We start from the raw sequence: 109,124 nt of genomic DNA on the forward strand, positions 1-109,124 counted from the left end.
CCGCCGGGTTTTTTTTAAACTTTCAACCTCCCCCCGGGGAGCCGCGGAGGGGCGGTGTTTCACGTGAAACACCGCCCCTCCGCGTCTCAGTCGAGTCCCTACTTGGCGGAGTACTCCGACAGGCAGAGGGTGAAGTCGCTGCTACCCGTCTGCGTGTACTCGGCGTACTTGGTGCGGTCGCAGCCAGACTTGTCGCTCTTCTTCTGAGCAACCTTGAACTTTGCCTTGGAGCTGCCGCAGTCCACGACCTTCAGGTCCGGGTTCGTGGCGCTGTCCGGGTTGCCGATGCTCATGCAGTCGCCGACCTTGGCGGAGGCCGGGTCGTGTCGGCTCGCAAGGTAGCCCACGCCGGCGGCTATGACGGCACAGACCACGATGCCGATGCGCAGGTACTGCTTGATGCCGCGCTTCGGGCGCTGCGGCGGGACCGGGGCGTACCCGGCGGTCGGCTGCTGCGGGAACCCGGGCTGACCCGGCTGCTGCGGGTATCCCTGGGGAGGCTGCTGGCCGTACGGGGCCTGGCCCTGGGGCGGCTGGCCGTAGGGCTGGTGGCCCTGAGCGAACGGGTTCTGGCCCTGGGGCGGCGGAGTTGTCACTGAGGTCCCCCTGGAACGTAAGCGCGTGACGTGAAATAAGACGCACGTAAGCTATCGGGCCCTATGACAACGAAGTGGCCAGAAGTGGCTCTGTGGCACTGATGTGACACTTACTGAAGTTCAAAGCGGGTCATAGCGACCGCAATGGATGCGTAGACCGCGGCCACGGTCACGACGAGGGAAACCGATCGTCCGTCAGGAGGCAGCATGAGAGCGGCCATTGCTGCCGCTCCGACGAAGGCGACGTTGAACAGGACGTCGTAGAGGGAGAAGATCCGGCCGCGGAAGCCGTCGTCGACCGAGGACTGCACGACCGTGTCCGTGGCGATCTTCGCGCCCTGCGTGGTCACGCCCAGCATGAACGCGGCGACCAGCGTGGGTGCGGGGGTGAACGGGAGACAGAGGGCGGGTACCAGGACCGCGGCGGCGCCGGCACAGACGGCGATCCAACGGCCCGGGCCCAGTTGTCCGGCCGCCCAGGGTGTCACCACGGCCGCGACGAAGAAGCCGGCCCCTGAGACACCCACGGCCAGTCCCAGGAGCGCGAGCCCGTCCTCCGAGCCGGACGACCACGCATAGCGGCAGAGCATCAGCACCATGACTGTCAGGGCGCCGTAGCAGAAGCGCATCAGCGTCATCGTCAGCAGAGCCCAGGCCGCCTCCCGCCGCGGGCGCTCCGCAAGGTGCCGTACACCCGCGGCAAGGCCTCGTGCGGTGCCGGCGAGGACCGTGGCCAAGCTGGGGTGGCCCAGTTCCTGGTCGGGTCCGAGGAGCTCCGGGGCGATGCGCAGCGAGGCGAGGGCCGCGCACAGATACAGCGCCGCTCCTACGAGGACCACCGCCGTGTCGGAGTCCGCGAAGACCAGCCGTACGGCGAACGCGAGAGCTCCGCCCATGGTCGCCGCGAGCGTTCCGGCGGTCGGTGAAAGCGAGTTGGCCAGCACCAGACGGTCCGGGTCGACGACACGGGGCAGCGCGGCCGACAGCCCGGCCAGGACGAAGCGGTTGACCGCGGTGACAGAGAGGGCGGAGGCGTAGAAGAGCCAGTCGGGTACCTGGCTCAGCATCAGGACGGCCGTCACGCACGCCAGCGCCGTGCGCAGCAGGTTGCCGTACAGAAAAACCTGCCGACGCCGCCAGCGGTCCAGCAGGACCCCCGCGAAAGGACCGATGAGGGAGTACGGGAGGAGCAGCACCGCCATCGCGGAGGCGATCGAGGCCGCCGAGGTCTGTTTCTCCGGTGAGAAGACCACGTAGGTGGCCAGCGCGACCTGATAGACGCCGTCGGCGCCCTGGGACAGCAGCCGTACACCGAGCAGGCGTCTGAATCCCTGGAAGCGCAGGAGAACGCGCAGGTCACGTGCGACGGCCATGGGGCACAGCCTCACATACGAGGAGGGTCCCCGGGCAGTAAGCCCGGGGACCCTCAACAGCAAGCACGAAACTGTGCTTTAGCGCTCGACCTCGCCCTTGATGAACTTCTCGACGTTGGCGAAGGCCTCGTCGTCGAAGTACTGGACCGGCGGGGACTTCATGAAGTAGCTCGACGCGGAGAGGATCGGGCCGCCGATACCGCGGTCCTTGGCGATCTTCGCGGCGCGCAGGGCGTCGATGATGACACCGGCCGAGTTCGGGGAGTCCCAGACCTCGAGCTTGTACTCCAGGTTCAGCGGGACGTCGCCGAAGGCGCGGCCCTCGAGGCGGACGTACGCCCACTTGCGGTCGTCGAGCCAGGCCACGTAGTCCGAAGGACCGATGTGGACGTTCTTCTCGCCCATGTCGCGGTCGGGGATCTGCGAGGTGACGGCCTGCGTCTTCGAGATCTTCTTGGACTCGAGGCGGTCGCGCTCCAGCATGTTCTTGAAGTCCATGTTGCCGCCGACGTTGAGCTGCATGGTGCGCTCAAGACGGACACCGCGGTCCTCGAACAGCTTCGCCATCACGCGGTGCGTGATGGTCGCGCCGACCTGCGACTTGATGTCGTCGCCGACGATCGGGACGCCGGCCTCGGTGAACTTGTCCGCCCACTCCTTGGTGCCGGCGATGAAGACCGGGAGGGCGTTGACGAAGGCGACCTTGGCGTCGATGGCGCACTGGGCGTAGAACTTCGCCGCGGCCTCGGAACCGACGGGCAGGTAGCAGATGAGGACGTCGACCTGCTTGTCCTTCAGAACCTGGACCACGTCGACCGGGGTCTCGGCGGACTCCTCGATGGTCATGCGGTAGTACTTACCGAGACCGTCCAGGGTGTGACCGCGCTGGACCGTGACGCCCTTGCTCGGGACGTCGCAGATCTTGATGGTGTTGTTCTCGCTGGCACCGATGGCGTCGGAGAGGTCGAGGCCGACCTTCTTCGCGTCGACGTCGAACGCGGCGACGAACTCGATGTCACGGACGTGGTAGTCGCCGAACTGGACGTGCATCAGGCCGGGTACCTTGGCCGCCGGGTCGGCGTCCTTGTAGTACTCGACGCCCTGAACCAGCGAGGCGGCGCAGTTGCCTACGCCGACGATGGCTACGCGAACCGAACCCATTCCGGTTGCTCCCTGTGTATATCGGTGAAACCCCGAATGGGCCTCACGTGGCGGTGTCGTCGGACGGATCCGGCCGGGTGCTGTCCCGGTGCCGGGGCAGGCCGCCCGTCTCTCCAGATGTGTTGTCCTGTTGAGCGGAGCCGTCGGTGGCGAGACGCTTGACGTCCCGTCCGGCCCGCTCGCTCTCGATGAGCTCGTTCAGCCAGCGCACTTCGCGCTCCACGGACTCCATTCCGTGGCGCTGGAGCTCAAGCGTGTAGTCGTCGAGGCGCTCCCGGGTGCGCACCAGCGAGGCGCGCATCTTCTCGAGGCGCTCCTCCAGACGGCTGCGACGGCCCTCCAGTACGCGCATGCGTACGTCGCGTGACGTCTGCCCGAAGAAGGCGAAGCGAGCGGCGAAGTGCTCGTCCTCGTACGCGTCGGGCCCCGTCTGCGCGAGAAGTTCCTCGAAGTGATCCTTACCTTCCGCCGTCAATCGGTAGACGATCTTGGCGCGACGTCCTGCGAGTGTTGCCGTCAGGGCGTCTTCGGGCGTGGATCCTGATTCCTCGATCAACCAGCCGTTGGCGACCAGCGCCTTGAGGCAGGGGTAGAGCGTTCCGTAGCTGAAGGCACGGAACACACCCAGTGACGTATTGAGTCGTTTGCGCAGCTCATAGCCGTGCATCGGGGACTCGCGGAGCAGGCCGAGTACGGCGAACTCGAGGATCCCGGAACGCCGGCTCATCGTCGCCTCCTCCCTGTCGCTGCCTCGTCGGCACGGTCTTTATGCCGTGCTGATGTATCGAGTCGATACATCAGCACGATAGAACGCCCCTGAGGATGCGACAAGAGGGAGCGGAGTGAACGGCGTCACATTACTGATTCATACGAAGCAAGTTGCCTGATTTGGGGTGAACTTCGGCGCTAGGTGGGTTTTGACGGTGCGTAGTCTGTGCGGCATGGACACCACCGGGAACCGAGTGACGTCTGAGAACGTCAACGTCTTTGGTGCAGTACGGGTGAATGCACGATCGACCGCATCCGTACTTCGGGGGGACCGGAAACCAGCCGCCGTTTCCAGGCGCGCAAAGGTGCGCCTGCCCGAGGAGTAATCGTTCGATGAGCGAGCACCGTCGCAAACCGACGCAGCCGCAGGGCGGCGGACGTGCCGCGGCCCGGCGCGGCCAGCCACAGACCGGCCCGTCCGCAGGCCGCCGCGAGGCACCGCGAGACGCCACCGGCTCTCCTTCCGATTCCTATGACTCGGGGGGTGAAGAGAGCCCGTTCGGCAGCCGTGCCGAGGCGCGCCGGGCCACACAGCGAGGAAGCGGCGGAGGCCGGCGCAGAGCCGCCGACGGCGCGGGTCACGGCGGCCCCGGAGGAGGGGGCGGCCGACGAGGTGGTCCCCCGGGCCCGGGTGGCCCGGGCCGCGGCCGAGGCCGCGCTCCCGAGCCTGCCAGAAAACGAATCATCGACTACCCGCGCGCCGGTAAGTACGGCGCCGCGCGTTGGGTGCCGTCCTGGAAGCTCGTGACGGGCCTGTCCATCGGCTTCTGCGGCAGCATGGTCGCGGCCGCGGGCGTCGCATATGCCCTGGTGGGTATCCCGGACATCGGCAAGACCGCCAAGGCGCAGAACAACGTCTACTTCTGGGCCGACGGCAGCGAGATGGTCGCCACGGGTGGGGAGGCCAACCGCCAGATCATCGGCTACGCGCAGATCCCCAAGGAGATGCGGTGGGCGGTCATGTCGGCCGAGAACAAGACGTTCGAGACCGACAGCGGCGTCGACCCGATGGGTATCGCCCGCGCCTTCGTGAACATGGCCAAGGGCGGCCAGACGCAGGGTGGCTCCACCATCACCCAGCAGTACGTGAAGAACGCGATGCTTCAGGACCAGTCGCAGACGGTCTCCCGAAAGCTCAGGGAGCTGTTCGTCTCCATCAAGGTCGGGGCGAAACTGCCCAAGGACCAGATCATGGCCGGCTACCTGAACTCCGCGTACTACGGGCGCAACGCCTACGGCATCCAGGCCGCGGCACATGCCTACTTCAACAAGGACGCCACGAAGCTGGACCCGAGCCAGTGCGCCTTCCTGGCGGCGGTGCTCAAGGGCGCCACGTACTACGACCCCGCGGGCTCCCAGTCGATCGACCCGGTAAACGCCACGCCTGAGCTCAACCGCAAGCGCGCCGTGGCCCGCTGGGGGTGGATTCTCGACCAAGAGGTCAAGGACGGCCGTCTGAGCGAGGCGCGACGGGGCGAGTTCAAGACGTTCCCCAAGATCCAGTCCCCGCGGTCCAACGCCGCGCTGAGTGGGCAGGTCGGCTATCTGGTCGACCTGGCCAACACGTACCTCATCAAGAACAGCGACAAGACCAAGATCACCGAGACCAAGCTTCGGCAGGGTGGGTATCAGATCCACACGACCTTCGACAGGACGAAGGTCAACGCGCTCGAGGCCGCGGTGAAGAAGGTGCAGAAGGCCAACATCAAGCCCAAGCTGCGTCCGAAGAATGACAAGTACGTCCAGTTCGGCGGGGCGTCCGTCAACCCGAACAGCGGTGCGATCGAGGCCATCTACGGCGGTGTGGACGCGACCAAGCACTTCACCGACAACGCCGACCAGACCGGTGCCCAGGTGGGTTCGACGTTCAAGCCCTTCGTGCTGGCGGCCGCCATGTCCTGGGGTGCCAGGGATCCCAAGGGTGGCCCGTCCCAGGCGCAGGACGAACGCACCATCGTCTCGCCGAAGAGCCTGTACAGCGGCAAGAACGGGCTCAAGATCAAGGACTACAACGGAACCGACTGGACGGACGACAAGGGCAAGGAGTGGCTGCAGCAGAACGACGGCCATCAGTCCCTCAACCCGCCCTCCTACAAGATCGACCTGCGTGAGGCTATGCGCGAGTCCGTCAACTCCGCTTATGTCCAGCTGGGCATGGACGTCGGCCTGGACAAGGTGAAGGACGCCGTCCTGAGCGCGGGCATCAAGGAGTCGAGCCTCGCCAGTGCCAGGTTCCCGTCGTTCTCTCTCGGTACCTCCTCCCCGAGTGCGATCCGTATGGCCGGGGCGTATGCCACCTTCGCGGCCAGCGGCAAGCAGCGGGATCCGTACTCGGTCGATCGGGTGACCAACGCGGAGGGCAACGTCTTCCAGCACGACCGTGTCGCCAAGACCGTGGAGGCCTTCACCCCGGCGGTGGCCGACAACGTCACCGACGTCCTGAAGACCGTGGTCGAGAAGGGCACCGGTACCAACGCTCAGCTGAAGGGCCGTGAGGTGGCCGGCAAGACCGGTACCACCGACGGCAACAAGTCCGCTTGGTTCGTCGGGTACACCCCGCAGCTGTCCACGGCGATCGGTATGTACCGCCTGGACGATGACGAGACCAAGAAGAATCGCGAGTTCCTGCAGATGTACGGCACGGGCGGCGAGAAGACCATCCACGGTGCATCGTTCCCGTCCCAGATCTGGCGGGACTACATGGAGGTCGCGCTCAAGGGGGAGAAGGCGGAGTCCTTCCCGGTGCCCGAGGACATCGGCGTGGTCCTCAACGACACTCCGAGCCCGTCGCCGAGCCCGTCGGCCACGGTGAGCGAGTCGCCGAGCCCGTCGCCGACTCCGACCCCCAGTGAGACCCTGACGTCTCCCTCGCCCTCGGCGAGCGAGACCTGCAAGAAGTTCGACTGGACCTGCAACAACACCGGTGGGACCGCTACGGGCGGTACCAGTACAGGTGGCACCGACGGCGGGGTGAGCGCCTCACCGTCGGAATCCACCAGCAGCTCGACCAGTAGAGGCAACAGCAGCGGAGGCCTCTTCGGAGGGTCGAACGGATAGCTGTCTCCGTGTGTGTTTCACGTGAAACACACCGTTTCACGTGAAACGAGGGCCGCCGCACCGACAAGGTGGGGCGGCCCTCGGCCTATTCCTAGACACGTACGGCAGGATGTGCGGCATGCCCAGTGCAGAGACGACGCGAGCGAGCGTGCACGAGCCGGAGCTGGTGCGGCCGACCAAGGATGACGAGGTCGCCGCCGGCGGCAGTGAGCTGATCGGCGGCCCTATCGGGCGGCGGGCCCTGCTCGGGACGTCCTGGTGGACGCCCGTGCGGGTCGTCGCGCTGGTGGCCATCGGAATGTTCGTCCTCGGTATGGTCCAGAAGCTGCCTTGCTACGACGGCGGCTGGTTCTTCGGAGCCAGCTCGCAGTACACGCACGCGTGCTACTCGGACATCCCGCACCTCTACCAGGGGCGGGGCTTCGCCGACGGCCTTGTGCCGTACTTCGACAAGATCCCCGGCGACATGGACTACCTCGAATACCCGGTGCTGACCGGTGTGTTCATGGAGGTCGCGGCCTGGCTCACTCCGGGCAGCGGGAGCATCCAGCACCAGGAGCAGGTCTACTGGATGGTCAATGCGGGGATGCTGATGGTGTGCGCGGCGATCATCGCCGTATGCACCGCACGCACCCACCGTCGTCGCCCCTGGGACGGTCTCCTGGTCGCCCTGGCGCCCGCCTTCGCGCTCACCGCCACGATCAACTGGGATCTCCTTGCCGTGGCCCTGCTGGCCGCCGCGATGCTCATGTGGTCGCGAGGCCGCGTCCTGGCCTTCGGTGTCCTGATCGGGCTCGCCACGGCCGCCAAGTTCTACCCGTTCCTGGTACTCGGGCCGCTCTTCCTGCTGTGCTGGCGGGCCGGCAAGTGGCGCGAGTTCGGCACGGCGCTGCTCGGCGCCGTCGGTGCCTGGCTGGCCGTGAACCTTCCGGTCATGTACCTCGCACCCGAGGGCTGGGCGAAGTTCTACAGCTTCAGCCATGACCGCGGCGTCGACTTCGGTTCGGTCTTCCTGTTCATCTCGCAGTGGCTGAACATCGCGATCACGCCCGACACGGCCAACGCCTGGGCGCTGATCATGATGCTGATCATCTGTGCGGGCCTGAGCGCCGTCACGCTCACCGCCCCCCGTCGCCCCCGCTTCGCTCAGCTCGCCTTCCTGATCGTCGCGGCCTTCATCCTCACGAACAAGGTCTACTCGCCGCAGTACGTGCTGTGGCTCGTCCCGCTCGCGGTGCTGGCCCGGCCGCGCTGGCGGGACTTCCTGATCTGGCAGGCGTGCGAGGTCACGTACTTCCTGGGTATCTGGATGTACCTCGCGTACACGACCAGCGGGGCCGCTCACAAGGGCCTGCCGACCGACGGGTATCAAGTCGCCATCGCCGTCCACTTGTTGGGGACGCTGTACCTGTGCGCGGTGGTCGTGCGGGACATCTTCATGCCGGATCGCGACGTGGTGCGCCGAGCCGGGGACGACGACCCGTCGGGCGGGCTGCTGGACGGCGCCGAGGACGTCTTCGTTCTCGGCGCGGCCGCGCATCCGGCGCGGCACGCCGCGCACTTCGACGGGCTGCCCCAGGTCGAGTGGGGCGGGGACACGGCACCCGAAGACCGTTCGCTCTGAGCGAACAGGGCTCGAAGAAGGCACGCAAAAGGCCGTACACGGACACCGTGTACGGCCTTTCTGCTGGACCGGAGTGCGTCGGACCCGGGGGTCAGCGTTCGACGACGCGGTCGTACTGCGTGGTGGTGTGCCGCAGATGGGCCACCAGTTCGTCGCCGACCTTCGGCTCCGAGGCGTCGGAGGGCACGAAGAGGATCGAGACCTGCATGTGCGGGGGCTCGGCGAACCAGCGCTGCTTGCCCGCCCAGACGAACGGAGAAAGGTTCCGGTTGACCGTCGCGAGGCCGGCGCGTGCGACGCCCTTGGCGCGCGGCATGACGCCGTGCAGCGCCTTGGGGGCCTCCAGGCCCACCCCGTGCGACGTACCGCCCGCCACGACGACGAGCCAGCCGTCCGAGGCCGCCTTCTGCTGCCGGTAGCCGAAGCGGTCGCCCTTGTAGACGCGGGTGACGTCCAGGACGGCCCCGCGGTACTCGGTGGCCTCGTGGTCCCCCAGCCACAGCCGCGTGCCGATACGGGCGCGGAAGTGGGTCTGCGGGAACTGCTGCTGAAGTCGCGCGAGTTCCTCGGCCTTGAGGTGGCTGACGAACATCGTGTGCAGGGGCAGGCGGGCCGCACGGAGGCGGTCCATCCAGCCGATGACCTCCTCGACGGCGTCCGAGCCGTCGGTGCGGTCCAGCGGCAGGTGGATCGCGAAGCCCTCGAGCCGGACGTTCTCGATGGCGGAGTGCAGATGCGGCAGGTCCTGCTCGCTCACGCCGTGCCGCTTCATCGAGGACATCACCTCGATGACGACACGGGCGCCCACAAGGCCGTACACGCCGTCGATGGACGACACGGAGCGGATGACGCGGTCGGGCAGCGGTACGGGCTCCTCGCCGCGCCTGAACGGCGTCAGGACCAGCAGATCGCCGCCGAACCAATCCTTGATCCGGGCGGCCTCGTACGTGGTGCCGACGGCGAGGATGTCCGAGCCCAGGCGAGTGGCCTCGTCCGCGAGCCGTTCGTGGCCGAAGCCGTAGCCGTTGCCCTTGCAGACGGGGACGAGCCCCGGAAACTGCTCGGACACCTGCTTGTGGTGTGCCCGCCAGCGCGCGGTGTCGACGTAGAGCGTGAGCGCCATGGCCGGTCCCGGAACCTTTCTCGTGGCTGCGGTGTATCAGAGGTATGAAAAGGAATTGTCGCTGATTCGCGGGACCGATGGGGCGATGCCGGGCTGGTTCAGCGGCCCGCCATGCGATTCGGGGCGGCTCAGCGGCGGGACATGTAGATGTCGAGCGCCTTGTGGAGCAGCTTGTTGAGCGGGAAGTCCCACTCGCCGAGGTACTCGGCGGCCTCTCCGCCCGTGCCCACCTTGAACTGGATCAGGCCGAAGAGGTGATCGGTCTCGTCCAGCGAGTCGGAGATGCCGCGCAGGTCGTAGACCGTGGCTCCCAGGGCGTACGAGTCGCGCAGCATGCGCCACTGCATCGCGTTCGAGGGCCGGACCTCGCGTCCGATGTTGTCCGAGGCGCCGTAGGAGTACCAGACGTGCCCGCCGACGACGAGCATGGTCGCGGCCGACAGGTTCACGCCGTCGTGACGCGCGAAGTAGAGCCGCATGCGGTTGGGGTCCTCGGTGTTGAGGGCCGTCCACATGCGCTGGAAGTACGACAGCGGGCGGGGCCGGAAGTGGTCGCGCACAGCCGTGATCTCGTACAGCCGCTGCCACTCCTCCAAGTCCTGGTAGCCGCCCTGGACGACCTCGACGCCCGCCTTCTCGGCCTTCTTGATGTTGCGGCGCCACAGCTGGTTGAAATTCCTGTGGACTTCTTCGAGGGAACGATTGGCCAGCGGCACCTGGAAGACGTAGCGGGGCTGGACGTCGCCGAAGCCGGCACCGCCGTCCTCGCCCTGTTGCCAGCCCATGCGGCGCAGCTTGTCGGCGACCTCGAAGGCGCGCGGTTCGATGAAGTCGGCCTCGATGTCGCGCAGGCGCTTCACGTCCGGGTTCTGGATGCCGCCCTTGATGGACGTGGCTTCCCAGCGCCGGATGATCACCGGCGGACCCATCTTCACCGAGAAAGCGCCCTGGTGCTTGAGGTGCGCGAGCATCGGCTGCAGCCAGTCGTCGAGGTTCGGCGCGAACCAGTTGATGACCGGACCCTCGGGCAGATAGGCGAGGTAGCGCTTGATCTTGGGCAACTGGCGGTACAGCACCAGGCCCGCGCCGACCATCTGGCCGGTCTTGTCGTCGAACCATCCAAGGTTCTCGGAGCGCCACTCGGCCTTTACGTCTGCCCAGGCGGGGACCTGCATGTGACTAGCCGCGGGCAGGCTCTGGATGTATGCCAGATGCTGCTCTCGGCTGATGGTCCTCAGGGTCAGGCTCATTCGGGGCGCTCCTCGGGCTGGTGTGTCCCCATGGGTACAGGGGCTCCGGCTCTCGCGCCGAAGCCTACTGCGCCCTGCGAGCGCCCCGACTGGCCGTATGGAACCTGGACCCCGGCGACGCGGCGTGAAGCGTCCCGAGGTCAGGGGAAAACGGACGTTCGACTCAGATCACACCACCGAAGAGGCCGCCGTGGGCCAGCCCGAGGTAGAAGCCGACGCCCGAGAGACCGAGTCCCACGATCAGTCCGAAGCGCTCTCGGGTCGTCTCGGAGATGAACTGGCCATAGGCACCGGCGATGATCCCGACGAGGCCGGCCCAGGAGCTGAGCAGATGCAGGCTGTGGAACATCGCCGTGACGAAGGCCAGGATTCCGCACACCAGAGTCACCACGAGCAAGGTGTCCTGGAGCGGATGAGGCTTGCCGTCCGTGGCGAAGAGTGAGCCGGTGGTGCTGGGTCGCAATACCTGTGCCATAAGGCACCTCCTGCGGAAGGCGGCGCATCGTAGCGCCATACACACCCGATGTGTACAGATTGACGGCCAACCCGGTCGGATTTCAACCGGAAGCCGGTGTGCAGGTAGTCTGTACCCTCTGCACCGGTGTCTGCCCAGGCTCATGGCCAGGTCACGACAGGGATTGCCGCTCGGTTCACCGATCGGCGGCCCGATTGTCAGTGGCGGCCGATACCGTTGCGTACGCATCACAACCCTCCTGCCACGGAACGACCGTGGCCGTTGAGTCCAAAGGAGGTGGGTTCCACATGCGTCACTACGAAGTGATGGTCATCCTCGACCCCGATCTGGAAGAGCGCGCTGTCGCCCCCCTGATCGAGAACTTCCTCTCCGTCGTCCGTGAGGGCAGCGGAAAGGTCGAGAAGGTCGACACCTGGGGCCGTCGTCGTCTCTCGTACGAGATCAAGAAGAAGCCCGAGGGCATCTACTCGGTCATCGACCTGCAGGCCGAGCCTGCGGTCGTCAAGGAGCTCGACCGCCAGATGAACCTGAACGAGTCGGTCCTCCGGACCAAGGTCCTCCGTCCCGAGACCCACTGAGCTCTCCAGCTCAGCTGATCTCGGGCATCGAGTAGCAGCACCAGCAGCCAGCAGCAAACCCGCCGAGAGGTTCCCCCATGGCAGGCGAGACCGTCATCACGGTCGTCGGCAATCTTGTCGACGACCCCGAGCTGCGCTTCACCCCTTCCGGTGCGGCGGTCGCGAAGTTCCGTGTCGCGTCCACTCCCCGCACCTTCGACCGGCAGACCAATGAGTGGAAGGACGGCGAAAGCCTGTTCCTGACCTGCTCGGTCTGGCGTCAGGCGGCGGAGAACGTCGCCGAGTCGCTCCAGCGCGGCATGCGCGTCATCGTGCAGGGCCGCCTGAAGCAGCGGTCCTACGAGGACAACCAGGGCGTCAAGCGCACGGTCTACGAACTGGACGTAGAGGAAGTCGGCGCCAGCCTGAAGAACGCCACGGCCAAGGTCACCAAGACCACGGGCCGAGGCGGCCAGGGCGGCCAGGGCGGTTACGGCGGCGGTGGCGGCCAGCAGGGCGGCAGCTGGGGCGGAAGCTCCGGCGGCGCTCCGCAGGGCGGCGCCGCTCCTGGCGACGACCCCTGGGCCACCAGCGCTCCCGCCGGTGGCAACCAGGGCGGCGGCGGCGGTGGCGGTGGCGGCTGGGGCGGAAGCTCCGGCGGTTCCGGCGGTTCCGGCGGTTCCGGCGGCGGCTACTCGGACGAGCCCCCCTTCTAGGCCTCAGGGCCGAGGGTGGGCCGTACTCCCACTTCTTGATCACACAGGAGATACACCATGGCGAAGCCGCCTGTGCGCAAGCCGAAGAAGAAGGTCTGCGCGTTCTGCAAGGACAAGGTCACGTACGTGGACTACAAGGACACGAACATGCTGCGGAAGTTCATTTCCGACCGCGGCAAGATCCGTGCCCGCCGCGTGACCGGCAACTGCACGCAGCACCAGCGTGACGTCGCCACGGCTGTGAAGAACAGCCGTGAGATGGCGCTGCTGCCCTACACGTCCACCGCGCGATAAAGGAAGGGTGACCGACACATGAAGATCATCCTTACCCACGAGGTCTCTGGCCTCGGTGCCGCGGGCGACGTCGTTGACGTCAAGGACGGTTACGCTCGCAACTACCTGATCCCGCGGAACTTTGCGATCCGCTGGACCAAGGGTGGCGAGAAGGACGTCGAGCAGATTCGTCGTGCTCGCAAGATCCACGAGATCGCGACCATCGAGCAGGCCAACGAGATCAAGGCCCGCCTCGAAGGCGTCAAGGTCCGTCTGGCCGTTCGCTCCGGCGACGCCGGTCGTCTCTTCGGTTCCGTCACCCAGGCCGACGTCGCTTCGGCGATCAAGGCTTCCGGTGGCCCCGACGTCGACAAGCGCCGCATCGAGCTGGGCTCGCCCATCAAGACCCTGGGCGCCCACGAGACGTCCGTGCGTCTGCACCCCGAGGTTGCCGCCAAGGTCAACATCGAGGTTGTCGCTGCCTGAATGCAGCGCTCGGCATAGCTGAGAGAAGGGCCGTACCCCTCGGGGTGCGGCCCTTCCGCTTCTCCTGAGCCTGCTTCTTCCGAGCGTGTTCGCGCCGGTTCACCTTGAAAGCCGGGGATCGTCGCTTCGTTGTTTCACGTGAAACCCTCGTTTCCCATGAAACGGCCGGTCCATGTCAGCGCGTCGCCCCCGTGACGACCCAGCGGCCCGAGCGAGAGCGCAGCCACAGGGTCAGCATCCGCGTCGTCATCATCAGCGTCATCGCTCCCCAGAGCGCCGTCAGCCCGCCACCGAGAAGGGGAACGAGCAGGGCGACAGGGGTGAAGACCGCCAGCGTGAGCAGCATGGCCCAGGCCAGGTACGGCCCGTCCCCCGCGCCCATCAGTACGCCGTCCAGGACGAAGACGATCCCGCAGACCGGCTGGGAGACAGCAACCATCACCAGAGCGGGCAGCGCCGCGTCCTGCACACCCGAGTCGCCGCTGAACAGCGGAAGGAACAGGGGGCGAGCCACGATGACCAGCAGACCGAGTACGGCTCCGGTGACGAGACCCCACTGCACCATGCGGTGGCATGCCTCACGGGCACCCTGGGCATCGTCCGCACCGAGGTAGCGGCCGATGATGGCCTGTCCCGCGATGGCGATGGCGTCGAGCGCGAAGGCGAGCAGGCTCCACAGCGACAGGATGATCTGGTGCGCCGCCATGTCGGTGTCCCCGAGCCGGGCGGCGACAGCCGTGGCGATCAGAAGGATCGCGCGGAGCGACAACGTACGGACGAGCAGGGGGGTGCCGGCCTGGGCGCAGGCCCGTATGCCGGTGGCGTCCGGTCGCAGGGAAGCGCCGTGTTGCCGGGCGCCGCGGATGACTACGTACATATAGACGGCGGCCATGCCGCACTGGGCGATGACCGTGCCCCAGGCGGAGCCGGCGATGCCGAGGCCGGCGCCGTAGACAAGGGCGACGTTGAGGACCGCGTTGGTGACGAAGCCTCCGACGGCGACGTACAGCGGGGTCTTCGTGTCCTGGAGTCCGCGCAGTATTCCGGTGGCGGCCAGCACGACGAGCATGGCGGGGATACCGAACACCGAGATCCGCAGGTAGGTCGTCGCGTACGGGGCGGCGGTGTCGGAGGCACCGAACAACTCCATGAGGGAGGGTGCGGTGGGGAGGGCGACGGCGATCACGGCCGCACCGATGAGCAGGGCGAGCCAGATGCCGTCCATGCCCTGGCGGATCGCGGCTCGCAGATCGCCGGCGCCGACTCGGCGGGCGACTGCGGCCGTAGTGGCGTAGGCGAGGAAGACGAAGACGCCGACGGCTGTCATGAGAAGAGCCGAGGCGACGCCGAGTCCGGCCAGTTGCGCGGTACCGAGATGGCCGACGATGGCGCTGTCGGCCAGCACGAAGAGAGGCTCGGCGACGAGTGCGCCGAACGCCGGAACGGCCAGTGCGACGATCTCTCGGTCGTGCCGGCGTCGGGTGTCCCTGGGCGCCGCTGGAGCCTGTGTCATGAGCATCAATCTAATCTTCCACAGGTAAGAGATGCAAAGTACGAAGGACCCTTACTCTCTGTCGTCTGGGGTGTGTCGTGGCGCACTGTTTGCAGCGATCTTGATCCGACTGGGAAAGTTTTTCTTCTGCACAGCCGGTGGATGGGAAAATGCCAGGTCAGGGCATATTTTCCAGAAGGGCTGAGGGCTTGTTCACAGGGCTGTCCACCGGGTCGTGCACAGGTTTCGTGGAGTTCTCCACAGCATCGGGGCCGTCGTCCACATGGCCTGTGGATAACCAGATTGGCTGACGGTGCCCGCGGGCCTACGGTGGTGCGGCGCCCGTTCTCTCCTCCGTCCTCGGAAAGCATGCAAAACCGACGCGTGAGAACCGGAGTTGGGCAGCTCACTTGTCAGTGCCGTGCCGTAGAAATTGAAGGCACTGCTAGGTCCGCTCTGCGGACGGGAGGAGGTGGCTCGGTGACTATTTCCGAGCCCTTGGACGACCCCTGGGCGGACAGTGGTCCCAGTGATCGTCTGCCCTCGTCCCGTCGGCGTGGGAACGGTGGCCGAGGCCGCGACGAGCAGCACGACCGGGACAACGGGTCATGGGAAAGCAGCGGTTCATCCTTCGAACGGGTACCGCCGCAGGACCTCGACGCCGAGCAGTCCGTCCTCGGTGGCATGCTCCTGTCGAAGGACGCCATCGCCGACGTTGTCGAGGTGCTCAAGGGCCACGACTTCTACCGGCCTGCGCACGAGACCATCTACGGCGCGATCCTCGACCTGTACGCGAAGGGCGAGCCGGCCGACCCCATCACGGTCGCGGCCGAGCTCACCAAGCGCGGCGAGATCACCAAGGTCGGCGGCCCGCCGTATCTGCACACGCTGGTCCAGACGGTCCCGACCGCTGCGAACGCCGAGTACTACGCGGAGATCGTGCACGAGCGCGCGGTCCTGCGCCGCCTGGTCGAGGCGGGCACGCGCATCACGCAGATGGGGTACGCGGCCGACGGTGACGTCGATGAGATCGTCAACAGCGCCCAGGCAGAGATCTACGCGGTAACCGAGCAGCGGACCACCGAGGACTATCTGCCGCTCGGCGACATCATGGAGGGTGCGCTCGACGAGATCGAGGCGATCGGATCGCGCTCGGGGGAGATGACCGGCGTACCGACCGGCTTCACCGACCTCGACTCGCTGACCAACGGCCTGCATCCCGGCCAGATGATCATCATCGCGGCTCGTCCCGCCATGGGTAAGTCGACGCTGGCCCTGGACTTCGCCCGGGCCTGCTCGATCAAGCACAACATGCCCAGCGTGATCTTCTCGCTCGAAATGGGCCGCAACGAGATCGCGATGCGCCTGCTGTCCGCCGAGGCGCGCGTGGCCCTGCACCACATGCGGTCCGGCACCATGACCGACGAGGACTGGACGCGGCTCGCCCGCCGTATGCCGGACGTCTCGGCCGCCCCGCTCTACATCGACGACTCCCCGAACCTGTCGATGATGGAGATCCGTGCCAAGTGCCGTCGCCTCAAGCAGCGCGCCGATCTGAAGCTCGTCGTCATCGACTATCTGCAGCTGATGCAGTCCGGCGGCAAGCGCTCCGAGAGCCGCCAGCAGGAGGTATCCGACATGTCGCGAAACCTGAAGCTGCTTGCCAAGGAGCTGGAACTGCCGGTGATCGCGCTGTCGCAGCTCAACCGTGGCCCCGAGCAGCGCACGGACAAGAAGCCCATGGTCTCCGACCTGCGTGAGTCCGGATCGATCGAGCAGGACGCGGACATGGTCATCCTGCTCCACCGCGAGGACGCGTACGAGAAGGAGTCTCCCCGCGCCGGCGAGGCCGACATCATCGTCGGCAAGCACCGTAATGGCCCGACGGCCACGATCACGGTGGCCTTCCAGGGCCACTACTCGCGCTTCGTGGACATGGCACAGACCTGATCCGGCGCCGTTGCAGGGTCTCGCGGCTGATGTCGTAATCTCACGGGCCGTGTCGTACCGATGTCGTATACGGCATCACCGTGAGACCAGCGCGTGGGTGCTGCTGCTCAGCGCCTCGTCTCGTACCTGGTCAGGACCACGCCGCCGGGAAGCGTCCGCGTCTCCACCAGGTTCAGGTTCACCCAGTTGTCCAGCGCGGTGAAGAACGGCGTGCCGCTGCCCACCAGGACCGGATGGGCGGCGATCGCGTACTCGTCGATCAGCCCGGCGCGCATGGCCGCCCCGGCGAGGGTTGCGCCGCCGATGTTCATCGGGCCGCCGTCCTCGGCCTTGAGCCGGGTGATCTCGGCGATCGCGTCGCCGGTGACCAGGCGGGTGTTCCAGTCGACCTTGTCGATCGTCGAGGAGAACACCACCTTCGGCGTGTCCCGCCAGTTCCGGGCAAATTCGATCTCCGCCGGGGTGGCGTCGGGCTGCTGGTCGCCGGTCGGCCAGTAGGAGCTCATCGCCTCCCACAGCTTGCGCCCATACAGCGACAGGCCACTCGCCTGTTCGTGGTGGAGCCACCACTGGAACAGCTCGTCGCTCGGCGGTCCGCTCCAGCCGATGTCGTCGCCGGCCGTGGCGATGTAGCCGTCCAGGGTCAGGTTCATGCCGTAGATCAGTTTCCGCATGGCTCAGCCTTCCGTTCGCGGGTGTCCGGCTATAGACCAGCGCGACGCGGGAAACTCATCGGTGCGCGATCTGGGCTCGCCGGTAGTCCTCGTGCTCGGGGCTCAGCGTGGTGTACTCGGCCGACTCGGACAAGCCGCCTGATCTCGACCTCGCCCTCGCGAGGAAATGCCACGGATTTGAGACTGATCATGGGTGACAAGGCCGTGAGACAGCCAAGAACGCCCAGGTCACGCAAGGTCGACATATCACGAGCGGCGAGACCCTACAGGCGCCCTGCGGGGCTGCTTCGGATCAATCCGCTCGACGTTCGGCGTCCGGGCGGGTGGACTGGTGCCATGACGACACCCCACGATGATCTGCTTCCCGGCACCTGCCGGGCCCTGCTGCACCGCATTGCCGTCGCGCAGAGCGAGGGGCGGGCACCGTCGCTCGTCGCGACGGTGGTCCGGGGCGGAAAAGCGGTATGGAACGGGGCGCGGACCTCGGTGGACGGTCACGGACCGGACGAGAACGTCCAGTACCGGATCGGCTCCATCACCAAGACCTTCACCGCCGTTCTCGTGCTACGGCTGCGCGACGAGGGCGTCCTGGATCTCGGAGACCCGCTGGAGAAGCATGTGCCCGGCACCGGCGCGGGGGAGGTCACCATCTCTCAACTGCTCGCCCACACCGGAGGGTTGGCCGCCGAGTCACCCGCGCCGTGGTGGGAGCGCACACCCGGCTCGCTGCGTCCCGAACTGGCCGACGTGCTGGGCGAGCAGCCCTTTCGTCATCCGGTCGGTCGCCGGCACCACTACTCGAACCCCGGCTACACGTTGCTCGGAGCGCTCGTCGAGGAATTGCGCGGCGCACCCTGGGAGGAAGTGCTGCGCCGCGAGGTTCTCGAACCGCTCGGCCTGTCCCGTACGAGCGGTCGCCCGCAGGCGCCGCACGCGGGGGGATGGGCGGTCCACCCCTGGGCGGACGCGATGATGCCCGAGCCCGCGGAGGACCTGGGCCGGATGGCTCCGGCCGGGCAGTTGTGGTCCACCACGGCGGACTTGGCTCGTTTCGCCGTCTTTCTCGCCCACGGTGACGATCGGGTGCTGAGCGCGGAGTCCGTCAGGGAGATGCACGCGCCTGCCGCGCCGCCCGAGACCGCGGAGCTGGCTTCGGGGTCCTCCTACGGGCTCGCCCTGCAGATCGTGCACCGTGACGGTCGAACCCTGGTCGGGCACTCCGGTTCCCTGCCGGGATTCCTCGCCGGATTGGTGATCAGCGTGGAGGACGACGTGGCGGCGGTGGTGTTGTCCAACTGCACCTCGGGGCCGCCCGTGTTCAGCGTGGCCGCCGATCTGGTGCGGATCGTCGCGGAGGCGGAACCGCGGATTCCCGAACCCTGGCGCCCGATGACCGAAGTCGACCAGGGCGTCCTGGAGTTGGCGGGTCAGTGGTACTGGGGGACTCAGGCCTTCGGGCTGCGGTTGCCGGCCGGAGGTGGGCTGGTGCTGGGTCCGCTCTCGGGTGTCGGCCGGGGTGCCCGCTTCCGGGCGAACGGTGACGGGACGTGGACGGGGCTCGACGGCTACTACGCGGGCGAGCTTCTGCGGCCCGTACGGCGGCCCGACGGCGCTGTGAGCCATCTGGACCTCGGCTCGTTCGTGTTCACACGGCAGCCGTACGACGAGCAGGCTCCTGTGCCCGGTGGGGTGGATGCCGAAGGGTGGCGAGGAGTTCAGTAGGAGGCACCGGACCGGGAGGCGGCCTGTTTCACGTGAAACAGGCCGCCTCCCGCCGCGCGGAGCGAACGCGGTCCGCGTCAGAGCGGGAGCTTGAAACCGACGTGTGAGGCCTCGAAGCCGAGCCGCTCGTAGAAGCGATGGGCGTCGGTGCGGGAGGCGTCGGAGGTCAGCTGGACCAATTGGCATTCCTGGCGGCGGGATTCCGCGACCGCCCACTCGATGAGCTCCGTACCGAGACCACTGCCGCGCTCGTCGGCGTGGATGCGTACGGCCTCGATGACGGAGCGCGTCGCCCCTTTGCGGGACAGTCCGGGAATCACGGTGAGCTGCAGGGTGCCGACAACGCGGCCCTCGCGTGCGGCGACGACCAGGTGCTGGTTCGGGTCACGGCTCAGACGCTCCAGCGCGCCCAGGTACGGGGTCAGATCGTCGGGTGATTCCCGTTGGGCACCCAGCGGGTCGTCGGCCAGCATCGCGACAATGGCGGGCACGTCGTCGGCGACCGCGGCTCGTATCTCAAGATCTGCCATGACCACACCCTACGAGGGCACGCCCTACGAGGGCACGGGGAGCACGGGCACGCTCGCCGACTCCACGACCCGGACCAGCGGTGCCAGCTCAGGGTTCTCGGCCGCATCGTCGAGCGCCTCGCGCAGGGCGGCGTCATTGGTGGGCCGCGCCTCGGCGAGGAGATTCAGCCCTGCCTCGCTGACATTCGTGTAGATGCCGCGCCGGTCGGTCGGGCAGAGATAACGGGCGAGTAGGCCTCGGTCCTCGAGACGGGTGACCAGCCGCGTGGTGGCGCTCTGGCTGAGGACGACCGCGTCCGCGACCTGCTTCATCTGGAGATGACCGCCGTCGTCGTCGTGCTGTCGGCTGAGTACGTCGAGCAGGGAGTACTCACGCACGCTGAGCCCGTGCTTGGCCTGCAGCGCCCGCTCGATATGGGCCTCGATCCTCCCGTGCAGCAAGGAGAGGGCGCACCATCCCTGAGCGAGGGCGGTGAGCGCGGGGTCCGTGGCTGTCATGGCTTCTTCCTCCGTCCCGGAGTGGCTGAGAACCAGGATAGAGCACAGGCGCAATAGCCCGCTGTTGCATGTAGCCCGCGTCTGCAACTATTGTGAACGCAGGCAAAGCGCCCATGCAATCTTCTGGAAGGTGTATCCCACCATGCCTCTCGCGCTTCTGGCCCTCGCGATCGGGGCCTTCGGAATCGGGACGACCGAATTCGTGATCATGGGCGTCCTGCCCGAGGTCGCCGGGGACTTCAGGGTCTCCATCCCCACGGCCGGACTGCTGGTGACCGGCTACGCCCTCGGTGTGGTGATCGGGGCGCCGATCATGACCGCGCTGGGCACGAAGGTGTCCCGCAAGCGGATGCTCATGGTGCTGATGGGTCTGTTCGTCCTCGGCAATCTGATCTCCGCCGTCGCTCCGGTCTTCTGGCTGATGTTCGCGGGCCGGGTGGTCGCCTCCCTCGCGCACGGCGCCTTCTTCGGCATCGGGTCGGTGGCCGCCGCCGAGCTGGTCGCACCGGAGAAGAAGGCCGGCGCCATCGCGATGATGTTCAGCGGGCTCACGATCGCCAATGTCATCGGTGTTCCGCTGGGCACGCTGATCGGACAGTCCGCCGGCTGGCGAGTCACGTTCGCGGGAGTCGCCGCGCTCGGCGTCATCGGACTGCTGGGCATCGCCAAGCTGGTCCCGGAGATGCCGAAGCCCGAGGGTGTGCATCTGCGCCACGAGCTGGCCGCCTTCAAGAACGTCCAGGTCCTGCTCGCGATGGCGATGACCGTGCTCGGTTTCGGCGGTGTCTTCGCGGCCGTCACGTACATCGCGCCGATGATGACGCACGTCGCCGGGTTCGCCGACGGATCCGTGACCTGGTTGCTGGTCCTCTTCGGCCTTGGAATGGTCGGCGGGAACCTGATCGGCGGCAAGTTCGCCGACCGCGCGCTGATGCCGATGCTGTACGTGTCTCTGGGCGGCCTCGCCGTCGTGCTCGCCCTCTTCACCGTCACCGCCCACAACAAGATCCTGGCGGCCGTCACGATCGCCCTGATCGGAGGTCTGGGCTTCGCGACCGTGCCTCCTCTGCAGAAGCGCGTTCTCGACCAGGCGCACGGTGCCCCCACTCTGGCCTCGGCCGTGAACATCGGCGCCTTCAACCTCGGCAATGCCCTCTCGGCCTGGCTCGGCGGCGTCGTCATCGCGGCCGGTCTCGGCTACACCGCTCCCAACTGGGTCGGTGCGGCTCTCGCCGCGTGTGCGCTCGTCCTGGCCTTCCTGTCGGCCGCTCTGGAGCGCCGCACGGCTCTGCCCAGCGCCGTGGTCGCCGGGGGTGTCCCCGCCGAACAGCGGACCGCCGTCCACCACTGACCGGGATCGGGCCCGTCGCGGGACCAGGGCCGGTTCCCGCAGCGTCTCGATCCAGCACGTCCCCCGATCGACACAGCACGCCCCCACAAGGAGAGAACCCTGATGAGCACCACCACCGCCGTTACCCCCCTGACCATCGAGGACGCCGAGGTTCTCGTCACCGCGGCCCGACGGGCCGCCGAAGCAGCCAGCGTCCGGATCAGCGCCACCGTCCTCGACGCGGGCGGCCACCTGCTCGCCTTCCGGCGCGACGACCAGGCCGTGCTGATCTCGGGAGAGACCAGCACGCGCAAGGCCTACACAGCACTCCAGCTGAACTCGGCCACCGCTGATCTCGTCGACGCGGTGCAGCCCGGCGGCCTCTTCCACACCCTGCCCACCGCGCTCGACCGCCCGCTGCTGTTCATCGCGGGCGGCGTTCCGGTCCACCGCGACGGCCGTCTGATCGGCGCGATCGGAGTCGGTGGCGGTATGCCCGACCAGGACCACGGCTTCGCCGTCGCCGCCGTCGAATCGCTCGTCTGACGCCCGGCAGCCGCGGCGCCCGTCAGGCGAAGGACAGTCCAGAAGTGCCGGTCCCCCTCCCACGTTTCTTGGGTGCCGGCACTTCTTCTGTGGAGCCGGCGGAGCCCTAGCCTGCGGCCACGGTCAGCGGCGCGAAGCGGCGGGTCCAGTCACCGGGCAGTTCCGGGATCCCGTACGTCATGACCGCGTTGAAGCCGACGGGGGCCAGCCCGCGTTCCTTCAGCCAGGTCAGCAGCTCTTCGTGGCGCACGTCGACGTCGGTGCGCAGTGGACGGTCGGTGTGGGCGGCGAGCGAGGAGACCAGAGCTTTCGCCGTCTCTGTGTCCCGGGCGATCAGGGGGCCCACGACCTGGTTGGTCATATTGGGCCAGGCGGCCGCGTAGCCGATGATCCGGCCGTTCTCCTCGGCCACGCGCATCTGGTCCGCGAAGGCGGGCAGTCGCGTGATCATGTGGGTGCGGTCCGTGCCGAAGATCTCTTCGTCCAGCCGGAGGATGGGAGCGAGGTCCTCCGCCGTCGCCGGCCGGGTGGAGACCTCGGGCTCGGTGCCGCCGGGAGCGAACGACCCACGGACCATCTCGGCCCTGCCGGTGACCTTGAATCCCAGCTCTTCGTAGAGCGGCCGCCCGTACACGGTCGCGTGCAGGGTCAGCGGGGTGGTGCCCATCTCCTCGACGATGTGCCGCATCAGACGGCGACCGACACCTTGGCGGGCGTGCCGCTCGGCGACGAGGACCATGCCGATCGCACCCAGTTCGGGACGCTCGCGCGGTCCGTATTCGGTCACCACACACGCGGCGACGAGACCGCCGACGGGGTCATCGATCCCGTATCCGGTCCCCGCGGTGAGCAGTAGACCCCACTTGTGCTCCTCGCGGGGCCAGCCCCGGTCCTGGGACAAGTCGGCGCAGGCGGTGAGGTCGCGAGGCGTCAGACGACGAACGGGCAGAGCGGTGAGGGAAGGTGTCGACACGCAGGTCAGGCTGTCCGACACGAGCCCCTGCCGTCCAACGCTTTCCCGGCAGTCCCGCCAACTTTTGGCCATGTTCGGCAGCAGTGGGCGGACGGCTGTTTCACGTGAAACCTCGGCCCACTGAGCGTCGGCTGCCGCAGTAGCCTCGATGGACATGGCAAGACTTCATCTCTTCGATCTCGACGGGACGTTGCTCCATGGCAGTACCGCGCCGTTGGAGATTTCCCGGCAGCTTGGGCCGGAAGCCGAGACCGTGGCGCTCGGAAAGGCCATCTCCGCAGGGTGCATAGGCCCACCGGAGTATGCGAGGCAGGTGCATGATCTCTGGACGGAACTCACCGAGGCGCATGCGACGGCGGCTTTCGACGGTGCGCCATGGATGTCAGGGATCGAAGACGTCTGGAGGGAGATCCGACGAAACGGCGACTACTGCGCCGTCGTCTCACTGCCGCCCTCGTTGTGCTCGAAGCGACTGTGTCGCCTATGGCGACTCCCTCTCGGACAAGGATCTTTTCCGCGCTGTACCGGTGCCCGTCGCGGTCAATGCGGACCGGCATCTGCGCAGCCTCGCCACTCGGGCCTACCTGGGACGGGATCTGCGTCCTGCCTATCAATTGGCATGTCGCACCCGGTAATTGAGGCATTCGCTGAGCCGGTCCCCGGCTCTCGCCCTGGACGTCCTGCGTGGTACGGGCGAATGGCAACGCAGGCCAAATAAGCGTAACGGGAGGGGAAGATCGAAAACCCGCATTTTCCGTTATGCGGCCGGGCGTTGATCCGGAGTGCGATGCTCGATGAGGGCGTTGCGGCCAATACGCACTCTCGCCTCACGCGCCCGTACGAGGTGGGTATCCGGCTGCAATCTGGCCGCATTGGGCCGACGAGGACTGAACCGGGAAGGGGAGCGACCGGCTGCGGGGGAAAGTAGGCATCTTCCGACCGAGGAGGTGCGCAGACCGACCGAAAGATGTTCGAGGCGAGGCAGACCATGGACGCTCCGACCACCACGTCGGCCGACAACGGCACTTCAGGCGGCAACGACGGGGGCGGCTGGTTCACGTCCCGCAATGAGCCGTCGGCTCCCAGCGGTGACCAGGGGGCATCGGACGGCCGCCGACTGGCCGCGCTGCGCCCCGTGGGCCGGTCGGCCGCGGCGCAGGGGCAATCTGGCCAAGCCGTCCCTGAGCAAGCGGCCTCCGGACAGGGAACCCTTGAGCAGGCCGGACAACAGACACCCGAGCAGGAACGAATATCCTCGGTCGCCGAAGCGCCGATGACTCCTGGTGAGGCAGCACCGGTGCCCCATGGGACAGCCCCCACCGAGACGGGGACTCGCGGGACAACACCCCGGGACATGCCCCCGCGCAAGGCCGCACCCCCTGGAATACGGCCTCCCGAACCCCTGCCGGCCGGGCCGGTACCGCCCGAGTGGCGCTTTCTTCCGCCGGCACCGTCCGAGACGCGGTATTTCGAGCCGGAGCCCGCCCACGAAGCCGTACAACCTCGATCGGTCTCCGGGCAGCCGGAGTTCGGCTCCCTGCGGCCCTCACAGGCCTCCGTGCCTGAGCACGGGTCCCCGCAGCCCCACCATGGTTCTCCTCCGCCTGACGCCCGCTCCGAGCCGCTGGTGACGCGCCGACAGCCCGCTCCCGCCCCCAAGGCGTCACCCGACGCCGTGCTGATCCGCCGGACCATGGCCGAGGTCGGTCACATCGCCGACAAGGTCACCTCCTACTTCTACGCGCTGCTCTTCGTGCGCCACCCGGAACTGCGCCCTCTTTTCCCCGCCGCGATGGACACCCAGCGGGACCGGCTGCTCAAGGCACTGCTGACCGCGGCCGAGCACATCGACAACACCGAGGTCCTCGTCGCGTATCTGCAGAACCTCGGCCGGGGACACCGCAAGTACGGCACCCGGCCCGAGCACTATCCGGCCGTCGGTGAGTGCCTCATCGGCTCGCTCGGCCGGTACGCCTCGGCGATCTGGGACGCCGAGACGGAAGCGGCCTGGGTGCGCACGTACACGACGATCTCCCAGGTCATGATCGACGCGGCTGCCGCCGACGAGTTGCGCGCCCCGGCCTGGTGGTTCGCCGAGGTGGTCTCCCACGACCTGAGGACGCCGGACGTCGCGGTCATCACCGTCCGGCCCGACCAGCCGTACCCGTTTCTCGCCGGGCAGTACACAAGCCTGGAGACACCATGGTGGCCACGCATCTGGCGGCACTACTCCTTCGCCTCGGCGCCCCGCTCGGACGGGCTGCTGACGCTCCATGTGAAGGCGGTTCCGGCGGGCTGGGTCTCCAACGCGCTGGTGCACCGGGCCCGGCCCGGCGATGTCATCCGGCTCGGGCCGCCGTCCGGATCGATGACCGTCGACCACACCACCGAAAGCGGCCTGCTCTGTCTGGGCGGCGGCACCGGCATCGCACCCATCAAGGCCCTGGTCGAGGACGTCGCCGAACACGGGGAGCGCCGACCCGTCGAGGTCTTCTACGGAGCCCGCACCGATCACGACCTCTACGACATCGACACCATGCTGCGGCTCCAGCGGAGCCACCCCTGGCTCTCGGTGCGCCCTGTCGTCGACCGGCGGGCCCATCTCCAGTTGCCGGACGTCGTACGCGAGTACGGGCCCTGGAACGAGTACGACGCGTATCTCTCGGGGCCGCCCGGCATGATCCGCAGCGGCGTCGACGCACTCAGGGACATAGGCATCCCGGCGGACCGCATCCGTCATGACTCGGTGGAAGAACTCGTCGTGACAGGCGACTGACCTACGGGGGCTTCGCTCCGCGTCAGCCCAGGTCGGGTGCGTGCATGGCCCGTACGCCCTCGATGTTCCCGTCGAGATAGTGCCTCAGCGAAAGCGGTACGAGGTGCACGGAGGCGATCCCGACCCGGGTGAACGGGACGCGGACGATCTCATACTCACCGCACGGCTCGTCCACCTCGGGACCGTGCCGCAGGGCAGGGTCCATGGACTCCAGCCGGCAGACGAAGAAATGCTGGACCTTCACACCGGTCGCGCCGCCGTCGTCGCCGATGTGCTCGACCGTGTCGACGAAGCAGGGCACCACATCGACGATCTTGGCGCCGAGTTCCTCGTGCACCTCACGATGGAGTGCTTCGACGACAGTCGTGTCCTCCGGTTCGACCCCGCCACCCGGTGTGAGCCAGTAGGGATCGACGCCGGGCTTGGTTCGCTTGATCAAGATCAGGTCGTCACCATCGAGCAGAACGGCGCGGGCGGTGCGCTTGACCACGGGTCGGACGGTCATGGGAGAAATGTGGCCCGGCTGGTTCCACGTGAAACATCGTTCGGCCGCGATTCCGTGTGAAACGTCCTGAAGCCCTTCCTGGCCCCGAAAAACTGGGGACGGTCTTCGCCCGAACCGCCGCCGTTCGGGCCTCGGCAGCGGGCGTTTCTGCCCGGTGTATCCGTTCCCGGTCCGCGCCGGTCTCAGCTCCAGTCGGCGGCCGCCCGCAGCAGCCATTCGTACGCTCGGGCGATGTGCGGCATCGCCAGCGTTCCGGTCCGGACGACAAGGAAGTACGTACGCAACGGGGGCACCGCTGGGTCGAGGAGTGCCACGACGTCTCCGCGTTCGATGGCGTCGGAGCAGAGATATCTGGGCAGGACGGCGAGGCCGGCGCCCGCGGTGGCGCAGGCGAGGACCGCTCGCAGATCGGGGACGACAACCGTGCCGGAGGCGGCTGGGCGGCAGTCGAAGACCGAGGCCCAGTAGCGGGCGACGAGCGGCAGTGACTCGTGGACCTCGACGATGGGGAAGTCCTCGAGTGCGTGGGCGCCCTTGCGGCGGAGTTTGCCCGGACCGATTTCCGCGGCCCAGCGCGGAGCGGCGACCAGGACATGCTCCTCGTCGCAGAGCGGAGTCGCGGTGAGAAGCGCACCGCGTGGTTGGGCCGTCGTCATGGCCAGATCATGGTGTCCGGCGGCGAGCCCCTCCATGGTCTCCTCCGCGTTGCCGAAGGAGGCACGCAGCGCGAAGCCCTGGCCGTCGTCGCCGGTCAGCTCGGTGAGAGCCGGCAACGCGCGTTCCGCGGTGAACTCCGGTGGCCCCGCGAGATGCAGTGTGCGAAGGGACGAGTCCTCGTCGAGGCCGGTCTCGGCTATCTCCACGAGGGCATCGAGATGCGGCGCCGCCTTGTGGGCGAGTTCGTCGCCGATGGTCGTGGGGGTCACCCCGCGCGCCTGGCGCAGAAAGAGGGGCCGCCCCAACTGGCGCTCCAGCGTGCGGATCTGTGAGGTGACGGCCGGCTGGGACAGACCGAGCAGCGCGGCGGCACGAGTGAAGGAACCGGCCCGGTGCACAGTCACAAACGTGCGCAGCAAGGCCAAGTCCATGGTGCCCTCCCCTTTCAGCACCCCCGCGCGAGCCCTAACTATAAATAAGTCGATAGGTCTCTGTCGCTACTGTGATTGGACACTGACACAGAGTCAACTAGCCTTGTTCGCGCGGTTCTTCGCGCGCGGAACCGGGACGGTCCGAGCCACGAGGGGGGAGGCTCGGACCGTCCGTAATACGTAGCGGGGGTACTGATCCCGCCGCCATGGCCGGTTCTACTCCGCGGATGCGTCGAGGGCCCGCAGCACGTCCGCCACCAGGTCCTCGGGGTCCTCGGCGCCGGCGGAGAAGCGGATGAAGCCCTCCGGGACCGAGTCCCCGCCCCACCGGCCGCGCCGCTCGGCGGTGGACCGCACCCCGCCGAAGCTGGTGGCGTCGTCCACCAGGCGCAGTGCGTCGAGGAAACGCTCGGCACGCTCGCGGGAGGGCAGCGTGAAGGAGACCACGCATCCGAAGCGACGCATCTGCTGCGACGCGATCTTGTACGAGGGGTCGTCGGGCAGCCCCGGGTAGCGCAGCCCCGTCACCTCGGGCCGGTCCCGGAGGACCTCGGCGATCGTCCTCGCGGTGGCCGTCTGCCGGTCGGCCCTCAGGAGGAGCGTGGCGAGCGAGCGGTGGGCGAGCCAGGCCTCCATCGGGCCGGGGATGGCGCCGACGACCTTGCGCCAACGTCGTACGGGAGCCATCAGAGTGGCGTCCCGCCCGGTGACGTACCCCAGGAGGATGTCGCCGTGTCCGGTGAGCATCTTGGTGCCGCTGGCCACGGAGAAGTCGGCGCCCAGCTCGAGCGGGCGCTGGCCGAGCGGGGTGGCCAGGGTGTTGTCCACGGCGACGAGCGTGCCCTGCTTGTGCGCGGCGGCGACGAGGCGTCGCAGGTCGCAGACGTCGAGACCCGGGTTGGACGGAGTCTCGATCCACAGCAGCTTCGCGCCGTCGAGAACCTCCAGCTGGGCATCGCCGGCGGTGGGAGCGGTGCGCACTTCGATGCCGTACGCGGTCAGTTGCTCGCGCACCAGCGGCAGCACCTGATAGCCGTCGTCGGGCAGGACGACGATGTCGCCGGCCCGCAGCTGGGAGAAGAGCACCGCGGAGATGGCGGCCATGCCGGAGGGGAAGGAGAGCGTTTCGACGGAGTCCTGCCCGGGTGCCTCCAACTCGCCGATGGCGCGCTCCAGGAGCGTCCAGGTCGGGTTCTCGTCGCGGCCGTAGGTGTACGGGCCGGTGGGCTCACCGGGCAGATGGAAGTGCGCTGCGAAGACCGGGCCGGGAAGAGTCGGCTCGTACTTGACGGGCTCGGGCAGCCCCGCACGCACCGCCCGTGTGCCGTCGCCCGGCACCGTCGCCCGCGTGCCCTCGCTCTCTCCCGCCGGGCCCGTGCCCGCACCGTTCGCCGTGACGAAATCCCCTGACGTCATGCCGCTCGTCCTCCCACTTGCTCTCGTACCGCGGCGAGCAGACCGGGGCTCGCCGCCTCCACCATCTCAAGACATTCCTCGAAGCCATCCATATGTCCGTAATACGGATCGGGGACGTCCAGGTCGTCACCCGCGGCCGGGTCGTACGAGCGCAACAGCCGGACCTTCCCGGCGTCCTCGGCACTGGCCGCGAGGCGGCGCAGCGCCCTGAGATGGCCGGTGTCGAGGGCGATGACGAGATCGAGCCGGGAGAACCACGCGGCCTGGAACTGCCGGGCAGCGTGGTGGGTCTCGTAGCCGCCCGCTTCCAGCACGGCGACGGTGCGCTCGTCGGCGCCGTCGCCCTCGTGCCAGCCGTCCGTGCCCGCGCTGTCGACCTCGACCAGCTCGCCGAGTCCGGCTTCCGCCACCTGGGCGCGGAACACGGACTCGGCCATCGGCGAGCGGCAGATGTTGCCGGTGCAGACGAAGCAGACGCGGTAGGTCATGGGACTCTCTCAGTCGTTGTCGGGCAGGACGACATTGAGCGCCCAGGAGACGACGGAGATGATCAGGCCGCCCAGGACGGCGGTCCAGAAGCCCTCCACGTGGAAGCTCAGGTCGAGTTTGTCGGCGACCCACGAGGTGAGCAGCAGCATCAAGGCGTTCACCAAAAGCGTGATCAGGCCGAGCGTGAGGATGAAGAGCGGGAAGGTCAGTACCTTCACGACCGGCTTGACCAGGACGTTCACCAGTCCGAAGACCAGTGCGACGAGGAGGAGCGTGCCTATCTTCTTGCCCGTGCTGTCGCCCGTCAGGGTGATCTTGTCGAGCAGCCAGACGGCGACGGCGAGGGCCCCCGCGTTGGCGAGTGTCTTGACTACGAAATTCTTCATGTGTCTGATCGTGGCAGAGAGATCGACTGGCAAGAAGGGGCTGTGGACACAGCCTGCGGTGCACAAGAGCGGACGAGGGCGATGAAGGCATTCCGGCTGGACGAACTGGAGGCGGAACGCGCCGCCAACGACGGTGCCTACCTGCAGTTTCTGCGTGAGCGGAACATGTCGGTCGGGCTGTACGCGCTCGACGCGGGCGGCCTCGACCCGCAGAAGCCGCACGCTCAGGACGAGGTGTACTTCGTGGTGAGCGGGCGTGCGTCGATCACGGTCGGCCTGGAGACCACTCAGGTGGCACGGGGCAGCGTCGTCTACGTTCCCGCGGGGGTCGCCCACAAGTTCCACCACATCACGGAGGATCTGCGGGTCCTGGTGGTGTTCTCTCCGCCCGAGAGCTGACCCGCGTCTCAGGGTTCCCTAGGGGGACGGTCAGGGGAGGACAAGGGATGCGAGGCCACCGCACGGCCCCCTCTCCGGCCTAGCATCGGATGCAAGACATCAGAGAACCCGGAATCAGTGCCCCGGCGTCGGGGCCACGGGCGAGGAGAGGTAAGGACAGGGCGATGCGAGAGATCTTCAACGGTATGCCGTGGTGGGTGAAGTGGGTCGCGGTGCCGGTCATCGCCCTGGTGGTGTTCGGCAGTCTGATAGCGAGCATCGTCGGCTTCGTCATCGGCCTGCTCTTCAAGCTGCTCGTCTTCGTCGCGCTGGTCGGCGGGCTGATCTACGTCGTGCGGAAGTTCATGTCGAGTTCCTCCTCGCACAGCGACTGGTGAGGCGCGAGAGGGTGAGCGACAGGTAACGGCGAAGGGGGAAAGGGAACCCAAGGTTCCCTCGGCCGGGGGAAGTTTTCCCGCGAGGCCGTATGCGAGCGGTGACTGGCGGTTAGAGTCCGGAACTCGACGCGGGGTCGACCCCCGCGGGCAGCGCACAGCCCCCTCCCGTGTTTCCCCGCACGGGCGGTCCTCCTCGCGCTTCGGAGTGCCCCTTGGCCACGGTTGACACCGCACCCGCACCATCAGTCGCTCCACCCTTCCGGCGATCGGGCACGCCCGCGCCGGCACGAGTTCCACCGGTCCAGCCGCGCACTTCACCGGGGGAGCCGCCCCTTTCACGCACCTCGCCGGCTCCGCCCAGGGAGCCGGCGCCGCCGCGACCTCCGCCGACGGAGGCGCCCACTCGGCGCACCTCGGCGGCGGACGGGCTCACCGGGCACACCAGGCCGTCGGTGACCCGTGGTTCGCCCTCCCCGGCCGCGGGGACGGCACGGCTCGCCCGTACCCCTCCCGCGGAGCCCGAGGCCGCCCCTCTGGACTCTCACCCCACCACCCTGATCAGTTCGGTCCAGCGGGCGATGCGTCTGCTGGAGGCCGTCGCCTCGCGTGAGCAAGGTGCCCCCGCCAAGCAGCTCGCCCGGGAGGCGGGACTCGCGCTGCCGACCGCCTACCACCTGCTGCGCACCCTGGTTCACGAGGGCTACCTGCGCCGCGACAGAGGGCTTTTCTTCCTCGGTGAGGCCGCCGAGCGGCTGAGCAGCAGCGGAGCCCAGCAGAAACGTCGCAGCACGGTGCGGGACACGCTCGCGCACTGGCGCGATGCGCTCGGCGTACCCGTGTATTACGCGGTCTACCGCGACGGCGAGATCGAGGTCATGTGCGTCGCCGACACCCCGGCTAACCCCGCGGTCGAGGAGTGGGCCGACTTCCGTGAGACCGGGCACGCCCACGCGATCGGCCAGTGTCTGCTGGCCCAGCTGGACGACCAGGCCCGGCGTGACCACCTCGATCGCTACCCGGTGAAGCCGATCACTCCGTACACGGTGCGTGACAAGGACAGTCTGCTGCGACGCCTGGAACGGACGGGGCGGATGGAACCGGTGACCGAGCGGCAGGAGTACGCGCTGGGCACGGTCTGTGCCGCGATCCCGATCACCGCGGGCAGTTCGGCCGCGGCCGTGGCCCTTTCCCTCCCTTCCCACCAGGTCGACCGACTGCTGCCCGCGGCAAGGAAGTTGCAGAGTGAAGTCGGCAGGCTGCTAGGAACACTCGCCATCTCTATCAGTATCTGAAAACTCACTCCTTGTAATGTGGCATGCACGTTGAGCAAGATTTCAAGCAGTGTCAGGGGGACGATTCCTGGCCAGTCGATGGCAAACGACGGGGTAGGCGATGCGCGAGTCGGTGCAGGCAGAGGTCATGATGAGTTTCCTCGTGTCCGAGGAGCTGTCCTTCCGCATTCCGGTCGAGCTGCGGTACGAGACCGGTGATCCGTACGCCGTGCGGCTGACCTTCCACTTGCCCGGCGACGCGCCTGTGACCTGGGCGTTCGGGCGGGAGCTGCTGATCGACGGAGTCGGCAGGCCGTGCGGTGACGGTGATGTGCACATCGCTCCGGCCGACCCGGAGGAATTCGGCGAGGTGCTGATCCGGCTTCAGGTGGGTGGCGATCACGCACTGTTCCGGTCCGGGGCCGCGCCGCTCGTCGCGTTTCTCGACCGGACGGACAAGCTGGTACCGCTCGGGCAGGAGCGCTCCCTCGCGGGTTTCGACACATCCCTCGACGAAGCGCTCGACCGCATCCTCGCGGAGGAGCAGAGCGCGGGCTGAAGTCCCGGCAGCCCGGAGCGGAGTAACGCTTCCTCACAAGGGGCGTCCGTGCAGGATGGTTTCAGCGCTTCCGGCGGACGGCTCAGTGCTTGCGGCGGCGTCCCTTCCCGCTCCGTGCCGGAGTCCTGGCGGCCGCGGGCTCCACGGGGACGGCCGTGGTCCCCTCACGGTCCGCGGCGACCACCAGGGCGGCCAGCGCGGTCGTCACCGGCACAGCGGCGACCAGACCGATCGATCCGACCAGGGTGCGCACGATCTCCTCGGCGACCAGTTCGCTGTTGGCGACGGTGCCCACGCTGCTCTGCGCGATCGAGAAGAGCAGCAACAGCGGCAGCGCGGCGCCCGCGTAGGCCAGGACGAGCGTGTTGACGACCGACGCGATGTGGTCGCGGCCGATACGGATGCCCGCGCGGTACAGGCCACGCCAGCCCATCGTGGGGTTCGCCTCGTGCAGTTCCCAGACCGCGGAAGTCTGCGTCACCGTCACGTCGTCGAGGACACCGAGCGAGCCGATGATGACTCCGGCCAGCAGCAGACCGCTCATGTCGATGGACGGGTACAGACCGTGGATCAGACCGGTGCTGTCGTCGGTGTTGCCGGTCAGTACGGCCCAGTCGATGAACACCGAGCCGAGGAGGCCGATCAGCACCAGTGAGAGCAGGGTGCCCACCACCGCCACGGATGTCCGGGCCGACAGGCCGTGGCACATGTAGAGCGCGATCAACATGATCGCGCTGGAACCGACAACGGCCACGAGCAGTGGGTTCGAGCCCTGGAGGATCGCGGGCAGGATGAAGAAGTTCAGGATCATGAAGCTGATGGCCAGGGCGACCAGCGCCATGACGCCGCGCATCCGGCCGATCACCACGACGACCACGGCGAAGATCCCGGCGAGCAGCGTCAGAGGCAGCTTCCGGTTCGCGTCCGTGACCGAGTACTGGAGGTCCTTGGGTGCGGAGGGCTCGTACGCGACGACGACCTTCTCGCTCTGACGCAACTGCCGTGACTGATCCGGCTGAACGATTTCGATGAACGTACGGCCCTTGTCCTTGCCGGTGTCGATCCGGACCGTCGCCTTCTTGCATTCACCCGCCGCCCGCTTCTGAGCGGAGGATCCCTCGGCGGTGGAGGTGTCGCCCGCCGGGGTCTCCGCGGAGGCGTTCACGGACTTGCAGTCCACCTGGTCGATCCTGGTGACCGTCGCCTGCTGAGTCTGGCGGTCGAAGCCGACACCGGTGCGCTGGTGGGAAGCGGCCCCGCCGGGCCACAGCACCACGAGACCCACCGCGACCGCGGCCGCGAAGGGGATCAGCACCGCGGCGATGACCTTGCGCAGGTGCTTGGAGACCGGCGCGGCGGGACCGTGGCTGTGCGAGTGCCCGTGCCCGGCGCTCGAATCCCCGCCGTGCTCACCGGCGGGACCGGGCCCGTGCCCGCCGCCGGGACCGTGATGCTCACTGCCCGGTCCGGGACCAGAACCACCCGGCCCATGGCCGTGTCCGTTGCCGGAGCCATGCCCATGGCCGTCGTCGGAGCCCGGACGCCGCGGCGGCTCGGACGGCGGGAACGGGTGCTGCTGGGTCGTTGTCACCGCCCGATCATCGCAAGAACGGCAAGGGCCCTCTGTTCACCATGCCAAATATGACGCTAGCGTGGAGGCACCTTTGCACACGCGGGAGCTCGGAGCACCGGGCTGAGAGGGCGCTGACCTCCGTTTCGCGATGTTTCACATGAAACATCGACGAACGGAAGCTGCTGCGTCGACCGCTGAACCTGTTACCGGGTAATGCCGGCGTAGGGAGTAGGTCTCATGACCAACAAGGACGTACGCACGCCTGCCTCCAGCCAGACGGACGGGGCTTCGTCGCCGTCCACGAACGGCGAGGCCGGGAAGTCCATCGGCTGGCACAAGGCATACGTCGGGGGTACGCGTCCCGATCTGCGGGTGCCGGTTCGCCAGGTGCACCTCACCAACGGTCAGTCCGTGACGCTGTACGACACCTCCGGCCCGTACACCGATCCGACCGTCGACACCGATGTGCGCAGGGGGCTGGCGCCGCTGCGCGAGAGCTGGATCATTGCCCGCGGAGACACCGAGGAGTACGCGGGCCGTCCCGTCCGCCTCGAGGACGACGGGATCAAGCACACATCCCCGCGCGGGGGACTGCGCAACCTCGACGCTGTCTTTCCCGGGCGACCGCGCCAGCCGCGCCGGGGGCGCGCCGGGCAGGCGGTCACCCAGCTCGCGTACGCCCGACGCGGCGAGATCACACCCGAGATGGAGTTCGTGGCGGTCCGCGAGAACGTCGACCCCGAGGTCGTACGGGAGGAGATCGCCGCCGGTCGGGCGGTGCTGCCCGTGAACGTCAACCACCCGGAGATCGAGCCGATGATCATCGGCAAGCGGTTCCTGGTGAAGGTCAACGCCAACATCGGCAATTCCGCGGTCACTTCCTCCATCGAGGAGGAGGTCGAGAAGATGACCTGGGCGACCCGCTGGGGCGCCGACACGGTCATGGACCTGTCGACCGGACGCAACATCCACACCACGCGCGAATGGGTGCTGCGCAACTCCCCCGTTCCCATCGGCACGGTGCCGCTCTACCAGGCGCTGGAGAAGGTCGACGGCCGCGCCGAGGAGCTGACCTGGGAGATCTACAAGGACACAGTCATCGAACAGGCCGAACAGGGCGTGGACTACATGACGGTCCACGCGGGCGTCCGCCTGGCGTATGTGCCGCTCACCGCGAACCGCAAGACCGGCATCGTCTCGCGCGGTGGCTCGATCATGGCTGCCTGGTGCCTCGCGCACCACAAGGAGTCGTTCCTGTACGAGCACTTCGAGGATCTCTGCGAGATCCTCGCCGCGTACGACGTCACCTACTCGCTCGGCGACGGTCTGCGGCCCGGCTCCATCGCGGACGCCAACGACGCAGCACAATTCGCCGAGTTGAGGACGCTCGGGGAACTCAACACGATCGCGAAGCGTTTTCAAGTACAGACGATGATCGAAGGCCCGGGACATGTCCCGATGCACAAGATCAAGGAGAACATCGACCTTCAGCAGGAGATCTGTGATGAAGCTCCGTTCTATACGCTCGGTCCGCTGACGACGGACGTCGCGCCGGCGTACGACCACATCACTTCCGGCATCGGTGCCGCGATGATCGCCTGGTGGGGCACGGCCATGCTCTGCTATGTCACGCCCAAGGAGCACTTGGGCCTGCCCGATCGTGACGACGTCAAGACCGGCGTCATCACCTACAAGATCGCCGCCCACGCAGCCGACCTCGCCAAGGGGCACCCAGGTGCACAGGATTGGGATGACGCGCTCTCCGACGCCCGCTTCGAGTTCCGGTGGGAGGACCAGTTCAACCTGGCTCTCGACCCGGACACGGCACGGGAGTTCCACGACCAGACGCTGCCGGCCGAACCCGCCAAGACGGCCCACTTCTGCTCCATGTGCGGGCCGAAGTTCTGCTCGATGAAGATCAGCCAGAGCATCAACGAGCGGTTCGGCGGTGACGCGCCCGACGGCGCCTCCGCGGCGGAGATCTCCGAGGGCATGCTTCAGAAGTCCCGGGAGTTCGCGGAGGCGGGCAACCGCGTGTACCTGCCGCTGGCCGACTGAGTCACTCCACAGGGACGCGGTCCGGGGCCGACACCCGGACCGTCGTCCTCGGCCCGGTCATGCCGCGACGTCCTGCGGGTACCAGCGCAGTTCCACCGTGTTGCCGTCCGGATCCTGGACGTAGACCGAGGTGGCGGTGCCCCGCGCGCCGAAGCGTTCCACGGGACCCTGAAGCACGGTGAAGGATTCCGACGCGATGACCTCGTCCCAGTCCAGCGGTTCCACGGTGAGACAGATGTGGTCGACGTTGGACTCCCCGCGGGCATGGGCGACCAGATCGATGATGGTTTCCTCGGTGACCCTCACCGACGGGAACGGGACCTGGCCGCCCCGCCACTCGGCGACGCGTACGGGTGCCAGGCCGAGCAGTCCGGTGTAGAAGTCCAGGGACCGTTCGACGTCCTCGACGTTGAGGACCAGATGGTCGAGGGCCTTCACGCGCACGGGGGTCACTTCGCCTCCAGGGCGGCGGCGAGGCGGAGCCACTCGCTGAACAGGGCGGGGTCGACGTCGTCGGCACGGCTGAGCTTCACGGATGCCATCCGGCGGGCTCCGGAGACCAGTCGGCCCGATGGATCGGCCACTTCCTGGCCGCGCTAGAGGCCGAAGGTGACGTAGGACTTGTAGGCCTTGAGAAGGCAGACCGGGGTCTGACCCGGCTTGTCTCCGAGGCTCCAGGTGGGATGACCGTGCCACAGCGCGCCGGAGTCGTCGGGGAGGGCCGAGTCGATGACAGGCCTGATCCTCTCGCCGATGTCGCGCAGTGGGTCTTCGAGTTCGTTCAAGTAGGCGGTGATGCCTGAGGAGTTCATGCGGGTCCCGTTTCAGAAGGGGTGTGGTGGGTGGTGCCGAGCACGGACGCGCTGTGCGCTCGGGTGTCCGGGGGACTCGTCGGGTTGTCTCCGACGGCCGGGTGGACGCCTTCTACGATCCGCCGCGGGACAGCTCTCCATCAAGGCATGATCGACGTACGACCGTTGAGCCAGATTTAACGCCGGGGGTTGCATGTTGGAGCGACTGGAGATGGAGACCTTCCTGACGCTGGCCGAGGAACTGCACTTCGGCCGGACCGCCGAGCGGTTGCTGATCACGACCGGGCGGGTCAGCCAGGTGATCAAGAAGTTGGAACGCAGAGTCGGCGGCTCGCTGTTCGAACGTAACAGCCGGTCCGTCGCGCTCACCCCGATCGGCCGACAGCTGGCGGACGATCTGATGCCGTTGGTCGCCGGGATGGAGGCGGCGCTGCGAAGGGCCGCCGACGCCAGTCGTGGGGTCACCGGGGAACTGCGGGTCGCCTTCCTCGGCGAGTGGACGGCACCCGCACTGCTCAGAGCGGTCGGCCTGTTCGGTGAGCGGCACCCTGACTGCCGGGTCGACGTGCGGGAGGTTCAGCTGTCCAACTCCCGGGCGAGTCTGCTGGACGGTTCGATCGACGTCCTGCTCGCCTCGTTCCCCTTCGACGGAATGGCCTGCGGGCCCGCGCTGCTGCGGGAGAGACGGGTACTGGCCGTGGCGGCGGGGCATCCGCTGGCCGGCGAGGTCCAGGTGTCCGTGGAGGTGCTCGCGGAACACCCCGTGGTGCAGTACCCACAGGTGACCTCAGCGGGCTTCAAGCGGGACCGCACCCCTTCGGGCCGACCCGTTCCGAAGGGCCCGGTCGGCGGGTCGTTCTCCGAAATGCTGACTCTGGTCGCGATGGGCAGAGGCGTCCTCCCGGTCGGAGAGCACTCCCGCCAGTACTACCCGCGGCCCGATGTGGCCTACGTGCCCCTTCACGACGCGCGCCCGATCGAAAGGGGACTGGTGTGGATGGAGGGCAACACCACCGAGCGGCTTCGCGAGTTCGTACGGGCCGCGACGGACTCGACCGACTCCCCCTGAGCCGGTGCCTGATGCCCGGCGCCTGATGCCCGGTGCCCGGTGCCCTGTGTCCGGTGCTCTGCGCTCGGAGCCGTTTGCCGGGTGTGCCGGCTTCGGGGCGGGCGGCGTGGGCGGTGGGCTCGGGGCCGTCCGGTGTGTGCGCAGGTGTTCGGTCGGTTCCGGTGCCGGGTTCTCTAGGCAGACTGGGCTCATGACACCGACATCGATGAGCAAGGGCGCCAACCTTCCCGTTGCCGCTCAGGAGGTGCAGGTCGTGCTCGGCTGGTCCGGGGGCCCCGGTGCGCCGGACGCGGATGCCTCGGCCCTGCTGCTCCGTGCGGACGGACGGGTGCGGGACGACGGCGACTTTGTCTTCTACAACCAGCCGAGGCATGCCTCCGGTGCCGTGCGGCACCTGGGGAAGCGGAGGGAGGGCGACGGGACTACGGACACCGTCGCGGTGGACCTGAGGGCTCTGGAGCCGGAGATCCAGCGGGTCGTCCTGGGCGCCTCCGCAGACGGGGGCACCTTCGGACAGTTGTCGGGTCTGCGGCTGAGGCTGCTCGACGCCGCGACCGGGCAGGAGCTGGCGCTTTTCGAGATGGAGGCGACGACGGAGACGGCGTTCATCGGGGGTGAGCTGTATCTGCGGGGCGGCCAGTGGAAGTTCCGCGCGGTGGGCCAGGGGTACGCCTCCGGGCTCGCCGGCCTGGCCACCGACTTCGGGATCGGTGTGGACGAGGAGCCGGGCGCTTCCGGGAGCACGGGCTCCAAGGGCGCGGCCTCCGGAGTCATGGGCTCCGGTGGAACCTCGTCCGGGGCGGCGGCACCTTCCGCAGCCCCGCCCGCCGTTCCGCCCCGGCCCGCGGTGACGCCCCCTTCCGCACCGATGTCCTCTTCCCCGTCGATGCCCCCATCCCGACCGACGCCCCCGACCGTACCGACGCCCCCATCAGCCCCCGCTCCTCCGACCGCGCCCGTCCCCACGGCTCCCTCGGCCCCGGTCGCCGGCTCGGCTCCTCGTCTCGTCAAGGGCGAGGAGCGGTTGCCCGTGGACATGCGCAAGCGGCTCTCCCTGCGCAAGGAGCAGGTGGCGGTCAGTCTGCGCAAGCACGGGGCCGTGGGTGTCATGGCCCGCGTCATCCTGGTCCTGGACGCCTCCGGGTCGATGGCGTTCCTGTATTCGAAGGGTGTCGTGGCCGATGTGGTGGAGCGCATGGCCGCGGTGGCCGCGCAGTTGGACGACGACGGAGAGATGCAGGCGTGGACCTTCGCCTCGAACCCGGCCCGGTTGCCCGACCTTGCCGTCGGGGACCTGCCGGAGTGGCTGGAGCACCATGTCCGGGTCGGTGAACTGACCTTGTTCCGGCGGAGCAAGAAGCCGCGCAAAGGGATGCTGCCGGGCCAGGTGGACATGCGGGCGGTCGGGATCCAGAACGAGGAACAGAAGGTGATCGCCGAGGTCCGGACCTATGTCCGCGAGCACCCGGCCACCGATCCCACGCTGGTGATCTTCTTCTCCGATGGCGGCGTCCACCGCAACAAGGAGATCGAGAAGGAGCTGCGGGAGGCGGTGGACGAGCCGATCTTCTGGCAGTTCGTCGGACTGGGGCGCTCCAACTACGGCGTTCTGGAGCGGTTCGACACACTGCCGGGCCGTCGCGTCGACAACGTGGGCTTCTTCGCGGTCGACGACATCAGCGACGTACCGGATCCGGAGCTCTACGACCGGTTGCTGTCCGAGTTCCCGTCGTGGATGAGGGAGGCACGACGGCTGGGCATCATCTGAGACGGCGCGAAGGCAGCGGACGACCCCCGCGGGACCGCACCCCACCACGGCTGTGCAGGCCCGCACTCGCGGCGGCCGTACAAGCCAGCACCGGTGGCGGCCGTACAAGGACCGCACCCGTGACGGCCGTACGGGCCCGCGCGCCCGCGCGGGCCCCTTTGCTCCCTTGAACCCGGCCGTCGGCCGACCGGGTCACTCGGGCTGGTGTTCCGGTCCCCCGAAGTCCGGGCTGGAGAAGTCCGGGCTGGAGAAGCTCGGGCGAGGGCCGGCCGCGGGTCCGCCGTCGGGGCTGCTGAACCCCGGCCGGTCGTAGCCGAGGTGGGGGATACGGCTGGGAGCCGGTGCGGGGCGGCCCAGCGCCGCCGAGCCCGGGTCCGCGAGAGCTTCCCGGAGGAACGGCAGGATGCCGCGCTCCAGCAGGGCATCGCGCCAGGCTTCCTTGGCCCGGATGACCTGTTCGGTCAGTTCGCCGCCCGCTCCGGCCTGGAGCGAGGACGAGCTGTTGCGCAGTGCGGTCAGCAGCAGTCCGGCCGCGGCGACCAGAATCGCGGCCGCCGTGACCGCGCCGAAGACCCATCCAGTGGTCAGGAGAGTCCTGGCGATGGTCGGCTCGGGGTCGAGCATCTTCAGGACGTAACCCACGAGCAGGAAGATCGCCGCGGCCGTTCCGGCGAGGACGGGGGCGAGCACCGCGACGACGGCGACCGCGCCGGCACCGGCGGTCTCGGTGACCTCCCCCACGGTGGCGGCGAGCCCCATCGCGGTCGTGCCAGGCTCCATGGAGCCGGCTTCCTCGTTCATGGCCGGGGTGGACCGCGCCGGGCGGCGCAGTTCCTCGCGGACCTTCACGTAGTGCGCGTACTCGTCCGACGCGGCCGTCGTGATGAGGGCTGTGGCGTTGAGCGCCATCGTGCGCAGTTGTTCGAGGTTGAGCCGCTGGCCGACAGCGGCGAGTTCCGGGCGGTGTGGTGCGGAGCGCAGCGCCTCATCGAGGATCCGCTCGTATTCCTGGCGGTCCTCGCTCAGCAGGTGCTGCGGAACGCTGTTCATCTGCATCCCCCGATGCTCCGTAGGGCTGGTGGCTCGCACGCTGACGAGCCGTTGGGCAGAAACGGAGGGGAGCCTGCTACGGATAAGCCGATGGTAGAGCGGTGACGGCACGCCGTGACAGGGGGTTTCCAGAAATTGGCCCCCGGTTGGAGTGGTCCGCCCGGGAGACGCCTGCCCGGTGAACGCTCAGATATCCAGCGGAAGTTGTTGGACCAGCAGCTTTCCGGCCATGGTCACTCCGCCGTCCATCGCGATGGCCAGCCCGTCGGCGTAGAGGTGCGGTCCTTCGACCACAGGGCCCGCGCCGGCGTCGCCGTCCTCCGGGCCGACCTCGCCCAGCAGGTACGGAATGGGGCTGTGACCGTGGACGATGCGCGCGCCGCCGTATGCGTCGAGCAGTTCGTGGACGGCCTCGGCGCCGTCGTCGCGGAAGGCGAAGCGCCGGGTGAACTTGCGGAAGAGGTCCCAGCACTCGTCCGCGTCGTTGCGGGTGAGGGTTTCGCGGACGGTGTCGTTGACCGCTTCGATGGAGTCGCCGTAGTCGAGGTAGGCGGTGGTGTCGGAGTGCACCAGGAGGTGTCCGTCGACCTGTTCCATGGCGTCGAGGCGGGCCATCCACTGCAGGTGGTGGTCCTGGAGGCGGTCCATGTCTGTCTTCTGGCCGCCGTTGAGCAGCCAGGCGGCCTGGAAGGTGGCGGTACCCGCGCCGGAGCTGACGGGAGTGTCGCCGAATCGCCTGGCGCCGAGCAGCAGCAGCTCGTGGTTGCCCATGAGCGCCTTGCAGTAGCCGCCGGCCGCGGCCGCCTCGGCGGACAGCCGCATCACGAGGTCGATCACGCCGATGCCGTCCGGGCCGCGGTCGGTGAAGTCCCCGAGGAACCACAGGCGCGAGGTCCCGGCCGACCAGTTGCCCGCGGCGTCGACGAGGCCCTTCTCCTGGAGCGCGGCGACGAGCTGGTCGAGGTAGCCGTGCACATCCCCGACGACGTACAGCGGGCCGGGGCCCGTGCCGGGTGCCGGGGCGGGTGTGCCGGCGGGGTCGACGGCGACCTGGAGGGTGTCACCCCGATTGATGACTGGCAGATCGCGCTGTGTGGGTGTGTACCCCTCGGAGAACTCTCCCGGAAACTCCGCGGGAGACTCCACGGACGCGTACGGCGAGGATTCTCCCGACGCGTACCGCGCAGTCTCCCCGACGGGTCCTGCGCCCTCGCCCTGAGGCGTGTCCTGCGCATACGGACCGGTCTCGTGGACGTACCCGGGTACCCGGAAGTCGCGCAACGTCGCCGTCCGCACCACCTCGGGTCCCTGACCGGCCCCCTGAGTCATCGACCCCTCCACCACCATCGCGCCGCATCTGCACCGGTTCGGACTGCCTGGTCGCAGCGGCCCGCGGTGTCGTCCGCCCATCATAGGAATGCGGATCGCGCCATGTGATGACCCAGGGGTGGTGAATCGGAACAGGAGCCCAGTTCACCGCGGTTTTCGCCCGAATTGGGCGGGGCTCGCCCCGCCCTTGTCGCATCGGGAGTCAACCCTGCTCGGGTGATCGGGGCGGACTGACGGTCGTACGGGGCTCACGGCGCTGCGACGAGGTCCGCACGATCAGCTCCGTCGGTATCACCTGCTCGACCGGTTGGTCCGATTCGACCCCCTCGATGGCGTCGATCAGCAGCTGGACGACGGCTGTGCCGATTCTGCGCGGTTTGAGGGAGAGGGTCGTGACGGGCGGCTCGGTGCTGGCGTAGACCGTCGACTCGCTGCAGCAGACCAATAGCAGGTCGTCGGGTACGCGCAGACCGTAGCGGCGGGCCGCCGCCAGCAGGTCGGTGCCGTTCGGGTCGAAGAGGCCGTAGACGGCGTCCGGGCGGTCGGGCCGGGCGAGGAGGCGGTCGGCGGCGACGGCTCCGGCGCACGGATCGTGCGCCGGATAAGCCTCGTACACCGGATCCTGGCCCACGCGCTCGCACCAGCGCAGGTAAGCGGTGGTGGAGAGGTGGGTGTACGTGTCCGTGGTGGTGCCGGTGAGGAGGCCGATGCGGCGGGCGCCGGCGGCGGCCAGGTGGTCGAGGATGCCGAGGACGGCGGCCTCGTGGTCGTTGTCCACCCAGGCGGTGACCGGGAGCGATCCCGCGGGGCGGCCGTCGGAGACGACCGGCAGCCCCTGGCGGACCAGCTCGCTGACGACCGGATCATGGTCGGACGGGTCGATGACCACGGTTCCGTCCAGAGCGACGTTCGACCACACGTCGTGGCGGGAGGTCGCGGGCAGGATGACCAGGGCGTATCCCCGGGCGAGTGCGGCCGAGGTGGCGGCTCTGGCCATCTCGGCGAAGTAGGCGAACTCGGTGAAGGTGAAAGGTTCATCCCCGTACGTGGTGACGGTCAGGCCGATCAGGCCCGACTTGCCGGTACGGAGGGTTCGGGCCGCGGCCGACGGGCGATAGCCCAGCCGGTCGGCGACTTCGCGGACATGGCGTCGGGTGGCGTCCGGGAGCCGACCCTTGCCGTTGAGGGCATCGGACACAGTTGTGATGGAGACCCCTGCTGCCGCGGCCACGTCTCTGATGCCCGCCCGGCCCGGCCGACCGCCTCGGCGGGAGGTCTCCGCCCGGCTCACCTGGTGCTTCCCTGCTGCTGTCATGGCGAGCCGATAGTAGGGCTCATGCGGTGGGGTAGTGCGGACGCATATGCACGCGTTGACAGGCACGTTTCTGCATGATCCAAAGTAACTAACTTCCTTTGAAATAAAGGTAGTTGAACGATCCCATGCCAGTACGTGACTCGTCGGCGCGCATGGGCCTGCCAAGTGGGCCATGTTTCGAAGAGGTCTCAACTCACCTGTACGAGCGATGCGCGCCACGGCGTGAGCCACCGGCGCATGCGGCGGCTGTCGGCGCGCCCCCTTTTCGTACGACTTCGTACGAGGAGGGCCGCCGGGTCGTGCGACGCCGATGGCCGAGCCCGGGGTACCGGGATGATCACCCGGCGGGACACAACGTGGTGTCCGGTTGTCCACAGGCCATTCGCAGCGGCGCCGAATCCTCATAAGGTGAGAAGCATTGGTAGCCAGTGGTGGTCATGAGCCGCTGGTGGTCGCGAGGAGGACTGCGGTGAGCGAGACGAACCCCAAGCTGCGTGCGGAGCTGGCGGGGATCCCCACCTACAAGCCCGGCAAGGCCGCCGCGGCCGGTGCCGTGGCGTACAAGCTGTCCTCCAACGAGAACCCGTATCCGCCGCTGCCCGGTGTGGTCGAGAGCCTGACCGCGGCGACCGGGTCGTTCAACCGCTACCCGGACATGGCGTGCACCGGGCTGATGAACGAGCTGGCGGACCGGTTCGGCGTCCCGGTCTCCCACCTGGCGACCGGCACCGGCTCTGTCGGCGTCGCGCAGCAGCTGCTGCAGGCCACGAGCGGTCCCGGCGACGAGGTCATCTACGCCTGGCGGTCCTTCGAGGCGTACCCGATCATCACGCAGATCAGCGGGGCCACCTCGGTGCAGGTGCCGCTGACTCCGGGCGAGGTGCACGACCTGGACGCGATGGCCGACGCCATCACCGACCGGACCCGGCTGATTTTCCTCTGCAACCCGAACAACCCGACCGGCACCGTGGTGCGACGGGCCGAGCTGGAGCGGTTCCTGGACCGGGTGCCGAGCGATGTGCTGGTCGTCCTGGACGAGGCGTACCGCGAGTTCATCCGTGACGTCGAGGTGCCGGACGGTGTGGCCATCTACCGTGACCGGCCCAACGTCTGTGTGCTGCGCACCTTCTCCAAGGCGTACGGGCTGGCCGGTCTCCGGGTCGGCTTCGCGATCGCTCACGAGCCGGTGGCGGCGGCACTGCGCAAGACGGCGGTCCCGTTCGGGGTGAGCCAGCTGGCCCAGGACGCCGCCGTGGCGAGCCTGCGTGCCGAGGACGAACTGCTCGGCCGGGTGGGCTCCCTGGTTTCCGAGCGCACCCGGGTGGTCGACGCCCTGCGCGGTCAGGGCTGGACGGTTCCCGAGACGCAGGCCAACTTCGTGTGGCTGCGCCTGGGGGAGCGCACCCTCGACTTCGCTGCCCACTGCGAGCAGGCCGGTGTCGTCGTGCGTCCGTTCGCCGGCGAGGGCGTCCGCGTCACCATCGGTGAGACCGAGGCGAACGACATCTTCCTGAAGGCGACCGAGGGTTTCCACCAGGAGCTGTAACCGCCCGGCGGAACACCTGCCACCGGGCGCACCTGCCCATCGGGCTGGCCCGTCCAGCGGGCGCATCTGCCCAGCGGGCTAGGCCTGTTCACCGGGCTGGCCTGTTCACCGGGCTGGCCTGTCCGCCGGGCTACGCCTGGCCATCGAGCACCGCCTGGCCGTCGGTCCGGGGGCATCCGTCGGCGAGCCGTGGGAGGGCCCCGTACGCGTTCACCGCGTACGGGGCCCTCGGCATGTGCGGTGCCATCAGGGCGGAGGCGGGGTGGGGCGGGGTGCGGCGACGGGGACGGACCCGGGAACCGCTCGCGCGCCATGGGCCACCTGGTCCCTCCCGGTCGGGACCTGTCGGGTCCCGCATGGGGACCCCCCACCCCTCATCCCTCGAACGGGCATGCGTCATAATTGCTTGTGAATGTGAACGCGTTCACAAGCGTGTCCTGTTGCTCCCGTGATGTCTGCGATAAAGCGGGCAAACTGCCGCTGTGACCAAGGCGACGTAAGGAGACTGACGACGTGGAATTGGCTTTGGCGCCGGAGACTCTGGCGCGATGGCAGTTCGGCATTATCACCGTCTACCACTTCTTCTTCGTCCCCCTGACGATCTCGCTCGCCGCGCTCGTCGCCGGCCTGCAGACGGCCTGGGTGCGTACGGAGAACCAGAAGTACCTCAGGGCCACCAAGTTCTGGGGCAAACTCTTCCTGATCAACATCGCGATGGGCGTCGTCACCGGCATCGTCCAGGAGTTCCAGTTCGGCATGAACTGGTCCGCCTACTCACGCTTCGTCGGCGACATCTTCGGTGCGCCGCTCGCCTTCGAAGCCCTGATCGCCTTCTTCTTCGAGTCCACCTTCATCGGGCTGTGGATCTTCGGCTGGGACAGGCTCCCCAAGAAGCTCCACCTCGCCTGCATCTGGATGGTCTCCATCGGCACCGTCCTGTCGGCGTACTTCATCCTCGCGGCCAACTCGTGGATGCAGCACCCCGTCGGCTACCGGATCAACAAGGCGAAGGGGCGCGCGGAACTCACCGACTTCTGGCATGTGCTGACGCAGAACACCGCGCTCGCCCAGGCGTTCCACACCCTCACGGCGGCCTTCCTGACCGGTGGCGCCTTCATGGTGGGCATCGCCGGCATTCACCTGGCCCGCAAGAGGCACGTCGCCGTCATGAAGACCTCGCTGCGGCTCGGCCTCGTCACCGTCGTCATCGCCGGTCTGCTCACGGCGATCAGCGGCGACACCCTCGGCAAGGTCATGTTCAAGCAGCAGCCGATGAAGATGGCCGCCGCCGAGGCGCTGTGGGACGGCCAGGAGTCCGCACCCTTCTCGATCTTCGCGTACGGAGACGTGAGCAAGGGCCACAACACCGTCGAGCTGTCCATCCCAGGGATACTGTCGTTCCTCGCCAACGACGACTTCAACTCGTATGTCCCCGGCATCAACGACACGAACAAGGCCGAGCAGGCGAAGTACGGCCCGGGCGACTACCGCCCCATCATCCCGGTCACCTTCTGGGCGTTCCGCTGGATGATCGGCTTCGGCATGGCGTCCTTCGTGATCGGCGTCATCGGACTCTGGCTGACCCGCAAGAAGTTCCTGCTGCCGCAGCATCTGAGGGTCGGCGAGGACGAGGCGCCACATCTGGTCCTGTTCAAGAACAAGGCACTCGGCCCGACGCTCACCAAGTGGGGCTGGCGCATCGCCATCTGGACCCTGGCCTTCCCGCTGATCGCCAACTCCTGGGGCTGGATCTTCACCGAGATGGGCCGTCAGCCGTGGGTCGTCTACGGGGTCCTGCAGACCCGGTTCGGGGTCTCCCCCACTGTCTCGCAGGGTGAGGTCATCACATCGATGACCGTCTACACGGCGATCTACGCGATCCTCGCCGTCATCGAGGTCAAGCTGCTCGCGAAGTACGTCAAGGCAGGGCCTCCCGAGCTCACCGAGTCCGACCTCAACCCGCCCACCAGGATCGGCGGCGACTCCAGTGACGCCGACAAGCCGATGGCCTTCTCCTACTAGGCTCAGGGAGCTGCTGAGTCATGGAACTTCACGACGTCTGGTTCGTCCTCATCGCGGTCCTCTGGATCGGTTATTTCTTCCTGGAGGGCTTTGATTTCGGAGTCGGCATCCTCACCAAGCTGCTGGCCCGCGACCGCGCCGAGAAGCGGGTGCTGATCAACACGATCGGTCCCGTGTGGGACGGCAACGAGGTGTGGCTGCTCACGGCGGGCGGTGCGACCTTCGCGGCCTTCCCCGAGTGGTACGCCACGCTCTTCTCGGGCTTCTATCTGCCCCTGCTGATCATCCTGGTCAGTCTGATCGTCCGCGGTGTCGCCTTCGAGTACCGGGCGAAGCGGCCCGAGGAGCACTGGCAGCGCAACTGGGAGACGGCGATCTTCTGGACCTCGCTGATCCCGGCGTTCCTGTGGGGTGTGGCCTTCGGCAACATCGTGCGCGGAGTGAAGATCGACCGGAACTTCGAGTACGTGGGCAACTTCTGGGACCTGCTCAACCCGTACGCAATCCTCGGTGGTCTGGTCACACTGACCCTGTTCACCTTCCACGGGACGGTGTTCGTCGGGCTCAAGACGGTCGGAGACATCCGGGAGCGGTCACGGAAGCTGGCGCTGCAACTCGGCCTGGCGACAGCCGTTTTGGCGCTGGTCTTCCTGATCTGGACCCAGATCGACAACGGTGACGGCGCGTCGCTGGTCGCGCTGATCGTGGCCGTGGTCGCCCTCGTCGCGGCGCTGGTGGCGGTCAACGGGGGGCGTGAGGGATGGGCCTTCATGCTCTCGGGGCTCACCATCGTGGCGGCCGTCGCGATGCTCTTCCTGTCGCTCTTCCCGGACGTCATGCCGTCCTCGCTCAACGCGGACTGGAGCCTCACGGTCACCAATGCCTCGTCGAGCCACTACACCCTGAAGATCATGACCTGGTGCGCCGCGATCGCCACGCCGATCGTCCTGCTCTACCAGAGCTGGACCTACTGGGTGTTCCGCAAGCGCATCGGCACCCAGCACATCGCCGTGGATGTGTCGCACTGAATCCGACGTAGTGGCATGTTTCACGTGAAACATGTCTGATGAGCCAGGGGTGTTTCACGTGAAACCAATCGATCCGCGTCTGCTTCGGTACGCCCGAGCCACCCGCCTCTTCCTTGTGGCGGTCGTGGGGCTGGGCGTCGCCGGAGCGGCGCTGGTCATCGCCCAGGCGATGCTCATCGCCGAAGTGGTGGTCGGCGCCTTCCAGCACGGTTCCTCCCTCGCTGAACTCCGTACCCCCCTGCTGCTGTTGGCGGCCGTCGCGGTCGGGCGCGGTGTCGTGGCCTGGCTCACCGAGCTCGCCGCGCACCGGGCCAGTGCCGCAGTCAAGTCGGAGTTGAGGGGGCGGCTGCTGGAGCGGGCCGCATCGCTCGGGCCCGGTTGGCTCAGCGGTCAGCGGACGGGCTCACTGGTTGCCCTCGCGACGCGGGGGGTTGACGCGCTCGACGACTACTTCTCGCGCTGTCTGCCGCAACTGGGGCTCGCGGTGGTGGTACCGGTGGCCGTACTGGCCCGGATCGTCACCGAGGACTGGGTGTCCGCGGCGATCATCGTCGGCACTCTGCCGCTGATCCCCTTGTTCATGGTGCTGATCGGCTGGGCCACGCGCAGTCAGATGGACCGCCAATGGCGGATGCTGTCCCGGCTGTCCGGACACTTCCTGGACGTCGTCGCGGGACTGCCCACGCTCAAGGTGTTCGGCCGGGCCAAGGCGCAGGCCGAGTCGATCCGGAAGATCACCGGCGAGTACCGGCAGGCGACCATGCGGACGCTTCGGATCGCCTTTCTGTCGTCCTTCGCCCTGGAACTGCTCGCCACCATCTCGGTCGCGTTGGTCGCGGTGACCATCGGAATGCGGCTCGTCCGCGGCGAGATGGACCTGTACGTGGGGCTCGTCATCCTCGTGCTGGCACCCGAGGCCTATCTGCCGCTGCGGCAGGTGGGAGCCCAGTACCACGCCGCCGCCGAGGGACTGGCGGCCGCCGAGGAGATCTTCGCGGTGCTGGAGACCCCGGCGCCGAGGTCCGGATCGCTGCGCGTGCCCGCGGGGGAGATCACCTTCGAGGGTGTCACCGTTCGGTACCCGGGGCGCTCGGTGGACGCGGTCTCGGACGTCTCCTTCACGGTCGAACCCGGTGAGACGGTGGCCCTCGTCGGGCCCAGCGGGGTGGGCAAGTCGACGCTGCTGAACGTCCTGCTCGGGTTCGTCGAGCCCACCGCCGGACGGGTCCGGGCAGGGGGAGCCGATCTCGCCGAGGCCGACCTCACGGAGTGGCGCTCCCGGATCGCCTGGGTGCCGCAACGGCCGCACCTGTACGCCGGATCCATCGCGGACAACGTACGGCTGGCGCGACCCGACGCGGACGACGTGACGCTCCGCAGGGCTCTCGTCGACGCCGGCGCGGCCGGATTCGTCGACGCGCTGCCCGCCGGGGCCGACACGGTCCTCGGTGAGGACGGCGCCGGGCTGTCGGCCGGTCAGCGTCAACGCCTCGCGCTTGCCCGGGCGTTCCTCGCGGACCGGCCCGTGCTGCTTCTCGACGAGCCGACGGCCTCGCTCGACGGGGCGACCGAGGCAGAGGTCGTCGCGGCGGTACGGCGGCTCGCCGTGGGACGGACCGTACTGCTGGTCGTGCACCGACCGGCCTTGCTGGAAGTTGCGGACCGGGTGGTACGCCTGGAAGCCACTGCGGTCGGCGAGCCGCGGCCGGTGCTCGTGGCCCCCGTCGAGGTTCCCGGTTCCGCGGAGCCGGGCCGAACGCAGCCGCCTCGGGGAGTCGAGCCGGAAGGCGCGCCCTCGACGCACGGCGAAGGGCCCGCCCCGACGCCCCTGAACCGGGGCGGCGTGCTCGCCCGCGTCCGGGCCATGGCGGCTCCCCGCCGTGGACCCCTCGCACTGGCCCTGCTCCTCGGCAGCCTCGCCCTCGGGAGTGCCGTCGGCCTGATGGCAACCTCCGGGTGGCTCATCTCGCGGGCCTCCCAGCAGCCGCCGGTGTTCTATCTGATGGTGGCCGTGACGGCCACCCGGACGTTCGGCATCGGGCGGGCGGTGTTCCGGTACGCGGAACGCCTCGTGTCGCACGACGCCGTGCTGCGGATGCTGGCCGACACGCGGGTCGCCGTCTACCGGCGTCTGGAGCGGCTCGCGCCCGCCGGGCTGCGGACCACCCGGCGCGGCGATCTGCTGTCGAGGCTCGTCGCCGACGTGGACTCCCTCCAGGACTACTGGCTGCGGTGGCTGCTGCCGGCCGGAGCCGCGGTCCTGGTGTCCGCCGCCTCCGTCGGGTTCACCGCCTGGCTGCTGCCCGAAGCCGGTGCCGCTCTTGCCGTCGGTCTGCTGGCGGCCGGTGCCGGCGTCCCCCTGGTGACCGGCGCCGTGGCGCGCCGCGCCGAGCGGCGGCTGGCTCCCGCACGCGGCGTGCTGGCGACCCGGGTGGCCGATCTCCTCACGGGGACGGCCGAGCTGACCGTCGCGGGCGCGTTGCCCGCCCGTACCGCGGAGACACGGCGGGCCGATGCCGTCCTCACCCGCATCGCCTCGCGAGCCGCCACCGCGACCGCCCTCGGCGATGGACTCACGGCACTCGTGTCCGGGCTCACCGTCACCGCCACCGCTCTCGTGGGCGCCCAGGCGGTCGCCGCCGGACGCCTGCACGGTGTGCTGATGGCCGTCGTCGTCCTCACGCCGCTCGCCGCCTTCGAGGCCGTCATGGGACTTCCGCTCGCCGCCCAGTACCGGCAGCGGGTGCGCAAGAGCGCGGAGCGCGTGTACGAGGTGCTGGACGCCGCCGATCCCGTACACGAACCCGAACAGCCGCGGCCGGCCCCCGCGTCGCCCTTCCCGCTCCGCGTGGAAGGGCTCCGGGCCCGGCACGCGGGACAGGACCGGGACGCGCTGGCCGGCCTCGAGCTGACCCTCGAAGAGGGCCGCAGGATCGCCGTGGTCGGAACGTCCGGGGCAGGCAAGACGACACTCGCACAGGTGCTGCTGCGGTTCCTGGACACGGAAGCGGGGACGTACACGCTGGGCGGGGCTGACGCGTACGGGATGGACGGGGACGCCGTGCGCCGGCTGGTCGGGCTGTGCGCCCAGGACGCGCATCTCTTCGACAGCACCGTGCGCGAGAACCTGCTGCTCGCCCGCAAGGACGCGACCGAGGCCGCAGTGCGTGACGCGCTCGGGCGGGCCCGGCTCCTCGACTGGGTGGACGGGCTGCCCGACGGTCTCGACACCTTGATCGGCGAGCACGGGGCACGGCTGTCCGGCGGCCAGCGCCAGCGACTCGCGCTGGCCCGTGCGCTGCTCGCCGACTTCCCCGTACTCGTTCTCGACGAGCCCGCGGAACACCTCGACCTGCCGACGGCCGACGCGCTCACCGCGGATCTGCTGGCCGCGACGGAGGGCCGTACGACACTGCTGATCACGCACCGGCTGGCCGGGCTCGAGGCGGTGGACGAGGTGATCGTGCTCGCGCAGGGACGGGTGGTTCAGCGCGGGGCGTTCGCGGAGCTGTCGACCGTCGAGGGACCGCTGAGGGAGATGGTGGAACGGGAGACCGCGGGAGATCTGCTGGTGGGCGCGGTGGCGGGCTGAGCGCCGCGGGCGGCGGAGCGTGGGTGACGCGCGCGGTGGCGGGCTGAGCGCCGTGCGGACGGGGCGTGGGTGGGCGGTGGCCGGTGGCCCGTAGGACGTGGCGCGGGTCTCGGGTTCCGCCCTCTCCCGTCCCGACTTTCCCTTGCAAAGGGGACTAATTAGGCTCAAGGCATGTCAGCGGCGTCGGCTTCCCCCGCCCCGGGCGGCAGCACGGGCGCGGCGGCCCCGGCGGTCCATGGTCCGGGTGGGCTGCTCGACGAGCCGGCCGCACGGGTGCCGCGGTTGCGGCTGCTGGAGGCCATGCGGTCGGTCGGATCGGGGCTGGAGCTGCATTCGACGCTGGACCGGATCTGTGAGACCGCGGCCGAGCTCACGGACGCGCGGTACGCGGCCATCGGGGTCGTGGCCGAGAGCGGGGAGGGACTCACGGACTTCGTCCAGCACGGCGTCGACGAGGCGACCGCCCGACGGATCGGACGGATGCCCGACGGTCACAAGGGGCTGCTGGGAGCGCTCATCCGCGACCCCGATCCGGTGCGCCTCGCGAACCTGACCGACGACCCGCGCTCCTGCGGGTTCCCCGTCGGCCATCCGCCGATGCGCAGCTTCCTCGGAGTGCCGATCCGGGTGCGGGGGAAGATCTTCGGGAACCTGTACCTCACGGAGAAGCGCGGCGGCGGGACCTTCGGCGACGACGACCTCGACATGCTTCGGGTGCTCGCCACGGAGGCGGGTATCGCCATAGGCAACGCCCGCCTGTACGAGGCGGCGAAGCAGCGTGAGCGCTGGATCGACGGCTCGGTGGCCGTCACCACCGCGCTGCTGGCGGGCGGCGACGCCGAGGAGGCGTTGCAGGTCGTCGCCGAACAGGCCCGCCGGCTCTCCGGTTCCGCGGCCGGGATCGTGCTGCTGCCCGCCGCGGAGGGCGGCCTGGAGGTCGTCGCGGTGGCGGCGGAACACCCTTCGAAGGTGCTCGGTGTGATCGTTCCGCCGGAGAGCGAGCTGGTCGCCGAACTCTGCGACGGGAAACCGGTGTTCTTGGAGGACGCGGCCGTCGACCCGCGTCTGCGCACGGATCTCACCCGCGCCTACGGGCCCGTCATGATGCTCCCCCTGCAGAGCGACGGCCGGGTCCTCGGGGCCCTCGTCACCCCGCGGACGCGCGAGGGACGCCCTTTCACGGAGACCGAGCGGACCCTCGCGGCGCAGTTCGCCTCTCAGGCCGCGCTGGCGCTGATGATGGCCGAGACACAGCGCGACCGGGAACGGCTCGCGGTGTACGAGGACCGCGACCGGATCGCCCGTGACCTGCACGACCTGGTCATCCAGCGGCTGTTCGCCACCGGAATGATGCTGGAGAGCGCACAGCGCCGCTCGAACGTGCCCGAGGTGCGGCGGGGCGTCGGCAAGGCGGTCGACGAACTCGACGTCACCATCCAGGAGATCCGCACCGCGATCTTCGCTCTCCGGCAGGGCCCCGCCGAGGTGCCGTCCGGGCTGCGCACCCGCGTCCTGCGCGAGATCAACATGGCCGCCGTCCCTCTCGGTTTCCAGCCCGGACACCGCTTCACCGGACCCGTCGACACGCTGGTCGGCGAACTCACCGGCAAGAACCTCATAGCCGCGCTGCGTGAAGCCCTCTCCAACGCCTTCCGGCACGCGGGGTCCTCCCGTATCGAGGTCTCCGTCGACGCGAACGTCCTCCTGCCGGACGGGCGGCCGGGGGTGCGCCTCGCCGTCGCGGACGACGGCGTCGGCATCCCCGACGGCGGTCGGCGCAGCGGCCTGAAGAACCTCAAACGGCGTGCCGAGTCGCTGGGCGGCGCCAGTTGGTACGGGCCGGGGATCGGTGAGGACGGCGGCGGCACGACGGTGGTGTGGCAGGTACCGCACTGAAGTTCCTTGCGCAGGGGACCTGTTCGCGGGCCGCCCCGGCGGAACGGGGCCGTTCGGTCCCGCCACTGGGCCATTCGTGACGTTCCGTCCCCCAGGTGTACGCCTTGAACAGGCCGGGTCCGAAGGCGCGGGCCACGATCGCTGTCATGCGCTCATCTCGTCGCCATCCCCTTTTCGTACCGGCGCTGTTGTGCGCGCTCGTGGTTCTCGCGGCCCGGCCGGCGGTGGCCGAGGGCGACGGCGACGGCGACGGCGCGGACCTCGACATCAGTGCCCAGGTGGAGCGGCTGTACGAGGACGCCTCCGTGGCGACCGGGCAGTACGAGGCGGGGCGGCAGGATGCCGAGGCGCAGCGCGGCCGGGCGGAGCGGGCTGAGCAGCTCCTCGTACGGGAGCGGCAGGAGATCGCGGTCCTGCGCGAGGATCTGGGCCGGATCGCGAGCGCTCAGTACCGGCAGGGCGGCGGGCTGCCGTACACCGCGCAGATCCTGTACGCGAAGGACCCCGACGACCTGATGCGCGGTCAGCGTGCCGTGCGGCGGGCCGATCTGGTCGTGGCCAACGCGGTCGCGAAAAGCCGGCGCGCCGAGGGCCGGCTCGCCGCGGACGAGGCGAAGGCCCGGTCCGAGTGGCAGGCGCTGGAGAGGCGGAACGGGGAACTCGCCGAGATCAAGCGGACCATCGAGGCGAAGCTCGACGAGGCGCGGTCGGCGTTGCAGAGCCGGGCGGACGCCTCGGTGGCGGCGGGCTCGTGCCGCGGTGCGGTCCGTCTCGACCAGCCGCCGGTGGACTCCTCGCGCGCGTGGGTCGCGCCGGTCGAGACGTACGAACTCTCCGCGGGTTTCGGCAGCGGGGGCGAGCACTGGGCGCACCGCCACACCGGGCAGGACTTCGCGGTGCCCATCGGCACCCCGGTTCGGGCGGTCGGGGCGGGCCGGGTGGTGAAGGTGTCCTGTGGCGGTGCCTTCGGCATCGAGGTCGTCGTCGAGCACCCCGGCGGTTACTACACGCAGTACGCGCATCTCGCGGCCGTCGCCGTCGACCAGGGGCAGCGGGTCTCGACCGGGGAGTGGATCGGGCAGTCGGGAACGAGCGGCAACTCGACCGGGCCGCATCTGCACTTCGAGGTAAGGGTGACGCCGGAGACGGGTTCGGCGATCGACCCGGTGCCGTGGCTGGCGGAGCACGGGGTCGTTGTGTAGGCCCGCCGGCGGCGGCGCACAACGGCTGCGGCGAGGCGATCACCGCAACGACCGCCGTGTGACCGCCGCACGACTTTCCTACGACCGCCCCACGACTGCCGCACGACTGTCCCACGACGGTGCACGATGCCCCACGACCGCCGTGCGACCGCCCTGCGGCTCGCCGAAAGCCACGGCAGGACTGGGAAGCGGCCGCCGCGGGGCCTCCGGCGCGTTCGCCGGAGGCCCCGCGGTCGTGCTGCCGGGTGGTTACGAGCGGTCTGCCAGGATCCGCTCGATCACGACCGCCACCCCGTCCTCGTTGTTCGCGACCGTGCGCCCGGAGGCGGCGGCGATCACGGCGGGGTGGGCGTTGCCCATGGCGTACGAACGGCCGGCCCAGGTGAGCATCTCGACGTCGTTCGGCATGTCACCGAAGGCGACGACCTCCTCGGGGGAGATACCGCGCTCGGCGCAGCACAGCGCGAGGGTGCTGGCCTTGGAGATGCCGGGGCCGCTGATCTCCAGAAGGGCACTGGGGCTCGACCGGGTCACGTTGGCCCGGTCGCCGATGGCCGGGCGGGCGACACCGAGGAAGTCGTCCGGGTCCATGTCCGGGTGGTACGCGAGCACCTTCAGCACAGGCTGATCGGCGTCCAGGGCATCCTCGGCGAGGAGCTTCTCGGCGGGCGAGACGATCTCCGGGGGCTCCATGTGCATGAGCGGGTAACCCGGTTCGAGATGGAGGCCGTACGTCCGCTCGACGGCACACACGGTGCCGGGCGCGGCGGAACGCAGCACCTGGATGACGTCCAGGGCGATGTCCGGCGTCAGTTCGCGGATCTTGACGAAGCGGTGGGCGCCGGGGCCGCCGTGCAGGTCGACCACGGCGGCGCCGTTGCCGCAGATGGCCAGGCCGTGCCCGTGGACGTGGTCGCTGACGACGTCCATCCAGCGGGCCGGGCGGCCGGTTACGAAGAAGACCTCGATACCGGCCTGTTCGGCGGCGGCGAGGGCGGCGATCGTGCGGTCGGACACCGATTTGTCGTCGCGCAACAAGGTGCCGTCGAGGTCCGTGGCGATCAGCCGGGGCGGGACGGTGGAGGCCGGAGTCTCGGGCCGGCGAGTCGCTGAGGTCACGTGCTCATTCTCCCGCATATATGCGCACGACCGTGCGCCGGTCCGCACACTTGAGTGGTTGCCGTCCTCGCCGGCGGCGTCGCAACCTGTCCAACCCGGTTCGCCGCGACGGGTGTCAGGACAGCTGGGCCACGACCTCCATGGCGATCCGCTCGAAGATCTTCTCGTCGGCGGCGAAGTCCGAGTCGGGGATGGGCCAGTGGATCACGATGTCGGTGAAGCCCAGTTCGGCGTGCCGGCCCGCGAAGTCGACGAACGCGCCGACGGACTCCAGGGGGCGGCTCCGGTCGGGGGTGAAGCCGGTGAGCAGGATCTTGTCGAGCTCCGCCACGTCCCTGCCGATCTCGGCGCAGGCGTCGGCGAGCCTGGCGACCTGCTCGCGAATGGCTTGAACCGACTGCTCCGGGGTGCCCGTCTCGTACAGCTTCGGGTCGCCGGTCGTCACCCAGGCCTGTCCGTGACGGGCGGCGAGCTTCAGCCCGCGCGGGCCGGTGGCGGCCACCGCGAACGGCAGCCGGGGACGCTGGACGCAGCCCGGGATGTTGCGCGCCTCGTGCGCCGAGTAGAAATTGCCGCCGTAGGAGACGGAGTCCTCGGTGAGGAGCCGGTCGAGCAGCGGGACGAACTCACCGAAGCGGTCGGCACGCTCACGCGGGGTCCACGGGTCCTGGCCGAGAGCGGTGGCGTCGAAACCGGTGCCGCCCGCGCCGATGCCCAGCGTGACCCGGCCGTTCGAGATGTCGTCGAGGGAGATCAGGTCCTTGGCGAGGGTCACCGGGTGCCGGAAGTTCGGCGAGGACACGAGCGTGCCGAGGCGCAGCCGGTCGGTGACGGCCGCAGCCGCGGTCAGTGTCGGCACGGCCCCGAACCACGGGCCGTCGCGGAAGGTCCGCCAGGAAAGATGGTCGTAGGTGAACGCGGTGTGGAAGCCGAGCTGCTCCGCACGCTGCCACGCGGAACGCCCGCCCTCGTGCCAGCGGACGTACGGCAGGATCACGGTGCTCAGACGCAGACTCATGCATCGAGCGTAAACGGAGCCGGGCCGTGGCCGCCTCAGGGCAGTCCCCGGGCCGGTGTCCGGCGCCCGGGATCAGTGCGGACCGGGAAACCGCAGGTAGCTCTGCGGTACGGCCTCCGTCAGCCAGACGCCGTTGGCGCTGACCCGGAAGACATGGCCGTCGCGGTGCATGGCGGCGGCGTCCACGGAGAGCACGACCGGGCGGCCGCGGCGGGCGCCGACACGGGTGGCCGTCTCCCGGTCCGCCGAGAGGTGCACGTCGTGCCGGTTCATGGACTTCAGGCCCTCGGCGCGGATCGGGTCCAGGTTGCGGGCCACGGTTCCGTGGTAGAGGTACGCCGGCGGGGTCGCCGGGGGCAGTCCGAGGTCGACCTCGACGGAGTGGCCCTGGCTGGCCCGGATCCGGGACCCCTCGACGGCGAAGCGCCGCTTGTCGTTGTTGGCCACCACATGATCGAGCTCGTCGCGTGTGAACCGGAAGCCGTGTGCGGCCGCCGCGGAGATCAGCGTGTCGATCTCGACCCAACCGCCCTCGCCGAGTGTGAGTCCGATCCGCTCGGGCTGGTGCCGCAGATGCTTCGAGAGGTACTTCGACACCTTCACGGTGCGTTTTTCATCCATCCGTTCATCCGCCTGTCCTTCCATCCGATCATCCGTCCGTTCATCTGTCCGGTCACGCGTCTGTTCGCGCGTCCGGTCGTCCGTCTGTTCCTTCATCCTCCCAGCGTGCCTGGCGAGAGACGGATCACGCATTTGATTTTGGATCGGAGGTTTGATCCACAGCCAAGTCATGTTATCCACAAGTGAATTGACGAATCTGTGGACAACGCGAGTGCCCTTTAGGGCATTTCGTCAACAATGTTGCTGTGGACGGTGTTTGTGGCGAGCCGGTCCAACGTGCGTGTCTGCAGCTCCCGTTCGGCGGCCGCAGTCACGAACGCCGCCGCGTGCTCAGCGCCAACCAGACGCTCCACGGCCCGCATTGTCCCGGCGGCGACCTCCACCGTACGCGCGCCTTCCCGCTCCTCCGGGAACTGCCCCGTCGCGAGGTGCCGACTCAAATGGCGAGTGGCGAAGAGCCGCATGGCACGGGCCAGTTCGGCATCCACCGTCTGCTGCGCGAGCGGTCGAAGCCGCCGGACGAGCGAGGCCGCCTCGGCCGCTTCCGCGTCGCTCGGCGGGTGCTTCCCGAGATAGCGCGCGAAGACATGCTCCGTGGTGAACTCCAGGAAACGGGAGGCGATGTGCTCGACCTGCCCCCTCAACTCCCTCAGGTGGCAGGAGATCGCGGACAGGGGAACGCCCGCCGTGTACAACTCGACCGCTGCGGCCAGCTCTTGAGGACTCGGAACGACGAAGGCGTCCTCATCTCCCGGAACGGGCTCCAGCACGCCGAGCTCCACGGCGTCCGCCACCGCCGCATCGTCGGGACGACCGCCGAACCGCTCCTCCAGCTCGGCCCGGGAGATCCGTGCGGCCTCCTCGTCGGTCCACGGCCCGTCGACCTCCGCGACCAGACCGAGTATCCCGCCGAGACCCCGGCCCGCGTCCCAGGCCTCCAGGAGCTCCTTGATCGAGGCCAGCGTGTAACCGCGGTCCAGGAGGTCGGCGATCTGCCGCAGCCGCGCCAGATGGGCGTCCGCGTACACATTGGCGCGACCGCGCCGCTCGGGGCGGGGCAGCAGCCCGCGGTCCTGGTAGGCGCGGATCGTCCGGACCGTGGCGCCACTGCGGTGCGCCAGGTCCTCGATGCGGTACGCGACACCGCCCGACTCGTCGCTCATCATTCCCGCCCTCCCGCCCCTGGGCCCTAAGAAGCCGCCGCCCGCCCGATCGCCCCCACCGCCGACCGCGCCGCGGGCGACTGCGCCAGGTACTCGACGGCCCTGAGCAAAGAGCCCTCCTTCGACGGATGGTACGACCGCCGCAGATAGCGCGGTATGGCCGCGCCGAGCTCCTTCCAGCTGGGCAACAGCCCTTTGCGGACCGCCTTGTTGTGGGCGGCGAGCGAGTACCGCAGACGGCCGGCGAGTCGGGGGTCGTGGCGGATCAGATAGGCGGCGCCCCACACCCACAGGTAGAGCATCATCGGCGCGGTGACGGCCATGCCCGCGACCCGCCGGGCGTACCGGGGCGCGCCCTCGCCGCCGCAGTGCTGGTACAGGTCGAAGGCCACCGCGCGGTGCTCGACCTCCTCCGCGCCGTGCCAGCGCAGCAGGTCGAGCATGACCTCGTCGGCGTCGGCGAGGTCCAGGCCCTCGGCCGTCAGCACCCAGTCGCCCAGCACCGCCGTGAACTGCTCGATCGCCGCGACCACCGACAGCCGGAAGCGCAGCCACTCCCGGGCCGGGACCGGCACCCCCGGGGGCGGTTCCTCGCCGAGCAGCTTCTCGAACAGGAAGTCGACGTGCCGGGTGAAGCCGGAGGTGTCGAGCCGCTGGGCGGCGAGGTGCTCGAGGACGTACGCGTGCTGCACGCTGTGCGTGGCCTCCTGGCCCATGAACCCCTTGACGTCCTTGCGGAGTTCGGGGTCGCGGACCAGCGGCAGAGCCTCCTTGAGGACCCTCACGAACCACCGCTCCCCGGCCGGGAGCAGCAGATGCAGCACATTGATGACGTGGGTGGCGGTGGGCTCCTCCGGGATCCAGTGCAGCGGGGTGTCCTCCCAGTCGAAAGACACCCGTCTCGGGACGATCGCGTGACGGTCGCCGCTCACGGAACCACCGGCCGGGCCGTCTCCAAGTGGTCCTGCCCCGCCGCCTTCCGGCGGTCCGGCCGGGCTGTTCGCCGCGTCGCTGGGTCGTTCGCTCACAGGGGTGGCTCCATTCGTGCGATCGCGCGCAGCGTCCTGGGCGCGAAACGGTGCATGAGGTGGGCGCCGCGCGCCTCCGGGGTGACCGGTACGACCGCCTCGTTGCGTACGACCGCGCGCAGGATCGCGTCGGCGACCTTCTCCGGCGGGTAGTTGCGCAGCCCGTACAGTCGCGCCGACTTCTTCTGGCGCCGCTTCTCCTCGGCAGCGTCGACCCCGGCGAAACGCGTGGTCGAGGTGATGTTGGTGTTGACGAGGCCGGGGCAGATCGCCGAGACGCCGATGTCCTGCCCGGCCAGCTCCGCGCGCAGACACTCGCTGAGCATCAGGACGGCCGCCTTGGAGGTGCTGTAGGCGGGCAGCGCCTTCGAGGGCAGGTACGCCGCCGCCGACGCGGTGTTGACGATGTGGCCGCCCTGCCCGCGCTCGGCCATCTGCTTCCCGAAGAGCCGGCAGCCGTGGATCACGCCCCACAGATTGACGTCGAGGACCTTCCGCCAGTCGTCCGGAGTGGTGTCGAGGAAGGAGCCGGAGAGGCCGATACCGGCGTTGTTCACCAGCACGTCCACCACGCCGTATTCGGTGGCGACCTTCTCGGCGAGCTTCTCCATGGCCTGCTCGTCGGAGACGTCGACCGTCTCGGCCCAGGCCGCGGGTGAGCCGATCAGCCGGGACATCTCCGCCGTGCGGGCCGCGGCCTCCGCGTCCCGGTCGACGGCCACCACGCGCGCGCCGGCCTCGGCGAACGCGAACGCGGTGGCCCGCCCGATGCCACTGCCGGCGCCGGTGACCAGTACCAGCTGCCCGCCGAACCGGTCGGCGTACTTGCCGGTGGCGACCGGTTCGGGCGCGGGCATCCCGGCCTCGCGTCCCTCGTTGGCCGTCACGAACTCGGATATCCAGGACGCCAGTTGGTCAGGGCGGGTCCGCGGGACCCAGTGCTTGGCGGGCAGTGTGCGGCGGACCAGCCGCGGGGCCCACGTCTCCAGTTCGTCGTAGAGCCGCTCGGAGAGGAATGCGTCCCCCAGGGGCGTGATGAGCTGCACGGGCGCGTGCGCGTACGCGTCCTCGCGGGGGCGGCCGAGCCGGGACCGTACGTTGTCGCGGTACAGCCAAGCGCCGTGCGCCGCGTCCGAGGGCAGTGACGCGGTCGGGTACTCGCCCGCGGGCACCTTCTCGATCCGCTGGAGGATCTTCGGCCACCGCTTGCCCAGGGGGCCGCGCCAGGCCAGCTCGGGCAACACCGGAGTGTGCAGCATGTACACGTACCAGGACTTGGCGCCCTGGCCGAGGAGCTGGCCGATCCTTCGCGGGGTGGGCCGCCTCACGCGCCGCTTGATCCAGTGGCCGAAGTGGTCGAGGGACGGACCGGACATCGACGTGAAGGACGCGATCCGGCCCTCGGTGCGCGCGACCGTGACGAACTCCCAGGACTGCACCGAACCCCAGTCGTGGCCCACCAGATGCACCGGCTCGTCGGGGCTCACCGCGTCGATGACTGCAATGAAGTCGTCGGTCAGCTTCTCCAGCGTGAACCCGCCGCGCAGGGGCTGCGGCGCCGTCGAGCGGCCGTGTCCCCGCACGTCGTACAGCACGACATGGAAGCGGTCGGCGAGCCGCACGGCGACCTCGGACCACACCTCCTTGGAGTCCGGATAGCCGTGCACGAGGACCACGGTCGGCTGCCTGACGTCGCCCAGCTCGGCGACGCACAGCTCGATTCCGCCCGTCCGCACCCAGCGCTCGCGCGCGCCCACGAGACTCACTTGTCCTCCGCCCAGCGCCGCACGTGCGGCAGATCGTCGTCGAGCCAGAACGCGCTCTGCTCGGGGTCCCTGGAGTCCGTGACGACCAGGATCTCCTCGAACTTCGCGCCCGTACCCCGGAAACCGAGGTGCGGTTCGACCGCCCACAGCCCCGGGCGGGGCGGGTGGTCGGAGAATGTGTACGGAGACCACAGGGGCGACCAGCCTTCCCGGTGCCCGTGCAGCGCGTCGCTCGCCAGTCCTCTCAGGGACTGGGCGCCGAACCCGAACAGGCGCGGTGACCAGGACCGCTCCCGCACCCGGTCCACCTTGTGCGCGATCACGCCGAACGGATACGCGCGGTGCCGGTTGGCACAGCCCTGGCGGGTCATGAGCCGGTCGACGTCCTCGTAGATCTCACGCAGGGGCCGCCGCTCGCGCACCTCGCGCAGGATCAGCTCGCGGTGCGCCTCCAGATCGGCGAGCAGCCTGTCCTGCACGGGGTTCGGCCCGAGTGAGCCCGAATAGCCGATGTCCGCCGTGAAGCCCTTGTGCACCGGGGCCATGTCGAGGATGAAGGGCATCCCCGGCTCCAGCCGGCGATCGGTGGGGAAGAACTGCAGGGGGATCCGGAAGCCGACGAAGGCCGTGCGGTCGCCGAACCAGGCGAACGGCAGATGGAACCAGTCCCGCACCCCGCGCTCGCGCAGCCACACCCGCTGCATGCGCGCCGCCTCACGCTCGGTGACACCGGGCTTCAGCTGCGCCGCGACCGCCTCCGCGCACTCGTACGCGAGGCGCTGGACCTCTCTGAACCCCCGCAGTTCCGCCGCGAGTTCGCCTGCCACTGCCGTCGTCATGCCACCGTCCCACCCTGTCCGTACCGACTGCGGTACGTGCCCGTAACGTGACACTGGCGAATGTGACAGTTGTTAGAGGCTGCGTCAATAGGCCCGCGGCAGCCTGTGGACAACCGGTCCGTTGTGGATGACCGGCTCCCGGCGACCCGTACCTGAGGGTGACCCCTACGGGCCCGTACGCCTGGAGGCTGACACGGATCCACCTCCGTGGGCTGACGACCGCTGTGGTCTGCGCCACTACCTTCGAATCGTGACTGTGATCGCGACCGAAAGCCTGAGCAAGCGGTACCCCCGGGTGACCGCGCTTGACCGGCTCTCCGTGGACGTCGGGCCCGGTGTGACCGGACTCGTCGGAGCCAATGGAGCCGGCAAGTCCACACTGATCAAGATCCTCCTGGGTCTGTCCCCCGCCACCGAGGGCCGCGCACGCGTGCTCGGCCTCGACGTCGCCACCGAAGGCGGCGCCATCCGCGAGCGGGTCGGGTACATGCCCGAGCACGACTGCCTGCCGCCCGACGTCTCGGCCACCGAGTTCGTCGTCCACATGGCGCGGATGTCCGGGCTGCCGCCGGCCGCGGCCCGCGAGCGCACCGCGGACACCCTGCGTCATGTCGGACTGTACGAGGAGCGCTATCGCCCCATCGGCGGCTACTCGACGGGCATGAAGCAGCGCGTCAAACTCGCGCAGGCCCTCGTCCACGACCCCCAGCTGGTCTTCCTGGACGAACCGACCAACGGCCTGGACCCGGTCGGCCGCGACGACATGCTCGGACTGATCCGCCGCATCCACACGGACTTCGGCATCTCGGTCCTGGTCACCTCGCACCTCCTGGGCGAACTGGAACGCACCTGCGACCACGTCGTCGTCGTCGACGGCGGCAAGCTGCTGCGCTCCAGCTCCACCACGGACTTCACCAAGACCACCACGACCCTCGCCATCGAGGTCACCGACACCGACGAGCACCCGGACGGCACGAGCGCGGTGCGCGACGTGCTCCACGCGCGCGGGATCGAGACACACGACGGCAGCGGGCTGCCGGGCGCCGGACACATCCTGCTGCTGACCACCGAGAGCGAGGACACCTACGACCTCGTCCGCGACGTGGTCGCCGACCTCGGCCTGGGGCTGGTCCGCATGGAGCAGCGCAGGCACCACATCGCCGAGGTCTTCGCCGACAGCGACGAACAGCGGGCGAAGCACGAGCGAGCGGCGAGCGGTGATCCGCGGACCGGCGACGACCAGCGGAAGGAGGCGGTCGGCCATGGCAGTTGAGCACCCCCTCACCCAGCCGGGTGAGCAGACCCGTATCCACAACATCGGCTACCGCAACTACGACGGCCCGCGCCTCGGCCGCGCCTATGCCCGCCGCTCCCTCTACTCGCAGTCCCTGCGCGGCGCCTACGGACTCGGCCGCTCGGTCAAGTCCAAGGTCCTGCCGATGCTGCTCTTCGTGGTGATGTGCGTCCCCGCGCTGATCATGGTTGCCGTCGCGGTCGCCACCAAGGCGAAGGACCTGCCGGTCGACTACACGCGCTACGCGGTGATCATGCAGGCCGTCATCGGCCTGTACGTCGCCTCGCAGGGCCCCCAGGCGGTCTCCCGCGACCTGCGCTTCAAGACCGTGCCGCTGTACTTCTCGCGTCCCATTGAGACCAGCGACTACGTGCGTGCCAAGTACGCGGCGCTGGCCTCGGCGCTGTTCATCCTCACGGCCGCCCCGCTGATCGTGCTCTACGTGGGGGCGCTGCTGGCCAAGCTCGACTTCTCCGACCAGAGCAAGGGCTTCGGGCAGGGGCTTCTCTCCGTGGCACTGCTGTCGCTCCTCTTCGCCGGCATCGGCCTGGTCATCTCGGCGATCACCCCGCGCCGCGGCTTCGGCATCGCGGCCGTCATCGCCGCCCTGACCATCTCCTACGGAGCCGTCTCCACCGTCCAGGCCATCGCCTTCGAGCGGTCCAGCGGCGGAGCCGTCCCCTGGCTCGGGCTCTTCTCGCCGATCACACTCATCGACGGAGTGCAGACGGCGTTCCTCGGCGCCTCCTCCGCGTTCCCCGGCGAGGTGGGCCCCTCGTCCGGACAGGGCGTCGTCTACCTCGTCGTCGTCCTGGGTCTCATCGCGGGCTGCTACGGCCTCCTGATGCGCCGCTACCGAAAGGTCGGGCTGTGACCACGCTCAACATCGACCATGTCTCGCGCTGGTTCGGCAACGTGGTGGCGGTCAACGACATCACGATGACGATCGGCCCCGGCGTCACCGGCCTGCTCGGCCCGAACGGCGCCGGCAAGTCCACCCTCATCAACATGATGGGCGGCTTCCTCGCCCCCTCCACGGGCACCGTCACCCTCGACGGAAAGCCGACCTGGCGCAACGAGGACATCTACCGGCACATCGGCATCGTCCCCGAGCGCGAGGCGATGTACGACTTCCTCACCGGGCGCGAATTCGTCGTCGCCAACGCAGAGTTGCACGGCCTCGGCGCGAAGGCCGCCCATCGGGCCCTCGCCACGGTCGAGATGGAGTACGCGCAGGACCGCAAGATCTCCACGTACTCCAAGGGCATGCGGCAGCGCGTGAAGATGGCGTCCGCGCTGGTTCACGACCCGTCGCTGCTGCTGCTCGACGAGCCGTTCAACGGCATGGACCCGCGCCAGCGCATGCAGCTCATGGATCTGCTGCGCCGCATGGGCGACGAGGGCCGCACGGTGCTGTTCTCGTCCCACATCCTCGAAGAGGTGGAGCAACTCGCCGCCCACATCGAGGTGATCGTCGCCGGACGGCACGCGGCGAGCGGCGACTTCCGGCGCATCCGCCGGCTGATGACCGACCGCCCGCACCGCTACCTGGTCCGCTCCAGCGACGACCGGGCGCTGGCCGCCGCACTGATCGCCGACCCGTCGACGTCCGGCATCGAAGTCGACCTCGCCGAGGGCGCGTTGCGCATCCAGGCCGTCGACTTCGGCCGGTTCACCGCCCTGCTGCCGAAGGTCGCGCGTGAGCACGGCATCCGGCTGCTGACGGTGTCGCCGTCCGACGAGTCCCTGGAATCCGTCTTCTCGTATCTTGTCGCGGCGTAGGAGGCCGAAGATGTACGACCCCACAGTCGCCCGGCTCACCTATCGGGGCCTGCTCGGCCGCCGACGGGCCCTCATCCTCGGCGTCCTGCCCGTCCTGCTCATCGTGCTCTCCCTGGCCGTCCGGAGCTTCTCCGGAGCCGACGACCAGGTGGCCTCTGACCTGCTCGGCGGGTTCGCGCTCGCCACCATGGTGCCGATCATCGGTGTCATCGCCGGTACGGGAGCGATCGGGCCCGAGATCGACGACGGCTCGGTGGTGTATCTGCTGGCCAAGCCCCTGAAGCGGCCCACGATCATCTTCACCAAGCTGATCGTCGCGATCGCCGTCACGATGGCCTTCTCGGCGGTGCCGACCTTCATCGCGGGCATGATCCTGAACGGCAACGGCCAGCAGATCGCCGTCGCCTACACCGTGGCCTCCCTGGTCGCCTCGATCGCCTACGCCGCGATGTTCCTGCTCCTCGGGACCGTGACCCGGCACGCGGTGGTCTTCGGGCTCGTCTACGCGCTCGTCTGGGAGGCCCTGTTCGGATCCCTGGTGTCCGGCGCCCGCACGCTCAGCGTCCAGCAGTGGGCGCTCGCCGTGGGCCACAAGGTGACCGGCGGAGACCTGGTCACCTCGGACGTGAGCCTGCCGACCGCGACGGTCCTGCTGGTCGTGGTCACCGTCCTCGCCACCTGGTACGCGGGGCAGCGACTGCGGTCGCTGACGCTGGCCGGCGAGGAGTGAGCGAGGGCTCCCCGATCGCGTGCCGACTGGTGGGCGGCACGCGATCGGGGAGCCCCTTTTTTCTTGACAGCGGCTTCATCCCTGCCCGGTCACACTGGGCCAACGGGGACGCACGGCCAGGAGGAACGGGGATGGCTACCGAGGAACCACGGGGTGACGGCCGCGAACAGGCCGGGGACAGGTCCGGGTCCGGGGACGGGCTCGGGGACACGGCAGGGGAGCCGTGGGACGACCTCGTACTCGACGAGAACTTCGTACGGTCCGCGGAGACGACCGAGCCGTCTGCCCGCGCGCGCATGCTCGCGGCCCGTTGGCGCGAAGGAGGCCCCGATCCGCAGCCCTGGCGCTCGGACGAGCCGCCCGCGGGCTGGTTCTTCAGCAAGGGGCGTCGGCGCAGATGGCGCCGCAAGTGAGGCCCCGCGGGAGCGGCCTTTAATCAGTGGCGCCCAAGTCGGCGTACGGGCACAGTGGTTGTGTCCACACCGCCGGATCGAGCCGGCGCCACATTCTGGGAGAGGAGCGCGACGATGTTCATCAGGAGCAGTTCGTCGAGCTCCCGGCAGGGCAGCCCGCGGCGGGTTGCGGAGTAGTTACTCCTCCGTCGAACCCGCTCCGCAGGGGGAGTTGCCCGGGGCGGCCGCTTCGAGCGCGCGTCACGCGCGGGCCGCCCACCCGGAGGATTGGCCGAGTGGAAAGGCACCGGCTTGCTAAGCCGTGGTCGGGGGTGAAACCCCGCGCGCGTTCGATCCGCGCATCCTCCGCAAGACGTTCTCACCCGACCGCCGACCGCCGACCGCCGACCGCCGACCGCCGACCGCCGACCGGCTGTTCCGGTGGACCAGCCGTTCCGGTGGACCAGCCGTTCCGGTGGACCAGCCGTTCCGGTGGACCAGCCGGTCCGCTGGACCAGCCGGTCCGCTGGGCCAGGCGCGCTGAACCAGCCGATCCGCAGCGACTGAGGGTCCCGCCGCCCCGCCGACAGCGAGGTGGCGGCGACCAGGCGCCCGGACCAAATCAGGGCTATCGCCATCGCCATCGCCATCGCCATGGCTACGGCTGCGTCAGCAACCGCTCCAGTACCACCGCGATCCCGTCCTCCTCGTTCGAGGACGTCACCTCGTCCGCGATCGCCTTGAGATCGTCGTGGGCGTTGGCCATGGCCACCCCACGGGCCGCCCAGGCGAACATCGGGAGGTCGTTCGGCATGTCGCCGAAGGCGATCGTGTCGGCGGCCTTGACGCCGAGGCGTCGGGCCGCGAGGGACAGCCCCGTCGCCTTGGAGAGGCCGAGGGGAAGGAGTTCCACTATCCCCGCGCCCGCCATCGTGACGCCGACGAGTCCGCCCGCGACCTCCATGGCCACGGACGCGAGCTCGTCGTCGGAGAGCGTCGGGTGCTGGACGTACACCTTGTTCAGAGGGGCAGACCAGAGGTCCGCCGCGTCCTTGATCGGGACGACCGGGAGCGGGCCGTCCAGCCTGCGGTAGCCGGGGCCGACCAGCACCTCGCCCTCGAGCCCGTCGCGGCTCGCGGCCAGCAGCAGCGGGCCGACCTCCGCCTCGATCTTGGCGAGCGCGAGACCGGCCAGCTGCCGGTCCAGCGTCACCGAGGTGAGCAGCCGGTGCTCCCTCGCGTCGTAGACCTGCGCGCCCTGACCGCAGACCGCGAGACCCTGGTAACCGAGGTCGTCGAGGATGTGCCGCGTCCAGGGCACCGCGCGCCCGGTGACGACGATGTGGGCCGCGCCCGCCTCGGTCACCGCGGCGAGCGCGTCGCGCGTACGGGCCGAGACCGTCTCGTCGGAACGCAGCAGCGTCCCGTCGAGATCGGTCGCGACGAGCTTGTACGGGAAAGCCCTCGGCCCCGTGGCCCCGGACGGTCCCGTCGACCCAGTCGTGCCGGTCACTTGGAGATCGGCTCCAGAACTTCACGTCCGCCCAGGTAGGGCCGCAGCACCTCGGGAACCCGTACCGAACCGTCGGCGAGCTGGTGGTTCTCCAGGATCGCGACGATGGTGCGCGGGACGGCGCACAGCGTGCCGTTCAGTGTGGCGAGCGGCTGGACCTTCTTGCCGTCGCGCATACGGACGGACAGCCGGCGGGCCTGGAAGCCGTCGCAGTTGGAGGCCGAGGTCAGCTCGCGGTACTTGCCCTGGGTCGGGATCCACGCCTCGCAGTCGAACTTGCGGGAGGCCGAGGCCCCCAGGTCGCCGCTCGCCACGTCGATCACCTGGAAGGGCAGTTCGAGGCCGGTCAGCCACTGCTTCTCCCAGTCGAGGAGCCGCTTGTGCTCGTTCTCGGCGTCCGCGGGGTCGACGTACGAGAACATCTCGACCTTGTCGAACTGGTGTACGCGGAAGATACCGCGGGTGTCCTTGCCGTAGGTGCCGGCCTCGCGGCGGAAGCACGGCGAGAAACCGGCGTAGCGCATCGGCAGCTTGTCGGCGTCGAGGATCTCGTCCATGTGGTACGCCGCGAGGGGGACCTCGGAGGTGCCGACCAGGTAGTAGTCGTCCTTCTCCAGGTGGTACACGTTCTCCGCGGCCTGGCCGAGGAAGCCGGTGCCCTCCATGGCGCGCGGGCGGACCAGCGCCGGGGTCAGCATCGGCGTGAAGCCGGCCTCGGTGGCCTGCGCGATCGCCGCGTTGACGAGGGCGAGCTCCAGGAGCGCGCCGACGCCGGTCAGGTAGTAGAAACGCGAGCCCGACACCTTGGCGCCGCGCTCGACGTCGATGGCGCCCAGCGACTCGCCGAGTTCCAGGTGGTCCTTGGGCTCGAAGCCCTCGGCGGCGAAGTCACGGATGGTGCCGTGCGTCTCCAGGACGACGAAATCCTCTTCGCCGCCGACCGGGACGTCGGGGTGCACCAGGTTGCCGAGCTGGAGGAGGAGCCGCTTGGTCTCGTCGTCCGCCTCGTTCTGTTCGGCCTCGGCGGCCTTGACGTCGGTCTTGAGCTGCTCGGCCGTCTTCAGCAGCTCGGCGCGCTCGTCCGGGGAGGCCTTGGGGATCAGCTTGCCGAGAGACTTCTGCTCGGAACGCAGCTCGTCGAAGCGGACGCCGGACGACCTGCGCCGTTCGTCGGCGGAGAGGAGGGAGTCGACGAGCGCGACATCCTCTCCACGGGCGCGCTGGGAGGCGCGAACACGGTCGGGGTCCTCACGGAGCAGGCGAAGGTCAATCACCCCTCAAGGCTACCGGTGCGGGCTTCCGGCCAACGACCCGATATTCCAGAGCGTGAGGGCTGTCACGGTATGAGTGAAATGCCGGACCGAATCCCCTGATCACCGAACGACGTCAATGAAAAGGGTCCTACTCCCTGGAACGGGGCAGGCGGCTCTTGGCCGGTTGACTGGATTTCCTTGCGGGGGACGGGACTTGCGAGCCGGGTTGTCCACAGGGATCGACCCCCTCCGATAGTTATCCACAGGCTGTGTGGAAGATCTGTGGATGTCGGAATTGATCATTCCGGGTACCCTTCGGCGGCTGAGGAATTCCCGGTTCAAACCCTCCGTACAGCCACTTTCGGGTGTAAAAGATTCGCTCCATAGGGTTGATCAATGGAAAAGGGTAGACGAAGGGTGTCGTACAGGGTTGTGGAAGGACTTGGGTCCAGTAGCCGATTTGTCGATGATGTGGTGCTTCGTTGTCGACTTGTCCCCAGGTCGAGAAGCGCACCTGTGGATAACCTCTGTGGATGACGAAAATCAGCAGGTAGGACCGTGAGGAAACGCTCGGACGGGTGTGGATCCGCCGCTCAGAACCGGCCGTCCGCGCAGCGCGCCAGCCAGTCCGACGCGGCGGAGAACTCGTTGTCCGACGTCCCCGGCCGCAGTGCTCGCACGTCCTCAAGGGCGACACCGGCCCGCGGATAGGAACCGAGGAAGCGCACCTGGGGGCAGATCCGCTTGAGGCCCATCAGCGCCTCGCCCACCCGGCGGTCGGTGATGTGCCCCTCGGCGTCAACCGAGAAGCAGTAATTGCCGATGCCCTGGCCGGTCGGGCGGGACTCGATCCGCATCAGGTTGACCCCGCGCACGGCGAACTCCTGGAGCAGTTCGAGCAGTGCGCCGGGGTGGTCGTCGCCGAGCCAGATGACCACGGACGTCTTGTCGGCGCCGGTCGGCGCGGCGGGCCGGGCCGGGCGGCCGACCAGCACGAAGCGGGTCTCGGCATTCGCCGCGTCGTGGATCTCGGTCACCAGCGGATCGAGGCCGTACGTCGCCGCGGCGAACTCGCCCGCGAAGGCCGCGTCGTAACGGCCCTCCTGGACCAGCCGGGCGCCGTCCGCGTTCGACGCCGCCGACTCCCACAGGGCGTCCGGCAGGTGAGCGGCCAGCCAGTTGCGCACCTGGGGTTGGGCGACCGGGTGTCCGGTGACCGTCTTGACGTCCTTCAACGCCGTGCCGGGCCTGACCAGCAGGGCGAAGGCGATCGGCAGCACGACCTCGCGGTAGATCATCAGCTGGTCGCCCTGGGCGAGCTCGTCGAGGGTGGCGGTGACACCGCCCTCGACGGAGTTCTCGATCGGGACGAGCGCGCCCGCGGCCTGGCCGCCGCGCACCGCGTCGAGCGCGGCCGGGACGGACACCATGGGCACCAGTTCCCGCGTCGCGGCCTCGGGGAGCGTGCGGAGGGCGGCCTCGGTGAACGTACCCTCGGGGCCGAGATAGGTGTAGCGCGTCGCCGACATACCGTCACCCTAATGGGCCTCGCCCGACGCGGCTCACGCCTGCGGGACCCCGGCACCGGGCCGGCTGCGGAGCCCGGCACCGCGCCTGGTACAGAGCCTGGTACGGAAGGTCCCCGTCACCCCTCCAGCAACCGCTGCCCCACGTACTCCCCCTCCGCCGCGCCGCCCGGCACCGCGAAGAGCCCGCTCGACTCATGGCGGATGAACGTCGAGAGAGCGTCGCCGCGGTCGAGCTTGCGCTGGACGGGGACGAAGCCGCGCACCGGATCGGCCTGCCAGCACACGAAGAGCAGGCCGGCGTCGGGCGCCCCGTCGGTGCCGATGCCGTCGTGGAAGGAGAACGGTCGGCGCAGCATCGCGGCGCCGCCGTTCCGGTCGGGCCGGGTGATGCGGGCGTGCGCGTTGACGGGCACGACGGGGTTGCCGTCGGCGTCGGTCTTGTCCAGGTCCATCGCGGTGGTCTCGGTGCCGCCGCTCAACGGCGCCCCGGTGGACTTCTTCCGCCCGATGACGTCCTCCTGGGCCTTGCCCGAGAGCTTCTCCCAGTCGTCGAGAAGCATGCGGATGCGGCGCACGACGGCGTACGAGCCGTTCGCCATCCATTCCGGGTCGCCGGAGGCGGGAACGAAGATACGCCCGTCGAAGTCGGGCTCGGACGGCTTCGGATTGCGGGTGCCGTCGATCTGGCCCATCAGGTTGCGCGCGGTCATCGGCTCGGCGGTGGCGCCCGGCGAGCGGTTGAAACCGTTCATCTGCCAGCGCACACGCGCCGCGCTGCCCGCGTCCTTCTGGATCGCGCGCAGGGCGTGGAAGGCGACGAGGGCGTCGTTCGCGCCGATCTGCACCCACAGGTCGCCGTCGCTGCGCGCCTTGTCGAGGTGGTCGGAGGAGAAGTCGGGCAGCGGGTCCAGGGCGACCGGGCGCTGCTTCTCCAGACCCGTACGGGCGAAGAAGCTGTGTCCGAAGCCGAAGGTGACGGTGAGGGACGACGGGCCGGCGTCACGCGCGACGTCCGTGTCCTCGTGGGCCGCGGCCTCGCCCGCCATCAGCCGCTCGGCCGTCACCGACCAGCGGCGCAGCAGTGCGGCGGCCTCCCTGCGGCCCGCGCCCGCCGCCAGGTCGAAGGCGACGAGGTGGCCGCGCGCCTGGAGTGCGGTGGTGATGCCGGGCTGATGTTTCCCGTGAAACATTGCCATGTCCGCGCCGACCGAGGTCAACGGGATGGTCTTTTCCGGGGAAGGCGCCGCCGCGTAGCCCACGGCCGCCCCCGCCGCTCCGAGGGCGAGCCCGGTGGCGCCGGCGGTGCCGAGCAGCCGGCGCCGCGACATGACTCCCTTCGGGGAGTCGCCGGGAGTCGCGATACCGGGAGTCGCGATACCGGGAGACCCGATGCCGGGGGACGCCTCGGGGGAGGGTGTCTTCCGGGCGGAGGGGGAGGAGGTCCCGGGGGTGGACTGGTCAGCCATGTCAGGTTCAGCCGATCTGCGCGTTCTTGTTCACGGTGGCCTGGTCGATGTCGGAGGTGCGCACGGTCACCGCGATCTTCCAGTCGCCCGCCATGGGGATCTGTACTCCGCTCGCCGCCCAGTGTCCGGTGGCGACCCGGTCGGGGGTCACGGGCAGCGGGCCGACGTCCTTCGCCGCGAGCGTGAAGGCGACCTTCACCTCGGGGACGTCGAAGGCCTTGCCGTTCGGCCGGACCACGAAGACGTGCATGTCGTTGCCGCCGACGCGGGCCGGGTCGAGGGTGACCTCCACCGTGCCCTTGCCGTCCTCGCCGCCCGTGTCGAACGGCATTTTCAGGGACAGCGGCCCGGAGCGCTGCGAGGCGGACGCGGTGGCCTGCCGGGCCGCCTCCGCCGTACGCCCCGGCTCGGTGGTCGTCAGTGCGGTGGCGACCGCTAGCAGGACGACCGCGACCCCGGCCTCGGCGAGCACCGAGCGCCGCAGACCCGAGCGGTGCGGGTCGGCGTCGCGGACCCGCTTCTCGCGCGTGGAGGTCACGGCGGCCTGCTGCCGGGCCAGTTGGGCGGCGCGCCGGGAGTCGGCGGGAACGGTGGCGGGCGTCCTGGGCGCGGAGCGCTGCTCCACGACGGCGGCGACGGCCGTGGGGGCAGCCTCGGACCCGGCGACGGCAGGGGGGGCCGCCTCGGCCAGCTGGGCCGTCCAGCGCCGCGAGATCCACGCGATGCCCACGAGGAGTGCCACCAGGCCGACCTTGACGAGCAGCAACTGTCCGTACGTCGTGTCGGTGAGCGCCGACCAGGAGCCGAGCTGTCGCCACGACTGGTAGATCCCGGTCGCGACCAGCACGAGGACGGCGCCGAACGCGAGGCGGGAGAACCGGCGCACGGCCGTCGCCTCGATCTGCGAGTGCGCCGACGCCCGGAACAGGGCCACCACCAGCGTCGACAGACCGCCGAGCCAGACCGCGACGGCCAGCAGGTGCAGGACGTCGACGGGCATCGCGATGCCCGGCTGGATGCCGGTCGAGGCGTGCTCGGCCATGGCCCAGGTCGCGGCGAGGCCGGCCGCGACGACCGCGCCGCCGATGGCGAGTCCGAAGGTGAGGTCGCTCTTCTCCGCGGCCAGGTCGCCGGCGTCGGCGGCCAGGCCGTCGGTGTCCGCGGCGCCGTCGGGGCCGCCCTCCGCACGGTCGGCCGGTCCGCCGCGCGCCGCCTTCGTGCCAGGCACCTTCGCGACAACCGTCCTGGTGCCGACGACGGTCTTCGTGTCTGCGTTCTCGGAGGCTTGCTTCGTACGGGCTGTCTCCGTGCGGGCCGCCTGGGGGCCGGCAGTCTCCGCGTCGGCAGTTTCCGCGTCGGCAGTCTCCGCGCCGACGGTCTCCGTGTCGGCCGTTTCCTGGCCGGTGGTCTCCGCCGCGGCGGTGTCCCCCGCTCGGGCCGTGGCCGCCGCCCGTTCGTCCTCGTCGCGGTTGGCGTACGCGCCGAAGAGCACCGCGATGAACAGCGCCGCCGCGGCGAGCAGCAGCAGCCGCGACACCAGCGCCGCGCCCGACTTGGTCTGCAGGACCTCCCCGAGCAGGGTCAGGTCGAAGATGTCGCCGACCTTGCCGGACCCCACGTACGAACCGCGCAGGAGGAGCAGGGCGAGTGTGGAGGCGGTCAGCGTGAGCCATCCGGAGACCACGAGCCGCTGCACCGGACGGATGCCGGAGCCCCGCTGCCAGCAGCCCAGTACGAAGGCGGCGCCGCCGACGAGCAGAATGAATCCCGCGTACGAGAAGTAGCGCGCGGCTCCGTAGAGGAAGCCCACCACGCCGCCGCCCACCGCCTGGTCGGACAACGCGACGGAGGTCTGCGAGGGGGCGCCGACGGAGAAGGTGAAGGCACCGGAGACGGGGTGGCTGTCCGCCGACACCACCTGGTAGGTGACGGTGTACGTGCCGTCGGGCAGACCCGGGCGCAGCTTCAGGCCGTACGTGTCGCCGCCCAGGTCGCTCGCGCCGCCGGCGTCGACCCGCTTGCCCTTGGGGTCGAGCACGCGGAGCGAGCCGTCGTTCAGCGAGACCTGCTCGGAGAAGGTGAGCGAGACCTGGGTGGGTGCCTTGTCGACCACCGATCCCTGCGTCGGGTTGCTCCCGGTCAGCGCGGCGTGCGCGGAAGCGGGCGCCGCGCCCGCCAGGAGCGCGCCACAGACGGCGAGGAACAGCAGCAGGAGGGTACGGAAGCGGGGGGCGATGGTCAGTGTCACGGTGATGCCTCCCTCAGTGCCCGGTCTTCGGGTTGTACGTCGCGGATTTCACCGGCATGGAGATCCTGACCGTGCCGGACTTGGCGAAGTGCAGTTCCACGGACACCTTCTCGCCCTGTTCGGGCTTGTGGGTGAGCTTTGCGAACATGAGGTGGTTGCCGCCGCTCGCGAAGTCCAGGGTGCCCTCGGCGGGCACGGCGAATGACTTCTTCTCCTGCATCGCGCCGTTCTCGGTCGCGTGCATCGTCACCTCGTCCGAGAGGTCGCTGGTGACCGAGGTGAGCGTGTCGGCGCCGCCGGAGTTGGTGACGGTGAAGAAGCCCGCCGCCATGGTGTCCATGCTCGGGGCGGGCATGTAGGCGCCGGTGACCTTGAGTTCGGGCCCGGCTGAAGAGGCCGAAGAGGCCGAAGAGGCCGAGGACGACGGGGAGTCGCCCGAACCGCAGCCCGCCAGTGTCCCCGCGGCGGCCAGGACCAGGGCGCCGACGGCGAGGAGCCCTGCGCGACGACCCGGACGGTGCCTCACGGGGTCCTCCCCTCGGCGATCTTGGGAAGGTCCTTGGTGTAGTCGTCGACGGTGGCGCCCTCGCCGTACAGGACATAGCCCGCGTCGGTCTTCGGCGAGAAGGCGATGACCTGGGTGCCGTGCACGGAGACGACCTTGCCGTTCTTGTCCTTCGTGGTCGGCTCGATGGTGATGCCCAGGGAGCGGGCGCCGGCCTGGATCGTGGCGAAGTCGCCGGTCAGGCCGATGAAGTCGGAGTCGATGCCCTTGAGCCACGCGCCGAGCGCGGCGGGGGTGTCCCGGGCCGGGTCGGTGGTGACGAACACGACGCGCAGCTTGTCCTGTTCGGCTTTCGGCAGCTGCTTCTTCGCGACCGCGAGGTTGTTCATCGTCAGGGGGCAGACGTCGGGGCAGTGGGTGTAGCCGAAGTAGATGAGCGTCGGCCGGCCCTTGGTCTCCGCGCGCAGGTCGTACTTCTTGCCGGCCGTGTCGGTGAGCACGAGGTCCGGCTTCTCGAAAGGATTGTCGAGGACCGTCGCGGCCTTGCCGGAGCCCGCCTCGGCGGACACGTCGGCGACCGGCTTGTTGCTGTCGTCGCCACCGCCGCAGGCGGAGAGGGTCAGAGCGGCGGCGGCGAACAGGGCGGCCGTCGCGTACGTCTTCTTGCGCATAGAAAAATGTCCCAGATGTGAGCGCTCCGGTGCGCACCGGGGGTCGAACGAGGCCGAACGGCCAGGTCGGACGCGACCGGGGGCCGGTCCGGGTCGGCCTGGCCCGTTCGGGCCGAGCCGGGCCGGCCGGTCCGTAGAGCCGCGTCCGCGACCCTCCGGTGCGCACCGGGAGCGGTTGTGTCTCAGTACCTCAGGTGTTTACCGGCACCTCAGGCGTTCGTACGCCGCCGACCGGCCAGAACGCCGTACGCCACGCCCGCCAGGCCGACGGCGATGCCCACCACGCCGAGCACGCGCGCGGTGGTGTCGCTGCCGTCCGAGGAGGAGGCCGCCTCGGTGGTGTCCTTCGCGGTCTTCTCGGTGTCGGAGGCGTCCTCCGCGACGGCGGAACCGTGATGGCCTTCCTCGGTCGCGGCCGAGAGCGCGAGCACCGGAGCCGGGTTCTCGGGCTCCTCCGCGCCCTCCTTCTGTGGCTCGATCCAGCGCACGACGTTCTTGTCGGAGTATGTCTGGACGGCCTTGAAGACGAGTTCGTCGGTGTCCTCGGGAAGCGCGCCGATGGAGAGCGGGAACTTCTGGAAGAAGCCCGGCTCGATGCCCTTGCCGTCGGCGGTCCAGGTGACCTTGGTGACGGCCTCGCCGATCTTCTCGCCGTGCGCGGTGACCGGCTTGTCCAGCTTGGACTTGGTTACCTTCACGCTCCAGCCGTCGAGCGGCTGCGGCATCACGGAGGCCAGCGGGTGGTCGGCCGGGAGGTTCACCTCGACCTGGGTGGTCGAGGCGTTGTCGCGCTCGTTGGGCACCTTGAAGTTCACGACGGCATAGCCACCCTTGGCGGCCGCGCCCTCGGGCTGCACGCTGACGTGCGCGAACGCGGGGGCGGACAGGGCGAGAACGGCCGTGGCGGCGACGGTGCCGACGGCGGCGAGACGAGAAGCCTTCATGGAAGGGAACACTCCACTTTCAGTCCAGTGACAAAGGGGACGCGCGTGCGCCTCGGTGTCCCGTGGAAGGGGCGAAACGGCGCCCGGGGGAGACCCGGCGGGCACGCGCGCGTGCGGCACGACCGCGTCCCCTTCGAGAAGGTCCGTGAAGCCCGTGAGGTCCATGAAGTCCGTGAAGTCGAGGACTCCGGGGACTCGGGGGATTCAGTGGATTCCGTGAAGCGGCGCGTCGTGTCAGGCGACGAGGACGAGTGCGGAGGAGACGGGCGGCCCACGGCGGACGACAGTGTGCTCAAGTGCGGTCGTCCGTGGGGCGGGGGGCGCGAGCAGCGCGGTGCGAGGTGAACGCGCGACTTCGGGCGCCCCGGGAAGTCCCGTACGCAGGGCGCGTACGAGTGTCAGGGCGGCGCGCAAGGACCGTACGAGCGCCGCTTCCGTGACTCCCTGCGCCGAGAGCCGCATGAGCCGCAGCAGGGCCAGGTCGCCGCGGCGCAGCACCCACCCGGCGGCGACGGCCGCGAGGACGTGGCCGAGCAGCATCGGCAGGGAGGGCAGCACCGACATCGGGGCGCCGGCGGCGGCCGGTACGGCGTCCGCGGCATGGCGCATGCCCGTCATGCCCGTCACGCCCGTGTCGATCCGCGCGTCGGCGAGGATCTTCTGGGCCTGCACGGGGCTGATCGCCGCCGCGGCCGTACCGCACACCAGGCGGGCGGCCCGCGCCACGAGCGAGGCGTCGGACATCGACATCCCCGAGGCCATCGAGCCCATGGACCCGGTGGCCGTCGAACCGGCCTGCGCGCCGAGTCCGAGTCCGAGTCCGAAGAGTGTGTGCAGCACGGTCTGGCCGAACGCGAGGAGTGCCACGATGCCCGGCAGCGCGCGTTCGCGTCCCGCCAGCGCCGCGGCGACGGCGAACACCGCGAGGAAGCCGGCGCCCAGCGTCCACAGGGGGACCGTGGCGCAGGAGGCGATCCCGTGACCGGCCGCGGCCAGCACGACGCAGACCGCGGCGAACACCGCGGCCCTCAGGGTCCGGAGGCCTGCTCCGGAGCGCGCCGAACGCTGGTGGGGGGCAGTCATGGCGGGCTCATCATCGCACTGGGCGCCTGGACCCCACGCGTCAGGTCCGATTGATGCCATGTGGCCGGTCCGTCCGCAACGCGGCGTACGGCCGAAAGGTCGTCATCCGGCGTCAACTCGCTTATGCATACACCGCCCCTTCATGTGAGCGCATCGGCCGTATGGGCGGCATCACGTCGCGTATGCGATTGCGCACGGGTGGTTGCGGCAATACGTAACGGTATGTCGAGCCGCGGCCGGGAGGCTGGAGCATGAGCATCTGGTGGTCACTCCACTTGCGGCGCGAGGCTGCGAGTGTTCCGCTCGCCAGACGCCTGTTGCTCGGCACGATGGAGAGCGCGGGTGTCGACCCGGACATCTCGTACGACCTCTCCGTCGCTCTCACCGAGGCCTGTGCCAACGCCGTCGAGCACGGCGGGGACGCCGTGCGGGGCGCCTCCTGCGAGGCATACCGCGTGACGGCCTACCTCGACGGTGATCAGTGCCGCATCGAAGTCGCCGACTCCGGTCCCGGTTTCCCCGCCGGGAACGCCCGGGCACTGCTCCGCCAGGCCGGCGAGGACGCGGAGCACGGCCGGGGACTGTGCCTGATCCGGGAGCTCGCCGACCACGTCCACATCGGCAACAAGCCTGGGCGCGGCGGTGCGGTGGTGAGCTTCGACAAGATCCTCAAGTGGAAGAAGGCCCCCTCGCTGCTGCCGGCTTGATGCGCCGGGCGGCGGCGACGTCCGACCGTGGCGCCGGGCGGCGGCGACGTCCGACCGTGGCGCCTGACCGCGCAGGCCGACCGTGCCGTCTGACCGCGCGGGCCGACCCCGCTGTCGGGAGAATACCGGTCGCCGAAAGGAGCCCTTCACTCCACGGCCTGGGCTCCGGGTGCCCCGGAGCCCACAGGTCCGTCACAGGCTGCGCCCAGGTTCTTGAGGGCTGATGTGCCTAGTTTTCCCTCGCACGCAGCCGGCTTCGTCTCCAGGTGCCTTCACCGCCGGCGTCCTCATGGGAAGGGGTACGTCGATGAGCAGCCGCGAGGACGACGAGGCGCTGGCGCGGGCCGCCGTGGCCGCGCTGACTCGGCAGTTGGAGCTGGCGCCCAAACCCGGACTGCCCGACCCGCGCGACCTCCGCGCTCGGGCCACCCGGCGGGACCTCTGCTCCCTGCGCTGGTCCGCCAAGGCGCTGACGCCCGGCCTCGCGGCCATGGCCGCCGCCGCCCGCCGCAACGGCGGTGCCACGCCCGAACTCCGCGCGGAGCTGGGCGCGATCGGCCGGTGCGCCGAGCATTCGGTGGCTCTGACGGGCGGCGGTCACCGCGGCGCCCTGTGGGCTCTCGGGCTGCTGGTCGCCGCGGCGGCCCTGGACCCCCGGGCCACCGGACACGACGTCACCGCGACCGCCAAGCGGATCGCGGCGCACGCCGACCGGCGGGCGCCGCGACGGCCCTCCCGCGGCTCGTCCGTCTCCGCGAAGTACGGCGCGGCCGGTGCGCGCGGTGAGGCGCGTGCCGGATTCCCGCACGTGCGACGGGCGTTGGACGCGCTCGGTGCCGCCCGCGCGGCCGGCGTGCCCGAACCCTGCGCCCGTCTCGACGCCCTCCTCACCGTCATGTCCACCCTCCAGGACACCGAGTTGCTGTACACCGCCGGTCCCCATGGCCTGCGCCATGTCCAGGCGGGCGCGCGGGGCGTGCTCGAAGCGGGAGGCACGTCCACGGAGGCGGGGCACGCGGGCCTGTCCGCCCTCGACGACGATCTCCACACGCGCGCGTGGAGCCCCCGGGGCAGCGGCGCCCTGCTGGCGGGCGCGCTGTTCGTGGACGCGCTCCCGGTCATGCGCCTCTGACGGGCCCGTCCAGGTCTGTTCCAGCACAGGACCGGAAGCCGGAGTCCGCGCAGGGCCGCCCTCGTGGTCACGCCGGAGTCCCGAGGCCGCCCCTGGACACACCGATGGCCGGGCACCCTGGAGGGCACCCGGCCATCAGTCCCGTATCAGCCCTCGCGGGCACTGCGTCAGCCCTTGAGGGACGCCATCCAGGCCTCGACCTCGTCCGAGCGGCGCGGCAGACCGGCCGACAGGTTCCGGTTGCCGTCCTCGGTGACGAGGAGGTCGTCCTCGATACGGACGCCGATGCCGCGGTACTCCTTGGGCACGGTCAGGTCGTCCGCCTGGAAGTACAGGCCCGGCTCGACGGTCAGGCACATGCCCGGCTCCAGCGTGCCCTCGACGTACGTCTCGGTGCGCGCGGCGGCGCAGTCGTGGACGTCCATGCCGAGCATGTGGCCGGTGCCGTGCAGGGTCCAGCGGCGCTGGAGGCCGAGCTCCAGGACACGCTCGACCGGTCCTTCGACGAGGCCCCACTCGACGAGCTTCTCGGCCAGCACGTGCTGTGCGGCGTCGTGGAAGTCGCGGTACTTGGCGCCCGGCCGTACGGCCGCGATACCGGCCTCCTGGGCCTCGTACACGGCGTCGTAGATCTTCTTCTGGATCTCCGTGTACGTGCCGTTGACCGGCAGCGTGCGCGTGACGTCGGCGGTGTAGAGCGTGTGGGTCTCCACGCCCGCGTCGAGCAGCAGCAGATCGCCGGAGCGGACCGGGCCGTCGTTGCGCACCCAGTGCAGCGTGCAGGCGTGCGGTCCTGAGGCGCAGATCGAGCCGTAGCCGATGTCGTTGCCCTCGACCCGCGCGCGCAGGAAGAAGGTGCCCTCGATGTAGCGCTCGCTGGTGGCCTCGGCCTTGTCGAGGACCTTCACGACGTCCTCGAAACCGCGCACGGTCGAGTCGACGGCCTTCTGCAGCTCGCCGGCCTCGAACTCGTCCTTGACGAGCCGTGCCTCGGAGAGGAAGACGCGCAGTTCGTCGTCGTGCTCGCGGGTGACCTTGTCGGTCAGGGCGGCCTCGATCGCGGCGTCGTAGCCGCGCACGACCCGGACGGGGCCCGTGGCTTCCTTCAACGCCGCCGGCAGTTCGCGGACGTCCGATGCCGGGATGCCGTACAGCTGCTCGGCCTCGGCGAGGGAGTGGCGGCGGCCGACCCACAGCTCGCCCTGTCCGGACAGCCAGAACTCGCCGTTCTCGCGGTTGGAGCGCGGCAGCAGGTAGATCGTCGCCTTGTGGCCGTCGGCCGAGGGCTCCAGCACGAGGACGCCGTCCTCGGTGAGGTTGCCGGTGAGGTACGCGTACTCGACAGAGGCACGGAAGGGGTACTCCGTGTCGTTCGAGCGGGTCTTCAGGTTGCCCGCCGGGATCACCAGGCGCTCGCCCGGGAAGCGCGCGGACAGCGCGGCGCGGCGGGCCGCGGTGTACCCGGCCTGCGCGATGGGCGTGAGGCCCCGCAGCTCGGTGTCGGCCCAGCCGGACTTCATGCTGTCGGCCAGCTCGTCGGACACGCCCGGGTACAGGCCGTTCTTGCGCTGCTTGATGGGCTCTTCCTCGCCCGCTTCGTCAGCGGCTTCGTCGAGCACGGCTTCCGGGGTCTCCGGGGTGAGCGCCTCCGACACGGTCTGCCTCCTTGATACGACTCTGGACCTCCCCCATCGTACGGTCGTACTGAAGGGGGCCCAGGGCCGGAAGGCCTGTTACACCGGGTATCCGTCCGCTCACTCGAACCGGGCCGCCAGCAGAACGACGTCCTCGTCGCTGTCCGCCTCGTCGAGACCGTCCGGCAGCACTCCGCGCAGCACATGGTCGGCGATCGCGCCGGGGTCGTCGCGCAGCGCCCTCGGGACGCTCGCGGCGGCCGCGTGCAGCCGGGCGAAGGCACGGTCCATCGGATCGCCGGTGCGGTGCAGCAGTCCGTCGGTGTAGATCAGCACGGTCTCGCCGGGGTCGGCGGTCAGTTCGACGCTCGGGGCCTCCCAGCAGGCGAGCATGCCCAGGGGCGCCGACAGGGAGGTCTCCACGAACTCGGTGCGCCGCGGGCCGATCACCAGGGGCGGGCTGTGTCCGGCACCGGCGAGCGTGAGCTTGCGCAGGGCGGGCTCGCAGTAGGCGAAGAGGGCGGTCGCGGAACGCGCGGGTTCGGTCAGCCGCAGCAGCAGTTCGAGGTCGGAGAGCACGGCGACGGGGTCCTCGCCCTCCATGACGGCGTAGGCCCGCAGGGAGGCCCGCAGTCGGCCCATGGCGGCGACTGCGCTGGGACCGGATCCGGTGACGGAGCCGACCGCGAGGCCGAGCGCGGCGTCGGGCAGCGGCAGCGCGTCGTACCAGTCGCCGCCGCCGCGCGGGCCGGTGCGGTGCCGGGCGGCGAGCTGGACGCCGGAGACCCGGGGCAGCCGTGGGGGAAGCAGCTCCGCGGACATCGTCGTCACACAGGCACGCGCGCGTTCCAGCTCCAGCAGCCGCGCCAGGTGCTCCGTGGCGTAGCGGACGTAGAGGCCGATGAGGTGGCGCTGACGCTCCACCGGTTCGGCGGGTTCGTCGTAGAGCCACACGGCGGCACCGAGGCGGCCCGCGGCCTCGGTGGACAGGGGCAGCGCGTAGCTCGCAGCGTAGCCGAGTCGGGCGGCCACCTCGCGATGGCGCGGGTCGAGCCCGTCCTCCGAGAGGAGGTCCGGCTGGGTGATCTCACCTTCGCCGCCCGGCAGCCCGTCCAGGATCTTCCCGTACGACATGGAGCTGCGCGGCACCGTCTCGATGTGGCCGAGATCCGCTCGGGCGAGGCCGAGGCCGATCGTGGTGTCGGGGCCGAGGCCGTCGCCGGGTTCCATGACGACGAGACCGCGCCGGGCGCCCACGAGGGCGGCTCCGGCGCGCAGCAGTTCCTGCAGCGCGTCGCTCAATGTCGCGGTGCGCGCGAGGCGCTCGGTGAGTTCGTGGAGCGTGGTGAGATCCGAGACCCAGCCCGCGAGGCGATCCTGGAGAGCGGCTCCCGGGCCGGCCGGGGAAGTGGCCGAAGAAGCACCCGTGGGTGCGTGCGTCGGCGCGACAGTGTGTGCGGGCGAAGGAACCGTTGAATCGATTCCGGCCACTTTCGGAAGGTGAGGGGCGTTCATGACGTCCGGCTTTCCGACCGGTGCGTATTGCTCAATAGCATCGCAAACCCCCATGTCGTTCTGCGCCGCTAGCGGTGTCTCCACATGTACACGTACTCGTGAGGGGATGTCCAGCATTGTCCTGCTGGGATTCCTGGTGTCCGTGAGACCGGTGGTAACCCTTGCGGGAAATCAAAATTGGCCTAAAACTGACTCGGGCAACGGCTTATTGAGGTCGACTGGCCTCGTTCGACGGAGCGTCACAGCGGTCGTGATGGGTACGTACTCGGTGAAGGCCTAGGGGTGGTTGAGATCCGCCCGGAACCTGGCGACGGACCCGGGCGTCTTAACCACTGACGACCGTGCCCCATCCTCCCGTGGCGGAGGCGGCAAGGAATACGCGGGACGTGAAACGCCAGGCGCCGCCACCCCACGCCATGCCCATGCTTTGGATACACGCAGTATGGGCGCGGACGCAGCCACATGCTCGGCCCAGAGGGGTTCCCCTTGTCTCCAGCAGGGGTGTGATGCGCCAGCAGGTACGCACAGTGAAGTGATCGACACATGGTGTGATGTGATCCTCGGTGTTGCCAGGCGTGCAACGGAAAGGAACGAGCGCTCATGCGCGAGATCCTCGGAAGGCGACGCAGGCTCCTGTCCAGGCGGAACAACGGGAGGCCTGAGATGCTCAGCGCGGCCCTGACCTTCGCGACCGAATGGCGGTGGCCCGTACTCCCGGGCGTGGCGGCCGACCCGCAGGGGCGTGCCCGCTGCGGATGCCCCGACCCGGAGTGCACGGTGCCCGGCGCCCATCCCTTCGACCCCGGCCTCCTCGCGGCCACGACCGACCAGCGCATGGTGCGCTGGTGGTGGACCAACCGGCCGTCGGCCCCCATCGTGCTGGCCACCGGAGGCGGCGCCCCGTGCGCGGTGAGCCTGCCCGCCCTCGCGGCGGCCCGCGCTCTCGACGCCCTCGACCGGACGGGCATGCGCCTCGGCCCGGTCGTCGCGTCCCCCTCCCGCTGGGCGATCCTCGTCGCCCCGTACTCCATGGAGCAGCTCGGCGAACTGCTCTACGCCAAGGACTTCGTTCCCGGCTCCCTGCGCTTCCACGGAGAGGGCGGCTACATCGCGCTGCCGCCGTCTGAGACGGGCCAGGGCCAGATCCGCTGGGAGCGTGCTCCGCTGCCCGGTTCGGCCGCCCCCTGGGTGCCCGACGTGGAGGCCGTGGTGGATGCCGTCGTCGAGGCACTCACTCGTACGGGTGTGAGCGCGCCCGAGTTGTAGGGGCGTCCGGCGCGCGGCGAGCCGCGCGCCCGCCCGTGCTCGTTATCGTCCGCCTATGCAGCGTCATTCTCGGGGGCACGGGGCCTCAACGCCGCCGTGCGGCGGGCCGGACCCCCGGAGGGTTCGTCTGGTGGCGCTGGCGGGTGTCGTGGCGTTCGTCCTCGGCCTGCCGCTGGCCGTGGCATCGGCAGGCTCCGTGGGCGGCCACGACTCGACAGCCGGACGTGCGGCTGCTCGCGCGGACGACCGGTCGCGGGCGCCTGAACCCCGGCGCTCCTCCCTGCTGCTCGGCCTCGGTCTCGCCACTGCCGCCCGGTGCGGTCCCGAGCTCTCCTCGCCCGACGGCGTCGAGGCGCAGACGTGCGTCCTGACGCAGGGCGAGGAGACCTGGGCGCGCACCTACTACCGCAACGCGACCGGCGACGCGCTGAGCTCGGTGCTGAGTCTGATGGGCCCCGGCGGGCGCACGGTGCAGATGAACTGCGCGGTGGACGCGGAGGACGACCCGGGGGCGTGCGAGACGCCCAGGGAACGCACGACGGGGGATCCGGGGGCGTACTCGGCGGTCGCGGAGTTCGCGAGGAGCGCCGGCTCGGAGGAGCCGCTGCTGCTGCGCTCGGGGAGCAACTCGGGCCGGTAGCAAGGCGGTTGACGCCTCGCGGGGTTCCGGACATGGAAAGACCCGGTTGCTGGCGACGGGGGATGCACCAGCAACCGGGCTACTCGAACGGTAACAAGAGATCGGCGGTTCGCAAATTCGATCTCGGCTATTCGGACACGGATTTACCTGTCACAACGGGGAGTTGTGACAGGAGTCACCCGTTTCCGAGGGCCTGACCAGCTGACTGGTCGGTCAGTTTCCCGATCTGTGCTTCCGCTGTGGGTCAGCTGAGCGTCACCTGGCGGTTGGTGAGCCCGCCGCGCGCGCGGCGTTCGTCCGCCGTCAGCGGCGCGTCCATGGCCAGAGCGGTGGTGAGGCGCTCGGCGAACTCCGCCGCCGGCTTCTCGACGTCGTCCGCCGTGACACCTGTCGGCAGGTCCCAGACGGGCACCGTGAGCCCGTGCGCACGGAAGGAACCGACCAGCCGGGTGCCCTCCCCGAGGCTGGACCGGCCCTCGGCGTGCAGCCGCGCGAGGGCGTCCAGAAGCTGCTCCTCCGCGTACGGCATGACCCAGCGCAGGTGGTTCTTGTCGGGCGTCTCGCACCAGTAGGCGGCGTCGACCCCGGAGAGCTTCACCGTCGGGATGGCGGCGGCGTTGGCCCGCTCCAGCGAGGCGGCCACCTCGGCCGTCGCGTTCTCCGCGTCGGGGACCCAGAATTCGAAGCCGCTGTGCACAACTGGCTCGAAGGTGCCTTCGGGGTCGAGCAGGTCCTGGAGCCGCGGACCGCCGGCCGGGGCGCGGCGGCCCTCGACCGGGGTGCCGGGCGGCGCGACCAGCGCGCGCTGGAGGGTGTCGGCCAGGTCGCGGCTGATGTCGCCGGACGCCGTGTCGTTCTGCAGGCCGAGCAGCACCGAGCCGTCCTCGCGGCGCAGCGCGGGCCACGCCATCGGCAGGACGGTGGCGAGGGTGACCGAGGGAACGTCCTCGGGCAGGCTCTCCTTGAGCTTCAGCTCGACCGTCGCGGCGGGTACCAGCTCGCGCAGCGCGACCCAGTCCCCTTCGCCGCTCAGGCCCTCGAACGGGCGGTGCACCAGCTCGGTCACGGCGTGCGCGGCAGCCCGGCCGTGGCAGGCCTTGTAGCGGCGGCCGCTGCCGCACGGGCAGGGCTCGCGAGCGCCGACAACCGGGATCTCGCCGCCGTCCTTCAACTGCGGCTGGTTGGCCTTCGTCTGGGGTCGCTTCTTGGCCATCGTGGGTGTCTCCCGATCACGGCTCGTCTCGTACTGGCGCGAGCCTAGCCGTTCGTACGGGGACCGACGGGATCCTGTGGACAACGCACCGCGTCGTCCCGGAACCCGGGCCGGAACCCGGGCCGGAACCCGGGCCGGAACCCGGGCCGGAACCCGGCGGCCGGTCCGCGTGCCTCGGTCCGGCCTCAGTCGAGGTCGTCGAAGGCGTCCACGAAGTCCAGATCGGGTATCCCGGACACCCTCGGTGACGCGACGCGCGTAGCGAAATCGTCGTGCGGGCGCGCCGTTTCCACGTCGTCCTGGATGACGACCCACACCGTGACCTCGCCGTGGATGTCGTCCCGTACACCCCAGTCCTTGGCCAGCGCCGTGATGATGTTCAGCCCGCGGCCGCCCCGTGCGGTGACGGAGGGGGTGGCGGGAACGGGGCGGGTCGGGCCACCGCCGTCCGTCACCTCGACCGTCAGCCGTCCCGCCGGGTCGATGCGCCATGTCGCGCGCACATCACCGTCGCCCGCCAGGGCGTCGCCCAGGGGCCGGCCATGTCGGCAGGCATTGCTGAGCAGTTCGGAAAGGATCAGTACGGCATCGTCGATGACCGTTTCCGCCACACCGCCGGCGCGCAGTTGATCCCGCATCCGGTGTCTTGCTTCCCCCACGCCCGCAGGGCCATGGGGTACGGCCATGCTCGACGACGTGGGCACCTCCCGTGCCACCACCAACGCCACCCCCGAGACCTCCTTTGCCCCACGCCACGGAGTGGATGCCCCTTTGGAATGGACCGGAAACCGGCCAATCGGCGTCTGCTGACGCACTCGTAACGATCGAATGCGGAACGAACGCGCCGGAGCACTCCCTGTAATCGAGTGGCCGGTTCTCGATGGTTTTCGAGGGGTGATCGTGGTGTTTTCCGTGGCGTGGCCGCCCTGGGCAAGACCAGGTCAGCGGCCCAGCTGTCGCAGCACCGCGCGCGGGCGGTTGGTGATGATGGCGTCGACGCCCAGCTCAACGCAGAGATCGACGTCCTCGGGCTCGTTCACGGTCCAGACGTGCACCTGATGTCCGGCTCGTTTCAGTCGTTCGATGTACCCGGGGTGACTGCGTACGATCCGCATCGACGGGCCCGCGATCCGGACACCGGCGGGCAGTCGGCCGTCCCGCAAGCGGGGTGAGACGAACTGGAGCAAATAGACCGTCGGCAGGGTTGGGGACGCGGCCCGGACGCGGTGCAGCGAGCGGGCCGAGAAGCTCATGACGCGCACCGCGGACTCGTCGGCGGACGCGGGGGCGTCCAGGCCGAAACGCTTCAGCAGGTGCAGCAGCCGCTCCTCGACCTGGCCCGCCCAGCGGGTCGGGTGCTTGGTCTCCACGGCCAGCTCGACGCGGCGGCCGGCGTCGGCGACGAGTTCGAGAAGTCTCTCCAGGGTGAGCACGGAGGTGTCCTCGAGGCCCCCGGGAGCGTGTTCCCAGTCGGGCGACTCGTCGCGGTTCTTCCAGGAGCCGAAGTCCAGTGCGGCGAGTTCGGCGAGCTCCAGGGCGGAGACGGCTCCGCGGCCGTTGGACGTACGGTTCACGCGACGGTCGTGGACACAGACGAGATGGCCGTCGGCGGTCAGCCGTACATCGCACTCGAGGGCGTCCGCACCGTCCTCGATCGCCTTCTTGTACGCGGCCAAGGTGTGCTCGGGGGCCTCTTCGGAGGCTCCGCGGTGGGCGACGACCTGAATCGGGTGCTGTCGTGCGAGGGTCACCGCGTCATGGTGCCATCGTCGCGGGGCGAGCGTGAGGTGAGATACGTCCCAATTCATACCTTTCGATGGTAAAGGTCCGTTATAAAGGATGACCTCGGACGCACAGCCACCGCTTATGGTGCCCTGACGCCCTGTGGGAAAAGCTGACGGCGTACAAAAGCACATGCACAGCTGAATCGCGCCGGGCATCGACAAGTGTGAGTGGGCGTGACCGAGTGCGACCGAGAACAACAGCCGTGGATCGAGGAGAAGAGCTGTGAGCACCGAGAACGAGGGCACCGCAGTACCCCCGGCCCCGTCCGCACCTCCTGTGCCGGTGGAAACTCCCGCTGCTTCCGCGCAGGGCGCCTCGCACGCGGGGGGCGCGCCGACCGCTCCGATCCCCGCGGTGCCCGGCACGCCCGGCGCACCGGAGCACGCGTCGGCGCCCGCCGGCATGCCGGCGTACGCGTCGGCCGGAGCCGGACAGGGGGCCGACCCCTACGGACAGGCCGCGACCCAGGGCTCCGCCCCCGAGGCGGGCTGGCCGCCTCCGCCGCCCGCAACCCCTTCGTACGCCGACGGCGGCGGCTCGGGGACCGGCGGCTGGGGTTCCTCCTACCAGCAGCCCGCGCCGAAGCCGAAGAACGGGCGCGGCGGCCTGGTCGCCGCGGTCCTGGTGGCCGCGCTGGTCGCCGGTGGCGTGGGCGGCGGCATCGGCTACTCGCTGGCCAAGAACAACGACAACTCCACCGACTCGACGACCGTCTCCGCCCCGAGCAGCAGCGGTGAGGTCAGGCGTGCCTCGGGCACCGTCGCGAACGTGGCCGCGGGCGCGCTGCCGAGCACCGTCACCATCGAGGCCCAGAGCACCAACGGCGAGGGCGGCACCGGCACGGGCTTTGTGTTCGACAAGCAGGGCCACATCCTCACCAACAACCACGTGGTGGCGGATGCTGTCGACGGCGGCAAGCTCACCGCGACCTTCCCGAGCGGCAAGAAGTACGACGCCGAGGTGGTCGGCCACGCGCAGGGGTACGACGTCGCGGTCATCAAGCTGAAGAACGCGCCCTCGGACCTGAAGCCGCTGGTCCTCGGCGACTCCGACAAGGTGGCCGTCGGCGATCCCACGATCGCGATCGGCGCGCCCTTCGGTCTCTCCAACACGGTCACCACCGGCATCATCAGCGCGAAGAACCGGCCGGTCGCCTCCAGCGACGGCAGCGCCAGCAGCAAGTCCTCGTACATGAGCGCCCTGCAGACGGACGCCTCGATCAACCCGGGCAACTCCGGTGGTCCCCTGCTCGACGCCTCGGGCGCGGTGATCGGCATCAACTCGGCGATCCAGTCGTCGACCAGCGGCGGTCTCGGCGGCTCCGGCCAGTCCGGTTCCATCGGCCTGGGCTTCGCGATCCCGATCAACCAGGCCAAGTACGTCGCCCAGCAGCTGATCCAGACCGGCAAGCCGGTCTACGCGAAGATCGGCGCCTCGGTCTCCCTGGAGGACGGCACGGGCGGCGCGAAGATCACCGAGCAGGGTGCGAGCGGCTCGTCGGCGGTCGAGTCCGGCGGCCCCGCCGCCAAGGCGGGCCTCAAGCCCGGCGACGTCATCACCAAGGTCGACGACATGGTGGTCGACAGCGGACCGACCCTCATCGGCGCGATCTGGACCCACAAGCCCGGCGACACCGTCAAGCTCACCTACACGCGCGACGGCAAGACCCACACGGTCGACCTCACCCTCGGCTCCCGACAGGGCGACAACTGACCTTTTGCGGACGTGCAGCTCAGAAGGGGTGTCTCCCGCGGGAGACACCCCTTCTGCGTGCCGACTGTTCCATCTCGATTGGGAAGACCCTCGGGACGGATCAAGCGCGAGACGTCTTTGCGGAGGCCGAACCCTTCTTGCTCTCGAGGCGCTCCGAAGGCGCCGCCGGGCAGGGGCGCTGCCGATGGCGGGACACGGTCTGGCGCGGCGGGCGGGTCAGCGTGATCTGACGGATCAGCTGCTGGAAACAGGTTAAGGAAGCGAGGGCCGGTACGACGGCCGTGGCCACCCCGGTGATGGTCTGGTGGGCGTCGGCCACGCAGAACATCATGGCGACGGAGGAGAACAGCAGAACGACGTACCACGAGTGCACGGCCCGGCGCTGGTGCAGGGCGGCTCTCAGGATGGAGAGCGAGGCCACCATCCAGGGGCCGTAGACCAGAAGAGGCCACCAAGGTCCCGTGCCGCTCTGCGCGTTGGACGCGATGTGCTGCAGAGGTGTGTAGGCCACCATGCCGCTGAAGACGCTCACCATCGACACGGTGGCAGCGGCGAGTGCGGCGATCACAAAGCTGACGGTCTGCAGCCAGTTGAAGCGGGGATTGCGGACCCGTACTTTCCGATGTCCGGTCGAGGACCGCCGGATGGGCGGCAACTCGGCAGTGAGCTGAACCAGGTTGTCCATCGGGTCACTGATGAATTCGTCGGTGTACGTCGGCTCACTGCGCGGTGGAGGCACGAGGACCTCCTGCTCCGCCGCCGCGGCATCCTGCAGGAGATAGGTGAGCTCCTCGACCGGGTCCCAGCCCTGTTCGTGCAGAGCGTCCCCAGGATCGCCGTACTGACCGGTCTCCGCCCCGGTGGGGTATCCGGGATGTTGTCCGTACCGGGCGAAGGAGAGATTCGGGTAGTCGTCATTCACGGAAATTCGTCCCAGTCACGTGAGGGCTGTGGCGGCCGGAGCGTCCCTGGCCGTTCCACCGCTGGTTGATTTCCTCTTGGACCGCGTCCAGCACCGTCAGGAAATCGCCGAGCAGTGACTCGGTGCCCCACAGTTCGATGCGCGTGCCGCCTCCGTGCAAGGTGCCGCAGGCGTCAGGCGATGTGTACGCGGCGGCAGGCGTGTAGGTGTATTGCCCGGCCGCCACGGCACGGGCCGCGGCCGGGCCCTCCGCCGTCGGTCCGGAGACAGGTGGAGCGAGAGAACTTACTTTCGCCATATTCCGCTAACGCCGCTCCCCCTCTTTCAGATGTGTGGCAATCGAGTGAGCGCAGGACGCCGGAAGTTTTCACGAAAACGGCTTTTTGCGTACCCGGGCCGACCAACTCCCGCGCGGTGACGGCTGGGCACCGCAGGCATGACAGCAAGGACCTCGGTGAGCCGGATCAGCGCTGGTGGCCCCGGTGTGGACCACGCCTCCGCGAGACGCTCGGAGCCGGGTACGCTGTATCCGCTCCACCCGGCCGGGCGGGAGCGGGGTGGGTTGCCCGAGCGGCCTAAGGGAACGGTCTTGAAAACCGTCGTGGCGCGAGTCACCGTGGGTTCAAATCCCACACCCACCGCGTAGTAAGTCAGAAGGTTGCAGGTCAGAAGGGGTGCCCCTCTCCGGAGGGGCACCCCTTCCGCATGACCTTCCTTCGGTGTGACCGCGGCTCGCCCGACCCGCCGGTCTCCCCGCCCTGCGCCGCACGACGTCCGAGCGCACAGCCGCCGGAGCCGTCTCCCGGGTGCGGACCGAGGGCCACCCTGCCGGGGCCGGCCGCCCGGCCCGTCACGTCGGGAGCCGATCGGCCGGGAAACCGCTGCTCCCCGTCCGGTCCCGGCCGCCGGGGTGACGCGGCCGTCGACCGCATCGACGCCCCGGCGAGGGTGTCGCCTCAGTGCTGTCGGGACGAAGGAGCCGTCATCCGTGCCGCGGAGGCGATCGTCGAACGGGCTTCTCGTTCGGTGAGGCCCGTGCGGACGGCGGCCTCGACGAGCGGGGTGATCAGTTGGGGGCCGAGGCCGTTCTCGTAGGCACGGCACGCGGCCCAGAAGAGGCGGGTGTTGCGCTGGCCCTCGTGCGCAGCGAGGACGAACTGGACCAGCCCCTGGCCCTGCCGGTCTGACGCGGAGGGCGTGGGGCGGTGTCCGTGGCGCGCGGGCGGCGGCAGGAGCAGCTGCAGGAGTTCGGGCGGGCAGGGCGCGGGCGCGAGCCGGGCGGTGCCGGGGGCCGTCTCGTACACGCCGTGTTCGGTGCGTGAGCCGGGGCCGACGAGGTAGCCGCCGGCGCCGCGGATGTCGATGCCGGGGGCAAGGCGGCTCGCCGAATTGGGGACGACCACGTCCGGCGGTCCGCTCAGCCAGAGGTGGCGGCCGCCGCTGGGGGTCAGGACGACGACCGTGTCCGGGATCGTGAAGAGATGGCGCAGCGCCAGTTCGCGCAGGGCCGTCGAGGAGTCCGTATCGGATTTGGTGTCGAGGTCGACGCCGATGAGGTGGTGCGGATGCAGCCCGCAGGCGATGCCGTAGCCGGTGGCCCAGGGGGCGGCGGCGAACAGTTCGCGGATGCGCCGGGGCTCGGTCGAGGCGTCGTACACGCCGTGCCCGAAGCGGCCGCATTCGCCGTGGCAGGGGAGGGGATCGGGGTCGTCGCGGTGGGGGGAGCGCAGGGCCGGGAGCTTCGTACGGGACAGCGGGATCACCGCCAGTCCGCGCTCGGCTGCGGACAGGGCGTGGGCCAGGGCCAGAGTGGTGGCCCGCCGGTCGATGGTGGCCATGCCTCCATGCTCGTACGGGTGTTCGAAAAAGGGAAGGGCCATCCCCGGCGCGCGAGGGCGCGAGGTGGCCGGTGGACGAGATCGGCCGAAAAGCTGCCGGAACGCTTCGCCTGTTGCGGCGCTTGGGGTTGAGCGGTCGGCGGGGGGCTGAGCAGGGGCTTTGTCGGCGTGAAGGTGGTTTATCGACATGTCCTCACGCTTGAGGGGGAATCGCGGCTTCCGGGGTGGTTCGTCGGGGATGTGGTGGGCAACTCTGGACTCGCGACGTCGTGGACAACGCCGAGGCGGCAGGCCAACCGCCTCGGAACAAGCCGTATTTCCCGTACATCCCGGCTCACCGCCGGTGCGTACAACCGGTTCTGGAGGAATTCACATGGCAAGCATCCGTACCGCTCGCATCCTCGCCGCCGTCGCGGCCCTGCCCCTGACCGCCGTCCTCTTCTCCGGAGTCGCGTCGGCCGACAACGGCTCCTTCGCGGACACCGGGTCGAACGCGGGAGTGGCGACCTCCAGTGGCAGCGGGGTCGGACGCAACAACAGCGGCAACTCCTCCACCTCTCAACAGCAGGCGGTCGGCTCGGGGGCCAGGAATCAGAGCAATACCGCTCAGGTGACGGGTTCCGCCTTCACGGCCCTCAACCAAGGAAACGAGAACGTCATCGTCAACTTCGTCAAGCTCTGGTGAGCCAGGGGCCGATGCGCTCCCATCGGCCCGGCGGCTACTGCGTGGGGTAGTGCTCTGTGGAGGTCTCACAACGCCTGTGCGACGGTGCTGCGGCGCCGTCGCGCAGACGTGTACGGGGCGTGGGAGGGGGCTCGCGCCGGTGGCCCGCGGATGGTTCGGGGTGGTGTCCGTGACCTTGACAGGCAATGGTATCTGACGGACAGTCAGAAAACCTTGTTCGTACGAGGTCCGGGAGGGCCGCCGTCGTGCACCTCGCCCCCACCGAGCGCCAGCAGCGGCTGCGCGCCGAACTCCGCACGTACTTCAGGGAACTGATGCCGGACGGGCCACCACCCGCCGACGACCCCGCACGACAGCGGGCGCTGCTGCGCCGCATCGGCGCCGACGGTCTGCTCGGGCTCGGCTGGCCGGTCGCGTACGGGGGGCAGGGGCGCGGCGCGGACGAGCAGTTCGTCTTCTTCGACGAGGCCTACCGGGCCGGTGCGCCCGTTTCCATGGTCACGCTGAACACCGTCGGACCGACGCTCATGAAATACGGCAGCGATGAGCAGAAGGACTTCTTCCTGCCGCGCATCCTGAGCGGGGACCTCGTCTTCGCCATCGGGTACTCGGAGCCCTCGGCCGGCACGGACCTCGCCTCGCTGCGGACGCGCGCCGTACGGGAGGACGAGGCCGGGAGGAGCGCGGGACCATCCGGCGCCGAGGGCGGGTACTGGCGGATCGACGGACAGAAGATCTTCACGTCGAACGCCCAGAACGCCGACTGGATCTGGCTCGCGTGCCGTACCGACCCGGACGCGCCGAAACATCGGGGCATCTCGATCCTGCTCGTCCCCACCGACACTCCCGGCTTCTCGTGGACACCGATCGAGACGGTTGGCGGCCAGACCACCACGGCGACCTACTACGACGGGATCCGTGTCCCGGCCGGGAACCTGGTCGGCGAGGAGAACGGCGGCTGGGGGCTCATCACCAGCCAGCTCAACCACGAGCGGGTGGCGCTCGCCGCGATCGGCATGCAGGCCGAGGACTTCTACGCGGCCGCGCTGGAGGCGGCCCGTACCCCTGATCCGGTGACCGGGCGGCGCAGGGTTGACGAGCCGTGGGTGCGTTTCCAGCTCGCCGAAGTGCATGCCCGACTGGCGGCATCACGCCTGCTCAACTGGCGTTTGGTGGGGGATCTGGGAGCCGGTGGGCCGGCGCCCGGAGACGCTAGCGGCGTGAAGGTCATGGGAACCGAATCCGCGGTCGCGGTGTTCCGAATATGTCAGCACATCGTGGGAGCGGACGCACTGGTCCGCTCCGGTTCACCGGGGGCGTTCGGGGCCGGCGGGCTGGAGCGGATGAACAGGGCGGCACAGATCAACACGTTCGGGGGCGGGGTGAGCGAGGTGCAGCGGGAGATCGTCGCGACGATGCGGCTCGGCATGAGGAGGGGGCGGCGGTGAGCGGCCGGGGAGCGGGCGGCGGGGGCACCCCAGCGGGTGATGGCGCCGTGCCCGATGTCGTGCCCGACAGCGACGGGGGCGACCTGGCGGTGCGTCTGAAGGCGTACGAGGGACGCGCGGCCACCGTCCGGGGCGTCGGCAAGGACCCGGTCAACGCGCCGATGATCCGGCACTGGTGCGAGGCGATGGGAGACACCAATCCGGCGTACGACGGACCGGAGGCCGTGGCCCCGCCCACCATGCTCCAGGCGTGGACGATGGGCGGCCTCGGCGGGCACCCCGGCCGCTCCGGGGCGTACGACGAGCTGCTCCGGCTGCTCGACGGCGCGGGGTACACCTCGGTGGTCGCCACCGACAGCGAGCAGGAGTATCTGCGCCCGCTGCGCCCCGGGGACGAGATCACCTTCGACGCGGTGATCGAGTCCGTCTCGGACCGCAAGACGACCAAGCTGGGCACGGGGTACTTCCTCACCACGCGGATGGATGTCAGAGCGGGAGGCGAACTCGCCGGGACGCACAGGTTCCGCATTCTCAAGTACGTTCCGGCGCACCCGAATCCGAAGGGCCCGGCGGGGGCGGGGGACGCGTCGGGCACCGCGGAGGCGAATGCCGCGGAGAGGCATACGGCGGAGAGGCGCAGCGCGGAGGCGAGGGGCAGGCCCTTGCGCCCGCGCCCGGTGATCAACCGGGACAACGCCGGTTTCTGGGAGGGTGTCGGGCGGCACCGGCTGCTGATCCAGCGTTGCACGGCGTGCGGGGCGCTGAGATTCCCGTGGCTGCCGGGGTGCGGCGCGTGCGGCTGCCCGGACTGGGACACCGTCGAGTCGGGCGGCGAGGGGACCGTCTACTCGTACGTCGTCATGCACCACCCGCCGTTCCCGGCCTTCGACCCTCCCTATGCCGTCGCACTGATCGAGCTCGCCGAGGGCGTGCGGATCGTGAGCAACGTGGTGGGCGTACCGCACGACAAGGTGCGGATCGGGATGCCCGTGCGGCTCGAATTCCAGCGGTACGACGATGAGTTGGAACTGCCGGCCTTCCGGGCCGGGGAGGGGTCCGGCGGCGACGGCGTTCCCGGCGACTCGGCCGCGCGCCCGCCCGGCGGTTCCGCCCGCTCGCCCGCCTGTTTCGCCGTCCGCCCGGGCGGGGGGAGCTGACATGGATTTCACGCCCACCGAGGAACAGGCGGCCGCCCGGGACCTGGCCGCTCGGATCTTCGGCGACCTCTCCACCCACGAGCGGCTCACCGCGGCCGGGACGGGCAGTGACGCCGGACTGTGGAAGGAGCTGTGCGCCGCCGGGCTGGTGGGGGCGGTCGCGGACATAGGGCTCCTCGGTCTCGTCCTGCTGCTCGAGGAGCAGGGGCGCACCACGGCGCAGGTGCCGTTCGCGGCGAGCTGTGTGTACGGACTGCTCGCGGTGGCGGCACACGGTTCGCCCGAGCAGCGCGAGCGGCTGCTGCCGGGGATCGCCGACGGGACGGTGGTGGTGGCCGGCGCGATATCCGGATCGGGGCCGGGGATGCCTGAGCCGGAGGCGCGGGAGCCGGTACCGGGAAGGCGTGAGCAGGTGTCTGAGACGCGGGATTCGGTACCGGGGAGGCGTGAGCCGGGGCCGGGGAAGCTGACCGGGGTCGTGCCCGTCGTGCCGTGGCTGCGCGACGCCACGCATGTGCTCGTCGCCGACGACCGGCGCGGGCTCTGGCTGGTCCGCGTCGCGGAGGCGGCGGCGAGCGAGCCTGTCGAGCTGACGGCGCCCTGGTCGGCGGGGCGCCTGACGCTGGACGGGACGCCGGGTGAGGCACTGGGCGCCGAGGGGGCGCACGACGATCTGCTGGCCACGGCCCGAACCGCCTTCGCCGGACTGCAGGCCGGGGTGTGTGCCGGGTCGCTTGCGCGGGCGGTGGAGCACACGAACGCGCGCGAGCAGTTCGGGCGACCGCTCGCCGCCAAGCAGGGCGTCCAACTGCGCGCCGCCGACGCGTACATGGACACCGAGGCGATACGGGTGACGGCGTACGAGGCGGCATGGCGGCGCGACGAGGGGCTGCCGTGCACGTCGCACGCCCTGACAGCCGCCTGGTGGGCGTCCGAGGCCGGACAGCGGGTCGTGCACACGGGCCAGCATCTGCACGGCGGGGCGGGCGCCGACCTCGAACACCCCGTGCACCGGCACTTTCTGTGGGGCCGACAGCTGGACGCGTATCTGGGGTGCGGGGGCGAAATGCTGCAGGAGTTGGGGGAGTTGATCGCGAACGGGGAGGTGGGGACATGAGGGTGGGCGACGTACTGGCGCCGCTGGAGATCGAGATCACCCGCACGCTGATCGTGGCCGGAGCGATCGCCTCACGGGACTACCAGGACGTGCATCACGACGCGGATCTGGCGAGGGCGAAGGGCTCGCCGGACATCTTCATGAACATCCTGACGACCAACGGCCTGGTCGGAAGGTATGTGACCGACCACTTCGGCCCGGCCGCCGTGCTGCGCAAGGTGGCGATACGGCTGGGCGCTCCCAACCACCCGGGAGACACCATGGTGTTGACCGGCTCGATCGAGGAGGTCGACGGCGACACGGCCACGGTGAGAATCCTCGGCGCCAACGGCATCGGCCGGCACGTCATGGGCACGGTGACGGTGACGGTCCCGACTCCGGAAGCGTCGCCCGGCCCCTCCTCCGCCTTCGCCCCCGTCGACGCGCCGTCCGACGGCGGTGCCGCATGAGCGTGCGCAAGCGGGACGGCCTGGGCGGGCGGGCGTCGATCGTCGGTATCGGGGCCACCGAGTTCTCCAAGGACTCGGGGCGCAGTGAACTGCGGCTGGCGGTGGAGGCCGTGCGCTCCGCGCTCGACGACGCGAGCCTGACGCCGGCGGACGTGGACGGGATGGTGACGTTCACGATGGACACCAGCCCGGAGATCACCGTCGCGCAGGCGGCCGGGATGGGGGAGCTGTCGTTCTTCTCGCGCATCCACTACGGCGGTGGAGCGGCCTGCGCGACCGTCCAGCAGGCGGCGCTCGCGGTGGCGACCGGAGTGGCCGAAGTCGTGGTCTGCTACCGGGCGTTCAACGAGAGGTCGGGCCGCAGATTCGGCTCGGGCGTGCAGCGGCGGGAGCCGTCGGCGGAGGGCGCGGCGCTCGGCTGGGCCCTGCCGTTCGGGCTGCTCACCCCGGCCTCCTGGGTGGCGATGGCGGCCCAGCGGTATCTGCACACCTACGGCCTGACACCCGAGGCGTTCGGGCAGGTCGCGGTGGTCGACCGGAAGTACGCGGCGACCAACCCCGCGGCGTACTTCCACGGCAGACCGATCACGCTCGCCGAGCACGCGGCCTCGCGTTGGATCGTGGAGCCGCTGCGGCTGCTGGACTGCTGCCAGGAGACCGACGGCGGCCAGGCGCTGGTGGTCACCTCCGTGGAGCGTGCCCGTGATCTGCCGCATCCCCCGGCGGTGATCACGGCCGCCGCCCAGGGCGCGGGCCGGGCGCAGGAGCAGATGACCAGCTTCTACCGGGACGAGCTGACGGGGCTTCCGGAGATGGGCGTGGTGGCCCGGCAGTTGTGGCGGACGGCGGGGATGAGCCCGGCGGAGATCGACGTGGGGATTCTGTACGACCACTTCACGCCGTTCGTGCTGATGCAGCTGGAGGAGTTCGGCTTCTGCAAGCCGGGGGAGGCCGCGGACTTCGTCGCCGAGGAGCGGCTTCCGCTGAACACGCACGGGGGGCAGCTCGGGGAGGCGTATCTGCACGGGATGAACGGAATAGCGGAGGGCGTACGGCAGCTGCGGGGCACGTCCGTGAACCAGATACCGGGCGCCGGGCGCGTCCTGGTGACCGCGGGAACCGGGGTTCCCACGTCGGGCCTGATCCTCGGAGCCGACGGCTGAGACCCGCGTCCCCCCGCTGTCCCGGCCCCGCGTCCCGCCTTTGTCCTGGACCCGTGTCTCCGCGGCTGTCCCGGCCCCGCGTCCCGCGTTCGTCCTGGACCCGTGTCTCCCCGGCGGTCCCGGACCCGCGTCCCGCCGCCGTCCCGGTCCCGGTGCCCGTCTGCGTCGGGCGTGGGCCGGTGCCGCTGCTCGAGGATGCTGCTTCCGTGTGCCTCGGGCGGGCCACCCGGGGCGTACGGGACCCGTGTGCCCCGGGCGGACTTCTCCCGGCGTACGGGACTCCCGTGCTCCCGGGAGTGCTGCGCCCAGGTGCTTCCCTCGCGTTCCGCTCCCGCTTCCCCCCCGAATACTCCCCCGGTGGTCGTCTCTCAGGGGTGAACCCTCAGAGGGCGGGCCCGCATGTCCACCTTCAGGAGGTGAGGCCGACCCCAGTTCTACAACCTGAGGCGGACATGGCTTCGGGACCTGCGGCCGATCCGCCGGAGGAGGGGGCGAACCTAGCGTGGAGCCATGACCACACTCGTCTGCACGAGCGCCTCGGACGCCGCCACAAGGGCGACGCGGACCCGTTCGTACTCGTCGTTCTCGTCGTACGTGAAGGCGCGGCAGCCCGTGCTGCTGCGCACCGCCCGGTCACTCACCGCGAACTCGAGCGACGCTGAGGACCTGTTGCAGACGGCGCTGACCAAGACGTACGTCGCCTGGGACCGGATCGAGGACCATCGGGCGCTGGACGGCTATGTTCGGCGCGCTCTGCTGAACACGCGGACGTCGCAGTGGCGCAAGCGCAAGGTCGACGAGTTCGCCTGCGAGGAGCTGCCGGAGCCCGAGGGGCTGCCCGCCGCCGACCCCGCCGAGCAGCAGGCACTGCACGACGCGATGTGGCGGGCGATCACGAAACTGCCGGCGCGGCAGCGGGCGATGGTGGTGCTGCGCTACTACGAGGATCTGAGCGAGGCCCAGACGGCGGAGGTCCTCGGGGTCTCCGTCGGCACGGTCAAGTCGGCGGTCTCCCGTGCGCTGGGCAAACTGCGCGAGGACCCCGAGCTGATCCCCGTCCGCCAGGAAGCGCCCCGACAGCCCGCCGAGCAGGCCGTTAGCTGATCGATCATTCCTGCGGCTAGTGACATACCGCGCGGTATGTGCGCAGAATCAGCGCACCCATAACTACCGCGTAGGCAATGTCGCCCCCGGGAGGACGCCGTGCTGAGCACGATGCAGGACGTACCGCTGACTGTGACCCGCATTCTGGTGCACGGGGCGCTGGTGCACGGAGAGTCCCAGATCACGACCTGGACGGGCGAGGGCGAGCCGCGCCGCCGCAGCTTCCGTGAGGCCGGGGAGCGCGCGAACCAGCTCGCCCACGCCCTGCGCGACGACCTCGGTGTGACGGGCGACGAGCGGGTCGCGACCCTGATGTGGAACAACGCCGAGCACGTCGAGGCGTACTACGCGATCCCCTCCATGGGCGCGGTGCTGCACACCCTGAACCTCCGCCTCCCGGCCGAGCAGCTCGTCTTCATCGTCAACCACGCGGCCGACCGCGTGGTCATCGCCAACGGTTCGCTGCTGCCGCTGCTCGCGCCGCTCCTCCCCCACCTGCCGACGGTGGAACACGTGGTGGTCTCGGGTCCCGGTGACCGTTCGCTGCTCGACGGGACGAGCGTGCGGGTGCACGAGTACGAGGAGCTGATCGCCGGGAAGCCGACGGTCTACGACTGGCCGGAGATCGACGAACGGCAGGCCGCGGCCATGTGCTACACCTCCGGGACCACCGGAGACCCCAAGGGTGTCGTCTACTCCCACCGTTCGATCTACCTGCACTCCATGCAGGTGAACATGGCCCAGTCGATGGGGCTCACCGACTACGACACGACCCTCGTCGTGGTCCCGCAGTTCCACGTCAACGCCTGGGGTCTGCCGCACGCCACCTTCATGTCCGGCATCAACATGCTGATGCCGGACCGCTTCCTCCAGCCCGCGCCCCTCGCCGAGATGATCGAGAGCGAGCGGCCGACGCACGCCGCCGCCGTGCCGACCATCTGGCAGGGCCTGCTCGCCGAGCTGACCGCCAAGCCCCGGGACGTCTCCTCCCTCACCCAGGTGACGATCGGCGGCTCCGCCTGCCCGCCCTCGCTGATGGCCGCCTTCGACGAGCTGGGCATGCGCGTCTGCCACGCCTGGGGCATGACCGAGACCTCCCCGCTCGGCACCATCGCCCGCCCGCCGGCCCACGCCGTGGGCACGGAAGAGGAGTTCGCCTACCGCCTCACCCAGGGCCGTTTCCCGGCGGGCGTCGAGGCCCGCCTCAGCGGCCCCGGCGGCGAACGGCTCCCGTGGGACGGCGAGTCGGCCGGCGAACTGGAGGTCCGCGGCCCGTGGATCGCCGGTGCCTACTACGGCGGCGACGGCGCGGAACCGCTGCGCCCCGCCGACAAGTTCAGCGAGGACGGCTGGCTCAAGACCGGTGACGTCGGCACGATCAGCCCCGACGGCTTCCTGACCCTCACCGACCGCGCCAAGGACGTCATCAAGTCGGGCGGCGAGTGGATCTCCTCGGTCGACCTGGAGAACGCCCTCATGTCCCACCCGGACGTGACCGAGGCCGCGGTCGTGGCAGTCCCCGACGAGAAGTGGGGCGAGCGGCCGCTGGCCACCGTGGTCCTGAAGGAAGGTTCCACCGCGGACTTCGAGACGCTGCGTGCCTTCCTCGCCGACGAGGGCAGGATCGCCAAGTGGCAGCTCCCCGAGCGCTGGTCGATCGTCGAGGCGGTTCCGAAGACGAGCGTCGGCAAGTTCGACAAGAAGGTGATCCGCAAGAAGTACGCGGAGGGCAGCCTGGACGTGACCAAGCTCTGACGCGCCACCGGGCGGCCAGGGCCCGTCCCGGAGACCATCACACGTGCGCCGTGCGGGGAGCCCCAGGGTTCCCCGCCCGGCGCATGCGCGGTTCACGGACGTACAGACGCATGGACGGTACGTACGGCCGGGCGGTCGCGGGGGACCCACGCGCGACCGGCCGGTCGAGTACGACTGGTTTGGCGTACGGCTAGTTGGTGCCGATGCGGGCCAGGAGGTCGACGATCCGGTCCTGGACCTCGGCGCTCGTGGAACGCTCGGCGAGGAACAGCACCGACTCCCCCGCGGCCAGCCGCGGCAGTTCGGCCGGGTCGACGGCGGCGGTGTAGACGACGAGCGGTGTGCGGTTCAACTGCCCGTTCGCCCGCAGCCAGTCGACGATTCCGGCCCGTCGGCGCCGTACCTGCATCAGGTCCATCACCACGAGGTTCGGCCTCATCTGGGAGGCGAGGGTCACGGCGTCCTCGTCCGTCGAGGCGCGCGCGACCTGCATCCCGCGCCGCTCCAGCGTCGCCGTCAGCGCGAGCGCGATCTCCGCGTGCTCCTCGATGAGCAGTACGCGCGGCGGGTGCTGCTCGGAGTCGCGGGGCGCGAGCGCCTTCAGGAGTACGGCGGGGTCGGCGCCGTACGCCGCCTCGCGCGTCGCCTGTCCGAGTCCGGCCGTCACCAGGACGGGGACCTCGGCGGCGACGGCGGCCTGCCGCAGCGACTGCAGCGCCGTGCGGGTGATCGGGCCGGTCAGCGGGTCGACGAACAGCGCGGCCGGGAACGCGGCGATCTGCGCGTCGACCTCCTCGCGCGAGTTCACGATGACGGGCCGGTAGCCGCGGTCGCTCAGTGCCTGCTGGGTGGTGGCGTCGGGCGCCGGCCACACGAGCAGCCGCCGCGGGTTGTCCAGTGGCTCCGGGGGCAGTTCGTCGTCCACGGGCCGCGGCTGCGGCTGGTCGGCGACCTCTACGGCACCGCCGGGACCGTCGAGCGGCTCGGGGCCCTCGGCGGCGTTCTCGTCCGGTGCTCCTATGGCGTACGACCGTCCGGCGCCCTCGGTGGTGCCGGGCCGCCGGGGTCCGGCACCCGGCTGGCCGCCCTGCGGAAGCGAGCGCGCCGCCGTCTCCGCGCGTTCGACGACGGGCTCGGGCGGAGTGCCGAGCTTGCGGCGGCGGCCCCCGCCGTTCGTCCCGTGCGGGGGAGGCGTCGAGGCCTGGACGCCGCCGCCCGGCTGGGCCGCCGCGACCTGGCGGGCGAACGGAACGCCCTGGCCGAGCGTGCGCACGCTTATGGCACGGCCCTGCGTCGAGTTGGGGTCGGCCGGGGCGGCCGCGGGCGTCGCCTCGGCCGGCAGCGGCTGGGCGACCCGCGGGCCCGGGCGCTCCGCGGGGAGCGGGGCGGGGACCGGCCGGGCCGGAGTCGGCGCGTTCGCCGCCGGGAGCGCGGACTGCGCACCGGCGCCGGCGGCGGGGATGCCGACGCCGGTGGTGGTGTTCGCGTCGGGCCAGGACTGGGGCGCCGGAGCGGGCGCGGCACCGGCCGGGGCGGCCTGTGCGGCGACGGCGGGCAGCCCGGCGGGAACCGGCTGACCGGCGCCGGTCGCGCCCGGGACGTTCTGCGCGGGAAGCCCCTGCGCCGGAACCGTCTGGCCGAGGGCGGGGACCGGCTGTCCGGGAACGCCCTGTGCCGGGAGCGCTTGTCCGGGCGCCGCCACGGGCCGGCCCGGGGCAGCGACCTGACGGGCGCGTCGGCGGCCCGTCGGGGCGGAGGCGGGGTGCGGCTGCGGCGGGGTGTGATCGTCGTCGGGGCCGTGCGGCACCGCGTCATGGCGGCCGTCGGACTGCTGGGCCAGCGCGACCTGAACCTGTGCCGCCTGGGCGGCCTGCGCCTGAGCGGCCTGGACCTGGGCGGCCTGGGCTTGAGCGGCCTGCGCCTGGGCGGCCTGCGCCTGGGCCTCGGCCTGGACGTACTCCGGCGAGCGGTCCGCCTCCGCCGGCGGCAGCGCGAACACCGCACGGGCGCCCGTCTCCTGCGCGGCGGCACGCTCGGCCGCCGCGGCCAGCGCACGGCGGCGCCGCCCGCTCGGCCGGCCCGCGTCGTCGGTGGCACCGTCGTCCTCGTCGGGACCGTCGCCCGGCGCCGTCGCCGCCGGAGCGGCCTGCGCCGCCGGCGACGCGGCGGGCAGTGCGTTCTGTTCGCCGTCCCGGCGCGCGCGTCGTCCGGAGGGCACCGGCACCCCCTGCGGAGGCACCGTCCCGCCCAGCCCGGATCCCACGGCCGCGGTTCCCGCCCCGTGCTCGCCCGCCATCACGACCGCGCCCTCGGAAACCCCGTCAGGCGTGCCCTGCGCCGCGGCGTCGCCCGTGCCCTCGGCGGGGCTGGGCCGGCCACGGCGTCGCCCGGTACCGCCGTCGGTTCCCTCGGCCGTCTGCTCCTGCGCGGGAACCGGGAGCTCGCCGGCCGCCTGCTCCTCGGCGGCACGCCGGCGACGGCGCCCGGTGGGAGCGGTCGTACCGGCTCCGGCCGCCTCGACGGCCTTCGGCCCGGACTCCCCCGTCTCCTCGCTCTCCAGGAAGGCGTCCACGGAGGACCGCCGGGCCCGCCGCCTGCCACCGCTCTGCTGCGGGGTCGGCTCGGGAAGGGCGACCTCGGTGGAGACCGCGGGTCCGGTGGCGAGCGGAACCGCGCCCGCTCCGCCCCCGATGGGCACCTCGAGGACGTACGCGCTGCCGCTCATCCCCGGCACCTCGTGCGTCTGGAGCACACCGCCGTGCGCGCGCACGATCCCGCGCACGATCGGCTCGTGCACCGGGTCTCCCCCGGCGTACGGCCCGCGCACCTCGATCCGTACGACCTCGCCGCGCTGCGCCGCCGCCACGACGACCGTGTTGTCCATGTAACCGCCCGCCGACACCGGCGCATTGCCGGTCGCGTCGACTCCGGCGACGTCCGCGATGAGGTGGGCGAGGGCGCCCGCGAGACGCTGCGGGTCGACCTCGGCCTCGATGGGCGGTGCGTGCACGGCGAACTGCACGCGTCCGGGTCCGATCAGGTCGACGGCCCCGTCGACACCGGCCGCGACCACGGCGTCGAGCATCACGTTCGTACGGAATATCGTCTCGACGCCGGAGTCCAGCCGCTGGTAGCCGAGGACGTTGTCGACGAGTGTCGTGATGCGCGAGTAGCCGGCCGAGAGGTGGTGGAGCACCTGGTTGGCCTCCGGCCACAGCTGCCCCGCGTCGTCGGCGGCGAGCTTGGCGAGTTCGCCGCGCAGCTGGTCGAGCGGCCCGCGCAGCGACTGACCGAGGACGGCGAGCAGCTGCTCGTGCCGGCCGGTCAGCGCCTCGTAGCGGTCCTTCTCCCGCTCGCCGAGTGCCGCGTACCGCTCGTCGCCGGCGGCGAGTTCCTCCTCGTGCCCCTCGGTCAGCTCGGTGAGCTCGGCGGTGTGCCGCTCGCGCAGCTCCTCCAGCTCGGCGGAGTGCTCCTCGCCGATCCGCTCCAGCTCCTCGGCGTGCCGGGTGGCGGCCGCGTCCTTCTCCTCGACCAGGGTGTCGTACGGCCGCCGGTCGGTGAAGGTCATGACGGCGCCGACGAGCTGGTCGCCGTCCCGCACCGGAGAGGTCGTCAGGTCGACCGGCACCTGGTCGCCGGACTTCGACCACAGCACCTGTCCGCGCACCCGGTGCTTGCGCCCGGAGCGCAGGGTGTCGGCGAGCGGCGACTCTTCATAGGGGAAGGTCTCGCCGTCCGCCCGCGAGTGCAGGATCAGGGCGTGCAGGTCCTTGCCGCCGAGATCACTGGCCCGGTATCCGAGGATCTGGGCGGCGGCGGGATTGACGAGAACGACCCGCCCCTCGGTGTCGGTCCCGACGACACCCTCCGCCGCCGCGCGCAGGATCATCTCGGTCTGGCGTTGCGAACGCGCGAGTTCGGCCTCGGTGTCGACGGTGCCCGAAAGGTCGCGTACGACGAGCATGAGCAGCTCGTCGGGGGTGGGGCCGTAGTTGTCGTAGGCCTGCTGGCCGCTCTCCAGATTCGCACTGGTGACCTCGACCGGGAACTCCGTGCCGTCGGTCCGCCGCGCGATCATCCGGGTCGGCTTGGTCCGCCCGCGCTCGTCGGTGGTGTCGGGGCGCCGCATGGATCCGGGGATCAGCCGGGAGTCGAACTCGGGCAGCAGATCGAGCAGCCCGCGGCCCACCAGAGCCGTGCCCGGGGTCTCGAAGGCCTCCAGGGCGATGCTGTTGGCGTTGACGACGGTCCCGTTGGCGTTGACCAGGACCAGCGCATCGGGCAGCGCGTCCAGTATGGCTGCGAGGCGAGCAGCGCCTCGGGATGGCCTGCTGCTCACGAGACGCTTCCTCCCTGTTACCGCACCTTGCCGACCGCGGATGCCATCTTGCCAACCGGCCCGCGGCGTGTCACGCGAGGGAGTCTACGGGCAGTGGTTGCGCTCGCGATGCCGGATGAGAGGGAGGTCGCACACATATGAGACGCAGAACCGGCGTAGAACCTGTGACCACGCACTTCACCCCGCGGAACCGTGAGAGCACCGTGAGATCACCGTGACGTCACCGTGTCCTCGCCCCGTCCTCAGCCCCGTCCGAGTTATGGGCGGGCGCCGGGCAGCAGCGGCTCCAGGGCGTTCCAGCGCGAGATCTCGCACCCGTTCGAGCGGTCGTAGCGCGCGTCGACGGGACGCCCCGCCCAGGTTCCCGTGACATGCGCGGTGGCCGGACCCCCGTACTGCATGGTGCAGAGGGTGTCCGGCGGCACCGGGGCGAAGGTGTCCTTGCCCCAGGTGGTCATCCGGTCCAGCCGGTCGCAGGCCTCCGCCGCGTGCGGATGGCTGCCGCCCGCGGGGTGGCACGCCAGCTCGAACGTCCCGTCCGCACCGCCGCCCACGTCGTGGACGGTCACCGTCAGCCGGTCCGCGGAGTCCTCCGGGCGGGCCGGCGGGGGCATGAGGGCCGGCAGGGCGACGCCGTACGCGGCGGCGGACAGGGACGACGCTCCGGCGGGGAACAACGACGACGGTCCGGCGGGGAGCGCCGGGGCGGGTCCGGCAGGGGACGCCACGGGTACGGGGAACACCCCGGGGGCGTCGGAAGGGGTGCCGGCGGTGGCGCTGGGCACGGTCGAGAGCGCGGCGGTGGCGGACACGGCGGTGGTGAGGAGCAGTCGGCGCAACATGACCTGTCTAACGCGGGGCGACCCACCCGGTTGCGTGCCGGTGGGGGCTTTGCAGTGCGGCGTATCTGCCTAGTACCGTGGGGGGCGATTGGTGACACCGCGCTCGACTGTGTCATCATCTGCACGCACCACTTGCGCTCGCGTGAGTGGTTGTGCGGGAGGCGTCGCCTAGTCCGGTCTATGGCGCCGCACTGCTAATGCGGTTTGGGCCTTCAAGCCCATCGAGGGTTCAAATCCCTCCGCCTCCGCGCGAAGATCCGAAGCCCCGGTCCAATGGACCGGGGCTTCGGCGTTCCGGGTGTCCGTGAGGGCCGCGGAGCACGCTGCCGTCCAGGGTGCTCGTGAGGGCCCAGAAGTGCGTTTGCCCAGCTCACAAGGGGTGAGGCAAACGGATTTCACATGGCGGCGGCAGTCATGTAATGTTCTTCCTGTCGCCGCGAGCGGGGCAAAAGCCCGGGAAGCGAAGACAGAAGCACAACAGAACAAGCACTCGTAGCTTAACGGATAGAGCATCTGACTACGGATCAGAAGGTTGCAGGTTCGAATCCTGCCGAGTGCACACAGGTAAGAGGCCCCGGAGAGATCCGGGGCCTCTTGCGTTTTCCTTGGTGTATGGCAACGGGCCCGAGGGCGATCCCGTTGTCGGAGATCTTGAATCCTGCCCGGCGGCTGCGGGTGGGCCCCGTTTTCCGGCCCACCGCGGCATGCGGAAGGCCCCTCATCCCTTTCGTGGGGCGGAGGGCCTGTGCCATCCGGCCGGCGGATCCGTCTTCCGCGGGATCCGGCCCGGGACAGTTCCCGGCGGGTCGTCCCACCGATCGTGCCGCGTGCGTGAGTGCGAGCCGGGCAGCGGCCCCGGCGATCGCCGGTGAGAGGTCGGTGATGGCGGCGAGGGGCCGGTGATGGTGGCGCATCACCTGTGCGCTACGGTAACTCGCCTTTGTCGCGCACCTATTGGGGGGTTTGATGCGGCGAACCACAGCAGCCGCGAGTGTCGTCACCGTACTCGTGCCGCTGCTCCTGACCGGGACATCCACGGCGTCGGCCACGGCCAAAGGGTCGCTCACCGTCAGGACGTTGGACCGGAGCGGCAAGCCGACCTACGCCCAAGTGGCGGTCTACAACACGAAGACGAACGACTTCCGCTACATCGAAGGCAACAAGGCGACGTCGCTGCCCAACGGCAGCTACGAACTCGCCACATCCTTCGTCGGCGCCGAGGGTGTCGGCGCCGCTGTGGGCGGTCACAGCGTGACGGTCTCCGGGGCCACGACGACCACGTTCGACGCCCGAAAGGGCCGCCCGGTCAACGTCTCCATCAGCCCGAAACCGGGCAGCGGATACGATCACAGGGTCAGCGCGTACGTCTGCGCCTCCGACAACAGCCCTGCCACCATGGGTATTTCGGCGGAAGCGGGCGACCTGTACGTCATTCCGACGAGCAGCAAGGCGTACGAGGTGTCCTACGGCGCCACGTACGAGCCGCAGTCGGCCACCGGTGGGGACTTCTGGCTGGCCTCCGCCACGCACAGGGGCGGCGTGCCGTCCGGGGTGTCCGCGACACTCAAGGAGTCCGGGCTCACCACCCTCAAGGTGTCGGCGCGTTCCGGCCCCGACAGCGGACAGGCGCGGTTCTCGTTCGACAACTCGGCGGACGGCGACAGTTGCTCGATGTACCCGAACTCGCTCCAGTTCGAACGTGACCTGCCCAACTTCTTCAGTGTCCACGTGCCGGCCGGACAGTGGAGCGTGGGCCAGGAGAGCCGTGACTTCGTCTACGGCGGGTTCCGCAAGTACGCGGCCGGCAGGACGACCTCGCTGACCCTCGGCCACGCGGTCTGGGGGCCCAGCGGGCGGCTGCCCAACACCTGGTACCACCAGCTGTACTTCGGGGACGTCAACCCGTTCGCCGACCCGACCCTTCCTGCCGGCGGGATTCTGGCCGGCGGCACCCTGAAGCTGACCCACGCGGGCAAGACGCTCTACTCGCACAGCTACACACGGGGCGGGGTCCCCGGCGGGCAGCCGCGGATCCCCGATGCGGGCTGGTACACGCTCAGCCAGACCGGCCGTCGCAGCCTGCCGTCCGGTTCACTGTCGACCAGCTCCAGCCTCACCCTGCGCTTCTACGCGGACCCGAACAAGAACCAGCAGATCCGGGACTACATCACCCGGTTCTGGCCCGAGGCGCTGAACACCAGGAACCAGGCGGCTCCCGGGTCGACGACGACCGTCGTCCTGGGTATGCAGCGCAGCGGCACGGGTGACGGCACGGTGCGGCAGTTGTCGGACAGCGTGAAGTCCGTGCGTGCCTGGTACACCACCGACAACGGCGCCACCTGGCACGCCGCCACCGCGAAGCTGTCCGGCGGAAAGTGGACCATGGCCGTCCACAACCCGGCCTCCGGCCGCGTGGGCCTGCGCTCGACGGTCACCGACACCCATGGCGACAGCTCGACGACCACGGTGTACAACGCGTACGCCGTCGGCTGAACGCCGTAGGACCTGCTGGGTGCCCAGCGCACCGGAGGCCCCGTGGAGGAATCCACGGGGCCTCCGGCTTTTGCCTGGACGGCAGTGGTTGGGACCGCAGGTGCTGTGCGGCTGGTTCGCCGGTGGCCCTCCAGGCGTTCCGGCTGGTCAGGGCGCTTGTCAGTGGCGGGCTCTACTGTTGTGAGGGTGCGGCGGGTGTGGGCGTGTTCGGGGTTGCGGTGGTCGGGGGACGGGCCCGTGCTGGAGTGGGGCGGGGGGCGGGGGAGCCCGCTGGCTCCGGGGCGGCGGGTCGCGTTCGGCGTGGTGGACGGGGGTGCGCGGACATGCGTCGGGGCGCGGGGGAACGCGTGTCCCGTGCGGGCCGTCGTGTCGCCGCGCGGCACCGGCGCGCGGTGCGAGGAGTGGGGGGGGGGGGGGCGCCGGCCCCCCCCCCCCCCCCCCCCCCCCCCCCCCCAACAACCCCCCCCCCCCCCCGCGGGGGGGGGGGGGGGGCCCCCCCCCCCCCCCCCCCCCCCCCCCCCCCCCCCCCCCCCCCCCCCCCCC

The 109,124-nt window shown here is 69.8% G+C and carries 92 protein-coding genes, 4 tRNA genes, 2 pseudogenes and 1 riboswitch; of the genes and pseudogenes, 49 read left to right on the top strand and 49 right to left on the bottom strand.

Features of this window, described 5'->3' with window-relative positions:
• Positions 1-98 precede the first annotated feature (98 nt).
• From ACFYR3_RS05025 to ACFYR3_RS05040, 4 genes are all read right to left on the bottom strand, one after another.
• Positions 99-596, bottom strand: coding sequence for a hypothetical protein (locus tag ACFYR3_RS05025; protein ID WP_356782837.1), 498 nt, complete (start codon positions 594-596; stop codon positions 99-101).
• A gap of 110 nt (positions 597-706) precedes the next feature.
• Entirely contained in the window at positions 707-1,969 is a 1,263-nt protein-coding gene (locus ACFYR3_RS05030; protein WP_389281514.1) for an MFS transporter, read from the bottom strand.
• 78 nt (positions 1,970-2,047) lie between these two features.
• Positions 2,048-3,130: an inositol-3-phosphate synthase gene (locus ACFYR3_RS05035; RefSeq protein ID WP_355848122.1), complete on the bottom strand. Its 1,083-nt coding sequence runs from the start codon at positions 3,128-3,130 to the stop codon at positions 2,048-2,050.
• 43 nt (positions 3,131-3,173) lie between these two features.
• On the bottom strand, positions 3,174-3,857 hold the full coding sequence (locus ACFYR3_RS05040) for a PadR family transcriptional regulator (RefSeq protein ID WP_389281516.1): 684 nt from the start codon (positions 3,855-3,857) through the stop codon (positions 3,174-3,176).
• 374 nt (positions 3,858-4,231) lie between these two features.
• Between ACFYR3_RS05040 and ACFYR3_RS05045 the strand changes: the two genes are divergently transcribed.
• Positions 4,232-6,955, top strand: a complete 2,724-nt coding sequence (locus ACFYR3_RS05045) for a transglycosylase domain-containing protein (protein WP_389281518.1) — start codon at positions 4,232-4,234, stop codon at positions 6,953-6,955.
• 118 nt (positions 6,956-7,073) lie between these two features.
• Complete coding sequence (locus ACFYR3_RS05050) at positions 7,074-8,579, top strand: glycosyltransferase 87 family protein (RefSeq protein ID WP_355848131.1); 1,506 nt, start codon at positions 7,074-7,076, stop codon at positions 8,577-8,579.
• Between the two features lie 91 nt (positions 8,580-8,670).
• Here ACFYR3_RS05050 and ACFYR3_RS05055 read toward each other — a convergent pair whose 3' ends face one another.
• The 3 genes from ACFYR3_RS05055 to ACFYR3_RS05065 all read right to left on the bottom strand — a co-directional run bounded on the left by ACFYR3_RS05055 (position 8,671) and on the right by ACFYR3_RS05065 (position 11,427).
• Positions 8,671-9,702 (bottom strand): alanine racemase, encoded by a 1,032-nt coding sequence (locus tag ACFYR3_RS05055; protein ID WP_389281520.1) that lies wholly within the window; start codon positions 9,700-9,702, stop codon positions 8,671-8,673.
• 128 nt (positions 9,703-9,830) lie between these two features.
• Entirely contained in the window at positions 9,831-10,952 is a 1,122-nt protein-coding gene (gene femX / locus ACFYR3_RS05060; RefSeq protein ID WP_389281522.1) for a peptidoglycan bridge formation glycyltransferase FemX, read from the bottom strand.
• Between the two features lie 163 nt (positions 10,953-11,115).
• Positions 11,116-11,427, bottom strand: coding sequence for a hypothetical protein (locus tag ACFYR3_RS05065; RefSeq protein ID WP_389281524.1), 312 nt, complete (start codon positions 11,425-11,427; stop codon positions 11,116-11,118).
• Between the two features lie 287 nt (positions 11,428-11,714).
• On the opposite strand from ACFYR3_RS05065, the gene rpsF reads away from it, so the two are divergent.
• From rpsF to rplI, 4 genes are all read left to right on the top strand, one after another.
• On the top strand, positions 11,715-12,005 hold the full coding sequence (rpsF, locus tag ACFYR3_RS05070) for a 30S ribosomal protein S6 (protein WP_261703747.1): 291 nt from the start codon (positions 11,715-11,717) through the stop codon (positions 12,003-12,005).
• Between the two features lie 77 nt (positions 12,006-12,082).
• The gene (locus ACFYR3_RS05075; RefSeq protein WP_389281526.1) at positions 12,083-12,700 is read left to right on the top strand and encodes a single-stranded DNA-binding protein; all 618 of its coding nucleotides are present in this window, start codon (positions 12,083-12,085) and stop codon (positions 12,698-12,700) included.
• A gap of 57 nt (positions 12,701-12,757) precedes the next feature.
• Positions 12,758-12,994 carry a 30S ribosomal protein S18 gene (gene rpsR / locus ACFYR3_RS05080; protein WP_003949403.1) on the top strand — a complete coding sequence of 79 codons (237 nt, stop codon included), beginning with the start codon at positions 12,758-12,760 and terminating at the stop codon, positions 12,992-12,994.
• A gap of 18 nt (positions 12,995-13,012) precedes the next feature.
• The gene (gene rplI / locus ACFYR3_RS05085) at positions 13,013-13,459 is read left to right on the top strand and encodes a 50S ribosomal protein L9 (protein WP_261703749.1); all 447 of its coding nucleotides are present in this window, start codon (positions 13,013-13,015) and stop codon (positions 13,457-13,459) included.
• Positions 13,460-13,634: 175 nt separating this feature from the next.
• On the opposite strand, the gene ACFYR3_RS05090 is transcribed toward rplI, so the two are convergent.
• A complete protein-coding gene (locus ACFYR3_RS05090) occupies positions 13,635-14,972 on the bottom strand; it encodes an MATE family efflux transporter (RefSeq protein WP_389281528.1) in 1,338 nt (445 codons plus the stop codon).
• Positions 14,973-15,431: 459 nt separating this feature from the next.
• On the opposite strand from ACFYR3_RS05090, the gene dnaB reads away from it, so the two are divergent.
• On the top strand, positions 15,432-16,901 hold the full coding sequence (dnaB, locus tag ACFYR3_RS05095) for a replicative DNA helicase (RefSeq protein ID WP_355848149.1): 1,470 nt from the start codon (positions 15,432-15,434) through the stop codon (positions 16,899-16,901).
• A gap of 107 nt (positions 16,902-17,008) precedes the next feature.
• Here the strand turns inward: dnaB and ACFYR3_RS05100 are convergent, their stop codons facing one another.
• Positions 17,009-17,575 (bottom strand): dihydrofolate reductase family protein, encoded by a 567-nt coding sequence (locus tag ACFYR3_RS05100; RefSeq protein WP_355848152.1) that lies wholly within the window; start codon positions 17,573-17,575, stop codon positions 17,009-17,011.
• Positions 17,576-17,911: 336 nt separating this feature from the next.
• Here ACFYR3_RS05100 and ACFYR3_RS05105 point away from each other — a divergent pair, with 336 nt between their 5' ends.
• A complete protein-coding gene (locus ACFYR3_RS05105) occupies positions 17,912-19,297 on the top strand; it encodes a serine hydrolase domain-containing protein (protein ID WP_389281531.1) in 1,386 nt (461 codons plus the stop codon).
• A gap of 77 nt (positions 19,298-19,374) precedes the next feature.
• Here ACFYR3_RS05105 and ACFYR3_RS05110 read toward each other — a convergent pair whose 3' ends face one another.
• Together ACFYR3_RS05110 and ACFYR3_RS05115 are read right to left on the bottom strand one after the other, a co-directional pair.
• Positions 19,375-19,827 carry a GNAT family N-acetyltransferase gene (locus ACFYR3_RS05110; RefSeq protein ID WP_355848157.1) on the bottom strand — a complete coding sequence of 151 codons (453 nt, stop codon included), beginning with the start codon at positions 19,825-19,827 and terminating at the stop codon, positions 19,375-19,377.
• A 24-nt stretch (positions 19,828-19,851) separates the two neighbouring features.
• Positions 19,852-20,325 (bottom strand): MarR family transcriptional regulator, encoded by a 474-nt coding sequence (locus ACFYR3_RS05115; protein WP_355848160.1) that lies wholly within the window; start codon positions 20,323-20,325, stop codon positions 19,852-19,854.
• A 142-nt stretch (positions 20,326-20,467) separates the two neighbouring features.
• On the opposite strand from ACFYR3_RS05115, the gene ACFYR3_RS05120 reads away from it, so the two are divergent.
• Positions 20,468-21,676: an MFS transporter gene (locus ACFYR3_RS05120; protein WP_355848163.1), complete on the top strand. Its 1,209-nt coding sequence runs from the start codon at positions 20,468-20,470 to the stop codon at positions 21,674-21,676.
• Positions 21,677-21,778: 102 nt separating this feature from the next.
• Complete coding sequence (locus ACFYR3_RS05125) at positions 21,779-22,201, top strand: heme-binding protein (protein WP_389281534.1); 423 nt, start codon at positions 21,779-21,781, stop codon at positions 22,199-22,201.
• 106 nt (positions 22,202-22,307) lie between these two features.
• Here ACFYR3_RS05125 and ACFYR3_RS05130 read toward each other — a convergent pair whose 3' ends face one another.
• Positions 22,308-23,174: a GNAT family N-acetyltransferase gene (locus tag ACFYR3_RS05130; RefSeq protein WP_355848169.1), complete on the bottom strand. Its 867-nt coding sequence runs from the start codon at positions 23,172-23,174 to the stop codon at positions 22,308-22,310.
• 154 nt (positions 23,175-23,328) lie between these two features.
• On the opposite strand from ACFYR3_RS05130, the pseudogene ACFYR3_RS05135 reads away from it, so the two are divergent.
• Positions 23,329-23,809: pseudogene (locus tag ACFYR3_RS05135) on the top strand (hydrolase).
• A 353-nt stretch (positions 23,810-24,162) separates the two neighbouring features.
• Entirely contained in the window at positions 24,163-25,950 is a 1,788-nt protein-coding gene (locus tag ACFYR3_RS05140) for a globin domain-containing protein (protein ID WP_389281537.1), read from the top strand.
• A gap of 22 nt (positions 25,951-25,972) precedes the next feature.
• Here the strand turns inward: ACFYR3_RS05140 and ACFYR3_RS05145 are convergent, their stop codons facing one another.
• From ACFYR3_RS05145 to ACFYR3_RS05165, 5 genes are all read right to left on the bottom strand, one after another.
• Positions 25,973-26,455: an NUDIX hydrolase gene (locus tag ACFYR3_RS05145; RefSeq protein WP_355848175.1), complete on the bottom strand. Its 483-nt coding sequence runs from the start codon at positions 26,453-26,455 to the stop codon at positions 25,973-25,975.
• A 182-nt stretch (positions 26,456-26,637) separates the two neighbouring features.
• The gene (locus tag ACFYR3_RS05150; RefSeq protein ID WP_355848178.1) at positions 26,638-27,543 is read right to left on the bottom strand and encodes a LysR family transcriptional regulator; all 906 of its coding nucleotides are present in this window, start codon (positions 27,541-27,543) and stop codon (positions 26,638-26,640) included.
• Between the two features lie 216 nt (positions 27,544-27,759).
• A complete protein-coding gene (locus ACFYR3_RS05155) occupies positions 27,760-28,959 on the bottom strand; it encodes a cystathionine gamma-lyase (protein ID WP_389281540.1) in 1,200 nt (399 codons plus the stop codon).
• Entirely contained in the window at positions 28,956-29,447 is a 492-nt protein-coding gene (locus ACFYR3_RS05160; protein WP_355848184.1) for a low molecular weight protein-tyrosine-phosphatase, read from the bottom strand. The genes ACFYR3_RS05155 and ACFYR3_RS05160 overlap by 4 nt, the downstream gene beginning before the upstream one ends.
• Before the next feature lie 9 nt (positions 29,448-29,456).
• A complete protein-coding gene (locus ACFYR3_RS05165; RefSeq protein WP_355848187.1) occupies positions 29,457-29,834 on the bottom strand; it encodes a phage holin family protein in 378 nt (125 codons plus the stop codon).
• Between the two features lie 81 nt (positions 29,835-29,915).
• Here ACFYR3_RS05165 and ACFYR3_RS05170 point away from each other — a divergent pair, with 81 nt between their 5' ends.
• The 4 genes from ACFYR3_RS05170 (at position 29,916) to ACFYR3_RS05185 (ending at position 32,440) form a co-directional block, all read left to right on the top strand.
• Positions 29,916-30,233, top strand: a complete 318-nt coding sequence (locus ACFYR3_RS05170) for a cupin domain-containing protein (protein WP_261703765.1) — start codon at positions 29,916-29,918, stop codon at positions 30,231-30,233.
• Positions 30,234-30,397: 164 nt separating this feature from the next.
• The gene (locus ACFYR3_RS05175) at positions 30,398-30,610 is read left to right on the top strand and encodes a DUF5326 family protein (RefSeq protein WP_355848191.1); all 213 of its coding nucleotides are present in this window, start codon (positions 30,398-30,400) and stop codon (positions 30,608-30,610) included.
• Between the two features lie 554 nt (positions 30,611-31,164).
• Positions 31,165-31,902 (top strand): IclR family transcriptional regulator, encoded by a 738-nt coding sequence (locus ACFYR3_RS05180; protein WP_389281613.1) that lies wholly within the window; start codon positions 31,165-31,167, stop codon positions 31,900-31,902.
• Positions 31,903-32,002: 100 nt separating this feature from the next.
• Positions 32,003-32,440 (top strand): SsgA family sporulation/cell division regulator, encoded by a 438-nt coding sequence (locus ACFYR3_RS05185; protein ID WP_355848194.1) that lies wholly within the window; start codon positions 32,003-32,005, stop codon positions 32,438-32,440.
• 82 nt (positions 32,441-32,522) lie between these two features.
• Here ACFYR3_RS05185 and ACFYR3_RS05190 read toward each other — a convergent pair whose 3' ends face one another.
• The gene (locus ACFYR3_RS05190) at positions 32,523-34,031 is read right to left on the bottom strand and encodes a YibE/F family protein (RefSeq protein ID WP_356782823.1); all 1,509 of its coding nucleotides are present in this window, start codon (positions 34,029-34,031) and stop codon (positions 32,523-32,525) included.
• Positions 34,032-34,102: 71 nt separating this feature from the next.
• A riboswitch (TPP riboswitch) is annotated at positions 34,103-34,258 on the top strand.
• Between ACFYR3_RS05190 and thiC the strand changes: the two genes are divergently transcribed.
• Entirely contained in the window at positions 34,251-36,071 is a 1,821-nt protein-coding gene (thiC, locus tag ACFYR3_RS05195) for a phosphomethylpyrimidine synthase ThiC (protein WP_355848199.1), read from the top strand. Its footprint overlaps the riboswitch before it by 8 nt.
• 57 nt (positions 36,072-36,128) lie before the next feature.
• Here the strand turns inward: thiC and ACFYR3_RS05200 are convergent, their stop codons facing one another.
• Together ACFYR3_RS05200 and ACFYR3_RS05205 are read right to left on the bottom strand one after the other, a co-directional pair.
• Positions 36,129-36,515 carry a VOC family protein gene (locus ACFYR3_RS05200; RefSeq protein ID WP_389281615.1) on the bottom strand — a complete coding sequence of 129 codons (387 nt, stop codon included), beginning with the start codon at positions 36,513-36,515 and terminating at the stop codon, positions 36,129-36,131.
• A 152-nt stretch (positions 36,516-36,667) separates the two neighbouring features.
• Positions 36,668-36,883, bottom strand: a complete 216-nt coding sequence (locus ACFYR3_RS05205; protein ID WP_389281544.1) for a hypothetical protein — start codon at positions 36,881-36,883, stop codon at positions 36,668-36,670.
• A gap of 193 nt (positions 36,884-37,076) precedes the next feature.
• On the opposite strand from ACFYR3_RS05205, the gene ACFYR3_RS05210 reads away from it, so the two are divergent.
• Together ACFYR3_RS05210 and ACFYR3_RS05215 are read left to right on the top strand one after the other, a co-directional pair.
• Positions 37,077-37,952 (top strand): LysR family transcriptional regulator, encoded by an 876-nt coding sequence (locus ACFYR3_RS05210; protein ID WP_389281546.1) that lies wholly within the window; start codon positions 37,077-37,079, stop codon positions 37,950-37,952.
• Positions 37,953-38,142: 190 nt separating this feature from the next.
• Complete coding sequence (locus tag ACFYR3_RS05215) at positions 38,143-39,720, top strand: VWA domain-containing protein (RefSeq protein ID WP_355848210.1); 1,578 nt, start codon at positions 38,143-38,145, stop codon at positions 39,718-39,720.
• Positions 39,721-39,912: 192 nt separating this feature from the next.
• Here ACFYR3_RS05215 and ACFYR3_RS05220 read toward each other — a convergent pair whose 3' ends face one another.
• The 3 genes from ACFYR3_RS05220 to ACFYR3_RS05230 form a co-directional block, all read right to left on the bottom strand.
• Complete coding sequence (locus tag ACFYR3_RS05220) at positions 39,913-40,776, bottom strand: hypothetical protein (protein WP_355848213.1); 864 nt, start codon at positions 40,774-40,776, stop codon at positions 39,913-39,915.
• A 180-nt stretch (positions 40,777-40,956) separates the two neighbouring features.
• A complete protein-coding gene (locus ACFYR3_RS05225) occupies positions 40,957-42,099 on the bottom strand; it encodes a metallophosphoesterase (protein WP_355848216.1) in 1,143 nt (380 codons plus the stop codon).
• A gap of 202 nt (positions 42,100-42,301) precedes the next feature.
• Positions 42,302-43,414: a LacI family DNA-binding transcriptional regulator gene (locus ACFYR3_RS05230; protein ID WP_355848219.1), complete on the bottom strand. Its 1,113-nt coding sequence runs from the start codon at positions 43,412-43,414 to the stop codon at positions 42,302-42,304.
• Positions 43,415-43,883: 469 nt separating this feature from the next.
• Between ACFYR3_RS05230 and hisC the strand changes: the two genes are divergently transcribed.
• The 6 genes from hisC to ACFYR3_RS05260 all read left to right on the top strand — a co-directional run bounded on the left by hisC (position 43,884) and on the right by ACFYR3_RS05260 (position 54,700).
• Positions 43,884-44,960, top strand: a complete 1,077-nt coding sequence (gene hisC / locus ACFYR3_RS05235; RefSeq protein ID WP_389281549.1) for a histidinol-phosphate transaminase — start codon at positions 43,884-43,886, stop codon at positions 44,958-44,960.
• A gap of 513 nt (positions 44,961-45,473) precedes the next feature.
• Complete coding sequence (locus ACFYR3_RS05240) at positions 45,474-46,982, top strand: cytochrome ubiquinol oxidase subunit I (protein ID WP_355848225.1); 1,509 nt, start codon at positions 45,474-45,476, stop codon at positions 46,980-46,982.
• 20 nt (positions 46,983-47,002) lie between these two features.
• A complete protein-coding gene (gene cydB / locus ACFYR3_RS05245) occupies positions 47,003-48,010 on the top strand; it encodes a cytochrome d ubiquinol oxidase subunit II (protein WP_355848228.1) in 1,008 nt (335 codons plus the stop codon).
• Between the two features lie 58 nt (positions 48,011-48,068).
• Positions 48,069-51,602: a thiol reductant ABC exporter subunit CydD gene (gene cydD / locus ACFYR3_RS05250; protein WP_389281552.1), complete on the top strand. Its 3,534-nt coding sequence runs from the start codon at positions 48,069-48,071 to the stop codon at positions 51,600-51,602.
• Positions 51,603-51,773: 171 nt separating this feature from the next.
• Positions 51,774-53,498, top strand: a complete 1,725-nt coding sequence (locus ACFYR3_RS05255) for a GAF domain-containing protein (RefSeq protein ID WP_389281554.1) — start codon at positions 51,774-51,776, stop codon at positions 53,496-53,498.
• Between the two features lie 146 nt (positions 53,499-53,644).
• On the top strand, positions 53,645-54,700 hold the full coding sequence (locus ACFYR3_RS05260; RefSeq protein ID WP_389281556.1) for a peptidoglycan DD-metalloendopeptidase family protein: 1,056 nt from the start codon (positions 53,645-53,647) through the stop codon (positions 54,698-54,700).
• A gap of 249 nt (positions 54,701-54,949) precedes the next feature.
• On the opposite strand, the gene ACFYR3_RS05265 is transcribed toward ACFYR3_RS05260, so the two are convergent.
• The 7 genes from ACFYR3_RS05265 to ACFYR3_RS05295 form a co-directional block, all read right to left on the bottom strand.
• Complete coding sequence (locus tag ACFYR3_RS05265) at positions 54,950-55,837, bottom strand: Cof-type HAD-IIB family hydrolase (protein ID WP_355848237.1); 888 nt, start codon at positions 55,835-55,837, stop codon at positions 54,950-54,952.
• A gap of 97 nt (positions 55,838-55,934) precedes the next feature.
• Positions 55,935-56,837, bottom strand: coding sequence for an LLM class flavin-dependent oxidoreductase (locus tag ACFYR3_RS05270; protein ID WP_355848240.1), 903 nt, complete (start codon positions 56,835-56,837; stop codon positions 55,935-55,937).
• Positions 56,838-56,909: 72 nt separating this feature from the next.
• On the bottom strand, positions 56,910-57,458 hold the full coding sequence (locus ACFYR3_RS05275) for an RNA 2'-phosphotransferase (RefSeq protein ID WP_355848243.1): 549 nt from the start codon (positions 57,456-57,458) through the stop codon (positions 56,910-56,912).
• A 218-nt stretch (positions 57,459-57,676) separates the two neighbouring features.
• Entirely contained in the window at positions 57,677-58,621 is a 945-nt protein-coding gene (locus ACFYR3_RS05280) for a MerR family transcriptional regulator (protein WP_389281617.1), read from the bottom strand.
• Positions 58,622-58,647: 26 nt separating this feature from the next.
• Positions 58,648-59,553, bottom strand: coding sequence for a metal-dependent hydrolase (locus ACFYR3_RS05285; RefSeq protein WP_355848402.1), 906 nt, complete (start codon positions 59,551-59,553; stop codon positions 58,648-58,650).
• Between the two features lie 92 nt (positions 59,554-59,645).
• Positions 59,646-61,415 (bottom strand): SDR family oxidoreductase, encoded by a 1,770-nt coding sequence (locus ACFYR3_RS05290; RefSeq protein WP_355848245.1) that lies wholly within the window; start codon positions 61,413-61,415, stop codon positions 59,646-59,648.
• Positions 61,412-62,254, bottom strand: a complete 843-nt coding sequence (locus ACFYR3_RS05295) for a M24 family metallopeptidase (RefSeq protein ID WP_355848248.1) — start codon at positions 62,252-62,254, stop codon at positions 61,412-61,414. Before ACFYR3_RS05295 ends, ACFYR3_RS05290 begins: the two co-directional genes overlap by 4 nt.
• Positions 62,255-62,510: 256 nt before the next feature.
• Between ACFYR3_RS05295 and ACFYR3_RS05300 the strand changes: the two genes are divergently transcribed.
• The 6 genes from ACFYR3_RS05300 to ACFYR3_RS05325 all read left to right on the top strand — a co-directional run bounded on the left by ACFYR3_RS05300 (position 62,511) and on the right by ACFYR3_RS05325 (position 66,821).
• Positions 62,511-63,527: an ABC transporter ATP-binding protein gene (locus ACFYR3_RS05300; protein WP_355848405.1), complete on the top strand. Its 1,017-nt coding sequence runs from the start codon at positions 62,511-62,513 to the stop codon at positions 63,525-63,527.
• Positions 63,517-64,422: an ABC transporter permease subunit gene (locus tag ACFYR3_RS05305; RefSeq protein ID WP_355848251.1), complete on the top strand. Its 906-nt coding sequence runs from the start codon at positions 63,517-63,519 to the stop codon at positions 64,420-64,422. The genes ACFYR3_RS05300 and ACFYR3_RS05305 overlap by 11 nt, the downstream gene beginning before the upstream one ends.
• Positions 64,419-65,330, top strand: coding sequence for an ABC transporter ATP-binding protein (locus ACFYR3_RS05310; protein WP_328554598.1), 912 nt, complete (start codon positions 64,419-64,421; stop codon positions 65,328-65,330). The genes ACFYR3_RS05305 and ACFYR3_RS05310 overlap by 4 nt, the downstream gene beginning before the upstream one ends.
• Before the next feature lie 10 nt (positions 65,331-65,340).
• Positions 65,341-66,060, top strand: coding sequence for an ABC transporter permease (locus ACFYR3_RS05315; protein ID WP_355848254.1), 720 nt, complete (start codon positions 65,341-65,343; stop codon positions 66,058-66,060).
• Between the two features lie 131 nt (positions 66,061-66,191).
• Positions 66,192-66,473, top strand: coding sequence for a hypothetical protein (locus ACFYR3_RS05320; protein ID WP_389281560.1), 282 nt, complete (start codon positions 66,192-66,194; stop codon positions 66,471-66,473).
• 261 nt (positions 66,474-66,734) lie between these two features.
• Positions 66,735-66,821: transfer RNA gene (locus tag ACFYR3_RS05325), tRNA-Ser, on the top strand.
• Positions 66,822-67,110: 289 nt separating this feature from the next.
• Here ACFYR3_RS05325 and ACFYR3_RS05330 read toward each other — a convergent pair.
• From ACFYR3_RS05330 to ACFYR3_RS05370, 9 genes are all read right to left on the bottom strand, one after another.
• The gene (locus ACFYR3_RS05330; protein WP_355848263.1) at positions 67,111-67,965 is read right to left on the bottom strand and encodes a Cof-type HAD-IIB family hydrolase; all 855 of its coding nucleotides are present in this window, start codon (positions 67,963-67,965) and stop codon (positions 67,111-67,113) included.
• Entirely contained in the window at positions 67,962-69,239 is a 1,278-nt protein-coding gene (gene serS / locus ACFYR3_RS05335; RefSeq protein ID WP_355848265.1) for a serine--tRNA ligase, read from the bottom strand. Before serS ends, ACFYR3_RS05330 begins: the two co-directional genes overlap by 4 nt.
• Before the next feature lie 572 nt (positions 69,240-69,811).
• The gene (gene pheA, locus ACFYR3_RS05340) at positions 69,812-70,747 is read right to left on the bottom strand and encodes a prephenate dehydratase (RefSeq protein ID WP_355848268.1); all 936 of its coding nucleotides are present in this window, start codon (positions 70,745-70,747) and stop codon (positions 69,812-69,814) included.
• A gap of 116 nt (positions 70,748-70,863) precedes the next feature.
• The gene (gene efeB, locus ACFYR3_RS05345; RefSeq protein WP_389281563.1) at positions 70,864-72,213 is read right to left on the bottom strand and encodes an iron uptake transporter deferrochelatase/peroxidase subunit; all 1,350 of its coding nucleotides are present in this window, start codon (positions 72,211-72,213) and stop codon (positions 70,864-70,866) included.
• 7 nt (positions 72,214-72,220) lie between these two features.
• Positions 72,221-74,461, bottom strand: coding sequence for a copper resistance protein CopC (locus tag ACFYR3_RS05350; RefSeq protein WP_389281565.1), 2,241 nt, complete (start codon positions 74,459-74,461; stop codon positions 72,221-72,223).
• Between the two features lie 13 nt (positions 74,462-74,474).
• Positions 74,475-74,987 carry a copper chaperone PCu(A)C gene (locus ACFYR3_RS05355; protein WP_355848276.1) on the bottom strand — a complete coding sequence of 171 codons (513 nt, stop codon included), beginning with the start codon at positions 74,985-74,987 and terminating at the stop codon, positions 74,475-74,477.
• Positions 74,984-75,637 (bottom strand): SCO family protein, encoded by a 654-nt coding sequence (locus ACFYR3_RS05360; RefSeq protein ID WP_355848279.1) that lies wholly within the window; start codon positions 75,635-75,637, stop codon positions 74,984-74,986. The genes ACFYR3_RS05355 and ACFYR3_RS05360 overlap by 4 nt, the downstream gene beginning before the upstream one ends.
• A gap of 209 nt (positions 75,638-75,846) precedes the next feature.
• Positions 75,847-76,581 (bottom strand): YcnI family protein, encoded by a 735-nt coding sequence (locus ACFYR3_RS05365; RefSeq protein ID WP_389281568.1) that lies wholly within the window; start codon positions 76,579-76,581, stop codon positions 75,847-75,849.
• Positions 76,582-76,815: 234 nt separating this feature from the next.
• Complete coding sequence (locus tag ACFYR3_RS05370) at positions 76,816-77,664, bottom strand: hypothetical protein (protein ID WP_389281570.1); 849 nt, start codon at positions 77,662-77,664, stop codon at positions 76,816-76,818.
• Between the two features lie 251 nt (positions 77,665-77,915).
• On the opposite strand from ACFYR3_RS05370, the gene ACFYR3_RS05375 reads away from it, so the two are divergent.
• Together ACFYR3_RS05375 and ACFYR3_RS05380 are read left to right on the top strand one after the other, a co-directional pair.
• Positions 77,916-78,371 carry an ATP-binding protein gene (locus ACFYR3_RS05375; RefSeq protein ID WP_355848288.1) on the top strand — a complete coding sequence of 152 codons (456 nt, stop codon included), beginning with the start codon at positions 77,916-77,918 and terminating at the stop codon, positions 78,369-78,371.
• Positions 78,372-78,678: 307 nt separating this feature from the next.
• Positions 78,679-79,503: a triphosphoribosyl-dephospho-CoA synthase gene (locus ACFYR3_RS05380; RefSeq protein ID WP_389281573.1), complete on the top strand. Its 825-nt coding sequence runs from the start codon at positions 78,679-78,681 to the stop codon at positions 79,501-79,503.
• A gap of 167 nt (positions 79,504-79,670) precedes the next feature.
• Here ACFYR3_RS05380 and ACFYR3_RS05385 read toward each other — a convergent pair whose 3' ends face one another.
• Positions 79,671-81,158, bottom strand: coding sequence for an aminopeptidase P family protein (locus tag ACFYR3_RS05385; RefSeq protein ID WP_389281575.1), 1,488 nt, complete (start codon positions 81,156-81,158; stop codon positions 79,671-79,673).
• 99 nt (positions 81,159-81,257) lie between these two features.
• Positions 81,258-82,769: a PP2C family protein-serine/threonine phosphatase gene (locus ACFYR3_RS05390; RefSeq protein ID WP_355848294.1), complete on the bottom strand. Its 1,512-nt coding sequence runs from the start codon at positions 82,767-82,769 to the stop codon at positions 81,258-81,260.
• Between the two features lie 483 nt (positions 82,770-83,252).
• Between ACFYR3_RS05390 and ACFYR3_RS05395 the strand changes: the two genes are divergently transcribed.
• Both ACFYR3_RS05395 and ACFYR3_RS05400 read left to right on the top strand, forming a co-directional pair.
• Entirely contained in the window at positions 83,253-83,918 is a 666-nt protein-coding gene (locus tag ACFYR3_RS05395) for a bifunctional DNA primase/polymerase (RefSeq protein WP_261703807.1), read from the top strand.
• 55 nt (positions 83,919-83,973) lie between these two features.
• Positions 83,974-84,558 (top strand): hypothetical protein, encoded by a 585-nt coding sequence (locus ACFYR3_RS05400; RefSeq protein WP_355848297.1) that lies wholly within the window; start codon positions 83,974-83,976, stop codon positions 84,556-84,558.
• 244 nt (positions 84,559-84,802) lie between these two features.
• Here ACFYR3_RS05400 and ACFYR3_RS05405 read toward each other — a convergent pair whose 3' ends face one another.
• The 3 genes from ACFYR3_RS05405 to ACFYR3_RS05415 all read right to left on the bottom strand — a co-directional run bounded on the left by ACFYR3_RS05405 (position 84,803) and on the right by ACFYR3_RS05415 (position 87,522).
• Positions 84,803-85,771: a DUF5926 family protein gene (locus ACFYR3_RS05405; protein WP_355848300.1), complete on the bottom strand. Its 969-nt coding sequence runs from the start codon at positions 85,769-85,771 to the stop codon at positions 84,803-84,805.
• A 185-nt stretch (positions 85,772-85,956) separates the two neighbouring features.
• Positions 85,957-86,586, bottom strand: coding sequence for an ATP-binding protein (locus ACFYR3_RS05410; RefSeq protein WP_389281578.1), 630 nt, complete (start codon positions 86,584-86,586; stop codon positions 85,957-85,959).
• A 126-nt stretch (positions 86,587-86,712) separates the two neighbouring features.
• Positions 86,713-87,522, bottom strand: coding sequence for a glycerophosphodiester phosphodiesterase (locus ACFYR3_RS05415; protein ID WP_355848305.1), 810 nt, complete (start codon positions 87,520-87,522; stop codon positions 86,713-86,715).
• Between the two features lie 256 nt (positions 87,523-87,778).
• Between ACFYR3_RS05415 and ACFYR3_RS05420 the strand changes: the two genes are divergently transcribed.
• On the top strand, positions 87,779-89,269 hold the full coding sequence (locus ACFYR3_RS05420; protein ID WP_355848308.1) for a trypsin-like peptidase domain-containing protein: 1,491 nt from the start codon (positions 87,779-87,781) through the stop codon (positions 89,267-89,269).
• Positions 89,270-89,369: 100 nt separating this feature from the next.
• Here the strand turns inward: ACFYR3_RS05420 and ACFYR3_RS05425 are convergent, their stop codons facing one another.
• Both ACFYR3_RS05425 and ACFYR3_RS05430 read right to left on the bottom strand, forming a co-directional pair.
• Complete coding sequence (locus tag ACFYR3_RS05425; protein WP_356782797.1) at positions 89,370-90,191, bottom strand: DUF2637 domain-containing protein; 822 nt, start codon at positions 90,189-90,191, stop codon at positions 89,370-89,372.
• Positions 90,184-90,417, bottom strand: coding sequence for a hypothetical protein (locus ACFYR3_RS05430; RefSeq protein ID WP_389281581.1), 234 nt, complete (start codon positions 90,415-90,417; stop codon positions 90,184-90,186). Before ACFYR3_RS05430 ends, ACFYR3_RS05425 begins: the two co-directional genes overlap by 8 nt.
• A 330-nt stretch (positions 90,418-90,747) precedes the next feature.
• Between ACFYR3_RS05430 and ACFYR3_RS05435 the strand changes: the two genes are divergently transcribed.
• A tRNA-Ser gene (locus ACFYR3_RS05435) sits at positions 90,748-90,832 on the top strand.
• A 315-nt stretch (positions 90,833-91,147) separates the two neighbouring features.
• Here ACFYR3_RS05435 and ACFYR3_RS05440 read toward each other — a convergent pair.
• Positions 91,148-92,029 carry a bifunctional DNA primase/polymerase gene (locus ACFYR3_RS05440; protein ID WP_355848314.1) on the bottom strand — a complete coding sequence of 294 codons (882 nt, stop codon included), beginning with the start codon at positions 92,027-92,029 and terminating at the stop codon, positions 91,148-91,150.
• A gap of 373 nt (positions 92,030-92,402) precedes the next feature.
• On the opposite strand from ACFYR3_RS05440, the gene ACFYR3_RS05445 reads away from it, so the two are divergent.
• The 8 genes from ACFYR3_RS05445 (at position 92,403) to ACFYR3_RS05480 (ending at position 100,907) form a co-directional block, all read left to right on the top strand.
• Positions 92,403-92,714, top strand: a complete 312-nt coding sequence (locus ACFYR3_RS05445; RefSeq protein ID WP_355848317.1) for a hypothetical protein — start codon at positions 92,403-92,405, stop codon at positions 92,712-92,714.
• A 245-nt stretch (positions 92,715-92,959) separates the two neighbouring features.
• Positions 92,960-94,162, top strand: a complete 1,203-nt coding sequence (locus tag ACFYR3_RS05450) for an acyl-CoA dehydrogenase family protein (protein ID WP_355848319.1) — start codon at positions 92,960-92,962, stop codon at positions 94,160-94,162.
• 47 nt (positions 94,163-94,209) lie between these two features.
• Positions 94,210-95,319: a bifunctional MaoC family dehydratase N-terminal/OB-fold nucleic acid binding domain-containing protein gene (locus tag ACFYR3_RS05455; protein ID WP_389281584.1), complete on the top strand. Its 1,110-nt coding sequence runs from the start codon at positions 94,210-94,212 to the stop codon at positions 95,317-95,319.
• 1 nt (position 95,320) lies between these two features.
• Positions 95,321-96,436 (top strand): acyl-CoA dehydrogenase family protein, encoded by a 1,116-nt coding sequence (locus ACFYR3_RS05460; protein WP_389281586.1) that lies wholly within the window; start codon positions 95,321-95,323, stop codon positions 96,434-96,436.
• Positions 96,433-96,885 (top strand): MaoC family dehydratase, encoded by a 453-nt coding sequence (locus ACFYR3_RS05465; protein WP_355848328.1) that lies wholly within the window; start codon positions 96,433-96,435, stop codon positions 96,883-96,885. The genes ACFYR3_RS05460 and ACFYR3_RS05465 overlap by 4 nt, the downstream gene beginning before the upstream one ends.
• Positions 96,882-98,048 (top strand): lipid-transfer protein, encoded by a 1,167-nt coding sequence (locus ACFYR3_RS05470; RefSeq protein ID WP_389281588.1) that lies wholly within the window; start codon positions 96,882-96,884, stop codon positions 98,046-98,048. The genes ACFYR3_RS05465 and ACFYR3_RS05470 overlap by 4 nt, the downstream gene beginning before the upstream one ends.
• A 510-nt stretch (positions 98,049-98,558) precedes the next feature.
• On the top strand, positions 98,559-99,152 hold the full coding sequence (locus ACFYR3_RS05475; protein ID WP_355848334.1) for a SigE family RNA polymerase sigma factor: 594 nt from the start codon (positions 98,559-98,561) through the stop codon (positions 99,150-99,152).
• A 111-nt stretch (positions 99,153-99,263) separates the two neighbouring features.
• A complete protein-coding gene (locus tag ACFYR3_RS05480) occupies positions 99,264-100,907 on the top strand; it encodes a long-chain fatty acid--CoA ligase (protein WP_355848411.1) in 1,644 nt (547 codons plus the stop codon).
• Between the two features lie 190 nt (positions 100,908-101,097).
• Here the strand turns inward: ACFYR3_RS05480 and ACFYR3_RS05485 are convergent, their stop codons facing one another.
• Complete coding sequence (locus tag ACFYR3_RS05485; RefSeq protein ID WP_389281590.1) at positions 101,098-105,246, bottom strand: PAS domain-containing protein; 4,149 nt, start codon at positions 105,244-105,246, stop codon at positions 101,098-101,100.
• Positions 105,247-105,503: 257 nt separating this feature from the next.
• Positions 105,504-106,088, bottom strand: coding sequence for an SSI family serine proteinase inhibitor (locus ACFYR3_RS05490; RefSeq protein WP_389281592.1), 585 nt, complete (start codon positions 106,086-106,088; stop codon positions 105,504-105,506).
• 157 nt (positions 106,089-106,245) lie between these two features.
• Here ACFYR3_RS05490 and ACFYR3_RS05495 point away from each other — a divergent pair.
• The 4 genes and pseudogenes from ACFYR3_RS05495 to ACFYR3_RS05510 form a co-directional block, all read left to right on the top strand.
• Positions 106,246-106,336 (top strand) — tRNA-Ser (locus tag ACFYR3_RS05495).
• Positions 106,337-106,574: 238 nt separating this feature from the next.
• Positions 106,575-106,647 (top strand) — tRNA-Arg (locus ACFYR3_RS05500).
• A 407-nt stretch (positions 106,648-107,054) separates the two neighbouring features.
• Complete coding sequence (locus ACFYR3_RS05505; RefSeq protein WP_355848343.1) at positions 107,055-108,581, top strand: hypothetical protein; 1,527 nt, start codon at positions 107,055-107,057, stop codon at positions 108,579-108,581.
• Between the two features lie 186 nt (positions 108,582-108,767).
• Positions 108,768-108,983 (top strand): annotated as a pseudogene (locus ACFYR3_RS05510) (DUF2797 domain-containing protein); the annotation flags it as partial.
• Between the last annotated feature and the right edge of the window lie 141 nt (positions 108,984-109,124).

Source organism: Streptomyces sp. NPDC005784 (assembly GCF_042871525.1).
Lineage (GTDB): Bacteria > Actinomycetota > Actinomycetes > Streptomycetales > Streptomycetaceae > Streptomyces.

Bases quoted from the DNA above. Each gene is read 5' to 3' on its own strand.
- ACFYR3_RS05030 (WP_389281514.1), bottom strand. From the start codon at position 1,969: ATGGCCGTCGCACGTGACCTGCGCGTTCTCCTGCGCTTCCAGGGATTC.
- ACFYR3_RS05035 (WP_355848122.1), bottom strand. From the start codon at position 3,130: ATGGGTTCGGTTCGCGTAGCCATCGTCGGCGTAGGCAACTGCGCCGCC.
- ACFYR3_RS05040 (WP_389281516.1), bottom strand. From the start codon at position 3,857: ATGAGCCGGCGTTCCGGGATCCTCGAGTTCGCCGTACTCGGCCTGCTC.
- ACFYR3_RS05045 (WP_389281518.1), top strand. From the start codon at position 4,232: ATGAGCGAGCACCGTCGCAAACCGACGCAGCCGCAGGGCGGCGGACGT.
- ACFYR3_RS05050 (WP_355848131.1), top strand. From the start codon at position 7,074: ATGCCCAGTGCAGAGACGACGCGAGCGAGCGTGCACGAGCCGGAGCTG.
- ACFYR3_RS05055 (WP_389281520.1), bottom strand. From the start codon at position 9,702: ATGGCGCTCACGCTCTACGTCGACACCGCGCGCTGGCGGGCACACCAC.
- femX (WP_389281522.1), bottom strand. From the start codon at position 10,952: ATGAGCCTGACCCTGAGGACCATCAGCCGAGAGCAGCATCTGGCATAC.
- ACFYR3_RS05065 (WP_389281524.1), bottom strand. From the start codon at position 11,427: ATGGCACAGGTATTGCGACCCAGCACCACCGGCTCACTCTTCGCCACG.
- rpsF (WP_261703747.1), top strand. From the start codon at position 11,715: ATGCGTCACTACGAAGTGATGGTCATCCTCGACCCCGATCTGGAAGAG.
- ACFYR3_RS05075 (WP_389281526.1), top strand. From the start codon at position 12,083: ATGGCAGGCGAGACCGTCATCACGGTCGTCGGCAATCTTGTCGACGAC.
- rpsR (WP_003949403.1), top strand. From the start codon at position 12,758: ATGGCGAAGCCGCCTGTGCGCAAGCCGAAGAAGAAGGTCTGCGCGTTC.
- rplI (WP_261703749.1), top strand. From the start codon at position 13,013: ATGAAGATCATCCTTACCCACGAGGTCTCTGGCCTCGGTGCCGCGGGC.
- ACFYR3_RS05090 (WP_389281528.1), bottom strand. From the start codon at position 14,972: ATGACACAGGCTCCAGCGGCGCCCAGGGACACCCGACGCCGGCACGAC.
- ACFYR3_RS05100 (WP_355848152.1), bottom strand. From the start codon at position 17,575: ATGCGGAAACTGATCTACGGCATGAACCTGACCCTGGACGGCTACATC.
- ACFYR3_RS05105 (WP_389281531.1), top strand. From the start codon at position 17,912: ATGACGACACCCCACGATGATCTGCTTCCCGGCACCTGCCGGGCCCTG.
- ACFYR3_RS05110 (WP_355848157.1), bottom strand. From the start codon at position 19,827: ATGGCAGATCTTGAGATACGAGCCGCGGTCGCCGACGACGTGCCCGCC.
- ACFYR3_RS05115 (WP_355848160.1), bottom strand. From the start codon at position 20,325: ATGACAGCCACGGACCCCGCGCTCACCGCCCTCGCTCAGGGATGGTGC.
- ACFYR3_RS05120 (WP_355848163.1), top strand. From the start codon at position 20,468: ATGCCTCTCGCGCTTCTGGCCCTCGCGATCGGGGCCTTCGGAATCGGG.
- ACFYR3_RS05125 (WP_389281534.1), top strand. From the start codon at position 21,779: ATGAGCACCACCACCGCCGTTACCCCCCTGACCATCGAGGACGCCGAG.
- ACFYR3_RS05140 (WP_389281537.1), top strand. From the start codon at position 24,163: ATGGACGCTCCGACCACCACGTCGGCCGACAACGGCACTTCAGGCGGC.
- ACFYR3_RS05145 (WP_355848175.1), bottom strand. From the start codon at position 26,455: ATGACCGTCCGACCCGTGGTCAAGCGCACCGCCCGCGCCGTTCTGCTC.
- ACFYR3_RS05150 (WP_355848178.1), bottom strand. From the start codon at position 27,543: ATGGACTTGGCCTTGCTGCGCACGTTTGTGACTGTGCACCGGGCCGGT.
- ACFYR3_RS05155 (WP_389281540.1), bottom strand. From the start codon at position 28,959: ATGACGTCAGGGGATTTCGTCACGGCGAACGGTGCGGGCACGGGCCCG.
- ACFYR3_RS05160 (WP_355848184.1), bottom strand. From the start codon at position 29,447: ATGACCTACCGCGTCTGCTTCGTCTGCACCGGCAACATCTGCCGCTCG.
- ACFYR3_RS05165 (WP_355848187.1), bottom strand. From the start codon at position 29,834: ATGAAGAATTTCGTAGTCAAGACACTCGCCAACGCGGGGGCCCTCGCC.
- ACFYR3_RS05170 (WP_261703765.1), top strand. From the start codon at position 29,916: ATGAAGGCATTCCGGCTGGACGAACTGGAGGCGGAACGCGCCGCCAAC.
- ACFYR3_RS05175 (WP_355848191.1), top strand. From the start codon at position 30,398: ATGCGAGAGATCTTCAACGGTATGCCGTGGTGGGTGAAGTGGGTCGCG.
- ACFYR3_RS05185 (WP_355848194.1), top strand. From the start codon at position 32,003: ATGCGCGAGTCGGTGCAGGCAGAGGTCATGATGAGTTTCCTCGTGTCC.
- thiC (WP_355848199.1), top strand. From the start codon at position 34,251: ATGACCAACAAGGACGTACGCACGCCTGCCTCCAGCCAGACGGACGGG.
- ACFYR3_RS05205 (WP_389281544.1), bottom strand. From the start codon at position 36,883: ATGAACTCCTCAGGCATCACCGCCTACTTGAACGAACTCGAAGACCCA.
- ACFYR3_RS05210 (WP_389281546.1), top strand. From the start codon at position 37,077: ATGTTGGAGCGACTGGAGATGGAGACCTTCCTGACGCTGGCCGAGGAA.
- ACFYR3_RS05215 (WP_355848210.1), top strand. From the start codon at position 38,143: ATGACACCGACATCGATGAGCAAGGGCGCCAACCTTCCCGTTGCCGCT.
- ACFYR3_RS05220 (WP_355848213.1), bottom strand. From the start codon at position 40,776: ATGCAGATGAACAGCGTTCCGCAGCACCTGCTGAGCGAGGACCGCCAG.
- ACFYR3_RS05225 (WP_355848216.1), bottom strand. From the start codon at position 42,099: ATGACTCAGGGGGCCGGTCAGGGACCCGAGGTGGTGCGGACGGCGACG.
- ACFYR3_RS05230 (WP_355848219.1), bottom strand. From the start codon at position 43,414: ATGACAGCAGCAGGGAAGCACCAGGTGAGCCGGGCGGAGACCTCCCGC.
- cydB (WP_355848228.1), top strand. From the start codon at position 47,003: ATGGAACTTCACGACGTCTGGTTCGTCCTCATCGCGGTCCTCTGGATC.
- ACFYR3_RS05255 (WP_389281554.1), top strand. From the start codon at position 51,774: ATGTCAGCGGCGTCGGCTTCCCCCGCCCCGGGCGGCAGCACGGGCGCG.
- ACFYR3_RS05260 (WP_389281556.1), top strand. From the start codon at position 53,645: ATGCGCTCATCTCGTCGCCATCCCCTTTTCGTACCGGCGCTGTTGTGC.
- ACFYR3_RS05265 (WP_355848237.1), bottom strand. From the start codon at position 55,837: ATGCGGGAGAATGAGCACGTGACCTCAGCGACTCGCCGGCCCGAGACT.
- ACFYR3_RS05270 (WP_355848240.1), bottom strand. From the start codon at position 56,837: ATGAGTCTGCGTCTGAGCACCGTGATCCTGCCGTACGTCCGCTGGCAC.
- ACFYR3_RS05275 (WP_355848243.1), bottom strand. From the start codon at position 57,458: ATGGATGAAAAACGCACCGTGAAGGTGTCGAAGTACCTCTCGAAGCAT.
- ACFYR3_RS05280 (WP_389281617.1), bottom strand. From the start codon at position 58,621: ATGAGCGACGAGTCGGGCGGTGTCGCGTACCGCATCGAGGACCTGGCG.
- ACFYR3_RS05295 (WP_355848248.1), bottom strand. From the start codon at position 62,254: ATGACGACGGCAGTGGCAGGCGAACTCGCGGCGGAACTGCGGGGGTTC.
- ACFYR3_RS05305 (WP_355848251.1), top strand. From the start codon at position 63,517: ATGGCAGTTGAGCACCCCCTCACCCAGCCGGGTGAGCAGACCCGTATC.
- ACFYR3_RS05315 (WP_355848254.1), top strand. From the start codon at position 65,341: ATGTACGACCCCACAGTCGCCCGGCTCACCTATCGGGGCCTGCTCGGC.
- ACFYR3_RS05320 (WP_389281560.1), top strand. From the start codon at position 66,192: ATGGCTACCGAGGAACCACGGGGTGACGGCCGCGAACAGGCCGGGGAC.
- pheA (WP_355848268.1), bottom strand. From the start codon at position 70,747: ATGTCGGCGACGCGCTACACCTATCTCGGCCCCGAGGGTACGTTCACC.
- efeB (WP_389281563.1), bottom strand. From the start codon at position 72,213: ATGGCTGACCAGTCCACCCCCGGGACCTCCTCCCCCTCCGCCCGGAAG.
- ACFYR3_RS05360 (WP_355848279.1), bottom strand. From the start codon at position 75,637: ATGCGCAAGAAGACGTACGCGACGGCCGCCCTGTTCGCCGCCGCCGCT.
- ACFYR3_RS05365 (WP_389281568.1), bottom strand. From the start codon at position 76,581: ATGAAGGCTTCTCGTCTCGCCGCCGTCGGCACCGTCGCCGCCACGGCC.
- ACFYR3_RS05370 (WP_389281570.1), bottom strand. From the start codon at position 77,664: ATGACTGCCCCCCACCAGCGTTCGGCGCGCTCCGGAGCAGGCCTCCGG.
- ACFYR3_RS05375 (WP_355848288.1), top strand. From the start codon at position 77,916: ATGAGCATCTGGTGGTCACTCCACTTGCGGCGCGAGGCTGCGAGTGTT.
- ACFYR3_RS05380 (WP_389281573.1), top strand. From the start codon at position 78,679: ATGAGCAGCCGCGAGGACGACGAGGCGCTGGCGCGGGCCGCCGTGGCC.
- ACFYR3_RS05390 (WP_355848294.1), bottom strand. From the start codon at position 82,769: ATGCTGGACATCCCCTCACGAGTACGTGTACATGTGGAGACACCGCTA.
- ACFYR3_RS05395 (WP_261703807.1), top strand. From the start codon at position 83,253: ATGCGCGAGATCCTCGGAAGGCGACGCAGGCTCCTGTCCAGGCGGAAC.
- ACFYR3_RS05400 (WP_355848297.1), top strand. From the start codon at position 83,974: ATGCAGCGTCATTCTCGGGGGCACGGGGCCTCAACGCCGCCGTGCGGC.
- ACFYR3_RS05405 (WP_355848300.1), bottom strand. From the start codon at position 85,771: ATGGCCAAGAAGCGACCCCAGACGAAGGCCAACCAGCCGCAGTTGAAG.
- ACFYR3_RS05440 (WP_355848314.1), bottom strand. From the start codon at position 92,029: ATGGCCACCATCGACCGGCGGGCCACCACTCTGGCCCTGGCCCACGCC.
- ACFYR3_RS05445 (WP_355848317.1), top strand. From the start codon at position 92,403: ATGGCAAGCATCCGTACCGCTCGCATCCTCGCCGCCGTCGCGGCCCTG.
- ACFYR3_RS05460 (WP_389281586.1), top strand. From the start codon at position 95,321: ATGGATTTCACGCCCACCGAGGAACAGGCGGCCGCCCGGGACCTGGCC.
- ACFYR3_RS05465 (WP_355848328.1), top strand. From the start codon at position 96,433: ATGAGGGTGGGCGACGTACTGGCGCCGCTGGAGATCGAGATCACCCGC.
- ACFYR3_RS05470 (WP_389281588.1), top strand. From the start codon at position 96,882: ATGAGCGTGCGCAAGCGGGACGGCCTGGGCGGGCGGGCGTCGATCGTC.
- ACFYR3_RS05475 (WP_355848334.1), top strand. From the start codon at position 98,559: ATGACCACACTCGTCTGCACGAGCGCCTCGGACGCCGCCACAAGGGCG.
- ACFYR3_RS05480 (WP_355848411.1), top strand. From the start codon at position 99,264: ATGCAGGACGTACCGCTGACTGTGACCCGCATTCTGGTGCACGGGGCG.
- ACFYR3_RS05490 (WP_389281592.1), bottom strand. From the start codon at position 106,088: ATGTTGCGCCGACTGCTCCTCACCACCGCCGTGTCCGCCACCGCCGCG.
- ACFYR3_RS05505 (WP_355848343.1), top strand. From the start codon at position 107,055: ATGCGGCGAACCACAGCAGCCGCGAGTGTCGTCACCGTACTCGTGCCG.